Below are 115,343 nucleotides of genomic sequence, written 5' to 3'. Positions count from 1 at the left end.
CTATCACTTTAATCGTGCAAAAAAAAATGAGGAAGATTTATTTGGTGTGTCGATAGGGATCGTGTCAAAAATATAAACAATCAAAACAGATCGATTAAAAGGTAAGGTATGTTAACGACATTTATGAAAGCAAATCATGCCCTAGACAGCAAGATGAATACTTTTGTTGCGGGTAATTGTTTGAAGTTCCGGAGCTCTTTATTTATTGCACCTATGTTGGTACTAGCCGGTATCATCTTGTTTCTTGATCTACATGATGCTTTAAATACAGTTGGGTATATCAACATTCAAAAACATTGTTTCTACTTTTTGAATGCTAGATTGTCCCAATTTCCTATCCTTATGTTTAATCTGACACAATTGGGAGATGAAATCATCATACTATCCCTGCTCAGTATATTTGTTCTGCTGGCACCAAAGCTCTGGGAGGCATTACTCACCGCTTCCTTGGTCTCCTGTATATTGTCCAGTATGTTAAAAAAAATATTTTCCATACCACGCCCTGCCGCAGTCTTTGACCACGATAGTTTTGTTATTATAGGCAAGACCCTCCATGGACATAATAGTTTGCCTTCAGGACATTCCATTACGGTTTTTACAGTACTTACCATTCTCCTTTTTGCCTTTATGCCGCAAAAGTTGATATACATGATCTTATGGTCTTTATTGATTATGGGGATAGGGCTGATTTTGGTCTTGACCCGGGTAGGCGTAGGGGCACATTATCCACTGGATACCATTATTGGTGCTGTGATCGGTTATCTGGCCGCACTTTCGGGTATTTTGATCAATAAACATTATAAAATCTGGAGCTGGATCAATAATAAATTCTATTATCCTATTTTTATCCTGTTTTTTGTGATCTGTGGCATTTGTATCATCAATAAGGCTGTGGATCATCATCTGTTTATATTTTATATGGCTTTGGCGAGTTTAATCATTTCTTTATACAAAATTATCCATGTTTACGTTAAAAAATAAGTTGAAGATCGCTCATTTTGCTTTATTGATGAGTGTTCTGAATTTTTTATTCTTTCATTATGCATTTTTCACCTTTGTTTTTGCGTATGTAGATTACCATAGTTTCAGCGGAATGGTACTCATCATCAGCCTGGTCGTTCTCATGCTTGTCCTCAATGCCTTAGTTTTTTATATCATTTGTTATCTTTCCCATTATGTTGGCAAGTTTTTATTGATCCTATTTTTCAATATCAATGCAGTAGCGGTTTATTTTATCAATACCTATGGGGTCATGATCGATAAAACAATGGTCGGCAATATTCTCAATACCAATTATGCCGAATCCAGTAGCTTCTTTTCAATAAAGCTGCTGTTATATCTACTTATCCTCGGGATCCTTCCGAGTATTTACATCATTCAAGTCAACATCGTCAAAGTCACGTGGAAGAAATTTACCATAACAGCTTCCCTAAGTTTATTATTTGTTCTTGCATTGATCTTGGCCAATGCAAGCAACTGGCTATGGATTGACAAAAATTCCAAAACCTTAGGTGCGCTGGCCATGCCATGGTCTTATTCTGTCAATACCATCCTTTTTTACAGCGATCGATATAAGAGTCATGAAAAGGAAATTTTGCTGCCAGATGCAGTCGTTGGAGATCGGCAGAAATCGGTGGTGGTTTTGGTCATTGGCGAATCGGCAAGACGGGCTAATTTTTCGTTATATGGTTACAGTAAAAATACCAATCCCTTGCTTTCCAAAGTACCCAATTTATATCATTTTGATGCAAATTCCTCTGCCACTTACACCACAGCAGGTGTAAAATCGATTTTGGAACATACCGATACGGATAAGTTGTATGAGATCTTGCCCAATTATTTATATCGAAACGATGTGGATGTCGTGTGGAGAACTTCCAATTGGGGCGAACCCCCTGTCCATATCAAAACCTATCAAAAGACCGAAGCTTTAATGCCACATTGTAAGGGCGAAGGATGTAACTATGACGAGGTATTGCTGTCGGGTCTGAAGGAACAGATTTTGGCAAGCAAAAAGAACAAGGTATTGGTTATATTGCATACCAGTACCAGTCATGGTCCAACTTACAATACCAAATATCCAGCTCGTTTTGAAGTTTTTAAGCCCGTATGTAAAAGTGTTGATTTAGGTAAATGTTCGCAAGCAGAGCTGATCAATGCTTATGACAATACCATTGTCTATACCGATTATATGCTTGCAAAAATCATTGACGATCTAAAGCAGTTGAAAGACTATCAGAGCGCAATGATGTTTGTGTCGGATCATGGTGAGTCTTTAGGAGAAAAAAACTTATACATGCACGGGGTGCCGATGAGCATCGCTCCGAAAGAACAGTATGAGATCCCATTTATCGTATGGGTATCCGATGGTTCAAAAATGGTGAAGCCCAATAAAATATTATCTCAAAACCACGTGTTTCACAGTGTGTTAAAATTCTTAAATGTACATAGTCCAGTTTACGATGAAGGGATGAGTATTTTTAAATAGTTTTTTTTTATAAATGGATAATATCTTAGTAGAATATTGCTATAAATTATTATTTAAAATTAACGCTATTTTTCCTATCTTGTCTGTATAAAAGGTTAAATGTTTTTATTATTTTCACCAATTAAAACTAAAACATCTATTTATTTTATAAGGTATGGAAAACTACCCGGTTCCGGCAAACGAAATGGAACGTATTCGTCAGCTAAGATCACATGAACTTTTGGGATTGGGGAAGGATCCCGATCTTGACGTTTTTGCTCAGGCGGCTTGTCTTATTGCAGACTGTCCTGCTTCGCTGATCGCGATGATGGAGGAGGATACGCAGCGGATACAGAGTTGTGTCGGGATGGAATTGGATACCGTTGAGCGACGTCATACGGTGTGCCAGTACACCATTATGAGTAAAGAACTTCTGGTCATAACAGACACGCTCGATGATCCGCGATCATCAGCCAATCCGCTGATCCGTGAAGGAAATATTCGTTTTTATGCTGGTGTTCCTTTATTGGATGATGAAGGATATGCTTTAGGAACGATCTGCGTCATTGATTTTGAGCCCAAATCACTGAGCGAGAAACAGGTGGATTCTTTGGAGCAGTTAGGAAAAGCGGTTACAAAAATTTTATTGAGCAAAAGACGAAAGATACAAGCGGGCTATTTTGAAGAGATTTTTCATCTGACCAACAATCTGATCTGTGTTTTAGATAGCCAGTACCTGATCAAGGAGGTCAATCCTGCTTTTGCAGAACTCGTAGAAGTGGAGAAATCGCAAATCTTGGGCACTTCTTTTCTCACCTTGCTGCAACATAACGCCAAAGATTTTCAAGAATGCTTGTATGAAATCGCCGAATCGCACCAGGGTGTGCCCTGCACAACTGTACTACCACAGGCGGATGGTAACGATATCATTATTGAATGGTTCTTTAAGTATGATGCCAATACGGGTGAAATATTTGCTTTTGGTCGCAATGTGACCCAGGAGCGCGAAGAGCAACAGAAGCTGGAGAATTCGGAACGCCGTTTTCGGAATTTCTTTGAAAATGGCATCGGTCTGATGAGTATGCATGACCTGGAAGGAAATATACTGGAGGTCAATGAAAAAGGTCGTACTCTGCTCAGATACTCCAAGGAGGAGGTCAATAGTCTCAATCTCAGACAGCTCGTCCCGCAGCACCATCTGTCAGGTCTGCAGGGTTACCTAGAACGGATCAAATCTAATGGTGAGGATTCGGGCATGATGATTCTAAAATCAAAAACGGGTGAAAAAATCTACTGGCTTTACCATAATATGCTGGAAAAAGATGTGGACGGCAAGACGTATGTGGTGAGCACTGCGCTCAATATGACGGAGCGTATACAGCTGGAGAATGATCTGATCCATACCAAGCAAATCCTGGAGCAGACCAATGCCGTGGCACAGGTCGGTGGATGGGAAATGAATCTGGAAGAAAATAAAGTGTTTTGGTCAAATTCTACGAAATTGATCCATGGTGTGGGGCATGATTTTATGCCTGATTTTGAACATGCTATCGGTTTTTATGAAGAAGAAAGCCAAGCAAAAATCACCGAGATATTTAATAAATCGATCATTGATGGCTCTACCTATGATGTCGAATTGCGACTCAAAAAAGCAAGTGGTGAAGTCATATGGGTTCGTGTAAAGGGTATTCCCGAATTTGAAAAGGGAATCTGTAAGCGTGTGTTTGGTATCATCCAAGATATAGACCAGAGCAAAAATGTATATCTCCAGTTGGCACGCAAGGAAGCGATGCTACAGGCATTTGTCGATTATGTTCCTGCCTGTGTAGCGATGTTTGACCGCGACCTGCGCTATGTTTCAGTCAGTCACCAATGGGTAGACGATTTTCATAAAGATGAAGAAAGGATTTTAGATCAGCATCTTTTTGAACTCTTTCCCAATATCCCAGAAAGTAGAAAGAAAATTTATTATGATGCGCTAAATGGGGACCCGTATAAGAATGTGGATGAATTGATCGATGTAGAAGGACAATCGGGACCGCAGCACTTCAATTGGGAGGTCAGACCATGGCACCTTGCTGATGGCAGTATCGGAGGAATCATCATTTTTACGCAAAATATTACTGAATCCGTTCAGGTCAATCTGGAGCTCAAGCAGGCGAAAAAATTAGCCGATCTGGCTAGTCAAGCAAAATCAGAATTTTTGGCCAACATGAGCCATGAAATCAGAACCCCTCTGAATGGGGTCATTGGATTTTCGGATCTGCTGCTCAAGACTCCGCTCAACGATGTCCAAAAACAATACCTCAACTACATCAATGAATCGGGTAGCAGTCTATTGAATATCATCAATGATATCCTTGATTTTTCAAAAATTGAATCGGGTAAACTGGAACTGTACATTGACAAATCCAATGTGTATGATCTGGCACATCAGGTGATCAATGTGGTTCTATATCAGGCACAACGAAAGGATATCGAGCTCTTATTGAATATTGAACAAGGTCTGCCGCAATCGATCTGGATCGATGAAGCCCGATTAAAGCAGGTACTGATCAACTTGCTGGGCAATGCCGTTAAATTTACCGAAAAAGGAGAAATTGAACTGAAGGTCGAAAAATTGGACAGTGGCAATGACAAACTCAAGTTGCGTTTTTCTGTTCGCGATACAGGTATCGGCATCCCCATCGAAAAACAGCAACGTATTTTTGATGCTTTTACACAAGAAGACAGTTCGGTAAGCAAGCGTTATGGGGGTACTGGATTGGGACTTACGATTTCCAATAATTTATTGAAATATATGGGCAGCAAATTGTGCTTGGAGAGCGAGTATAATAAAGGATCTGATTTTTATTTTGAAGTGGATATGCCCTATGAAGAAGGAGACTTAGAAGAGGAGGATGACCTTGCGCTGAGCCGGATCTTGGTGGTGGACGACAATGCCAACAACCGCACCATCATACAACATATGTTGACCTACAAAAAGATTGAATCTGTACTCGCTGAGAATGGTTTAGCTGCTTTACAGCTCTTGATGAGTGGCGAACGATTTGATGTTATTTTGATGGACTACCATATGCCGATTTTGTCAGGCTTGGAGACGATTGAAAAGATCAAAGAGCTCTTTTACAAACAAGGAGAAAGTATCCCATTGATTGTGTTGCACACGTCTTCAGAAGAACATGAGGTGATTTCAGCATTTCGTCAGGAAGAACGTTCATTTTGTCTCTTAAAACCCATTCGATCGGAAGAACTGTATGTTACCCTGCGAAGAGCGATCAAACAAAGTAAAATTGATCCTAAATTGGATAAATTAACCGAATCGTTGCCTAATTCAACGATTTATGAGCAACGTGCAAGGGTGCTTTTAGCAGATGACAATTCCGTCAATATGGCGCTCAACAAAAGGATCATGAACCTAATTATGCCCAATGCTGAGCTTATCGAAGTGTCGAATGGTAAGGACGCAGTTTATCAATGTATGGAATATCATTTTGACCTGATTTTGATGGATGTACAAATGCCTGAGATGGATGGTGTAGAAGCAACTCAAGAAATTCGTCTGCTTGAAGGTTACCAAGATATTCCTATTATCGGGATTACAGCGGGTAACATTCGTGGTGAAAGAGAAAGATGCCTAGAAGCGGGAATGTCAGATTTTCTTCCGAAACCTTTACGACAACAAGAGCTGTATGCTGTGCTGCAGAATTTTATTGAAACTACGCCCATTGAGGATCAAAGCGATATGGGAATGGATGGACGAGTAGATATCCAGGCACTGGCTGAGCGGATCGATGACGATCCTAGCTTTAAATCTTTCTTTCTTAATCTGGTGATCAAAGAGCTGCAGCAGGCAACGACGCAACTCAAAAGCGCCAGAGCAGCTGATGACAGTCAACATATGCGTATTGTGCTGCATAAATTGAGGGGCACAACTTCTACCGCGGGTTTAATCAAACTGGCGAAGCTAACGACCGATATGGAAAAAGAATTGACATCGATCGCACTATCTCTGCCTTTGTTGGATCAGATCGAGCGAGAAATTGAAATTGGAATATATTTAATAACTAAACTTTTAAACGAGCAATAGTATGTTGATTTTAATTGCTGAAGATGACGAATTGATCTTGCGCACGATCGAACATAAACTGGTAAAAGAGGGCCATACTGTTATTTTGACACGAAATGGCAAGGAGGCAATCGAAAAAATACAAGAGCTGGATATTGATCTTGTGGTGACCGATATCATGATGCCTTTTGCCTCTGGAATAGAAATTCTTTCGGCGATCCGATCATTTGGCAAAAAAACTCCTGTCATCGTGCTTTCGAGCATGGGGCAGGAAGAAGTCGTGATCGATGCGTTTGATCTGGGAGCTGCGGATTTTATGGTCAAGCCTTTCAGTCCAAACGAGCTGCTTTTGCGTATCAAACGTTTAAAAAGTTAATCTATACAGATAGGCCATGGTACACCAAATCACCTTAAATGAACTTGTTATCGCGATTATAGTCGTCTTTATGATGGTTATGGTCATGATCATCGCGGTACTTTTATATAGTTTATATCAGTATCGGATATTGCACAATAGGCAGATTTGGACCCGTATCATTGAAAATAAGATTATCGAGTCGATTGTTGGCGGTCATCAAGCGATAGCAGATGATCAATCTTTCAATAGCAATCTCCGAAAATATGCTTTTCGTGACCTTTTCTTAGGCTTATTGGTCACTTCTGAACGAAAATTTTCTGGTGCTGCCCGCCAGGAGATCAGCTTTCTCTTTCACCAGTATCACTTAGAAAAGGAGGCCTGGAAAAATCTTAAAAAGAAAAAAAACTACCTTGTGGTAGCGGGTATTCAAGAGCTTTCGGCGATGGGTGTAACACGTGCGCTCTCTGTATTTACATCATTGCTCAAACATTCGGATCGGCTTATCTATCAAGAAGCACAATATGCAGTCCTCACGTTCAAGGGATTTGAGGGCTTATCTTTTTTAAATACGCTGCATTCACCACTTTCTGACTGGCAGCAACTGCGTTTGCTACATTCGATAACGGAAATACCGGATTCACATGACCTGAGTCCCGCCTTATGGTTGGAGAGTAGCAATATCACGGTGATTGTTTTCACCTTTCGCTTGATACGAAAATTTCAGCTGCTCACTTTTTACAATGCAGTTTTGAAACTGTTAGATCATGATCATGTGCATGTTAGGAGGGAAGCCGTTAGAACGCTGGAGTCATTGGAAAATGATGATACCGTCCATCAGTTGACAACATCATTCCCGCAGCAGCCGCTACCGGTACAGCTGGAGATACTAAAGGCATTGAAAAGATCTAAAAGTATGGAGTGTCTGGCATTTCTGAAGCAGCAGTTTTTGGAACATCCGGATAATGCCATCAAAATCGCTGCTGCTGAAGTGATGGTCTGCCTGGGTCAAGAGCAGTACCTCACGGATATGGCTCTGGACAGTAACACGGGCTTGCATTTTAAACAGATTGTCAACCATGCTTTGCAGAAAAAGATATGTTAGAATTTGCTCATATTGTCTATGAAGTCGTCATCTGGATATTTTTGGTGTATTCAGCGGCTATATTTTTGATTTATAGCTGGATAGGATTGTATGCTTACGGAGCAGTATCCCGATATAAAAACGATAATACGTTTACCGACTATAATTTGATTGCCACCAATGCCAATGCGCCTAATTTTAGCGTGATCGCACCCGCCTACAATGAAGGCATGACCGTGGTTGAAAATGTACGTTCGCTTCTGTCTTTATATTACCACAATCTGGAAATTATCATCGTCAATGATGGGAGCCGGGACGACTCCATGGACAAGCTCATCGCGGCATATGAGCTTGAATCGGTTCCTTTTTTTATACAGGGAAATATCGAAACCAAGGCCATAAAAGGCATCTACAAAAGTAAAAATTCGGCTTTTAAAAAGCTGATCGTGGTAGATAAGGAAAATGGCGGTAAGGCCGATGCGCTCAATGTTGGGGTCAATATATCATCTGGGGATTATATCGTCTGTATCGATGTCGATTGTATCTTAGAGCAAGATGCACTATTGAAGCTGGCAAAGCCATTTTTGGAACAAACCGATAAACGTGTCATCGCTTGTGGAGGTGTGATTCGTCTGGCCAATAATTGTAAGATCGAAAATGGCAAAGTCGTCGATATCAATTTACCGCAGTCATGGCTTGGACGTACCCAAGCGCTGGAATATATCAGAGCCTTTGTTTTGGGCAGAATGGCCTGGTCCAGGGCGTCAGGTCTTATCTTGATCTCAGGCGCATTTGGAGCCTTTGATAAACAGATCGTGCTTGCTTGCGGTGGATATGATAGCCAGACCGTTGGTGAAGATATCGAGCTCGTCGTGCGCATGCGCCGATATATGGAAGAAGAAAAACTTCCTTATGAAGTTGTCAATATTCCCGATCCGCTCTGCTGGACAGAGGTGCCGGAGTCCAAAGAGGTCTTGAAAAAACAGCGCAATCGCTGGATGCGAGGTACGATGGAGACCTTATGGAAGCACCGCAAACTCATGTTTAATCCCAAATATGGAAAACTCGGGATGCTCAGTATTCCCTATTGGTTTTTCTTTGAGTTTCTAGGGCCTCTGATCGAATTTTTTGGCTATATCGTCTTTATTGTTTTCTTTTTTTTGGGCATCATTAATTGGACTTTTTTCTTTGCCCTATTTGCCCTGGTTATTTCCTCTGGTATTTTGTACTCGATATATGCGATATTAGTTGACTTGGTCAGTCACCAAGTTTACAGCAAGAAACAGGATCTTTCGAAATTAATTACAACGGCTATTTTAGAGCCATTTTACTTTCATCCCTTCATTGTCTGTGCCGCTGTGCGCGGTTCATTGGATTATTTTCGAAAGCAGCATAGTTGGGGAGATATGAAGCGCCAGGGTTTTCAACAGGCAGCACCTGATGCATCTTTTCTAAAGCGCGTAGGTATGCAGCTCGTCATAGGATTGAAAAATTATGGAATCATTGCACTTGTATTTTTAGGGCTGTTCCTGTTTTCGGTCGGTGTCGAATGGTGGTGGTATGGTAGACAGTTTGCACAATTAAATCATCATCCAGATATCGTCCAACTTGTATTGGACAACCTGGCTTTGGCTTTTGAGGTATTGGCTGTGGGTGGTCTGATCTATCTGATCCTGCAGTTTGTCAGTATCCCCTTGGCTAGGTTGCAAGCGCATCTACTCCTGACATTGGTCGTCGTGATGCAATATGTCTTGTTTCTTTACTTTGCAGAATCTCGCAATTTGCTTGGAGCTGATCTATTTTATTATAATACCGCCGATCTGATGCAGATCTTACAAGCGAGCGGTATGTTGAGCATCACCAATGTCGCCTTACTGATTTTATTGGTAGTAGGCACTTATATTCCTTTTTGGCTAGCGTCAAGAAAACCGCTGAAGACGATTTATGTCAGCATCACTGTATTTATACTGGGGCTGGCGGCAAGTGGCTTACCGCTCGATTATTTTAAGCGTTTTTCAGCAGGTGGAGATGAGTTTGTCCAAAATTCGGTGCGAAGTAAATGGCGCTATTTTTTAAAGTCAAATGTGACCAACTATCTCGATAAGCATCCGGGCATGCTGGCTTTTGGTGCCCAAGATGATGCTGTAGGAAGCAATGAAAGTTTTCCTTTTCTCCATGATGAGGATACCAAAGATATGTTGGGTCCTTATTTTGAAAAAGCAGCAGCAGCGCCCAATCTCGTCATCATCATCGTCGAGGGGTTGGGGCATTCTTACAGTTCTCCGGCTGGATATATTGGAAATTTTACGCCTTTTATTGATGATCTGAAAAAGAGTTCGTTGTATTGGGATAATAATCTAAGCTCTTCAGGACGGACTTTTTCGGTCCTTTCGACCTTAACGGGCTCATTGCCCTTTGCTTCTCATGGCTTCTTAGAACAAGATACCTTGCCCAAGCATTTCAGTCTATTTAATATCTTACAGGCCAATGATTTTAACACCGGTTTTTTCTATGGTGGCGATGCTCATTTTGATTTCATGCAAAAATACATGGACAGTAATCAGATCGATACCTTAATTGATCAAAAAGCATTTCTTGCCCCTTACAAAAAACTTCCGGAGAAAGGGGGTGAAAGCTGGGGATATGAAGATCAGGCCGTCTTTAATAAATTGTTGGAAGTACAGCAAGTGCAGTCAAAACCCTATTTTCATGTCCTGTTGACCTTATCGACGCACAATCCATTTTTGATCAATAATGCTGCTTACTATGAACAGCTTTTTGATCAGCGAATGGCGACACAAACACTCACGGCAGATCAACGAAAGTGGGCATTGGAAAATCGAACCCAATTGGTTTCTGTTTTAAATCTGGATGATGCCATGAGTCAATTTTTTAAAGCTTATCAGCGAAGAGCTGATTACGGCAATACCATCTTTGTGATTACGGGTGACCATGCCATGCCCGAGATTCCATTGGAGAGCAAGATCGATCGTTATCATGTTCCCCTGATCATTTATTCACCTTTGCTAAAAGCGGGCCATACCTTTCATAATAAGGTGAGTCACTTTGATGTCACACCATCACTGCTAGCCTACTACAGAGAAAACTATGGAGTTCATACCCCTAAGCAGGTCACGTGGATAGGAAAGGGGTTAGAGATCGGCACCTCTGCTAAAAGTAACGGTGCTGCGATGATGCAGAGCAAAAATCAATTGATAGACTTTGTCTATGGTGACTACCATCTGTCAGATGGACAGTTGTATCAATTGGATGCGCATATGAATGAGGAACCTATTGTGGATGAGTCTTCAAGAGAACTGCTTTCTAAGCGCTTTAATACTTTTAAAAATAAGAATAAAAGATTTTATACCAGCAAACAATTGTTTCCCGATAGTATATATACGAATTATTTCAAACAAGCGATATCAAAACCTTAAAAGGTTTTGATATAGCCCAATGTGACGTCGATTTGATTGCCTTTCTCACCTAATCTAAATTCTTGATTGTAGTAGGTTGAGGAAATGGAAAAGAGATTGGTCCGATTGATGGAGAAGTTATACTCGGCACCGACTTTAAACGTTTTCAATTTGTAATTAGAAATTTCCAAAAGATTATTTCTGTTTTCTTCAGGGCTTAGACCCGTGCCGATAATAAATCCCAAATAGTCATTTGCCCCTTTGGTATAGTAACGTACTGTACCTGCATAGGATTGCGAGATATTCTGGTGACTAGGAGTCAAATAGGTCTTTAAATTGAACCAAAAGTTTTGATAGTATTTGCCTATAGATGCTGTATACATCCAGATATTGTCTGTAAAGTAAAGCTGTCTGTACCCAATCTCGCCTTCAAAACTATGGGGTAGGTTGGCGTATAAAGATACGCCAGTTCTATATTTTGGAAATATGCCTACGTTATTTGAATATCCACCTGCCACATAGAGGTAAAACATCTTGGACAATCTGGGATATGCTTCTACTTCAAACTGAACCCCATTTTCAGCAAATTTATTGGCATAGTTGGTTCTGAAAATAACAGAACCCAACGGCGTTGCTCTTTTATAACTCAGCGCTACGATGTGCCAGTCATGATCAAACTGTTTGTCAAAGTGGACAAAATTATAATTGAGGCCTATGGCATTCTTAGCGGTATACTCTTGTATATTTTTGGCCAGTGCTCTTGCCTCAGCATGCTTAGGATTTAATTGTAACAACTGGTTTACTGATTGTTCGGCGCTTGCATAGGCATTGTTGCTGTAGGCTACTTTTGCCTTTAATAGCAGCAGGTCCTGTGAAGTCGGATGAAAGGAAAGACCTTGGTCGATCAGTTCAATAGCTTGTGCAGGTTGATCATTCCAATAGACAAACGATGCATACGCCAAGTAGAAATCTTCATCTTGAACATGGGATCTATGGAGCTGTTCAAATACAGACCGGGCTGAATCGGTTTGATCAGACCAGGTGTAAAGCCGTCCTAAAAAAATCCGTATATCGGTATAATCTGGAGCCTGCTGTAATGCCTGCTTACTGATTTTTATGGCCTCGGCATAATTTTTTTGATCAAAGGCAACGGTACGAGCTTTTACAAAAAGTTCATCTGCGGTTAGTGTTTTTTCCTGACAAAAGCTTGATAATGGTCCCATCAGTAAGCCAAATAACATGTAAACAAGTTTATTCATCTTAAATCAAATTTTTTAGATATTAGGATAGATATATTTAATAACTAAAGTTAGTAAAATTTGTTTATCAATTTATCAATACTTGCTCCTTATGCACGAGGATTCTGTTATTTTAATACGGTTAGGTTAAGGCCTGCTCACTAATCTGATTTCGAGTATTTTATGGCTCTTAGCTGAGCCTGACCCAGCCACCTTAATCTTTAATTCGTTGGCTGTTAATAGCTTCTGTGCCAGTGTAAATCGCACCGTCTTAATACCTGGTGTGCCAGCTTCTGTTGACAATGTGCCTGTTTGCGTATCGTTGACCCATATCTCCGTTGCTCGTGCTGCTTGTTCATCCACATATTTGATATAGATATCAGCTGTCTGGTTACGCTCTTTTTTCATCATGTAACTAAACCAGCCCTCCGCTTCACGCCAGCGGGTATCGTCAAATACGCCCGCAACACTGTTTTGCTGTTGAATAAAATGATCGGACTCAGGTTGTTGCTCTCCACAGACGACCTTATCTAGGGTCAAAGCATCTAATTTTAAACTTTCCAGCTCGTCACGTTCCATTTTTTTCTGTAATTCGGCCAGTTCTTTTTCGGTTGCCTGTGGCCAATAAATGATATAGCGGCTATCGTGTATTTTGTAAAAGGGTTCAAGTTCCATGCTGATGTGCTCTTTTCCTAATCGCAGTCCTGCTAATGAAAAGTGCAGAGGCTTTGCAGCAATAGGCTTAACCAGATTCGGGATCTCGGATGGATCAGTTGTTAAGATCGGTAAATCGGAAGACGGTATCTGCCTGCCTTTGGCGACATGGCCCATTCGGCTGTCGTCAGCACGTAAATCGGGTAATGTTTCCGTAGCTACACGTGCGCCCAATACAATAGGACCATAGAGCAGGCTATAATAATTGCTCCGATCCGGCAGCTGTTCGGTACGGATAGCCATAGGAAGCTCAATATCTACGCGATCACCTTTTTTCCATTTGCGTTTGATCGATAGCATATCTTGATCCTGTTCTGTGATCTGATACACCTGACCATTGATCCGTACTGTTGGAGCCTCCTTTAACCAGATCGGTTTCCGTATGTGCAATGTAAAAGTCGATGTTTTTTGTTTAGGATGGATAATAAGGCGTGTACTGGCTTGTTCTGGATAATTATTTTCCTGTACCACTTCGACTCCTTGCTCACGCCAGTTTAAGCGGGAGGGGATAAAGAGATTGACATAGAGCTGATCATCTTGGTGTGCATAGATCATTTCACCATATTTAGCATGGTTTTCTATGCCCGATCCCACACAGCACCACATGCTGGTATGCGGCTGCGAATATACCCTGTAATGTCCTGGACGAATTTGTGTAAAGTAAACAAAACCTCCATGTTCTGGATGTTGGCTGGATAAGATATGATTATATAAGCTTCGCTCGTAATAATCGAGGTATTTGCCTTGTGGATCTGTTTGGTGAAGCATTTTTGTCAACCGGAGCATATTGTAGGTATTGCAGGTTTCGGGTCCTTCAATGCTGTGGACCATTTTGGAAAAATCATCCGTCGGGTTAAAATGTTCACTGACACTGTTACCACCGATGGAGATCGAACGTTTCGATACAACAAGTTCCCAAAAGTAGCGCGCAGCATCTTCCCAAGTTTCATCCTGTGCTATATCTGCGATCCTTTTAAACCCCAGTACTTTTGGAATTTGGGTGTTGGCATGCTTGCCGGTCAATTGATCTTGATGTTGGATCAACGGGGTCAAGATCTCCTGATGGCTGAACTTGCGGGCTAGTGTCAGATAAGCTGGATTTTGCGTGATGGCAGCCACATCGGCAAATGTTTCGTTCAGTCCGCCATGTTCACTCCGCAACATATCCTGAATCTGCTTATCTGACAACTGCTGGACAAGCCTAATCGCCCAGTCTGTCATTTTGATCAGCATATCTTTAGCCTCTTCATTGCCGGTTAACAAGTAAGCATCACGTAAACCTGCATAAGTCTTATGAATATTGTATAAGGGCACCCATTTGCTGTTTAAGTTGAAACCGCCGGCTTGAATATTTCCCTGCCTAATTTCTTCCCAGATCACCTGACCTCCAGGTACTCCACCAATGTATCCGTTTCCATTTGCTTCTTGACATTGTTTGAGGGTAGACAACATGTAATCCAATCTTCTTTTGATCTGTAAATCACCTGTAGACGCATACATATGAGCCAAGGCAGAAATATAGTGTCCACCGATATGACCGTCCAGTCCTGTATTTTCCCAATTGGTATAGGATTCTTTCTTTTGTGGTAGACCAGCTTCTCTAAGGAAAGGAGCCAGTAGACGATCTGCATCAAGTGTCAATAGATAAGTTAAATCCAGATCTTCAGCATGCTTGAAAGGTCCAGGGAGCAAACGTACATCTTTGAGATCAAAATAGGACAACGCCGGTTTTGTCTGTGCTGATAATTCAGCAGTACAGATGACCATACAGGTGACATAGGAAAGGATGCTCTTCAGCTTCATAACAGTTCGGGTTTAGGTGATACCATTGGAGACAACGGTTTACAGTAAATTAAATGTTATTTATACATTTATTTGATTAGAAAAAATAATTGGCTATGCTAACTTAGGTGTTACCATTAATCGTTAATAGACCAACTCGGCAAATAGCTTAAAAAAGACATGATTTTTTCTTTATAGATATCTTTGTTCAAGCGGAAGTAGAAAGCTCCTTTTTTAGAGTTTTCTTTATCTTTTTCCTTGAGCTTAATGATCAGTTCTGAGGAAAGCAATTTACGGCTAAAATTTCGGGTATCGAGCTCGGTATCATATACGCCTTCGTAAAGGGATACAATCTGCGGAATCGTAAATTTCTCGGGCAAGAGTTCAAATAGAATAGGGTAAAGAGCTGCCTTGGCACGAAGTTCCCGTTTAGCTTTTTCAATCATCTGCTCGTGGTCAAAAATCAGTTGCGGCAGTTCTTTGAGCGGAAACCAACGTGCTTCAAATTCCTCACTGATGATATGTTTATATTGGTGGGTATCGATCAGCGCAAAATGTGCGATACTCACTACGCGTCCATATTTTTCACGGTTAGGATCTCCAAAGATACCACAGTCTTCCATATAGACATCTTCTAACCCTGTGAGCTTTTTTAATATGCGTGAAGCAGCCTGCTGGGGATTTTCATCGGGTTGCACAAATCCGCCCATTAAGCTCCATTTATTTCGTTCGGGCTCAAATCCTCGTTTTATCAGCAGAATTTCTAAAGATTCTCCATTAAATCCAAAAATAATACAGTCCACAGCTAATAATAAGCTTGGTTCGTTTTTGTAAAAATCCATCATTGATTACTCTCGTTTTATAATTAATTAGTGATACAAAATGTCTCGTATCTGTTACAATATCTAAAATGTTTCGTAAAAAAACACATTTTTCTACCTATTTAATTGATTAGCTTATCAAAGCAGGTAACTATTTATTCCTATTGCAATACAAATCAACGAAAAAAAAAATTAAAATTTCATTTTTTAAAAAAATAAATGTTAATTTGACATTAATTACTTTAAATACCGGATCGTATGATGGATTCAGAAAGGGGATTAAAGTATAACAGATTATAAATCAATATTATAAACCAAAACTACAAATAATGAGCAAAGCATATGTGATCGGCTTAGATTATGGAAGTGATTCCGTTCGATCGGTTTTAGTAGATGCAGCGAATGGCGAGGAGCTATCTAGTGCAGTGTTCTACTATCCGCGATGGAACAGTGGCAAATTTTGTGATCCGATGACTAACCAATTTAGACAGCACCCCTTAGACTATATCGAGGGTCTGGAATCTACCATTAAATCCTGCCTTGAAAAAGTGGGTAATCCTGATATTGCCAAAGCTGTGAAAGCGATTTCTGTTGATTCAACAGGATCTACACCAGTAGCTGTGGATGAACGCGGGGTACCGCTTGCTTTATCCGAACGCTTTGCTGACAATCCAAACGCGATGTTTGTACTTTGGAAAGACCATACGGCAGTGAAGGAAGCTCAGGAAATCAATGATCATGCAAAAAAATACGATCCCGATTATTTAAAATATGTGGGCGGAATCTATTCTTCAGAATGGTTTTGGGCAAAATTGCTTCATGTACTGCGTAAAGATCAGGAGGTGCGCGATGGCCTCTATACTTGGGTCGAGCACTGTGATTATATCCCATTTTTACTAACGGGCGGTACTCATGCGCAAGATATTAAGCGTAGTGTCTGTGCTGCAGGACATAAGTCTTTGTGGGCAGCTGATTTTGGAGGTCTTCCGCCGAATCAATTTTTTGCTGAATTGGATCCGGTATTAGACGGCCTTGTGGATCGTTTATTTACCCATACTTATACTTCTGCACAATCTGCTGGCACGCTCTCTGAAGAATGGGCAAACCGATTGGGACTGTCTACTGATGTCGTGGTGGGTGTAGGTGCTTTCGACTGCCATATGGGAGCCGTAGGTGGACAGATCGAACCTTATTACTTAAGTAAAGTGATGGGAACTTCGACTTGTGATATGCTGGTGGCACCTCCTGATGAAGTGGGCGATACCTTGGTAAGAGGAATCTGTGGTCAGGTCGATGGGTCGATTATACCAGGTATGATCGGTATGGAAGCGGGTCAATCTGCTTTTGGAGATGCTTATGCTTGGTTCAAGCAGGTGTTATCATGGCCTGTCACGAATCTGATCGGACAGTGTGATGATATTTCTGCCGAAGATAAAGCGAAGATTGCAAACCTGATCGACACACAGTTGATCCCAGAATTAAGTAAGAAAGCTGCAGAACTGCCTGTCACCGAGTCTTCGGAATTGGCGATTGACTGGTTCAATGGACGTCGTACGCCTGATGCCGATCAAACATTAAAGGGTGCTTTGTCTGGTCTTCATCTCGGAACTGATGCTGTGCGAATCTTTCGTTCTATTGTCGAAGCAACTTGCTTTGGAGCCAAAAGTATAGCCGATCGGTTTGTCGAGCAGGGTATTCCGGTAAAAGGATTGATCGGTCTTGGTGGCGTCGCTAAAAAATCTGCTTACATCATGCAGACAATGGCCGATGTGATGAATATGCCGATCCGCATCCATAAATCCGAACAGACATGTGCTCTTGGAGCTGCCATGTTTGCGGCTACGGCGGCGGGTCTATATCCTAAGGTGGAAGATGCGATGGAAGCGATGGGACAGGGCTTCGAGGGAACGTACGAACCTCGTGCCGAAATGGTTGCCATCTATGCCAAACGATACGAACAGTATAAGCAATTGGGTGCATTTATCGAGCAAAACTAAGTGAGCGCCTGTCTGAGGCATCGTCTCAGCGGTATTTGCTGTCATTATAATTTTTAATTTTTTTTGAAACTTTAGCATCATGAGTTATACATCCATAAAAGAAGAAGCCTATCAGTGCAACATGCAATTGCCGAAATTGGGATTGGTCCTTTTTACCTTTGGTAATGTAAGTGTCGCGGATCGTGATCAGGCTGTATTTGCCATTAAACCCAGCGGGGTTCCGTATGAGGAATTGACGCCGGATCATATGGTGATCGTTGATTTTGATGGTCAGGTCGTCGAAGGTAAACTGAGACCTTCGTCGGATACTAAGACCCACGCAGTGCTCTATAAACACTGGGAAGGGATCGGCGGTATCACACATACCCATTCGACATATGCCACCGCTTGGGCACAGAGCCAACGCGATATTCCTATTTTTGGAACGACGCATGCGGATCACCTGACCTCCGACATCCCTTGTGCCGCTCCGATGGATGATCATATGATCGCGGGCAACTATGAGTATGAAACCGGATTTCAAATTATGAATCATTTTAATAAACTTCAACTGGACTACAAGGAAGTCGAAATGATTCTAGTTGGTAACCATGCCCCATTTACCTGGGGAAAAACGGGAGCCAAATCGGTCTATAACAGTGCGGTATTGGAAACTGTCGCACAGATGGCACTCCTGACCGAGCAGATCAATCCCAAGGCGCCACGTCTAAAAGATGCTTTGATTAAAAAACATTACGAACGTAAGCACGGTGGTGCAGCGTACTATGGTCAAGAATAAATCATATCAATAATCAACTATAAACTAAATAAAATTGAAAGGAGATTGGATCTACAGCCAATCTTATAAACGCTAAAATATGAATATCGATTTAAATAAATTGGAAGTTTGGTTCGTCACAGGGAGCCAGGATTTATATGGTGAAGAAACCTTAAAACAGGTTGCGCTACATGCTGAAGAAGTGGCACAGTATTTTTCTGCGCACAGCCAAATTCCTGTGCAGGTTGTCTACAAGCCTATCGTTAAAAATAGTGAAGAAATCTACCATACGTTGACCGCAGCAAATGCTGCTGTGAATTGTATCGGGGTGGTCACTTGGATGCATACTTTTTCACCTGCTAAAATGTGGATCAGAGGATTGCAGGCTTTGCAGAAACCATTATTGCATCTGCATACGCAATACAATCGGGATATTCCATGGAGTACCATGGATATGGATTTTATGAACCTAAACCAAAGTGCGCACGGTGATCGTGAATTTGGTCATATTGTCACCCGTTTAAATATCGGCAGAAAAGTAGTGACTGGACATTGGCAGGATGAAGAAGTGATCGCACGTATCCAAGTATGGGTACGCGCAGCAGCAGCTTGGCACGACTGGCAAGGCGCTAAATTTGTTCGTTTTGGCGATAATATGCGTTACGTCGCAGTTACCGATGGGGATAAAGTATCTGCAGAGACACAATTTGGTTTCTCTGTCAATACTTATGCTGTTGGTGATCTTGTTGCGATCATCAATGCGGTCTCAGCATCACAAATCAATACTTTACTCGAGGAGTATGAGGCGACCTATGATCTGGCGCCCAATGTCATGGAGGGCGGAGAGCAACGTCAAAGTTTGGTGGACGCAGCCCGTATCGAAATTGGATTAAGAACGTTTTTAGAAGCGGGGAACTATAAAGGTTTTACCGATACATTTGAAGATCTGCATGGTCTGGTGCAACTACCAGGTTTGGCCGTACAGCGATTGATGGCTGAAGGCTATGGATTTGCCGGTGAGGGCGACTGGAAAACTCCGGCTTTGGTGAGAGCATGTAAAGTGATGGGTGCTGGTTTGCCGGGAACTACAGCTTTTATGGAAGATTATACGTATCATTTTGATCCGCAGAATGAGATGGTCTTGGGTTCGCACATGCTGGAAGTAGATCCGGCTTTAGCGGCTGATAAACCTAGAATTGAAGTACATCCGCTGGGGATTGGTGGTAAAGCCGATCCGGCACGTCTGGTATTTGATGGCTTGAGCGGTCCTGCTCTCAATGCTTCATTGATTGATTTGGGAACACGCTTTCGCTTGATCGTCAATAAAGTAGTCGGTGTAGATGTCAAAGAGGAACTGCCGAAATTGCCTGTTGCACGTGTGCTGTGGAAACCGCTTCCGGATATGAAAACCGCTTGTAGTGCGTGGATATACGCTGGTGGTGCTCACCATACTGCTTACAGTTTGAGTTTGACACCAGAATACTTGGAAGATTTTGCGCGAATTGCTGGGTTGGAGTATGTAGCGATTGATGAAAATACGACGCTAACACATCTGGAAAACCAGTTGAAGTGGAATGAACTCTATTTTTTAATGAAAAAATAACCTGAATATTCCTGCTCTTTTCTAAAAAGAGCGGGACTTCATCATAAGCAACTCGCAAGACTATGGAAAAATTTGCAACAGTAGATTACGTCATCTTTGTCGTCTACTTCATAATTGTAGCTGGATATGGCTACTGGATCTACAGCAGAAAAACAGCTGCCAACAATAGTAGTAAGGACTATTTCTTGGCAGAAGGTTCTTTGACATGGTGGGCTATCGGAGCATCGTTGATTGCATCCAATATCTCTGCCGAACAATTTATTGGAATGAGCGGTAATGGTTTTGAGGTCGGTATTGCCGTAGCGGCCTACGAGCTGATTGCTGCTGTGGCTTTAATCATTGTGGCCGTGTGGTTTATACCGGTCTACCTGAAGAACAAGATCTTCACGATGCCCCAGTTTTTAAACAATCGATACAATGAAACGACCAGTCTGATTATGGCTGTTTTCTGGCTTTTCTTATATGTGTTTGTCAACTTAACGTCGATCTTATACCTCGGAGCAATCGCCATATCGAGTATGGCTGGTGGCGGAGATAGCTTTCACCTAATCATGGTCGCATTGGCTGTATTTGCTGTCATTATCACACTGGGTGGTATGCGCGTGATCGGTTTTACCGATGTGATTCAAGTGGTGGTTTTGATCATCGGCGGTATTGCTACGACTTATGTGGCTTTAACTTTGGTGAGTGAGCACTTTGGTCTTGGAAAAGATGTTTTGGCCGGTTTCAATAAACTCATGGAAGATTCACCTAAGCATTTTGAAATGATCGTGGATAAACCAGGTGTTGGGGCGACACAAGAGGAGATAAACAAATACCTCATGTTGCCTGGTATCGGGATGTATCTGGCCGGTATCTGGATTGTAAATCTGAATTATTGGGGATGTAACCAATACATCACACAACGTGCTTTGGGAGCAGATCTAAAAACTGCCCGTATGGGTATTTTATTTGCAGGTCTTTTGAAACTGTTGATGCCGCTTATCGTCATGTTGCCCGGAATCGCGGCTTATGTGCTCTATAAAAATGGTGCATTGCAAGAGGAAATGGCACCAGGAGGGGTTTTCCATGCCGATAATGCATACTCCGCTATTCTTGGACATTTGCCAAATGGAATGAAAGGCTTGGCTCTGGCAGCGTTGACTGCGGCTATCGTGGCTGGTCTTGCAGGTAAAGCCAATAGTATTGCGACCATCTATACCTTGGATATCTATAAAAAGTATATCAACACGGCAGCATCTGAAGCGAAAATGGTGTGGATCGGAAAAATTACGATCGTGGTATCGATCGTGGTCGCGGTATTATTTACGTGGAACGATACGTTGGGTATCGGTGGAGCTGGTGGATTTACCTTTATTCAAAAATATACAGGTTTTATCAGTCCAGGGGTATTTGCGATGTTTTTACTGGGGATGTTTTGGAAACGCACGACTGGACCTGCTGCCATTACAGGTTTGATTTCAGGTTTCGGTCTGTCCATCTTCTTCAACGAATTTGCGACAAAAGTATTTGGCCCTGAAACTTGGTTGTATACAGCATATATCAATAAAAGTGGCCACTATGAAATTCCATTCCAGATCTGTATGGGATTGGCTTTCGCGTTTACGTTAGCTTTGATGATCGGGGTGAGTTTGTTTGGTCCAAAAGAGAATCCAAAAGCATTTGCACTTGATAAAAAGATGTTCAAAGTAGAACCATCTATCTTAGTCCTAATCGTGGTCACACTACTATTAGTAACGGCTATATATGTGCGTTTTTGGTAGAGATATAATCTATTAACCCATTTTAAATCATAACGATATGAATAATAAAATATTAAGTGGTTTATTGTTGACATCCGCATTTGCTTGCGGCTGTCAGCAAAATTCCAATAAACAACATACGGCTACAAGTCAAGATAGTACAGTCCACTCGTTTGAGACGACGATCGACAATAAGGAGGTTAAACGCTATACCTTAACCAATGGGAAGCTCAAAGCTGCACTGACCAATTATGGTGCAAGATTGGTTAGTTTAGAAGTGCCAGATCAGGCAGGTCATCTGACGGATGTGATCCTAGGTTATGACCGTGCTGATGAGTACAAAGCGAATGCTGATAATTTTTACGGAGCTATTGTAGGGCGTTATGGAAATCGGATCGGTGATGCGACTTTCACTTTACAAGGAGTCAAATATGAACTGGAAAAGAATGATGGGAAAAACTCCCTGCATGGCGGTACACATGGCGTATACAATCAAGTGTGGGATGTCGCTAATCGTTCGGATTCCTCCATCACCTTCACTTATCTTTCGCCTGATGGCGAAGCCGGATATCCCGGAAATGTGAAAATGCAAGTGACCTATACATTAAATCATACCGGCGGACTGGTCATGGATTATCAAGCCAATACGGATAAAGAAACGGTGTTGAACCTCACTAATCATGCTTATTTTAATCTCAGTGGTGCTGGATCTGAAACGATACTGGACCACGAACTGCAAATTGATGCGGAAGCCATTACAGAAGTGGATGACACCTTAATTCCGACAGGAAAAAGTATTCCTGTAGCTGGAACACCATTTGATTTCCGCAAAGCATTTGTAATCGGCGATCGTATCGATGTAGACCATGCGCAACTGAAAATCGGAAAAGGGTACGATCATAACTTTGAATTGTCAAAATCTACCGGTTTTAGAAAAGTTGCTGCTGTCTATGCCGCAAAAACAGGGATAGAAATGCAGATATGGACGACAGAACCGGGATTGCAGTTCTATAGTGGCAATTTCATGTCAGACACTGATCCGAAGGGGAAAAATGGTTTGGTTTATCCTTTCCGTTCAGCCTTTTGCTTAGAAACACAGCACTATCCAGATGCACCTAATCATCCGACATTTGCTTCGACAGTAGTGAAACCTGGCCAGACGTACACCTCAAAATCAGAATATAGATTTACGATAAGATAATATAGCATGAAAAAAATTGAGCTACTACTAACAGTTTTAATGGTTGGTTCTACACCTGTATTTGCACAAAGCCCTGTAAATTTTAAAGTAGATCTTGATCGACCAACGGGCAAGATATCGCCAGATATGTGGGGCGTATTTTTTGAGGATATTAACATGGGTGCCGACGGGGGAATATATGCCGAATTGGTTAAAAATCGATCATTCGAATTTAATGAGCCTTGGATGGGCTGGAAAAAATTGACCAAAGAACCTGAAGGTACTTTTTTGATTGTTAACAATAGCACACGAAAGGGTAATCCTCGTTCCTTGAAAATCCATAATCCTAAAGGGATACAATTGGGTCTTCAAAATGAAGGATTCCGGGGTATGGGAATCAAAAAAGGGGAGCAATATGAATTTTCATTGCTTTTTAAACAAGCTTCTGCGGGCATGCGCATCCGTGTTGAAGTGTTAAATGAGCAAGATAAAGTAATCGGAACAAGTACTTTAGCCTTATCTAGTGGAAGTAATTGGCAAAGTGGAAGCAGTAAATTTACCGTTTCTGAAACTACAGCAAAAGGAAAGCTGAATGTTTGGATCGAAGGTTCTGGTGATGCAGAGCTTGATATGATCTCCCTTTTTCCAACAGATACTTGGAAAAATAGACCAAAAGGGCTGCGTAAAGATATGGTCCAGATGCTGGCCGATATGAAACCCGGATTTATTCGTTTCCCTGGAGGCTGTATCGTAGAAGGTAGGGACTTAGCAAGTCGTTTTCAATGGAAAAAGACCGTTGGTCCTATTGAAGAGCGTGAGTTGATCATTAACCGCTGGAATACGGAATTTAAGCATAGGCCAGCGCCAGATTACTTTCAAACCTTTGGATTGGGATTTTATGAATACTTCTTGATGGCCGAAGATATTGGCGCTAAAGCTGTCCCGATCTTAAACTGTGGGATGGCCTGCCAGTTTAATACCGGAGAACTTGTGCCAATGGAGGAACTGGACACGTATATACAAGATGCTTTGGATCTGATTGAATTTGCTAATGGATCGGTTAGCACAACTTGGGGTAAGCTCCGATCGGATATGGGACACCCAGCACCCTTTAATCTGGAAATGTTGGGCGTGGGCAATGAAAACTGGGGTCCTCAGTATGTGGAGCGTCTAGCTGCATTTAAAAAAGTATTAAAGGAGAAACATCCCGAAATAGCGATTATCGCCAGTTCAGGTACGGATCCCGACGGAGAGCGTTTTGCCTATCTGGACGAGCAGCTCCGTGAGATGAAAATCGATATCATCGATGAGCATTACTACCGACCACCATCGTGGTTTTTGTCCAGCGTCTCTCGTTATGATGATTATGATCGAAATGGCCCGAAAGTGTTTGCTGGCGAATATGCTTCACATACCACAAGACCAAATGGTCCTGGTCGTAGTACTTGGGAGGCCGCACTTTCAGAAGCAGCTTTCTTGACCGGTTTGGAACGTAATGCCGATGTTGTCCAAATGGCTTCATATGCACCGCTGTTTGGCCATGTCGATGGTTGGCAGTGGAGTCCAGATTTGATCTGGGTCGATAATCTACAGGTATACGGTACACCAAGTTATCAGGTTCAAAAATTGTATTCGACGCATACGGGTACCGACATTATACCGATTAAATGGAATGGAGAGACAATTGCGGGTAAAGACAGTTTATTTGCTTCAGCGGTCTATGACAGTAAAGCGAAAGAACTGATTATCAAATTTGTCAATTACAACAGCAAACCTATTCAGGCTAACTTTGACATCAATTCGCAGAAGAAACTGAAGCAGGTCGCTGTGAAAACTACATTGGCCAATGCGGACTTGAATGTTTCCACTAGTTTTGAGGAACCATTGAAAATACAGCCTAAAGTGGAAGAGGTCAAGTATAAAGGGAAAAAAATATCGGATACTTTTGCTCCGTATTCATTGACAGTCATTAAACTGCCTGTACAATAAAAAATAATAACTCTTGCAATGATCTGATCATGAGGGGCACATTCGTGTGCCAATCACCATAAACTAAACAAAGCTTGTCTTGGACAGCTGAGCACTATATTTTTATGCTGATACCTCCACCTAGGTGTCAGCACCAAAATAGGCTCATGATCGGATCATTGTCTTTACCCTGTTGTGTTCGTTATGCTGCCATAAGCAGCGATCGTATAGCTCAATGTGGGTTTGGATAAGGTTGTGAGTTCTATTTGGTGCCATTTAGAAGAACAAGTGTATGAAAACAGCCTCTTAAACGGAGCTGTGATAGACATCGATGTTGTGTAGATGTTTATGTGGTAGCTGGGGTTGAATATGATTTATAGATGATGTAGGATCGCCGGTACGTCAGCACAGGATTTGAAACCTGACTAAAAGCAAGCATATGGTTGTGTTGGTGCTTTTAGGCTAATGTATGTGTTGTTTTACGTTTTAAACAAATTTGATCATCATAGACCAGTACAGCTCATGTGAAACAGTTTTTCGTGATAGGGTTTGAACTGTGAGGCTACATATGCTTATATTTTAATGGTGCCATCTAGGACTTTTTATAAACCGTCATAAAAATGGCGCATGATACGCTCAATGACCATGCTTTCCTTTTCAAGATCCCGTGCAAGATCGTGATCGTTAACGTGAAATCGTTGAACATAATAACCAATACTAATTTTATTCTGATGAAAAAACAGCTTGTTTATATATGCTTATTAGTTTTCATTACCGTAACGCAGAATAAGCTATACGCTAATGAACCCGATTCGGCTTATCTTTTTGCGTATAGCTCTGGAAAGAACAACCATCACAATGGTTTGCATTTTGCGTGGAGTATGGACAAAAAGAAATGGCATAGTATCGGTCCTGAGTCCAGTTTTCTGCGTTCTGATTATGGACAGTGGGGCACACAGAAGAAAATGATTGATCCCTTTCTATTCTTGTCACCCACAGGTACCTGGCATTGTGTCTGGAGTTTGAATCAAGAAGATGGTGCATTTGCACATAGTGAGTCAAGAGATCTCATTCATTGGGAAAGCCAGTCTTATCCTTTGGTCTTTCCTTCCGGTAACTGCCTCAGTCCAATCATCAATTACCAGAAAAATACCGGTGTTTACCAAGTAATCTGGAAAACAGATCGCCCTTCTATCGGAAATTATGCTGTAGAAACGAAAGATTTTAAACTATTTTCTGCGACAACAAAAGTTATGCAGGAGCAGCATGCCAAGGAGCAGTTACGCCTGGCAGACGGAACCTATCCGGGCACGGTCCATAAAGTCGCTTGGGAGACCATTGAAAAATTACTGAAAAAGCAGCAGTTAGATGCATACAAGGGAAAGTTGAACCAGGAACGGATGGCAGATGATGGTACTCGTTTTGCTTCACTAACCGCTATTAAAGGCAAATTGAAGCTGGATGAACATATGCCCGACCGAGCGATCAGTGATCTGCTAATAGGTGCATTTTTTGAAGATATTAATTATGCGGCCGACGGGGGCTTATATGCCGAGCTGATTCAGAACAGGGGATTTGAATATACGTCAAAGGACCGGAAAGAATGGAATAGTCTGACGGCTTGGAGTGCGACAGACGATGGAGCAGTTCTGGTTATCGATACGATCTTGCCGATCCATCAGCATAATCAGCACTATGTGACCATGAAGGTTAAAGATGGTGCAGGAATCGTGAATGAAGGTTTTGGTGGGATTGCGATCAAAAAAGGGGAGCAGTATAACTTTTCCGTTTATTCGCGTGCAAAATCAGCACAGTTAGGCCAATTATTGATCCGATTAATAGATCGAGACGGAAATACCATTGCAGAGACGCGAACCAAGAAGTTATCAAAAAAATGGCAGCAATATACCTTACCTATGTTGGCAAATGCAAGCGTTTCAGATGCCCGATTGGTCATAACCTATTCTCAGGATGGAACAGTTGATCTGGATATGGTCTCTTTATTTCCTAAAAATACATTTCATCATAGAGAAAATGGCCTGAGAGCAGATCTTGCTACTACTATTGCCGATATGAAACCACGTTTTGTCCGTTTTCCAGGAGGATGTGTGGCGCATGGAGATGGTCTTGAAAATATCTATCATTGGAAAAATACCATTGGTCCGGTGGAACAGCGAAAACCACAGCGCAATCTGTGGGGATACCATCAATCCTTTGGTTTGGGGTATTTTGAATATTTTCAATTTTGTGAAGATCTGGGTGCAGAACCTGTACCGGTCGTAGCAGCCGGAGTTCCTTGTCAAAATTCGGCACATCATGGCCATAAGCTTGGTGGTCAGCAGTGCGGCATACCGATGGAGGAGATGGGGCATTATGTGCAAGATATCCTTGATCTGATTGAGTATGCCAATGGAGATGTCCATACGGTCTGGGGCAAAAAACGCGCTGAAGCAGGACATCCAGCTCCCTTTAACTTGAAATATATCGGTATCGGTAATGAAGATTTAATTACCGATATATTCAAAGAACGCTTTACGATGATCTATGAAGCGATAAAGAAAAAATATCCGCATATCGAAGTGATTGGTACTGCAGGCCCATTTTATGAAGGATCTGATTATGTAGCAGGGTGGGATTTGGCAACAAAATTAGAAGTTCCGTTGATCGACGAGCATTATTACAATCCGCCGGGCTGGTTTATCCACAATCAGGATTTCTACGACCGTTATGACCGCAGTAAGTCTAAAGTATATCTTGGAGAGTACGCGGCACACCTCCCTGATCGTGCCAGTACTATTGAAACCGCGCTGGCGGAAGCTTTACATCTGTGCAATGTCGAACGGAATGCTGATATCGTGACGATGACTTCTTATGCTCCTTTGCTAGCAAAAGAAGGGAATACGCAATGGTCTCCCGATTTGATCTACTTTAATAATACAACCGTAAAACCCACAGTAGGTTATTACATCCAGCAGGCATTTGGACAACATGCTGGCCAAACGTATCTATTTAGTGATCTGCAGCTATCTAATCAAGATGAAGCGGTCAACAAACGTATTGGTAAATCAATTGTACGCGACGCAAAAACTGGAGATATTATCGTAAAATTGGTGAATCTATTGCCTGTTGAGGTGGATCTTGAACTCGATCTTTCGGCGATCGGAATTCGCAAGCAAGAGGTAAAGGCAACTGTTATCGCAGGAAAACCAACAGATCGTACCGCGCAGCCTGTCGCAGCAACATTAGAGCTAGATCGTTGCAGATTGTCTCCTTATTCCTTTACCGTTTTCCGTATACCTGCACAAAAGTAGTTGATCAGATGAGAAAGATACCATTTACCATCCAGTTACAGCTGGTCATGTGCTTCATCATACAGGGCGTATCTGTCTATGGACAACATAAAAAAGATACCGCAAGTCAACCTGTCGGTTATTTATTCGCTTACTTTTCGGATAATAGCCCGGAAGGTGAGCAGCTTCGATATGCTTTTAGCCGTGATGGTCTAAATTTTAAGCCTCTAAATGCTGGAAAACCAGTACTTGCATCCGACAGTATTGCTTTAAAAAAAGGAATCCGAGATCCACATATCATGCGTTCTCCCGATGGAAAATACTTTTATATGGTGATGACCGATATGCGCTCTAGCGAGGGCTGGCAGAGCAATGATGGTATCATCATGCTCAAAAGTACGGACCTGATCCATTGGAAACATCAGGCAATTGACTTTCCTACGCGTTTTCCTAATTTAAAAGGATTTGATCGGGACAATTTGCATGCAGTATGGGCTCCACAGATCATCTGGGATCATGATAAACAACAGTATATGATCTATTATTCAATAGGTCGGCATGATTGGGAGTATGCCGTTGGTGATAAAAAACAACCCTATTTTAAGATTTACTACTCTTATGCCAATGCTGATTTTACCGATATCAGTACACCTGAACTGTTGTTTGATTTTGGAACTGCCGCTATTGATGCTGATATCGTGTACGATGAAAAGAATAAGAATTATGTCTTATTTTTTAAGGATGAGGGTTTATCGACTATGAATCAGGGTTTTCGTACTAAAAGTGGCGTCATGCGAGCAACAAGTAAAAGCTTAACAGGACCTTATCAAACAGAATATCGGCATCTCCATGTAGATCAGAAGAAGCCTGTTGAAGGTTCTAGCGTGTTTAAGTTGATTGATTCCGATGAATACATCCTGATGTATGACTGTTATACGGAAGGTTACTACCAATTTTGCAAAAGTGCTGATTTGGCAGAGTTCACATTTATACAGAATACACCGGTAGGGGGTGAATTTACACCCAGACATGGATCGGTCATGCCCATAACTGCCGAAGAGCTAGTAACGCTGACCCATAAATTTGGTATTGCTGCTGGACTTTAAGCGTAAAAGCGGTCTTATTTATTTGTCGTGCAGGTTTGATTAAATAGTGATCGGTCCTGTACGACTATCACATTTTTGCCTATACATATCGATCTGCTTTTGTTTGTCAAGTGAAGCATTATTGATGTGTGAAAAATAAATGTTTGTTTTACATTTATTTTTTTATATTTGTTTAACTGTTATAACCAATAGATTTTTTAAACCTTCAATCAACGCGTATGAATGCATAGTGGAATGCTTGAGCTTTGATCAGCAAAAAAAATTTTGTCACTTTTTTTAAGTGTACTCTTAACATTTAATAATAGCTTTTTATATATTCTAAACTGCATATTTACTTCATAACTTATATCTGACATGAACAAAAGAAAAGGGCAACTCGCCCATATTTTGATCACATTTATTGCCTTTAGCATCATAGCTCCAGTTATTGGACAGGAGTATAGATCTGGTCCAGCGGAAAAAGACTTTGTCGGTTATTTATTTGCTTATTTTAAAGGCAATGCCGTAGCGGATGAATCGGTGTGCTTTGCAGTCAGTACCGATGGTTATACTTATCGTGCGCTGCATAACAATCAACCGGTACTGGACTCTAAGGTCATCAGCACAACAGGTGGTGTGCGGGATCCGCATATACTCCGAGGGGAGGATGGCAAGTCTTTTTATATGGTATTGACCGATATGACCTCCTCTAAGGGGTGGGACTCCAATCGTGCGATGATCTTATTGAAGTCGGAAGATCTGATTCACTGGAAGCATCACGTGATCAATATCCAAGAACGATTTAAAGGTCATGAAAACCTTAAACGGGTATGGGCTCCACAAACGATCTATGATCCAGCTGCTGGTAAATATATGGTTTATTGGTCGATGAAACATGGTGATGGTGCTGATATCATATATTATGCATATGCGAATGCTGAGTTCTCCGATTTGGAATCTGAGCCTCGGGTATTATTTCTTCCTAAAAATGGCAAATCGTGCATCGATGGGGATATCATCAATAAAAATGGTCTCTTCTATCTATTTTATAAAACTGAAGGACATGGCAATGGAATAAAATTGGCATTGACAGATTCGTTGACATCAGGCAAATGGATTGAACAACCGGGCTATAAGCAGCAGACTAATGATGCCGTAGAGGGATCTAGTGTCTTTAAACTCAATCAGTCGGATCGCTATATTTTGATGTATGATGTATATGGAAAAGGGAAATATCAATTTTGTGAATCTGTTGATCTCGATCGGTTTAAAGTCATCGACCATGAAGTCAATATGGACTTTCACCCGCGGCATGGTTCTATTATTCCTTTGTCCAGAAGTGAATTTAAAAAGCTGACAGATCGTTGGGGGACACCTTCGGACATCAAGTTGTCGACAAAGAAAAATCCCATATTGGATGGTTTCTATGCCGATCCAGATGTGCTTTATTCCAATAAAACCAAAAAGTATTATATCTATCCAACGAGTGACGGATTCAATGGTTGGGGCGGGTATTACTTTAAGACCTTTTCTTCCACTGATCTCCAAGACTGGAAAGATGAAGGGGTTATTTTGGATTTGAAGAAAGATGTACCCTGGGGACCGAGGAATGCCTGGGCACCTACGATAGCAGAGAAAAAAGTGAAAGGTGATTATAAATATTACTACTATTTTACTGCTGCTCAAAAGATAGGTGTTGCGGTTGCTGATCTGCCTACAGGTCCATTTAAGGATTCGGGAAAACCATTGATAGATTTTAAACCGAATGGTATTAAGGGCGGGCAGGAAATCGACCCTGCAGTTTTTAATGACCCTAAATCTGGTAAAAGCTATCTGTATTGGGGCAATGGATACCTCGCTGTTGCAGAACTGAATAAAGATATGATCTCGATCAAACAAAATACGATCCAGGTACTGAATGTTGACCGAACGTTTCGCGAGGGCGTGTATGTGATCTTCCGAAATGGTACCTATTATTTTTTATGGTCCGAGGATGATACGCGCAGTGAGAATTATCGGGTACGATATGGCACGTCTTCATCACCGACAGGGCCGATCCATATTCCTGAAAATAATATTGTAATTGAAAAGGATCCATCAAAGGGAATTTACGGTACTGGGCACAATTCCGTATTGCAAGTGCCTGGTACTGATGAATGGTATATCGTGTATCACCGATTTAGTTACCCCGACGGTATCCATATGGGTGACGCAGCAGGTTTTAACCGCGAAGTATGTATGGATAAAATGGAATTTGGTACGGATGGAAGTATTAAAAAAGTAATTCCGACTCATTAGAAAGTTTTACTTTCCTAATCATTTTTTAAACAAAAACTTACACAAAATGAAACGTTTTCTTATCGTCATTTTTCTAGGCTTTACATCGGTACTGGGGTTTGCACAAAAACTGACTGTCGCCGGACCTGATAAACGACTTGTCGTAAATCTGTCTCTAGAAAATGGCCAACTTTATTATGATGTCCAACTGGATGGAAAAGTCATGCTCGAAAGGTCGGCACTTGGCTTAAAAGGACGAGAGGTCGATCTATCTACTCATTTAAGATTAATTGATCAGGTATATAACCAAATTGATGAACAATATGAGGAACAGAAGATCAAGCGCAAACAGGTCCATTACCAAGCAAATGAATTGATTTGTAAATTAGAAAATGCGGATAAACAAGCCTTGCATGTTATATTTCGAGTCAGCAATCATGATATTGCTTTTCGCTACCATGTACCTCAATCGGGTGAAGCTGCTAATTTTTATATTGAAGAAGAACGGAGTGCCTTTAAATTTCCGAATTTGACGACAACTTTCCTAACTCCTCAAGCACCGGCGATGTCTGGCTGGATGAAATCAAAGCCAAGTTATGAAGAAGGATATACTGCCGATGAGCAATTGGGCGTGCGTTCTAAGTATGGGCTAGGTTATACCTTTCCTGGGTTATTTCACGTGGGGGACCGCGGTTGGGTACTGGTATCCGAAACAGGTGTTGGTGCACTGTACTGTGGATCGAAACTGAGTGAAGGGACCAAAGATGGTCTCTATCAGATTGCTTTCCCTGAGGTGGATGAAAATAATGGTATAGGTAGCGCTCAACCCGTTATTGCACTACCAGGAAATACACCATGGCGTACGTTGACTGTCGGAAGCACGCTAAAACCTATTGTTGAAACGACCGTTGCATTTGATGTGGTCGAACCGCTGTATAAAGCTTCTAAACCGTATACGTTTGGACGTTCAACATGGAGCTGGTTAGAATGGCAAGATGGGAGTATCAATATGGAAGATCAGAAAAAATTTGTAGATCTTTCTGCGGCTATGGGCTATGAGTTTGTTTTGGTAGACAACTGGTGGGATAGCAAAATCGGTCGGGATAAAATCGAAACCTTGATCGCCTATGGTCAAGATAAAGGTGTAGGGATCTGTTTGTGGTACAATTCCAATGGTTTTTGGAATGACGCTCCACAGACTCCTAAAAACATGATGAATACTGCTGCTGCCAGAAAAAAAAGAGATGGCTTGGATGCAAAAGGTCGGCATAAAAGGTATAAAAGTGGATTTTTTTGGAGGGGATAAACAGGAGACGATGAAGCTTTATGAGGATATTCTATCGGATGCTAATGATCATGGTCTAACTGTTATTTTTCATGGATGCACCTTGCCTCGCGGCTGGGAGCGTATGTATCCAAATTTTGTTGGTAGTGAGGCGGTACTGGCATCGGAGAATCTGATCTTTAGTCAACATGCCAATGATACAGAGGCCTTTCATGCGAGCTTGCATCCCTTTATTCGGAATGCTGTAGGTTCGATGGATTTTGGCCCAGTTTTACTGAATAAAAGACATAACCGGGAGAACAATGGTGGGATGAGCAGAAAAACAACCGAAACTTTTCAATTGGCGACTGCTGTTTTATTTCAGACCCCAGTACAAAATTTTGGAATTACACCCAACAATCTAACGGAAATGCCCGCATATGTGATTGACTTTATGAAAGAGGTACCTACGGTCTGGGATGAGACTGTTTTTATCGATGGTTATCCGGGGCAATATGTGGTATTGGCTCGAAGACATGGCGATCGATGGTATATAGCTGGCATCAATGCGGAGAAAAAAGCAAAAGAACTAACGCTAAACCTCCCCATGCTTTCGGGGAATAAATGGGAGCTTTATCAGGACAATAGGGATCGATCACCACAGTATCAGGTATTGCCTGCACAAAAAGGAAAACAGTTGAAAGTAACGCTTCAAGCGGATGGCGGATTTATAATTGTTGGACAGTAATCTCTTTTTTATACTTTAAAACATTGTTTTGATGGGTGAAACTTCAAACAATTTGTGTGGCAAGCATCTTTGGATGCTTGCTTTTTTTTATGGTCAGTATGCTTACATATGGTAAACGAAAGCTCCAGGGCTTGCAAAATGGATATAGGTATAAATACTTACAATGGTAATAAACTCCTTTTTTTAGTTGTAAATACTTGTTTTATAAGTGCAAACAGAAAAATAGAACATTTATTGCTTGATGTATAGTAATATCATGAAACCGTAGTATTAATATAATTCAAGCAAATATGAGAGTCTATTCTTTTATCATCACCATTTTCCTGTTATTACAAAGCTCGGCACTAATTTCTCAAGATTTAAAAGATGAAAATACGTTGAGGGACATTGTTTTCATGCGTACAGAAGGGCTGGTCATGACGCAGCTCATGGAAAAACATACCACGGATAAACAGATGCTATTACTCTGTAAGCGGATAAAAGACTACTATAAAACGACTCAACCTATTTTACTTGAAATCGTAAAGGGAAAGACACTTCAATTGGATCAGCGTCAATTTGATCAGATATGGAAAGCGGGAGAAAAATCATTTGAAAATTATAATGAAAAAAATAAAAAACAGTGGAAATTATTATTTGAACAACATATCCATGCTTGTGTGCAAGCTTATACCAAACTATTACAGGAGCGGCAAGATGATGATATATCCTATTTTTCGTTTCAGGCGTTACCTGAATTGGTGAACTTAGCCGACGCATGTAAACAGATGCAGGGAGAATAATTAATTTGATGTGGATCAACCTGATGTTATATTATTTTTTATATTTTTTTTACTAATTCAAAATAAATCCTATATTTGTCCCGATAAATAATAAAAAACCCCTTTAACGGAGAAAACAAAAATGAATATATCTGATATCATAGCGTTTAACATTACTGCAATAGATGCGGTAGTGATTCTTCGTGCCCAGATATAAGAGATTCATCCAATCATTATATGAAAAGCCCGAAGATGATTCGGGCTTTTTTGTTTATTCCATTTTTTGCACTCAAAATTTCCCGAATTGAAATCTGTTGGATACCATATCCAACGCAATCATGGTGTTTTCTAAACACATTTTTCAATTTAATAATACAATAATGGGAAGTAAAATCTCAGGGAAAGACCTTATAAAACTAGGTTTTCCACAAAATAACAGCATTAATATCGGTTTATCTCAGATACAACGCTATAGAAAGCGGGAGAAAAAAGAAACGGTTTTACAAGAAGTAAACGAAGTTTTATTAGCTCCTGCAAGATTTAGTGGTCATGGAGTTTGGGGCAAATTGGCAGAAAGTTTAATCAAACCAGTTGACGTTCGTCTGCACGAACTGTTGACCCATCGTGTTCCATTTTCAATCTTTGGAGAAGATCTCATTGATGAGCGGGCAAAATTTCAATTGTATGATGCCCTAAAATTGCCAATAGCTGTGGCTGGAGCCTTGATGCCCGATGCACATTCTGGCTATGGCTTACCTATAGGTGGCGTATTGGCCACTCATCAATCCGTTATACCTTATGGGGTGGGTGTTGATATTGGATGTCGTATGAGCCTGTCCATATTTGATCTACCCGCATCTTTTATAAAAGGTAAAGATGCTATGTTGTTGAATATGTTGTCAGCGCATACCAAATTTGGCATGTATGAAACACATAAAAACAAAATTGACCATGAGGTCTTATACCGATCGGAATTTCAGGATATTCCGCTGCTAAAGGGATTGCAAGATAAAGCTTACAAACAATTGGGAACATCTGGTGGTGGAAATCATTTTGTGGAATTTGGTATCATCGAACTAGCTGCACCGCGGCCCGAGTGGAAACTTGGTCCGGGCTGTTATTTGGCCGTACTATCGCATAGTGGTTCGCGTGGCCTTGGAGCAGCTATTGCAAAGCACTATACCTATTTGGCTAAAAAACAATGCCCGCTGCCACAACATGTTCAGCATCTGGCTTGGCTTGATCTCGATACACATGATGGACAGGAATATTGGCTGGCTATGAATCTGGCAGGAGATTATGCAAAAGCTTGTCACGAAAATATCCATCAGCGCATTGCGAAAGCTTTGGGTAAGCGTATCGCATTGACCATCGAAAATCATCACAATTTTGCTTGGAAGGAGACTGTGAATGGTCAGGAATGTGTCGTGCATCGTAAGGGGGCAACACCAGCTGCTCAAGGTACATTGGGTATTATTCCGGGCTCTATGACTGCTCCGGGTTACCTTGTTGAAGGTTTAGGAAATCCAAATAGCCTCAACTCGGCTTCACATGGCGCCGGACGTCTATATTCAAGAGCTGATGCAAAATCAAGTTTTACAAAAGCAGAAATGAACAAGAATCTGGCAAAGGCTGGAGTTCAACTGCTGGGGGGAAGTATGGATGAATCACCGATGGCTTACAAGGACATCGATCAGGTGATGCATCTTCAAAAAGAATTAATACAGGTATTGGGTATTTTCAAACCCAAATTTGTTCGTATGGAAAGTTAACATATATGGAGGTATATATACAATTAAGTTCGGGAAAAGGTCCCAAGGAATGTGACTTTTTCCTAACGCATGTGCTGGGCATCTTTCAAAGGGAGGCTTTAGCAAAGCAGATACACGTGATGGTGATCAATGAAGATAAAAGTGGAAGCGGTTTAATCCAGTCTGTCGTATGTAAATTGACGGGAGCAGAGATCGATATCTTTCTGCAAGCATGGAAAGGTTCGCTACTATGGATTTGTGAAAGTCCGTTTCGCCGTTTTCATAAAAGGAAAAATTGGTTTATCGCACTTTTTGTCATTACAAAAGAAAAAGAGATCATCCTGTTGGAAAAAGATATTCTGTATCAGGTCATGCGAAGCTCGGGAGCAGGAGGACAACATGTAAACAAAGTTAGCTCTGCTGTTAGAGCGCTTCACATGCCTACAGGAATTACTGCGGTTGCCATGGATACAAGATCGCAATTGCAAAATAAAAAATTAGCGAAGGAACGGTTGGCACATAAGTTAATGCAATTGCAAAATGAATCTGCGCAACAGGATGTCGATAAGCAGTGGCAAAATCATGCTGAAATTGAGCGGGGTAATCCGACTCGTGTTTTTAAGGGTATCGATTTTAAATCTTAATTTAGAAAATCCTGCTTATGATCGTGCTCAGAAGATTCAACAGGCATTGTGCTAAACCCCTTGTATCGTCACATACAGGGGGTTTTATTTTAATAAGCTCAAGCTGAAAAATCTGGTCACTCAATGACCTTTTACTGACTTTACAGTTTGATTAATGTATAAAGTTTTACTATCTTGTTTAGGTATCAAAGCAGTGGAGTAATGGCTATTGCTTTATTTTTTTTAACTTAATGATAGGGTATTGGATACAAGTAAATTAGATAATCCTGTATGGTATTCACTTTCAGAAACTCATCGCGATAGCGCACTTGAATTTGATGGAGTAAAATTCTACAAGCCTCAGTATTGTCCTTTTGGTGGTTTTATAAAAATGGATCAGACTGCAAAGTCTATAGCTGAATATGCTCGAGATACGTCCAATTTCTATGTTGTGGGTGATCAACCCAAATTCAATAGTCCGATCATACTGCATCAAGAATTAGTTTGTCATCAAATGGTGCTTGATAAGGAGATATCGATAGCAATGGATGAACATATAGTCGATCTTCGTGTCGATCACCATGATGATCTCCTCAACTTAGTCAATTTAGTTCAACCTGGATATTTCAAAAATAAGACTTCTGAATTGGGGAATTATTATGGTATATATAAAGACAGTCAACTTGTTGCTGTCACAGGTGAACGGATGAAGATGAACGCTTATACAGAAGTAAGTGCTGTGGTCACACATCCTCGTTATACGGGTCTTGGATTTGCTAAAAAATTAGTTGCACATACTTGCCACCAGATATTTTTACAAAATAAAGTACCTTATCTACATGTGGCAGAAAATAATAGCGGTGCTATCAATCTCTACGAAAAGCTGGGGTTTAAGACGAGAAGAAAAATAAGTTTTTGGAACTTAATTAAACCAGCGTAAGGGAAGGGATTTTGCTCATTAGTTAATGAAGCAACTATTTTAGAATCTTGACCAGAACACAGTGTGCTGAGGCTCCTTATTGATTCAAAAGCCTTATTTGAGCCTTTGATGCGTATTTCTGTATAGTTCGACGTCTTTCTTGGACTGCTTCTTAGCTTTTTGTGACTACTTATTGACGACCTTTAATCCCTATTTAGGAACAAAGAATCGAAAGTTAGAAAGTAGGGGCAACAGCTCAATAACTTGCAGTCCCTTATTTGAAAATGGCTATCCAAGTTTCTCAACAAGTGATACTTGTTTTGGAAATGACTGTCCAAGTTTCTTAACAAGCGATACTTATTTTAGAAATTGCTGTCGAAGTTTCTCAACAAGTGACATCTATTTTGGAAATTGCTGTCGAAGTTTCTCAACAAGTGACACCTATTTTATAAATTGCTGTCGAAGTTTCTCAACAAGTGACACCTATTTTATAAATTGCTGTCGAAGTTTCTCAACAAGTGACACCTATTTTGGAATTAGGGACCGCAATTTCTCAACTATGAACCGGAGAAAGCTAAAAAGTAGTCAAACTTTTGCTGTACATTGAGCTAACACAGCTATCAACTGGTATAATAAATTAGCATGCTAACTATTGTAGTTAGTGGTATATTTCATTTATTCTCATCTAAACCCAATCATGGTATCAGCTATCAAATCAGCTGATGCGCTCGATCTTTTTAGATGAATGATGAAAAGATTAACATCGGATTCCAGATGGATTTATGGAGGTTATTTTTTCATTTCTACAATTGGGTGGTGTATTACTGGAAAATTACAAGAATTGGCTATAAAGCACAGTTGATTGGCTTTCTGATGTAAATCCATTGCTAATGCTATTTGCTGAGGATCTGTAATGGTAATACATGGATTTAGTCGAACTTCAACAAAACGTCCACTTCCATCTGGATTGACCTCCAAGACTGCTTCAGCATGATCCGAGTAGGTGAGGATTTCTATTTTGTTCTGGGCACAAACATATAGATAAGACATCATATGACATGAAACTAAACTGCTCAACAAGAGATCCTCAGGATTATGCAATTCAGGATCACCTTTGAAAGCTTTAGCTGCCGAAATCTCCATATCTTTTTTACCTTCGATCGAAATGCGGTGACTTTTACTATAAAATCCAGCTGTGGTTGGTTGTTTTTTCAAAACCCAATTTAATGTTGCCTTAAATAAATGTTTAAATGTTATTTTTCTTGTCATTTCGCTACTGCTTCTATTAAATAGTACTGCATTATTTTGTCGACTTGATTGTGTCCATATGGTATATTATATGCTGTCGATGTTATTACCACTACAATTGGTACATCCTTAAAAATAAAAATTCTATTTCCATTTGAATAATATACTACCTAATCTACTCCACTCACGTTGTAAGTTTTATAGGATCTATGCTACATTGATCCTACTAGCATCAATATCTAGTTCTTTTGCTGCTGCGGATACTGATACTTTTGTATATCATAGATCTAGCTCCATCTTCTTAAAAGAATCATCCAATACTCTTTTCATAATTAAACAAATTTAAATCTATTTTTTCAAATCTGTCTCCACTTTTAATATTGGAGGTCTAATTAAGAAATAGTATGTTTGGATAATCGAAATCTGAAAACAAGTTAATCTCACTGCATAAATGAAAATGAACCGAAGAAAATTTTTGGAATCTGCCGGAATGCTAGGAACTATAGCTGCATTACCCCTTTCTGGTTTTTCAATGTTTGATCAACCTAAGTATAAAATGGGATTACAGCTCTTTACCATTCATAAGGATATGACCCAAGCACCTCTTCTCACTTTGAAAGCTGTAAAGGAGATGGGGTATGCGGATTGTGAGACGTTTGGATTTGACAGTGAGAAATGCAGCTTTTATGGACTTAAGTCTTCAGAGTTCAAGAAGATATTAGAAGACCTTGATATTACAGCTTCTAGTGGACATTACGGTTTTTCTTCATATCTAACAAAGCCACAAGATGAATTGATGCGATTTGTGGATCGGTGTATAAAGGGAGCCCTTGACTTGGATATGAAATATATCACTTGGCCATGGATCGCACCAGAACAAAGGACGATTGATAATTTTAAGTTGATGGCACACGAACTCAATGTAATAGGAGAGCAGGTAAAACATGCAGGCCTTGGATTTGCTTATCACCATCATGACTTCGAATTTATTGACCATGATGGTGAAAATGGTTTTGATATCATTTTAAATGAAACAGACAGCTCTTTGGTCAAGCTGCAAATGGATATGTATTGGGTGATGCATTCTTCTACACTTACGCACAAAGAATTGGTCGACAATCAGCCAGGGAGATATGTGATGTGGCACATCAAGGACATGGATAAAGTGACCAGAGATTATACCGAGTTGGGCAATGGTTCGATTGACTATGTAGAAATACTTCCAGATCCGATCAAGTCAGGACTGGAATTCTACTATTTGGAGCAGGGAGGTAATTTTGCACACAGCCCCATGAAAAGTGCAGCTGATGATGCTGCCTACTTCAAAAAACACTTACAACGATATCTGTAATATTGAGATAAAAAATCTTAAAAGAAGCCTATGGGTATGATTTTACAAGTTCACTTGTCCTATAATTTAATCTTCTAGATTAGTACGAGGTTTAGGGCCGCGCTTGTAGATAATCAATCCATTCAGGAAATTTCTTAACAACTGGTCACCACAAGGTTTAAAATTTGCGTGGTCTTCCTTACGGAATATTGCACCCAATTCTGTCTTTGTAATTCTGAAGTCCACCAGGGCCAATACTCCAACAATATCGTCGTCAGTAAATTTTAAAGCTACGCGTAGCTTTTTCATAATATCATTGTTGCTCATGGCGTAAATTTATGAAAACTATGCTAGAAAACCATAGCAAGTCGGTTGATATGAGTGAATTTGGTGGAATTTCTGAGAAACTGTTCTGTTAATACTGGATCTGGCACATTCCACCGGCCTATTTATTCGTCGTAAAAACGGGTACTATAATCTTACTGTCGTCGAACAAGTAAACAATCCGGAAATCTATACCCTAATCCATCGGTGTATTAATTTAAATAAGTTATGAAGTGATTTTTTGGGTAGAGTTGCTGAAAGAACACTAATTTAAATAAGGAATACGAGTATTTTCTACTCTTGCAATAACTGTTATAAGCATAAAAAAGAAGCAAAATCCTAGTTTTTTCTGCTCCTTTTTTAATTATAATGGTGCTCTGCATTCAACCTACAGTGCTTACTTACTCAGCAGATTGCTTCCAATACGATAAAAATAGATCCAGTAATTCGTCGATGTTCATATCAATTTCGGAAGCGGAATACATAATTTGCAATTCCTGAGATTGCTCTTCAAATGCCATATTCCAATACATTTTGGAGAGCCTCGTCTTATAGGATTCGGCATTTTTTAAATACACGACGACTAGCGTATCGCCGCCGACCTTATGTTTCTCTATTGCTGTAACATCTTTCCAGGCAATTGGCCCGATAGCTTTGGATAAAGGAGCTGATTTTCCACTTATCGTGTTTTCGTTGAATTCAAACATGGCAGATTTATCGTTCATGTTGATTAGGCTTTTAATGACTAGAATCAACATAATCAATAAAACTGTGCCACTACCAACTGCCACTTTTGCCTTAAAAATATGATCAAAAAGACCTAGTCCATAGATGAATACAGCGGCTAGCAGAATACAGATGGCAGCTGAACTTATTAGTAAATTTCTAGTTTTAATGGTATTTCTGTAGATTTTTATTTCTTTACTCATATATCAAATTGGAATTAATGAATAGCGAAAGTAATCAAATTTAAGGGGGGCAATGCTGATTAACTTATATTATTTCATTTTACCTTTATTTTTCCGCGTCTTACCGAGTTTAATATAATGTTAATCTAAATGTAATAATTAGATTAGGTTGTTTGTCTTAATTTTGAATCATCAAGTTAAAGGAAATAACAACAACATCTATTTTTGATGGACTTATTGATAAAAGACTCATAACTAAAACAATAAAATAAAGACATTATGAAAACTTTAGTAAAAACATTTGCAGCAGCGGCATTGATCGCTATCAGTACTTTCGCTATGGCAGCTGGCAAACCCGACAAAAAAACAATCAATCTTTCTAGCGCGACTGATGCACTAGATCATTATGTTGATATCCTTACCGAAGGACAGTCTATCGGTTTAGAACAATTACTTGCGTCGGATTTCACTCAAAAGTCACAAGGTGCGAGCATAAAAACGAATAATCGCTCGGAAGTAATTGATTTTTTGAAAAAGCAAAAAGGGGAGAAATTAAACTGTAAAACGAGTACCGAGATTATTGAAGCATCTACAAATTATGCAATTGCTAAAGTTACGATGCAATTTGAAGGCTTTACTAAAAGTGATTTAGTAACCTTAATAAACGAATCTGGCGTTTGGAAAGTAACAGCATCAGTGACTTCTTATCAATAGAGAATTTCGTAAAAATCAAATCTTTAATATTAGGCTACATGATGGGATGTGGCCTTTTTGGGTTAATAAAACTTCGAGCACAGCTAATTTTATATCGAAAGCGAGCTTCCATTTTTATGATTGGAAGCTCGCTGTGGGCTTATAACTTCGTAGCTGTCATCTCGCCATTCTGGATCTTGGTCAAACCTATAACACTGCCCTTTGAATTGACCTGAAAAATAAGTGAAGCATCTAAATCTCGAGCGAAAAATTTGTGCTCTGCATATGGAACCAATTCTTTTTTATCATGTCCAACTTGTCCATACAGTTTATTGTTCTCTAGTATGACTTCAAATACCGGTCCTGGTTGAAATTGATAACCACCTACATATCGCTGCAACATCTGTAGGGACATCTCCATTTTTGACTGTAAACTGATCTTGACGTTTTTTCGATAACCATTGGATGCTATTCCTGTACCCTTTATTATAAAATCTGCGACCTTACCCTGTTTAGTTCTTTTAAAACTTAAGGTATTCAAACTATTTCCTAGTATAAATTGATCTTTTGCCGTTGGAACTAATCGCGTTTTTGTTCCTCCAGCGTTGAAATATACAAGATATCCGTCCTCTAATCGAATACGGTATTCCTCACCATTGTCTAATGTGTACACACCTTGATAAATTGTCAATTGAGCAGCTGTCATCATGAGCTCTTTTGTCATATAGGGTTTTTCTAATACGACAGCGAGCATTTTGGATGCGAGTATGTCAAGATCAGTAGGACTATCACTATTTCTAAAAATGGATAGAGTGATCTGCTCGTCTGGTAAATAAGCTACATAGGTATAAAAACCGTTGATGACACCAACATGTTTGACACTCGGGGTTCCCTTTATATTACCGATTTCCCAACCATACCCGTACCCTGTTGATCTTCCATTGATGAGTGTATGGGAGGTAAAGGCATGTTTTAATGTTTCAGGTTTTAGAACCTGTCCATGATACAGGGCATGATACCAGATTTGGATATCTCCTGGAGTAGAGGCCAGTGATCCTGCTGCATACGGCAATGTCATACTCAAGTAATGGGCATTTTGATACCTACCATTTCTTTGAGAATATCCTGATACTCTTCCTTTAATAAGGTTAACGGGATGATCAAAATAGGAGTGTTTCATTCCCAGTGGCTTAAAGAAAGTTTCTTCGATATATGTGGCATAAGTCTGACCTGTAATTTTTTCAATGATGTAGCCTAAAAGGATATAACCTGAGTTGGAATATTTATAATTCGTCCCTGGTTCATATTCAAGCGGTTCATTTTTAAAAAGATTGATCAATGCTGCGGGGCTGAGGTCTTTTCTCTTTAATTCTTCTGTGAAGCTGGCCAGGCCAGTATAATTTTTCACTCCAGCAGTATGCGTGAGTAAGGCCTCAATAGCGATCATTTGATCTTTTATTGGAAAATCGGGAATGTATTGACGAATATCATCTTGAAGAGACAGTTTACCTTCTTCTGCTAGTTTTAAAATAGCACATGCTGTAAATTGTTTGCTGACGGATCCCAATCGAAATACATGATCGACCTGTAGATCAACATCGAGCTCCAAATTGGCCTTGCCTAATGCTTTTTGATAAAGAACCTGATCTCCTTTTGTGAGATACAGGACAGTGCCAGGAGCATTGTTGGGAAGTTCATCGTTGACTAAGGAGTCCAATTGGTTGGTATGATCCTGCGCCGGACTTAATTGTGGAAAAAGAACTGAAAATCCAAGGCATAGCAATGCCATAAATGATGTTTTCATTTTATAAAATTTAGGTAAGTATGAAATTAAAATTGATTTTAGTGGTTATCCTAATCCTTTTTTTGCTTTTTTCGGATTATAAAGTATGATATGATCAGTGCTATCCCCAAACCAAGAAAAATACTGATGATCATGAGATGGACCTGATGTGTAGGGAATAGATCACTGAATAGCGTACCGCAAACAATACCCAGAGATATTCCAATACTGATGATGCCGAGCACTAATAAGAGCGGTGAAAAATCAGATTGACCGTTGAAGTAATCTGGTGGTAATGCTCTTTCGAGAATTTCCATCCGCTCCTTGTGCCTAGTGGTGAAATAATAATAACTGATTCCAAATATAACGAGTGATATGGATATAAATAGTGCTGCTGATGTAGTTTCCATTTTAAATTATTTAATGTTAATTTCTTAATAAGACTGAAAATCTTTATCATTGGTCACCAATGTGACCAATTTATTTTAAACGGAGTCTAAGCATGAGTATAAGGAAATTAATCTATTGACAAGTATGCTATTTGGAAAGCCCCGTAAGAAAGAAGATTATTATTTGCAGCAGGCAATTCTGGGCGAACGCGAAGGGTTTGAATATCTGGTGGCTACTTATAGAAACTTGGCCTATACACTCGCGCTTAAAATTTGTGGTAATAGTGAAAATGCAGAAGAGGTGGTACAGGATGCATTTATGAAAGCCTTTAGCGCGCTATCTCATTTTCGTCATGCTTCAAAATTTTCAACATGGCTTTATAAAATTGTGTACTATACAGCACTAACAAAAAAGAACAATGAACGTCATGATACCACAGAACTTTATGAGGAATCTGGGGCATCTGCATATATATTAGACGAAAAAAATGAATTTAATAACCTAGTTGTAGCTGATCGCAAGAAATACCTCACTTTAGCGCTCGAGAAGCTAGCAGAAGAAGAGAGAATGGTAATTACGCTGCATTATCTGGGCGAAAAAAGTATTTCGGAGATAGCGGAAATACTTGATATTGGGAAATCTGCCATTAAAATGAAATTGATGCGGGGAAGGAAAAAACTAGAGAAAACTTTAAAAGATTTATTGAATGATGAACTGAGGGATTTATTATGAAAAATAGAATATCAAGAGAAAATGATCCATTAGCAAGTATACTAAACAAGGAACTAATGGATGTGCCTTCGAAAGAATTTTCGGATAAACTGCTCCATGCTTCCATGACGAGTTATAAGGTTAGTTACGCTATAAAATATCGTAAACAAGAACGTCTGGGAAAGGGTATTATGCTCATACTTGTTTTTTTTAATTTAATGATGTTATATCTGTTGAACCCGCTTGATCTGTCTCCTGTTGCTTCATTCAGTTTTCTGGCTACTGGTGTTGCCATTGGATCTCTATTTTTATGGATGCATATGAAATCAAACCGAAAGTCCTTACAGCCATTCCACGGACTTTTAGGAGGTAAATAATCCTTTATTGTACAAGTATGAGCACATGTAACGCTGAATCAATAGGAATGGATAAGTCCATCGAGCTGATCTAATCTGCATGGTCTTTGTCTGGACTTTTTATGGATCCCATTGGTTTCATATATGGGTGCATATTAAACTTGTATAAGTCAGAGATTTATTCTTTAACTTTACCAAACAAGTATTTTGATAGCAATATATGATGGGTACAGTATGGTAGATCATGTACATATTTTTGATCAGTGGGTCGAAGAGTACAGCGGGGCACTCTTGAAACGTGCGCTATATTTGCTGTCGGATAGACAGGATGCTGAAGATTTGGTGCAGGATGTTTTTATTGCTGCTTTTGATTCTTATCCTAACTTTAAAGGAAATAGCGCTCCATTAACGTGGTTGATGCATATATTGAAAAACAAAGCTGCTGATTTTTATAGAAAGAAATATCGAAATAGTAACCCGATTAGTTTGGATTATTTTTTTGATGAGACCGGTTCATGGAGAGATACGGCTATGATCCGAGATTGGTCTTCTGAAGATCTCAACTTGATGGATGATGCAGAATTTATGGCAATAATGGAACATTGTCTCGAAGATCTACCACCTAAATGGAAGATTCCTGTGAAGCTGTACTATTTGGAAGAAAAAAAAGCAACTGTGGTTTGTCAGGAAATGGGAATTTCTTCGACTAACCTTTGGAAAATTCTTCAGAGAAGCCGTTTGCAACTGCGTGTTTGTTTGGATAATAATTGGTTTAATACCCAAAATTGATCGATTGCTATGTTAAAAAGAATGATACATTTTTTACTACTTCCTTGTAGTCAGACTACATTGTTAATCGAAATGCAACAAAGTGGACAGCTTTCTTCTATTCAAAAATTAAGACTCAAATTACATCTTGCTATTTGCAAGTTGTGCAAAGCTTATCAAAAAAAATCTATCCGAATGGATAAAGTATTACGGCACCATGTACCTCAGGAGCATGCGATAGTATTTAATCCAATTGATCTTGAGCGACTTAAAAATAAAATTAGAGAAAAGATAAAAAATAACTAATGCTGCTGTCAGGATTTTGAAGTTAGTGCGACTATGGATATATCATATAATCAATACGTAGTACTTCAAAATCAATTCATATGTATGTAGCAAACAAAAATAGTAATTCGTATGTAGTGTCTTCAGTGGGATATTACATTTCTCTTTTTGGTTCGGTTCTTATACTCCTGTGGGTCGGAATTTTTAAATTTACCCCAACGGAAGCGCAGGCGATTAAAGATATCTCGTAAACTTTAAAATAATAATACAATGAAAAATAGCTTAATCATCGTGGCATGTTGTATTTTGGTCGTTGCATTGACTGCAATGGGCTTTTCTATAAACAAAAAGGCAACAGCGCCTACAGGACAAACAAGTATGGAAATGAAGACAGATAACAAAACAAAAGAAATTTATTTTGCAGGAGGCTGCTTTTGGGGAACGGAACATTTTTTCAAACAAGTGAGGGGAGTGACGGGGACAGAAGTGGGTTATGCTAATGGCACGATTAAAAAACCTACTTATCAGGAAGTTTCCAAAGGAGTGACCGGTGCTGCTGAGACCGTAAAAGTTATTTATGATCCAGAAGTCATAGATCTCAACTTATTGATCGATCTTTATTTTAAAACAATTGACCCTACTTTATTGAATCAACAGGGAAATGATGTTGGTACGCAATATCGGACGGGTATTTTCTTCTCGGATAAAACGGATGAGGCTTTGGTCAAACAAAAGATTCAAGAATTGGGAACATTGTATCCGAAGAAGATTGTGGTAGAGTTTGGACCGATCAAAAGTTTCTATGATGCTGAAACCTATCATCAGGACTACTTGGACAAAAATCCAGGGGGGTATTGTCACATTGGACCCGATCTATTTGATCTAGCAAAAAAGGCAAACCCTCCTAAAGACGCTGATTATAAGAAAAAAGATCAAAAGACGCTTAAAAAAGAGCTTTCGGATCTGCAATATGAGGTAACACAAAATAATGCGACAGAAAGAGCATTTGAAAATGAATATTGGGATGAATTTAGAGAAGGAATTTATGTGGATGTTACGACAGGGGAACCGCTATTCGTTTCAACAGATAAGTTTGAATCGGGATGTGGATGGCCGAGTTTCTCAAAACCAATCAATGAAAAAATGGTTAAAGAACTTGCTGATAATTCCTATGGTATGAAACGTACAGAGGTACGTAGTAAAACTGGAGATGCACATCTTGGGCATATTTTTAACGATGGCCCTGCTGATAAAGGTGGTTTGAGATACTGTATAAATAGTGCCTCACTAAAATTTATTCCTAGAGAAGAAATGAAAGCAAAAGGATATGGAAAGTATATCGCGCTGTTGGATAAAAAGAATGAAAAAGCTGCGAAATAATTGATTTCATTATTTTTTTGAATAAGAATCTGAGCTAATTATCGGTTTAACAGTAAGCCATATCGTAAGATATGGCTTTTTTTTGCGCTATATCGTTCAACGATGATTACCATGTTTGCCTATTAAAATAAATAATATGCCTCAAAAATGAAGCATACTGGCATACAGTCAACATCTTTACAAAAATATGAATCAATTGCATGGTCAATGAAGTACTTTTACTTAAATATTTATTCGACAAAACATGAAAAAAATAACAATTAAAAATACAGATCTGGACATTGCACCGATCAATTTTGGAGGTAATGTTTTTGGATGGACTTTGGATGAAAAGGAATCGTTTGACATTTTAGATGCTTTTGTTGCGGAAGGTTTCAATTTTGTAGATACCGCAGATACGTATTCTTGGTGGGTAAATGGAGTAGGAGGCCAATCTGAAACGATCATCGGGAAATGGATGAAAAACCGGAATAACAGGGAGAAAATGGTCATTGCGACAAAAGTTGGGTCGGAGACGAAAGAGCATGGTTTTGACATCAGCAAAAGACATATTCTGAAATCTGTCGATGAGTCTTTACAGCGTTTAGGTACTGATTATATCGATTTATATTATACACATTTTGACGATAAAATAACCCCTATCGAGGAGACATTATCAGCTTACGATGAAATTATAAAAGCGGGTAAGGTACGTTATATCGCTGCCTCAAACCTTTCACCAGAACGATTAAGAGCATCCTTTGAAGTTGCTGAGAAAAACAATCTTCCGAAATACGTTGCGCTACAGCCGCACTATAATTTGATGGAACGGAGCTCCTTTGAAAATGATTATGCGCCATTAGTCGAGCAATATCAGTTGAGTACTTTTCCTTATTGGTCTTTGGCAGCTGGTTTTTTAACTGGAAAATATAGAACTGAATCCGACCTGAGCAAGAGTGCTCGTGGGGAAGGTGTGCGTAAATATTTAAATGCAACTGGTCTGAATGTGCTAACGGCTCTTGATACAATAGCATTGAAATATGATACCCAACCCGCTACAGTAGCCTTAGCATGGTTGCTAGCCAATCCATTAATTACAGCTCCTATTGTTAGTGCAACGAGTAAAAATCAATTAAAAACACTGTTTGATGCACCTAAGATTTGTTTAGACCATGAAGATCTCAATCTATTGAATGAAGTTGGCCAATAAGGCATGTTTTGATCGAAATGGTAGTAATCACCGGTAAATAGGGGCAAATCATGGTTATGAACAGGGGATCACATTTCGTTTGTTTATTTTTAATTAAATTGGAGCAAATGTGATTGATAATACCTGGAATAATATGAAAATAATATTAATCGTGCTGCTTGGTCTAATTGCTTTAATAATGATTTATCTAGGATTTAGATCAGATTTATTGCCGCCTATATTAACAGGAGTAGGCTTTTTCATCATAGCAACCTTATTTATCATTGGCGTGAAGAAATAGCTTCACGCCAATTTTGTCATGTATCCCACACAAATATATGGCTCAGTAGTAGGTATCTGTACGATCATCACTCCTGATTTTGCTAGATTTTTTTACTCAGCCTAAAACTCATTATATTGATGATGAATTATAGCAGATTTAAAGAGGATGCGATACGGCATGCTGCTATAGAGTTTGTGACACGGAGTTTTTCAAGTATATTTTGACGGTGTCGATTGACTGTATTAATACTGATGGAGAGAACATGGGCTATTTCCTTACTTCTTTTACCAAGTTTGATCAAGCGAAGAATTTCGATTTCGCGCTTAGATAGCAAATTATTACTTTCCTGATTTTCAGATTGAATGATCTGTCCAGTGACACTATTCACAATACAACCCTCGTAGGCTTCTGTATTTTCAGAGAAATGAGCAAAATTGTATAAACAGAGTGCTAACCAAATACTGCCATTGGGTGAATTACGTACATAATACATACGATGGGATATCCAGCTATATTGATTTTCATGATTGTACATTCTGATTTTACTGATCACATGATAATTATGCCGCTCCGTTAGTGGGACATGTTTTAGAAAATGAAAATATTGCAATTCCAGCATATGCTTTTTGATTAGATCGTCCGGATGAATAAGATTAAAAATAGCATCTTCCCAGATGGAATCAATCTCTACATTATGATCAGATATTCCCAATGTTTTGGCAAGACCACCTGCATAGATATAGCTTTTATTATTCTTAAGATCGCTTAAAACTGCTATAGCATTTTCGATGTGGGCATAAAATTGTGCGATATATCGGTATTGCTCCAGCTGTTTGGAGGGATCCACTTCTTGATCAAATACCTGCTTTAAAAGCTTTTCATTAAGAATTCCAGCAATATTATTCATTTCGTAAAAATGGTTATTTATCAGTATTGACAATCTTTATGTGCACGTATACCTTTGCTAAAGTAAAAAATTATAAGATTATTTGGATAAACTGATGAAGAAATTAATATTGGTCATCGTGACTATACTTTGGCAACAGTGGACAGTGGCACAAAATCTAACTAAAATGCAATGGTTTAATGAGCCAGCAAAGTGGGAAATAAAAGATCAGGCGCTCCATATGTTTGTCACACCACAGAGTGATTATTGGAGGATTTCACATTATGGTTTTACCGTTGATGATGCGCCATTTTATTATGGTACCTATGGTGGAGAATTTGAAACTAAAGTCAAAATTTCTGCTGACTACAAAGCTAGATTTGATCAGATGGGACTGATGCTGCGCATCGATAAAGAGAATTATATTAAAGCTGGAATCGAATTTGTCGACGGAAAATATAATTTAAGTACAGTAGTAACGCATCGTACGAGCGATTGGAGTATCATTAGTCTTGAAAATGCGGTACCGTATGTTTGGATAAAAGCTGTAAGACGCTTAGATGCTGTAGAGATCTTTTATTCATTTGATGACAAAAAATATACCTTAATGCGTAATGCTTATCTGCAAGATAATACACCGGTAATGGTTGGTTTGATGGCTGCATGTCCAGATGGTAATGGGTTTGATGCAACATTTGAAAACTTTTCTGTAAAACACCTAGCCGATCAAAGACGTCTTGAATGGTTAAAAAATCATGCCGACTAATAATCAATGCAACCGGCCAAAATAATGGTGTAAGGACGTGGTAAAAGAATAGAAACTATACCTAACACGCATTAAATATTAAATCCTAATGCCTAAATCGGATCATAGCCTTTATGGAAGCTATATCCGATTTTTTTATTTTCAGGATTAGTTTTTGGTGAGCTCATCGAACAATAGATCGTGTTTGTGGAGCAACTTTGCTCTTGATAAACAGGAATACAGGATGTTATCAGTAGGTTTATAAAATATTTCTATAAAATCTACTTAGTTAGTAGACTTTGTAAAATTTATTTTTATATTTGCCTTATCGTTACTCAATTGGCGTTGGCAAACGAATCCTAAATCAATATTTACTATTTAACAAAGTTTATGAAAAACTACCTCACTAACCTAACGAAACAAGCTGTATTCTTGACGGATTACGTTTCTCTTTATTGTCTTTCCTTTCGGATGCGAATGTGTATCTAATTTCTCAAAATCTTATTAAAAAAATAGGGGAAGTTTTGACACTTCCCCACGTTTGCATATCATGAACAACAAGTCTTCAATTGGCGTTGGCACTTGTTAGTATTCACTACAAAACACTGTAAAACTATGAAAAAATTAGGAGTACTTCGGTATTCTATCTATATTTTCTTCTTTTTATATAGCATAAATAAGCTTTATGCTCAAGAAGATCCCAAACCGATCATCAATGCCTCCTTAATAGGAACAGTTATAGATGCTTCCAATAAACAACCTATAGCGGGAGTGACCGTACAACTGGAAGCTGTGACACACAGTGTCAAAACGGATGGGCATGGTCGATTTCAATTTGTGACTGGTCAAAAGCTTCCTTTCACGCTGATTATATCTTTTGTTGGCTACGAAAAGAAAAGAATTGTTGTCAATACTTCACCTGTAGTAATCGAACTAAGCCCTACTACGGAAAATATAGATGAGGTCGTTGTCGTCGGTTATGGTACACAGAGACGTCGAGATCTCACGGGCGCTGTTGCATCCTTAAATGAATCCTTACTGAAACAAAATGTATCCTCTTTAGATCAAACTTTGAAAGGAGGAATATCTGGTGTGCAGGTGACACAGACCTCAGGACAGCCGGGTGGTGGTGTCAGTATTCGTATTCGTGGGGGAGCATCTATTCAAGGTGGAAATGAACCTTTGTATGTTATTGACGGATTTCCGATATATAATCAAACTGAAAGTACGGGAGTAGGGAGTGGTACACCCGTCAATCCCTTGGCGAGTATCAATCCGAGTGATGTTGAAAGCATTGAAGTATTAAAAGATGCCGCTGCAACTGCGATCTATGGCTCACGCGGTGCGAACGGTGTTATATTAGTCACCACCAAAAAGGGTAAAGCGGGCCGTGTACAATTAAATTATGATGGTAGCATTGGTAAGCAGCAAGTATTAAAAAAAATCGAGGTGCTGAATGCTCCAGATTTTGCGATCCTGCGCAATGAGGTCTTATATGACGCTTATCCTAATCTGGGAAAATTTCAATATCTAAGCCAAGATAAAATCGACCAATTGGGAGCTGGAACAAACTGGCAAGAAGAAGCTTTTCAAACTGGAAAAATAAACAATCATCAACTATCCCTATCTGGTGGAGCTGAACAAATACAGTACTTTATCGGCGCCAATTATTTTGATCAGGAAGGCATCATTAAAAATACTGATTTTAAACGTATAGGGTTCCGTTCTAATATCAATGCGAACCCCTTTAAACGCTTAAACGTTGGAGCCAATTTCTCTATAAATAGGACGACATCGCAAATCGCACCATCTGGAATAGTCAATGCATTATTGATCATGCCCCCTACAGCAACGGTATACGATGCCGATGGATCGTACACGCTAAGAAATCCATTTGAAAATATTTTTGCAAATCCAATTGCCACACTAAAGGAAACCACTAATACTTCAAATGCATTACGCATTTTAGGAACTTCCTTTGCCCAATATGATATTATAAAAGGGCTGCAGGCTAAAGTACTGCTTGGAGTGGATCTAAATAATAGAAAAGATAAGTTTTACCTGCCTTCTTATATTTATGAAGGATCTGGCAATAATGGAAAAGCAAATTTAGGATACCTGGAAAACTATTCTTGGTTGAATGAAAATACGCTAAATTATACCGCTACAATTCAAAAGCATCATGTAAATGCTATAGTTGGATTTACACAGCAAGAAGCAAAAAATGAGATTTTCAATGGAGGTGCTGAGAACTTCGTGACGGACGATCTTTTGTACAATAGCTTACAAAGTGGAGCAACCCTTGTGCGTCCTAACTCAGATGCTTATTCCTGGGTGCTGCATTCTTATTTGGCGCGTGCCAATTATAACTATGCAAATAAATACTACCTATCGGCTAGTATCCGTCGTGATGGTAGTTCTAGATTTGGATCGGATAACAAGTGGGGTGATTTCCCTTCTCTAGCTTTGTCTTGGAGAGTAAGTAATGAAAGATTCTTTAAAGAAGCGTTACCTGCAGTCAATGATTTAAAGATCAGAACTAGTTTTGGAACAACAGGTAATCAGGAGATCGGTCAGTACCAATCTCTGTCAACCTTATATAACCTGAACTATCTATTGGGCAATAAAATAGTTACGGGTTTTGCTTCACAGCGTATCCCAAATAAAAATCTAGGTTGGGAAACTACTTACCAATATGATGGTGGTTTTGACATAGCCTTTCTTAACAATAGGTTACAATTTACATTAGATTACTACTATAAAAAGACAACTGATTTATTGCTCAATGTGGAAATTCCCTGGACCTCAGGTTATGCTTCTTCTTTACAGAATTTTGGTTCAGTTTCGAATAAAGGATTTGAATTGGGCCTGAAAACCAAAAATTTAAATGGAAATTTTGTCTGGAATACTGATTTAAACTTCTCATTTAATCGGAATAAGGTATTGACTATCGGTACTGGCGCACAGTCTTATATTTCCGGAAATTACATCATTAAAGTGGGCGAACCTCTCGGTACTTTTTACGGTACGCAGACCAGTGGAATTTTGCAAAAGGGAGAGGAATCAACTCAAGGTCTATTTACAGGCAATGCTGTACCTAAAGCCGGAGATCGTCTTTATAAAGATATTGACGGTGATGGTAAATTTACGACGGCCAATGATCGTACTATCATTGGCAATGCACAGCCAGATTTTATTTTTGGACTTACCAATACGTTGTCTTATCGTGGATTTGATCTTACTTTTTTGCTCCAAGGAACAGTTGGAAATGACCTGCTCAACATCAACCGTCAAAACTTAGAAATGTTTACGGGTCAACAAAATGCGTCAATAGATGCGATGGAGAGATGGACAGAAACAAACCCAAGTCAAAGTTATCCTAGAGCGAAGTTGGACCCTGCTCCAATTTTTTCCGATCAATTTGTTGAGAATGGCTCCTTTGTGAGATTAAAGTCCCTTCAATTGGGCTACACCGTTCCTAAACAACTATTGACTGCTGCTGGCATTTCTAATTTGAATGTCTACCTATCAGGACAAAATTTGTTGACTTGGAGTAAGTATAAAGGGTTTGATCCAGAAGTAACGTCTGGCAGCAATGTACAAATTGGAACGGATTCGGGTATTTATCCCGCTTCACGCTCACTAACTGTAGGTCTTTCTTTAACATTTTAAACAGGAGATACTCATGAAAATTACATATTTATTATTTGCGGGTACGTTATTATTCGGGTTCGTGTCTTGCTCAAAATTAGATGAAAAACCGGAAAGCCTATTGGTTTCAGAACAATTTTACCTCAATGAAAATCAAGCGATTTCTGCTGTAAACGGAACTTATCGAAAATTATATGAAAGTGGACAGTCCATTTATAACAGTCTTTTTCAGATCGGGGTGGAGATGGCGACAGATGATTACGAGGCTGGACCAAGAGCTCGTAATGCGCATGTAAGGGCTATCAGCAACTTGACACATGATGCTTCCAATGACCGTATGGAACAATTGTGGAAGCAGAGTTATGATGCAATAAATGCTTCAAATCAAAATATTGAATACATCGGCTTGATTGCACCTGCAAAGATCAATGAAACGATCCGCCAACGTCTAATCAATGAAGCTAAATTTTTAAGGGCATTACACTATTTTAATTTAGTTCGTTGGTTTGGACCAGTTCCTTTGGTTCTCAAACCAGTAACATCACTTAGCTCAGAAGATCTCTACGTAGCTAAGGCATCTGAAAACGAGGTCTATAGTCAAATTATTGCTGATCTTAAAGATGCAGAAAATCTACCAAATTATAAATCATACGGCGACAACGACAAAGGAAGAGCCTCATCGGGCGCTGCGAAAAGTATATTGGCAAAAGTATATTTGACGCAACAAGACTGGTCCAACGCGAAGTTAACAGCACAGGTTGTGATTGATAAAGAGGGATATGATCTGTTTTCTGAATTTACTGATGTATTCGATATAGACAAGAAAAATGGTATTGAACATATATTTTCTGCACAGTTTAAAGGGAATAGCGGTTATCAGGGCAATTCACTTGCCAGCAGATCAGCACCTGCGGATATCCCGGGTATCAACGGCGATTACGCGGATGCTTGGCATGCAGAAGGGGGCTTATATAGTGCTTTTTCCGCACAGGATAAGCGTTTAAAAACCACCTTTACAAATGGAATGGTTTCTCCGGTGGATGGTAAATACTATGCACTGGCAAAACCACAATTCAATAAATATTATGACGAGAGCGTCGTGGGCAATCAAAGTCAGTCCTCAAAGAACTTACCCATTATCCGGTATGCTGAAGTGTTGCTGATATTGGCAGAAGCTGAAAATGAGCTTAATGGCCCCACTTCATTAGCTCAGACTGCTATCAACAAAGTAAGAGTACGAGCTGCAATCGGTGATATTGATAAAAATTTAAACAAAGATAATTTCAGAGAAGCCGTATTTGAAGAGAGAAGGAAGGAGTTAACATTTGAGTATCAAAGATGGTTTGATCTCGTTCGCCGAGGAGCGACCTATTATGTTGCAAAACTAAAAGCGGCAGGTAAAGTCAATGCGGCTCCAAGACATATTCATTTTCCCACGCCACAACGGGAACTGAATTTAAATCCAAATCTTAAACAGCATCCAGATTGGGTTAATAATTAAAACCATTCACTGTCATTAAAAATCTTATATAATGAAAAGAAACTATAATTTTTTGACGCTCATATTCATTTTTTGCAGCATAGTAGGCTGGGCGCAGGATAAGCGTCCAAATGTGATCTTGATCTTGGTCGATGATCTTGGTTTTTCAGATATTGAACCCTATGGCGCTTCTGATATTCATACTCCGAATCTAAAAGAATTGGCGTCCCAAGGAACTCGTTTTCAGGAGTTCTACAATAACTCGATATGCGCTCCTACAAGAGCATCTTTATTGACAGGGCAATACGCCCACAAGGCAGGACTAGGTTACTTCAATGTAAACCTAGGACTTCCTGCCTATCAAGGATTTTTGAATAAAGAATCGCCGACTTTAGCAGAAGTCTTGAAAAAGGCCGGCTATTCCACTATGATATCCGGCAAATGGCATGTTGGTGACGATTATGACCAGTGGCCAGCACAACGTGGATTTGAACGGTCGTTCAATTTTGTAGGAGGAGCGTCTAATTTTTATGAAATCAACGATTCTACTCAAGCGACAGTTCCTTTGTACAAGAATAATAAACCCTTCTATTTACCTAAGGATCGGTATCTGACCGATGAAATTACCGATCAGGCTATTGGTTTTTTGAAAGAGCAGCATCAAGATAAAAAGCCATTCTTTCTGTACTTAGCATTTAATGCACCTCACTGGCCTCTACAGGCACCAGAGGAAGAAACACAAAAATATCAAGGAACTTATAACTTGGGCTGGGACAGTTTACGTATAAAACGTTATGAAAATGCTGTTGAACAAGGAGTATTCCCTGCAGGCCAAGCAATAACTGCTCCAGACACGTTGATTCAAGAATGGAAAAAGTTAACCTATGATGAGCAACAGTATTGGCAAACGAGGCAACAGGTATTTGCCGGGATGATTGATCGGGTGGACCAAAGTATTGGTAAGATCCGCCAAACACTCAAGGAGCTGAAGGTCGACGATAATACCCTTATTATATTTATGTCTGACAACGGTGCACAAGGGGGTGATCGTGCCCGAATTTATACCGCTAGAAATTCGGGACCGGTAGGCTCTGCAGGTTCCTATGATGTGCAAAACAGCAATTGGTCCCAAACGGGTAATGCACCATTAAGAAGTTATAAGGACAATCCTTATGAAGGAGGCATCGGTGCTCCTTTTATCGTCTGGTATCCCAAGGAAGTAAAGGCCAACACGATTAAAAAAGGAACTGGACATCTCATTGATATTGCTCCAACGCTATATGATTATGCGCAGGCTAAATATCCAAACAGTAATTATGGTGTCGCAACTCATACACTTCCGGGTGTCAGTCTTAGAAAACTGTTAAATACTGATCTGGTACAGGTAGAGCGTAATCAAGCCTTATTTTGGGAACGTGCCGGTAACCGAGCTGTTCGCTACGGAAAGTGGAAATTGGTTTCAATCTATCGAAATGGTAATAAAGCTGAGTTATATGACATCGACACGGATCGAGCAGAGAATCATAATCTCGCAGCACAATATCCTCAAGTGGTAGCACAGCTAGAAGAATTGTACAAGGAATGGGCAAAGGACAATGACGTTGTAAACTATGATCGCATCAAAATACAATCCTCATTTCGTTAACATTTAAAATTTACATCAACATGAAAAGAATATTTTCCATATTATATTTATCGATGGGTCTAACGGCTCTAGGTATGGCGCAACAGAGCAAACCTAATATTGTCTTGATTTTAGCCGATGACCTCGGTTATTCGGATCTCGGTGCTTATGGAGGTGAGATTGAAACCCCAAACTTAGATCGGCTTGCTTCTGAAGGCGTGCGGTTGCGCCAGTTTTATAATAATTCCATTTGCGCTCCAACACGTGCGTCTTTATTGACAGGGCAGTATCAACATCGAGCAGGTGTGGGCTATTTTTCTAATGATCTTGGACTACCGGCATATCAGGGCTACATCAATCAAGAATCTTTAACCCTTGCCGAAGTACTAAAAGAGAACGGTTATCATACCATGACTTCGGGCAAATGGCATGTATCTGGAAAAGGAAAAAGTCTTCCTTGGCAACGCGGTTTTGATCTTGTATTTCCAAAGGAAGAAAAGAGTTCAGATTCAGGTGCACCGGGTTTTAAAGGAGAAACAGATGCACAAGGATATCCACTTCCTGAAAACTATGCGACTAATGTAATCAATCAACATGCTTTATCTTTTTTGGATCAAGTAAAAGATGATAAGAAACCCTTTTTTCTCTACTTAGCTCATACAGCTCCACACTGGCCACTTGTAGCGCTACCTCAGGATATTGCAAAATATAAGGGAAAATACGATAAAGGCTGGGAAGCAATTCGCCAAGAGAGATTTAAACGTCAGAAGGAGTTGGGATTAATAAGCCCGAATATTAAGTTATCAGTACGTGACGAAGATATTTATGATTGGGACCGACTAGCCTTTGATCAACGTCAATTGTGGGCAAGGAAAATGGAAATATATGCTGCAATGGTAGACCGCTTAGATCAGAGTATTGGTCAGCTCATACAAAAATTGAAAGACAATGGACAATTGGATAATACCTTAATTGTATTTTTATCTGATAATGGCGCACCAGCTGAAGATTTGGTGAAATGGCATCATGGCGCAAGAGTAAACTCAGGCCCTGTTGGTACGACTGGGTCATATGAGTCTCAAAGTAAAAACTGGTCATATGCTTCTAATACACCTTATAGAGCCTTTAAAGACTACACCTATGAAGGTGGTATCAATACGCCGTTTATTGCTTGGTTTCCAAATCGTATTCGAGCCAATACCATTAAAGATGGGGAAGGACATATTATTGATTTAGCGCCGACACTCTACGCTCTAGCAGGAGCAAAATACCCCCAGACGTATAAAGGGATCAAACCGAATGACTTGAAAGGAAAAAATCTGTTACCGGTTATTTTTGGAGATGAAAATCAAATTGACAGACCTGAAGGACTTTTCTGGGAGCGTGCAGGAAATCGTGCTGCTCGTATCGGTAAATGGAAATTGGTCTCGACTTGGCCTTCCTATAAATGGGAACTGTATAATTTAGAAAACGACCCTACTGAAATAAAAGATGTTGCTAGCCAAAATCATGATGTGGTATCCCAATTATCTCAAGCTTATTTCAACTGGGCTAAAATTAACGGTGTCGTTGATTTCGCCCAACTTGAAGATCGAGAACCTGTATCAATGAAAGAGTTTCGAAAAAGTAAAACACAAGAAATAGCAGCACCTGCGTTCCGTTTCTAATGAAGTATATATGGGCTAGCGTTTAGAAGAAATAGGGATTGCATATTGAGATATAATTGGACATTAAAAGGGATCAAACAAATGAAAAAACAAATCATATTCATCTTAGTTTTATTGCTCACTACAACGGTTGACAGCATAGGACAAAATCAATCATCTGTAGTAGAAAAGGAGAGGGTTGAACAAAAAGACTTTCGAACACAAGCCGCATTGTTTCATAAAAAATTAATCGAGCAGCGTCATTCACAGATTTTAGACGCAAGATCTCAAGAAGAATTTAATCAAGCACATTTACCACAAGCTATCCAGATTGATCCTGCTGTCGAAGGTTATGAACAGCAATTGGATAAATTAATCAAAAGTCAACCCGTCTTTATCTATTCTATACAAACGGGGCGTTCTACAAAAATCGCCAATTTACTCGCAGAACGTGGATTTACAAAGATCTATGTTTTGTCACCAGGTATTTCAGCTTGGATTGGAGCAGGATATCCAGTAGAGGTATCTGCTCAAAATAAAAATAGGATCCTACTGGATGATTTTAAAACAGCATTGAAATCTCAGGAATATGTTTTGGTTGACTTTGGATCAAACTATTGCCCGCCTTGTAAAAAAGTACTGCCGGTATTGGATTCGCTCAACAGCAGATCAAATCACAATATCAAGACAATTTTAATAGAAATAGATGCAAATCCTGACATCATAAAAGATTTTAAGATCACTTCTATCCCTACCTTAATCCTTTACAAGAATGGAGAGCCTATCTGGAAAAAAGTCGGTGTACCAACTGTAACAGAGATCTTGTCGGAGATTGGCATCTAAGAGTAATGAATTACTGTAGGTAATCTACACATTTAAATGTTAACCTATCCCATATAATTGATGGGTTAGCATTTAATCTTCACATCTCACTTTTTGTCCTGATCTAGTTTGATATAAAATAGATTATTAGGTTATTAAACTTTTGCTCATTAATCTAGTCAAAGATGTTACTTCAATAAATGCAATTGGAGATCTATTTAATAAATGCAGTGTCCGATTATACGATTGAGGTTTAGTATGATATGAAGTGAAAATAGTGATATTTAAATAGGGAGTATGCTTGTTAATGGTAATTTGGCTCGATATTTGAAGAATAATAAACAATCAAAACAATATATATATGATAAAAAGAGAAAGAACAAGAAAATCAAAAATTGAACAAAACCCATACATGTACTACATGACGAACTGGGGATTTATGGAAACGGAGATTAAAGAAGATCGTCCCGTAGCATTGAAGAAAGAAAACGACAAGCTTGAGAAATAATTCTCAACGCTTTTAAAACCACAAATTAGACACTTGCTTTTCCTAAACAGAAAGCATTTTGTGTTTATAGACCTTTCCCACTTTTATTTAATTATTTCAAGTATGTCAATGTCTAGTCAGAGTTGTTCATGTGTCTACATGTAAAAGCCGCTATAAAGATCAATTTATAGCGGCTTTTTATTTTTAGAACAATTTTGACTATTTCTTTGGTTCTAATCCTTTGGTCAGATCTTTTGCATGTTTTACTTTTTTATCTAATAATCCGAGCGCAATGACATCAGCCATTTCTGTTACATAGTGAAACTTCATGTCTTTGATGTAACTTTCTTTGATCTCTTCAATATCCTTTTGATTGGATTTACATAAAATAATCTCCTTAATATTTGCACGCTTAGCTGCCAATATTTTTTCTTTGATACCACCTACAGGAAGTACTTTTCCACGTAAGGTAATCTCACCTGTCATGGCTAAGTTTTCTTTCACTTTGCGCTGTGTGAATAGAGATGTCAATGCAGTCAACATCGTAACACCTGCCGAAGGTCCATCTTTTGGAGTAGCTCCTGCCGGTACATGAATATGTACATCCCAGTGATCAAATACCCGATAATCAATATTGAATTCTTCAGCATGTGAACGTAAATATGCCATAGCAATGGAAGCTGATTCTTTCATGACATCACCTAAGTTACCAGTTAAACTCATTTTTCCTTTTCCTGGGCTCAAACTTGATTCAATAAATAAAATATCGCCACCAACCGAGGTCCAAGCTAATCCGGTCACCACACCTGCCACTTCATTGTTTTCATAGCTATCTTTATCGAAAATAGGAGCCCCTAAAATTTCGACAAGATCCTTCTCATTGATATTGACATTATATTCTTTCTCCATTACAATACGAGTTGCAATACCACGTACGGTCGAACCTATTTTTTTCTCTAATCCACGGACACCAGACTCACGAGTATATTCTTCAATTATTCTTTCGATAATTTTAGGTTTCAGCGTTATATCTTTGGCTGTTAGACCGTGCGCTTCACGTTGTTTCGGAATGAGATGTTTTTTAGCAATCTCAATTTTTTCTTCGATTGTATAGCCATTGACTTCAATAATCTCCATACGATCCAGTAGCGCTGGTTGTATATTATTTAAGGAGTTTGCAGTAGCAATAAACATCACTTTAGACAAATCATACTCCATCTCTACGTAATGATCATAGAAGCTTGTGTTTTGTTCTGGATCTAATACTTCTAGAAGAGCTGAAGATGGATCGCCCTTAAAGTCTGCACTCATCTTGTCGATTTCGTCGAGGACAAAAACAGGGTTAGCAGCTCCGGCTTTTTTCAAAGACTGGATAATACGGCCTGGCATGGCACCAATATAGGTCTTGCGATGACCTCTTATTTCTGCCTCATCACGTACGCCTCCAAGTGCCATTCTTGTATATTTACGTCCCAAGGCCTTTGCAATCGACTTACCTAAAGATGTTTTACCGACTCCGGGAGGGCCTACCAAACATAAAATTGGGGCTTTCATATTGTTCTTTAATTTCAATACTGCCAAATACTCAATAATACGTTGTTTAACTTTATCCAATCCGTAATGGTCTTTGTCCAACACTTTTTGTGCTCTAGTTAGATCAAAATTATCTTTTGTAAACTCATTCCAAGGTAGGTCGAGCAATAATTCCAAATAATTGATCTGAACAGAATAGTCTGCTGCTGCAGGATTGATACGCGCTAATTTTTCGATTTCTTTTTCAAAATGTTTCGCTACAACATCATTCCATTTTTTCTTTGATGCTCTTTTTTTCAATTCAATAATTTCCAGATCAGGAGTATTACCACCCAATTCTTCTTGAATTGTTTTTAATTGTTGATTTAAGAAATAATCCCGTTGTTGTTTGTCCAGATCAATTCTTACTTTATTTTGGATTTGATTTTTCAATTCTAAAATCTGAATCTCAGAAGTCAACAATTCTAATAAAAGACGTGCTTTCTCATCTGCATTTAACAACTCTAACAATTGTTGCTTTTGAATCAAGTCAACATTGATATTCGAAGAGATAAAATTAATTAAGAAAGTAGGGCTTTCAATGTTTTTTATAGCAATACCAGCTTCACTTGGCAAGTTGGGCGATAATTGAATAATTTGAAGCGCCATTTCCTTTAAAGTCGCAATCAGAGCTTTGAACTCTTTAGTTGCTTTAGGTTTTTCTTCCTTATATTTCTCGACGTTTGCTTTAAGATATGGTTCTGTTTGAACGGCTTCAATTAATTTGAACCGTTGTTTACCCTGCAAGATAACCGTTGTGTTTCCATCAGGCATTTGCAGCACCTTAATGATATGTGCTACGGTACCTACTTGATAGAGTTCATCAATAGTTGGGTCTTCCATAGACATATCTTTTTGGGCAACAACTCCTATTGTTTTATCTCCTTGATAAGCATCTTTAACTAATTTGATGGATTTGTCACGTCCCACAGTTATCGGAATAACAACACCAGGAAATAAAACGGTATTGCGAAGAGATAAAATGGATAACGACTCAGGAATTTCGGCATTGCGCATGTCATCTTCGTCTTGTTGACTTAATAATGGAAAGAATTCGGTATCTTCAGATATAATGGGAATCGCCTGATTGAAATCAAATGTTTCGAATTTGCTCATATTATGTTAAGGTATATTTTTATTTTATGTCAGTTTATGACAACATGTCGTAAAACTGATAAAAAGTTATTTTAAAATTGTTATTGTAGGGTATTGCAAGTAAGATGCCAACCTATTATTTGAAAACTAATGATTCAATATTGCAGTGCATTAAGCAAAAAAGGCAGTCTATGGACTCCATAATGTCAGATTATTTAATTTAAATATTGTGTAAATAGGCATAATAATTGTAATATTGATGCAGGAATAGCGTTGTAAGTGGGAGCGTAATGGAAAAGGTTTTCAAAAATTACAGTAAACGCTTGAATATGAATTAAATACTTTAAAATGAAACGTAATTATTTAAATATGAATCTTAAATCAGTTAAATTAGGCTTATTTACTGGTGCATTTGCTTTGATGTCTCTTTCATCATATGCACAGACAGCAAAACAAGAGGAACACTCCAATCCAAATGTTCGTTTAGGGCAAAAAGCACTATTAGACGGTGATTTTAAAAATGCTGCTGTCTACTTAGAAAAGTCATTACCTGCAGAGAGTAAAGATCCAGATGTATTATATATGTTGGGTTACTCTCAATTTCAAAATGGCGACTTCAAAAAAGCAGCAGAATCTTTTGGAAAAGTTGTTACGTTGGACAGTAAAAATGCAAATGGTTACTACTTTAAAGGAAAAGCTAATAATAATTTAGCAACTCAAACGTCAACAAAATTGAACAGTTCAGCACGTGAGTCGCTATTGAAGATTGCTATCGAAGATTATTCTAAAGCAATCGCTTTGAATGCAAATGATGTTAAATTATACCAAAACAGAGCATTAGCATACCGTGACTATGGAATTTTGGTAGGTACAGCGGGAGTGGCTAGTTACAATAAAGCTGTAGCGACTGACGCTTACAATAATGCAGTAAAAGATTACGAAAAAGTATTGACTTTCGATGCTTCTCGTAAAGATATTCAAACGGAGATTAAAAAAGCTAAAATCTACCGTGATAACTTGAAATAGTATTTTCAAAACAGTAAAAAGCACTTTATGACTAAAAAACATAAAGTGCTTTTTTATTTTACATTCCTGCCATTAGGAGAGGTGATCGTTCATTAATGTGCTTTTAACTGACCAGTAATCTTATATTGACTTCTACCCAAGATGAGTATATCTTGATCTTTTTCAATCTGATATAAGGAATCTACGTCGTAAATAAGTTTTTCATTACTCGAATATAAACTATTATCAACTTTTCGTTTGATAACAACTTGTTGAATCTTTCCTTTTAAATCATGCTCTACAGCTAAGTACTGAATTGCTAAACGATGATCCTTAGCTTGATAGATCGTTTTGCAATCTACTTCTTTAAAATCGTAGAGGTTTGGATCTGCATCTTTGGTAATATCAGCGGCAATAAATCCACTTAATTCGGTGTGCCAGTTTGGAATCTTTACAGATTTAGTTTCACTGTCCTCATCTTTAGCTACTGTCTTGACGACAGTGGGATCTAATTTTGTTAACTTTTCAATTTCAGCATTAAAAAATGAGTCCAAAGAAAGTGTGGATCCTTTGGCATGTTGGACCGATTTTTCGTTGCTACAGGACCAAAATAACAACACACTCCCTATAAATAGCAAGAGTGTGTTGTTGATATGTTTATTTTTCATATTAGTCTTCTACCAATACTTGACCATCCATTTGTAAAGGGATCTCAACTTTCAATAATTTCAATATAGTAGGTGCTATATCACCTAATTTTCCATCTTTTACTTTTTTATAATCTTTATCAATCAAGATGCATGGAACCAAATTCGTTGTATGTGCAGTATTGACGGAGCCATCTGCATTGAGCATAAACTCAGAGTTACCGTGATCGGCAATAATGATAAAAGAATAACCGTATTGTAATCCCTTTTCTACGACTTGTTTAGTACAATTGTCAACGGTCTCTACGGCTTTGACAACGGCATCGAACACACCTGTATGCCCAACCATATCTGGATTAGCAAAATTTAAACAAATAAAGTCCGGTTGTGCTTCTTCCATATCTTTTACGATAGCATCGGTAATGCCTTGGGCAGACATCTCAGGTTGCAAGTCATAGGTCGCTACCTTTGGTGAAGGGATTAATAAACGACGTTCACCATCAAATTCTTGTTCACGTCCTCCTGAAAAGAAGAAAGTAACGTGCGGATATTTTTCTGTCTCGGCAATACGTACCTGTGTTTTATGATTTGCAGCCAATACTTCACCAAGTGTATTGGTTAAATTGTCTTTGTTAAAAATAACCTTTACATTTTTAAACGACTCGTCATATGCGGTCATCGTGACATAGTACAGGTCAAGTGGCTTTAAATCATACTCTGGAAATGCTTTCTGTGTTAAAGCTACTGTAATCTCACGTCCACGATCAGTTCTAAAGTTGTAACAGATCACAACATCACCATCCTGAATGGTTGCCATAGGTTGACCTGCAGCATTGGTTAATACAAGAGGTTGAACAAATTCATCTGTCACTTCTTGATCATATGAATGTTGTATAGACTCCAAGATGTCTTTGGTTGCCGTACCCGTACCATGTACCATTAGATCGTAAGCCAACTTCACACGTTCCCAACGATTGTCACGATCCATGGCATAATAACGTCCAATAGCGGATGCTAGCGTACCTACAGATTGTGGTAAGAAATCTTGCAATGCTTTAACATAAGTAATTCCAGAGTTTGGATCAGTGTCACGACCATCTAGAAATGCATGAATAAAGACTTGGTCTGAATGTAACCCAGCATATTTAGCGGCGTCACATAGACCTCGCAGATGGCTCGTGTGTGCATGAACGCCACCGTCTGAAAGCAATCCTATTAAATGTACTTTTTTATTATTGTTCAAGGCATATTTAAAAGCATCTTGAATGGTTGTATCGGTATTGAATACACCATCTCGAACTGCTTTGTGAATGCGACCTAGTTCTTGATAGACAACACGGCCAGCGCCTAAATTCATATGTCCTACTTCAGAGTTACCCATCTGACCTTCAGGCAAACCAACAGCTTCACCTGAAGCTTCAAGTTTTGAGTTTGGATAGTTTGCTTTTAAATAATCGAGATAGGGCGTATGAGCTGCAAATGCAGCATCAGATTGATCTTCTTTTCCGTATCCTAATCCGTCTAGGATTAATAGTGCTACTTTTTTTTCCATAATGATATAAGCAAATATAATTTAAAACAAGTGATATTTCAAGGCTATACGTGCGGTATTAGAAAATTAATGTTTTTTCAATGTAAATTTCCGTAGATTTGGCATTGTTTATGTAACTCATCTACTAAAATCACAACAGTTTAGTCTACCAGCAATAACTATTTAAGTAAGTTCCTGGACTACATCAGGTTTAATTATCTACATTAATGAAAAGAATTATATTTTTTATTAGTATTTTCATGTGCATGGGCTTGTGCGTATTTGCTAATCATATGAGAGGAAATAATACTATTTTATGTCATCAGTCATTTATGATGACACCTAACATGGCGGACATGAATGATACCCTTCTGATCGAACTTAAAACTGGAAATGCGAAGAATATAGCACGATTTTTCGCGTCAAATATAACATTGTCAATTTTGAATGAAGATGGTCTTTATTCAAAATTTCAAGCCGAAATGCTGTTACAAGGTTTTTTCTCTAAAAATAAACCTAGTGCAGTAAAATTACTACAGAAAATTACAAATAAAACCAATTATAGTTACTACGTCTACCAGCTTTCAAGTAACAAAAATTTATTTCGAGTTTTTATTAAAATCAATTTATCAAAAAGTGGGCAGACAATCGAAGAATTTAGAGTTGAAAAACAGGCCTCTAAATAATATTTCGAAATTATTTTCTTGAATAAAATTTAAATTTTCATCTTCGCTACATTATTAGTGACAACTCAAGATGGAAAAAAGAGAATATATTAAAAAATTTGTTCACGATGCAATACTAGAAGATGTTGGCGATGGCGATCATACAACACTTTCAACTATTCCTAAGGATAAAATTGGTGAAGCCAAATTAATTGTCAAGGAAGATGGTATTTTAGCAGGTGTAGAGGTTGCTTTAGAAATTATCGAGCAAATTGACCCGACGCTTACTTGTGAAGTCCTTATCCAAGATGGAAGTGCTGTACAGGTAGGTGATATCGCCTTATTCTTAAAAGGAAAGATCCATAGTATTTTAATTGCAGAACGTTTGATCTTAAATGTGATGCAGCGTATGAGCGGAATAGCTACGACTACTCACCGTTATGCCAAGTTGTTGGCAGGCACAAAAACGAAAATATTAGATACTCGTAAAACAACTCCCTTACTTCGTTTGTTAGAAAAAGAAGCAGTCAAAATTGGAGGGGGCACCAATCACCGTTTTGGTCTGTACGATATGATTTTGATTAAAGACAATCATGTGGATTACAGCGGAAGTGTAACACAGGCTTTAGCTAGCGCTAATGCTTACAGAGCGACCTTGAATAAGCCTATTGAAATCGAAATTGAAGTTAGAAATTTTGATGAACTAGCTGAAGTTATTACCTTTGGGCATGTTGATCGCATCATGCTGGATAATTTCAGCCCTGCGGATGTAAAGAAAGCAGTCGATATCATTGCCGAAAGATTTGTTACTGAGGCTTCTGGTGGAATTACAGAAGAAACGCTTCAAGCATATGCAGCAGCAGGGGTAGATTACATTTCAGCAGGAGCTTTGACACATTCTGTCAAAAGTTTGGATTTAAGTTTAAAAGCCAAATTAATTTAGGATTTAACAATAATTAATGATTTCTATTTATTTAGTAAGTGCAGTATTACTAGCTTATTTATTTGGATCAATCCCTACTGCGGTATGGTTTGGACAAGCATTTTATGGTGTTGACGTAAGAGAATACGGTAGTGGAAATGCTGGAGCAACTAATACTTTTCGTGTTTTAGGGCCCAAAGCAGGTGCTGTAGTGATGTTTGTTGATATTTTTAAAGGGTTTACATCTACGAATTTAGCTTATCTAATAGAAGCTGGTCAGAGCACCAGTAATGTACAATTTGTCAACTATCAGTTGGCGTTAGGGGTAATCGCTGTCTTGGGTCATTTATTTCCAGTATTTGCTGGATTTAGGGGAGGGAAAGGAGTTGCCACTTTATTTGGTATGATACTCGCTATTCATGCGCCAGCCGCATTACTTTGTGTGAGCATATTTATTATTATTTTATTGACCACACATTATGTCTCGTTAAGTTCGATTATGGCTGGTTTCACTTTTCCATTCAGTATCGCATTCTTATTTAAAACATCTATTCCATCAGTTTTACTCTATGGTATCGCGATCTGTGCGCTGATTTTAATCACCCATCAAAAGAACATCGAGCGTTTGCTGAAAGGACACGAATCTAAAGTTTACCTTTTTAAAAGGAAAAAGAATATTTAGGCATAGGAATTGCATTAGTTACTTTATAATGCAATGTCTAACAATTAACATATGAAAAAGGTTTTTAAATATACTAGTATGCTCTTAATAGGAGCTACTTTAGCTTCATGCTCTACTGTTCCGATCACAGGGCGTAAACAATTAAGTTTAGTCAGTGATAGTCAGATTCAAGAGCAAGCGGCATCTTCTTATAAGCAATTTTTAAATTCCTCAAAAACAAAAGTAATTACAGGTACTAGTCAAGCCACATTAGTTAAAAAAGTTGGCAACAAGTTGGCTATAGCAGTCAATCAGTACCTGACCCAACAGGGGATAGCAGATCAGTTTAATTTCAATTGGGAGTTTAACTTGGTACAGAGTGATGAGATCAATGCTTGGTGTATGCCTGGCGGAAAAGTAGCTATTTATACCGGTATTCTTCCAGTTACACAAAATGAAACAGGTCTTGCGACTGTGATGGGACACGAAATCGCGCATGCGATCGCTCGTCACTCCATGGAGCAAATGTCCAGACAATATGCAACACAGGCATTAGGAAATGTCATTGGAGTCGCAACATCAGGAACAAGTTATGCTGGTGTTATTAATAGTGCATATGGCATCGGTGGCCAGCTGACTTCTCTGAAGTATTCTCGCGGAAATGAATCGGAAGCTGATCATATGGGGCTTGTCATCATGGCCATGGCGGGTTATAATCCAAGTGAAGCTGTCAAATTTTGGGAACGTATGGCAACCGGTGGATCAAAAGGAACACCAGAGTTTTCTAAGTACACACCCAAGTGATGCTAGACGTATCAGTGACATTCAAAAGATGCTACCAGAGGCATTAAAATATTACAAAAAATAACACTTTAAAAGTACTAATATAAAAAAGAGGTTTACGAACCTCTTTTTTTGTGGCGTTCGAGCTGCTTATACCTTGATGCTTGGCTTAATTATTGTCAACTTTCATTGATTCATATTAAAATATAAAATTATGGGAATGACTGATTTAATAACAGGTGGCCTTGGAAATAAAATGGCCGCAGGATTGTCTAAAAAGTTGGGGATTGACTCCACTAAAGCAACTTGGATCTTAGCAATAGCAGTTCCTCTAATTGCGGGGGCAATTAAATATAACCAAAGTAAAGGAGATGCCAATCATGTAAATGGTTTTGCCGAAGCGTTGGACACCAAACATGATGGAGCAATCTTAGATCATGTCGATGAAGTCATCGAACAGGGACCTACAGAAGATGGCAATAAGATCGTACAGCACATCTTTGGCAGTAATGCTGAATATGTAAGCTCAAATCTGGCTACGAAAAGTGGATTTAGCTCTGCGCAGATCACAGGAGTATTGGCTACTTTGGCACCGATCGTGATGGGGTACTTAGGTAAAGAAAAGGCAAATCATGCACAAAGTGGTACCAGCAATCCGTTAGGAGATCTATTAGGTGGGTTTTTAGGTGGAAATTCTAACGCTGGAGGTGGAATAGGGAGTATAATAGGAAATATATTTGGAGGGGATGAAAAAGCAGAAGGAGCAACAGTTTCATCCGGTGGAGGATTGACCGATAAGATCACTGATTTTTTTGACAAAAATAAAGATGGTAGTGCCATTGATGATATCGTTGGTATGTTCACCAAAAAATAAGCGAACGATAAAAAACGTTTTGCTGTTCCAATTGTTATTTTAGTAAAGATCAAAATATACGATTATGGATAATAGGAATAAATATGATTCTGCTACTGTTGCTTTAGAAAAATTGAAAGAGGCTGGTTATGTGATTGATTATAATATAGAGTTAGAACCTTTAATTGCTAATCCATCCAATTATAAGATTGACTATGTATACCGTTATGAAGGAGATTCAAATCCTGATGATGAAAATACGGTCTATGGTATTGCAGAAAAGAATAGTTTAAATAAAGGTGTCTTTGTGATCGGCAATCTATCCTTTGTAGAAGGCAAAATTCGAGATGTTATTATTAATCTAGAAATTGCCCATAAGCAAGAAATATAAAAATAGGGGCCTAGGCCTCTATTTTTATATTCATACAAGTCACCAATCCGTATATAAATTAAGATGACCTAGTTTTTAAAAATTATGGATCACTAAACTTCCTCTTTCTTCATCTTTGACAATTTTTATTGACGCTGGAATACGCTCTTGTAGTTCATCCACATGGGAAATGATGCCTACAATTCTATTTTCTTTATGAAGGGCATTTAGCGTTTCAAAAATGAGGTTAACAGAATCAGTATCTTGCGTACCAAATCCCTCATCAATAAAAAAGAAATTCTTTTCATTTCGATTTAGACTACGTGTACTTTCTGCTAATGCGAGTGCCAAACACAAGGATGCCTGAAAAAACTGACCTCCTGATAATGTTCTGACTGACCGGGTTTTACCTCCATTAAGATGATCTATCACTTCAAAATCATTATCTGCATTGATCATTAATTTGAGATGACCTCTTGTCAAACGTTCGAATCGTTGATTGGCAATCTGACATAAATCTTCTAAATATTGCGTCGAGATATAATCTACAAATCCATTTCCTTTAAATAGATTAGATAGTATATTTAGATTCTTACTTCGCAGTATGTGCTTATCCAGTTCACTTTGTAACTGTATTTTTTCTGCATATTTCTTTTTCGAGATGATAAGTTGATCCTTTAATGATTGTAACTGACCGATCAATTTGTCCTTGACATCTTTGGTAAGCTGTAGTTCTTGACTTACGGTATCTAGTTGCGATATATCAACTGCTTCTTGCTTTATTCTGTCCTCTAGTTGTCGTATTGCTGTTTTTACAATAGCAAATTGTTCTTCAAACTGTTTAATTCGGGATTCTTCATTTTCCAGATCATACTGCTGTTGCAGTATTTGCTGTATCGCCTCCGTAGATTCAAAACCATGTATCTGTAATAATTCAGCTATCGATTTCTGATAAGATTCAATTTTTAAACGTGTCGTGTCTAATTGTAGCTGCAGACTCGTAGTATGCGTAGATTGCGTTGCTATCGCAACATTTAATCGATTAATTTCATCAGATAAGTTCTTGAATTCTTGCTCTGTAACGATGATAGACTGAACTGATTGTGCAATTGTATTTTCAATATCGGAAATGGGCATGAGCTGAAAATCGGGTAGGTTCAGCCGTTTGATCAATTGCTGATGACTCGAAGCGCGGCCCTCAATTGCCGATTTAGATACCGCAATATTAGTCAGCACCTGATTATACTTTTCCTTTTTAGCCTTTAATTCATTCAATTCATCTTGTAACAAGCTTAAGTTGCTTTCTGCTACTGTACAATTCTGCTCTATCGTGACCGCTTCCAACTGCCATTGGTCAAATGCCTGACGGTCATTTGGCTGAAATGTGGTCCACGTAAATTGTTTAAGGTGGTCACTCAAATCGATAGCTATAGTTTCCAACTTGGCGGTATTTAAATCCACATCTTTCTGCAGATTTGACAACTGCGCAGCGAGTTGAATAAACCGCTGTTTTTGTTTTTGAATCTGAACTAATTCAGCAATCACATTTGATTTTTCAGACTGTAATGAATTCAATAATGAAGACAGGTCTTCAGTTTGCATGATATGAGGGTGGTGTTCAGATCCGCATAGTGGACAGGCTTCACCTGCTGTTAATGCATGAGAATAACTCGCTAATTGTTGTTGGACCTGAGCCTTATTTTCATCGGACTGTATCATCTCCAACCGTTGGTTTGCCGTTATTTCTTGATCATTCAATTTTTCATTCCAATTGGATGGATCTAGATCTTCCTGTTCAAATTGCAATAGAATAGCTTGCAGTTCTTTTTTCCTAGTCAGCAACTCTACCTGAAGCTCACTTTGGCTTTTAATGAACAATTCATGCTTGGTATACCAAGCATGAATTGCTACGAGTAGGCTACCTGAAATACGTTTTTCCTTTAATTTTATTATATCCTGCTGTTTTTCCTGAATGAAAACTTGTTTTTTCTGGATTTCTTGTTCCACATCATGAAGAACAAGCTTGCCCTTAGCTAATCGATCATTATCTTTGCTAATATCACCCTGCAATTGTAGAACTTGAACAATATTTTTAAGATCCTCGACTTCTAATTTTTTATGATCAAGCAGATTGAAGTCACTTTCCACCAGTTTGTATCGATTATTTGCATGGATCAATGCGCCCTGCACAGTATTTAATTGTAACTGTGCACTGTTTACATCTTCTTGCAATTTTGATTCTTCGCTAAGTTCCCTAGCAACGCTATCCAATATATTTTTGAAAATTCGCTCTACTTTCTGAAAAAGCTGAATCTGAGTTTTAAGCGTTTCAATTTGAACCTGCTCTATACTTAGTTGCGCAAAAACCGCTTTCTTTTTTGCAATTTCAAGATGAAGCTGTTGAACCTCTAATAACTTTTGATGATGTTGCTCCAACAGTTGGTGTTTTTTGGTCACATCAAGGAGATCCAATTCTTCTTTTTCCAACTGTGTAAGTAAGTCCGCAATGCTTTCTTCGGTATAGTCTTCCAATGTCTGAACCGCCCCTGAAAGATGTTGGAGTTTCAAGTCTGTTTCTTTATTGAGAGCAGCAACTTTATAAAAAAGGTCATAGTGATCCAAGTTGAAAAGTTCTTTCATCATACTGGATCGTTCGGCACCCTTAAGCTCAAGAAATTCCTTGAATTGTCCCTGTGGAACAATAACAGTACGATTAAAGTTTTTGTAAGAGATGCCCAGTATTGTTTCAGCATCCGTACTCTCTAGTGGTATCTTTTCTTCACCATCAAATACATAAGCTTTTCGTATAGGAGTGGTGACTTTATCAAACTGTTTACCATTTCTTCTCCAAGATGCTTCAAATGCATATTTTTTATTTTCCTTGCCGATAAAGTGAAATTCGATTCTAAGCAGGTTAGCATTCAAATTCATCATATTATAGGCTCTATTATTACTGTTTAGCCGATTTGTATTAGCAAATAGCGCGAAAGTAATGGCTTCTAGGATCGATGATTTTCCTGATCCGACTTTTCCAAAAATACCGAAGAGACCGGCGGAAGTCAAGGATGTAAAATCTATTTCCTGTTTCGTCTGATAGGAGTAGAGTCCTTCTATCGATAGATATAGTGGCAACATATGACTAATTCTCCTTTTCGTTTTGAGTTCCTAATACTTCATTAAATAGTGCTAACAATTCTTCCGATGGTGACTGATCATTATTTTTGTGACGGTAATAATCGACGAAATTTTCGTTAATGCTCTTACTTCTTCTGGATACGAGGACTTCTTGTTGTCCATCACGGCGACTATGTACTTCGGGAATGAGGTAGATTATACCGGGATGACTGTCTTCAATACGTTTTCTTTCGGCCTGTGTCAACGATGTTTCGGAGACAAGTGTTAGTTCAACTAAACTATCTTGATGATCTTGTAACCAGTCGATAGCATCCGATACCGCATTAAATTTTTTACGAATTAATTGCTTACCAGATCGTAAGGCAATGGTTTTATAAGTAGCTTCTTTTTGAGGTTGAACAGTCACGATAACAACATGTTTATCTTGTCCAGCTTCTGAAAAGGAATAACATAGGGGGCTACTTGAATACACAACAGGTGCTTGATGTCCACCGATTTCCTGATAGCGATGAAGATGACCAAGTGCCGTATATTGTATTTGTGAAGGAATACAGTCTGTGAAAACTGTATCAGCAAAACCAATACGTAAAGGTTTCTCTCCCTCGGGTTCTTCCAAGACAGGACCACCTTTTTTGTTCATATATAAATGTGATACTAAGATATTGGCACCGTTGGAATCGCAGTATTGGTCGGCCAAAGATTGCCATTTTTGAGTGAGTACTTCATTAAGTCCCAACTGTTCATCTTCTCCTAAATATTCTTTTAACCGATGTTCATTGGCAAAAGGCGTTACGATAAGCCGAAGAGGAAAATCTAAATGGGACAATTTAATTTCAAGAAAACCGACATCACCTTTACTAATCTCAAAACCATTTTCAATCTGATAAGGGGCAAATCGCATATTGGGCTTACCGGCAAATAGAATACCGCAATCCCTTGCCAAACTATCTGGTGCATCTATACGATCAGGAGAGTCATGGTTGCCTGCAATAGCAATAACTGGCCTAGTGCCATTATTGGTCAGGCGTTTAAGTGTTTTATAAAGCAGTTCTATAGCTTCTACAGGAGGGTTAAAGGCATCAAATAGATCTCCGGCAACAAGAATAACGTCTACTTGCTCCTGATCTGCGATTGCAATAATTTCTTCCAATACTGCTTTTTGTTCATCAAATCTGGAGAAATAATCCAATCGTTTACCTAAATGCCAATCGGCTGTATGTAAAATTTTTAGCGACATGTTTTATGCGTGAAAACTTAAAATTACCTCGAATTTTCTATAAAAAAGAAGTTAATTAATATTAATATCTATTTTGCTGATTCAGAATAAAATGTATTTTTGTTTCTTATGCATATAACGAAAGATCGCAATCCATATCCTTTTTTGGTTTTTAACCTTGTTTTAACCTTATTTTTTAGCATCCTGCACCAGGATTGTCAAGCTCAATTGAAAGCTATAAAAGGACAGACCGCTTATCCATTTTTACTCAATCTGCCAGAAGGAGAGGCTACTACAAAACAGCCTATTCTTATATTTTTACACGGAAGAAGCCTTTCAGGAACCAACTTGGACCGTGTCAAAAGGTATGGCGTATTGTATGCAATGGATAAAGGGCAAGAAGTCCCGGGGATAATTATAGCACCCCAATCTAGAGGTGGCTGGGATCCTGACAAAGTCATGGAGATCGTGGATTATGTGATCGAGCATTATAATGCAGATGCAGATCGCGTTTATGTTTGTGGCATGAGTATGGGAGGTTATGGAACCATGGATGTAGCAGGAAAGTATCCTGATCGTATCGCAGCAGCTGTAGCCATATGTGGTGGGGGAAGTGTTAAATATGCCGACAACCTAAGTCAGGTACCCCTATGGGTGCAACATGGTAATCGTGATCGAGCCGTACCGATGTCCGAGTCAAAAAAAATCGTCAATGCCATAAAGAAAGCAGATCCTGATGCTGATGTTACCTTAACGATTATACCGGGAGGTACACATGGAAGTGTAGAAAATTTGTTCCATAAAGACGAAATCTACAACTGGCTTTTTAAACATAATCGCAAAGGCACCTAAACAATAACTCCTATTTTTTGTTTTGAGCTATGTCAAATATTACACAAGAGGGTAATATTCAAATTTATTTTCAATCTAAATTACAAGATATCACAATCGATTGATTTGTAATTTTAATAATACTTATTGACGTTCAATAGAATTATTGTAAAACCATATGTTAAATTTTGTTAAATTTTCGGATTTCGTAATTATTTATGATTTTAACAAAGAGCTCAACAAGCAAACACTCTTGTTAAGAGTATATTAAGTTTTTGTTAAGTGCTTCCAATGTTAAATTCTCTTTTTACTTTTGCGGCATAACTATTAACAAAAATTTTCTTTATGAAAAGACCCTTACTCTTTTTTGCGCTTGTATTAGCAAGTTATGGTACCATTCATGCTCAAGTAACCACGAGTAGTGTGACTGGGATTGTAAAAGAATCCTCAGGTCAAGTGACATCTGGAGCAACGATTAAAGCCACTCACGTTCCTTCAGGTACGGTTTATTCGAGTGCAGCAAATGCAGCAGGACGCTTTAATTTAGCCAATATGCGTGTTGGAGGCCCATACAAGATTGTTGTTACTTTTATTGGGCAACAGCCAGTTACGTATGAAAACATTTACTTACAATTAGGTGAGGCTTTCGTTCTTAACCCAATATTTGGCACATCTTCAACGAACCTAGATGAAGTTGTCATCACAGGAAGAAAAACAAGTTCAGATAAAACTGGTACTTCGACAAGCATTAGTCAAAAGCAAATTCTTGAATTGCCTCAAATCAATAGAAGTATAACAGATTTTACAAAATTAACGCCTCAAGCAAATGGAAATTCATTTGCAGGTCGTGATGCTCGATATAATAATCTTCAAATCGATGGTGCTAATTTTAATAATGGATTTGGAATAAGTGGAAGTCCGTTACCTGGTGGTAATTCTCAACCGATCTCATTAGACGCGATTGAACAAATTTCAGTTAATATAGCTCCATTTGATATTACGCAGTCAGGCTTTACTGGAGCTGGAATCAATGCTGTAACAAAATCTGGTACTAATAAAATTGAAGGATCTGCTTATTATTTTCTTCAGAATCAAAATCTTCAAGGACGAAAAATCAAAGATGTCACTTTAGAGAAGATAGATGCTGCTAAAAAGAATTTTGGATTTCGCTTAGGGGGGCCAATTGTAAAAGATAAATTATATTTATTTGTTAATGCAGAACGAGAAGAGGCAACAGGAGCAAATGCTTCAGGCGCAAACCTTTGGAAAGCATCAGAAAATGGTGTTTCGGATCCAGATAATAATATCGCAAGAACAAAAAGATCTGATTTAGAAAATGTACGTAACCACTTGATCAATCAATGGGGGTATGATCCTGGTCGCTATGAAGGATACGCTGATGAAGCCAAAGAAGGAAGTACTAAGTTTTTAGTACGATTGGATTGGAATATCAATGATAAGCATAAATTAGCGGTTCGCTATAATCAAGTGGTTGGTAATTCGATGCAAGTGGCTAATGCAAGTTCTGGACCTCAACCAAGAAGTCAAACTGCTCGCGTTAGTGAAAATTCGATCACATTTGAAAACGGAAATTACGCCTTTAAAAATGTAGTTCGTTCGATTACAGCAGAATTAAACAGTAATTTTAGTTCTCGACTATCCAATCAATTTTTAGCTACTTATACCCGTATTCAAGATACCAGAAGTACTCCAAGCAAACAACTTTTTCCATTTGTAGACATTTTTGATGGTTCTGCAACTGGTAATAATTATATGAGTTTTGGTACAGAATTATTTTCATACAATAATGATGTCATAAACAATAACTACTCCATTACAAATAATTTAACGCTTCAAGCAGATAAGCATACATTTACCTTTGGTGGAGCTTTTGAAATTCAAAATTTTGGAAATAGCTACACACGTATGGGGACTTCATATTATCGATACGCCTCAGTTGATGATTTCTTAAAAACAGGAACTCCTAATGAGGTTGCACCGATAATGTTTGGCTTAACCTATCCATACGAAGGACAGGATACTTACTCGAGAATTAATTTTGGTTTAGCATCACTGTATGCGCAAGATAAATGGGCTGTAGCGAATAATTTCACTTTAACATACGGTGTTAGAGCTGAATTGCCCATCTATATGAATAAGCTGACAGCAAATCCGTCAATTGATGCATTAAGATTGCTAGATATTAATGGTAATCCTAAAAATTATGATTCGGGACTTTGGCCGAAATCAAATCTTTTAATTTCTCCAAGAATTGGATTCAATTATGATGTATTCCATGATCGTTCTTTAGTATTACGTGGAGGAACAGGTTTCTTCTCTGGACGTGTTCCTTTTGTTTGGTTGACCAATATGCCAACGAATGCTGGAGTGCTCCAAAATACAATTGAACCAGGAGGATATAATGCAGTAGCTGGTTGGATCAATAATGTAAACTTCAACACTGATCCATATTACCACTTAAATAATGTACCAAAAGGTGCTGAAAATGTATTTATTAAAACACCAAATGATGGCGCACCTTCTTCGTTTGCTCTTGTAGATAGAGACTTCAAGATGCCAATGGTATGGCGTACTAGTATTGGTGCTGATTATAAAATCCCGAACACACCATTAGTGTTAACAGGAGATTTTATGTATACGAAAGATGTTAACGCAATTTTTCAATTAGGAGCTAACAGAAGAACCCCAAATACATTCTTGAATTATGGTTCTTCAACAGAAACTGGTGATTACGGAGATAACAGAGCATTTTATCCAACTGGCGTAAATGCTAGTGCATATAATAGTAAGGTTGGAGCGAATAGTGCAACAGTTTTGACAAACACAAATGTAAAAGGCTTTGCAACAAGCGCTACACTTGGAGTAACTGTTCCTAATTATAAAGGTTTTAATGGAAGCGTTTTCTACACGTACTCAAATGCAAAAGAAGTTTCTGCAAATGCTGGATCTAGCGCAAGTTCAGCTTGGGGAGGCTCGGCAACAGTGAATGGTCCCAACGATCAAATCTTGCATCCTTCCGCATTCGCAATTCCTCACCGTTTGATGGCAAATGTGAGTTACCGAATTGAATATGCAAATACGTTAGCAACAACTATTGGTGTTTATTATAATGGAGCGTCGCAAGGCCGTTTCTCTTACACTTATAATACAGATATCAATAGAGATGGTATAAATAATGATTTAATCTATCTACCAAAAGATTTGAATACGTTAACTTTTGTCGATCGTGTAGACGCAAATGGGAAAGTAGTATTTACTGAAAAACAACAAAGAGATGCTTTGGCTTCATTTGTGAAAGAAAATGGATTAGATAAATATAGTGGCAAATATTTACCGAGAAATGGTTTTTTAATGCCATGGTTAAACCGCTTCGATGTAAAAGTCTTGCAGGATGTCTTCACAAATATTGGTGGTCGTAGAAATACTTTGCAGCTAAGTTTAGATGTGATCAATTTTGGAAACCTATTAAGTAAAAATGCTGGCGTTCAAAGTCGTCTAAACAATTCGCAATTATTGTATGGAAACAAAATGATTCCAGGAGTAAGTAGCGGAAAACCAGTATTAAATGCTGCTTCAACTCCAGCAAATGGAATTCCTGAATTCAATATGAATGTTATCAATGGGGAATTACCAACTAATCCTTTCCAAAATGTTAGTACATTAAGTACAACTTGGCAAATGCAGTTAGGAGTTAGATATATATTTTAATTGGTTTTAGATATATAGTAATAAATAACTTAAAATAGAAGGGTGTTGTTAGCTTACTAACAGCACCCTGTTTTTTTTACATCTTAGGATCCGCTTTGTATCCTTTCTAAAAATATACAAAGATTATAGTCTTAAACCAATAAACAGGTTATTGTCTATGATTCTCTCTTTGTTGAGATAGCTTTTAATTACAGAAATCATAAAAAAAAGGATCAAATCTCTGATGAGTTTTGGTCCTTTTTCGCTTAATCTAACAAAGCGTCGAAATTTTATTTGTTGTCAATCTAGTAAAATTGACTTTGGATACAGCCTCCTTTATGTTATTAAATTTTAGAAATTTCCTGCTTAGCGTTTCACTTCTTTTGGCTTTCTAAACATAAAATAGAGTCCTCCTAGTATAAAAGGAATACTTAAAAGCTGTCCCATATTTAGTGCCATACCTTGTTCAAATTCCTCTTGATCTATTTTAAAAGTTTCGAGATAAAGGCGGGCGGAGAAAAGTAATACAAAGAAGAGTCCCATTAGAGCACCTGGCTTCTGCATTTTTTTGCTCTTAAATAGGTAAACAATAATAAAAAAGATGATGATGTAAGCAATAGCTTCATAAAGTTGTCCTGGGTGACGGGGCACTTGATCTACATGATCAAAAACAACCGCCCATGGTTTATCCGTTGGTGTACCAATAATCTCCGAATTGAAAAAGTTACCCAAACGAATAAATGCTCCTGCAATAGGTACGACAACCACTAGACGATCTGCTAACCACAGAAAATTTGTTTTCGTTTTTCTACAGAATAAATATAATGCGGTCAATATACCAATAGCACCACCATGGCTAGCCAATCCTGCAAATCCAGTCATCTGAAATTGACCGTTTACAAATTTAAAGGGCAATACCATCTCCCACAAATGGTCTTTATAATAATCGAATTCATAAAATAGACAATGACCTAATCTTGCGCCAATTAAAGTGCCTAGAAAGATATAAATACTCAATTGATCCAATAATTCTTGACTCTTATTTTCATTTCTGAATATTTTAAGCATGATCATATACGATACTGCAAAAGCCGCTAGCCAACATAATGCATAGTAACGAAGACCAAAAGTGCCGATTTTAAATATTTCAGGATCTAAATTCCAATGTATGACGCTGAATAAATTCTCCATATTGTCTGTTAATTTTTTATAAGCGTAAATATAATGTTTAAAATCATTTTCATAACATCATTTAATAGGAATAAAGCTAAAAAACGGAGAAAAGTGCGTGATATCGTCCCAGATTAAATAAATTCAATTTTTACTTTTGTGGTTACTATAATTTTTCATAATTTGACGTCGGAAATAAAATTTGGAGCATGGCAGACAAGAAGAAGAAAGAAAATAAACATATTTCAATAGTAACAAAGGACTCGATTTCTTTTTTTGAAAAATACATTAATAATCCATCACCAACTGGATTTGAATGGGAGGGACAGCGCCTGTGGTTAGATTATTTGAAGCCATATGTTGACGAAACATTTACGGACAACTATGGTACTGCTGTAGGAGTGATCAATCCTCAGGCTGAATATAAAGTAGTTATAGAAGCTCATGCTGATGAGATTTCTTGGTTTGTTAACTACATCACAAAAGATGGATTAATTTATGTCATCCGCAATGGTGGTTCGGATCATCAGATCGCGCCATCCAAGAAAGTAAATATTCATACCGATAAAGGGATTGTAAAAGCAGTGTTCGGCTGGCCCGCAATCCATACACGTTCTGGCGAGAAAGAAGAAGCACCTACTTTAAAAAATATCTTCCTCGATTGTGGCTGTATTTCCAAGGAAGAAGTTGAAGCATTAGGTATTCATGTCGGTTGCGTGGTTACTTATGAAGATGAATTCAGTATCCTGAATAACCGTTACTACGTAGGTCGGGCAATGGACAACCGTGCTGGTGGCTTTATGATTGCAGAGGTAGCGCGTTTACTCAAAGAAAATAAGAAAAAATTGTCATTTGGCTTGTATATAGTGAACTCTGTGCAAGAAGAAATCGGTCTACGTGGCGCTGAAATGATCGCGCAACGTATCAAACCTAATGTTGCAATCGTCACCGATGTAACACACGATACGCAAACACCGATGATCAACAAGATCACGCAAGGGGATCTGTCATCTGGAGGTGGACCTGTATTATCGTATGCACCAGCTGTACAGATTAATTTAAACAAATTGTTGGTTCAGGTTGCGGAAAAAAATGCAATTCCTTTTCAACGTCAAGCTTCGTCACGATCTACGGGTACAGACACCGACGCATTTGCATACAGTAACGGAGGTGTGCCATCTGCTTTGATTTCCTTACCTTTACGCTACATGCATACTACGGTAGAAATGGTGCATAAAGAAGATGTGGACAATGTGATCCGATTGATTTATGAGACATTATTGAATATTGAAGCAGGACAGGACTTTAGAACTTTTAGTAATTAATAGAAAAACATATATTTCAAATACTTATAATAAATTTTATGGAAAATAATCAAAATCAAAACGAATTGAGTATCGAGTTGACAGAAGAAGTAGCAGAAGGGATCTACTCAAATCTAGCGATCATTACACATTCAAACACAGAGTTTGTGATTGACTTCGTACGTGTAATGCCAGGTGTGCCGAAAGCTAAAGTGAAATCTAGAATCGTTTTGACACCTGAACATGCTAAGCGTTTGTTAGGTGCATTACAAGATAACGTTATCCGCTTTGACGCTATTGCTGCTGCTGGAAACCAAACTACTGATGCAGAAGTAATCGGTGGTGATCCAACTGTTGCGTTCCCTTTTGGTGGAACAACAGGTCAAGCGTAATTTTTCGCATTACAAAATGCAATAAATCAGCTTTTTAGAAGAGCTATAGCCGCTGGCTATAGCTCTTTTTCTTTTAAAACCAAATAACCGTGCTTTTAGGCTTGAATTTTGTTTAAATTTAGGTCACTAAAATTATATTGTATGGATATTCAAGTCAGGAACTTGACGAAGAAAGATTATGTTGATTTGAGAAGGTCAATGACCGAAGCTTACCAAGGAGTGGGAGATGTCTGGACAAGAGAAAATATTGTCGATCTCATCGATTTATTTCCAGAGGGGCAGTTATGTGTAGAAATTGATGGCCATGTGGTCGCTTGTGCACTTTCTATTATTTTAAACTCGAAGAAAAGTAATATATACGACAGCTATTACGAAATTATTGACGACGGAAAATTTTCCAAACATACCAGCGATGGAGATACCCTCTACGGGATAGAAGTGTTCGTACATCCAGATCATAGGGCTTTAAGGTTAGGAAGACGTCTATATGATGCACGAAAAGAACTCTGTGAGCAGATGAACTTGAAATCTATTATAGCTGGAGGTAGGATTCCCAATTATCACAACTATTCGGATAAAATGAGTCCAAGGACATACATTGAAAAAGTAAAGAGAAAAGAGATTTTTGATCCGACCTTAACTTTTCAATTGTCCAACGACTTTCATGTTAAAAAAATATTGAAGCATTATCTTCCAGAAGATTCCGAATCCATGGAGTTTGCCACCTTATTAGAATGGAATAATATTTATTATGAGTCGGAATCACGCTCTATATCAACAACCAAACAAACAATCCGTTTAGGTTTGGTACAATGGCAAATGCGTTTATTTGACAATATTGATGCGTTTTATGATCAGATTGAGTTCTTTGTCGATACGGTAAGTGATTATGGAACAGATTTTATTATGTTTCCCGAATTTTTCAATTCGCCATTAATGAGTCCTTATAATGAATTACCAGAACGGTTGGCGATGGAAAAATTAGCGGAGAAGACTTCTGAGATTATTGATAAAATCCAACAATTTGCAGTTTCCTATAATGTCAATATAATCGCTGGATCGATGCCTATTATGGAAAATAAAAAGTTGTATAACATCTCTTATCTCTGTCACCGGAACGGTAAACTGGATTCTTTTAAAAAGATACACATAACTCCAAATGAAAGTAAATACTATGGAATGACAGGAGGTAATGAAGTAAAAGTATTTGATACCGATTGTGGAAAAGTAGGTTTATTGATTTGTTATGATGTCGAATTTCCTGAACTCAGCCGCATCCTCGCAGATCAAGGCATGCAGATCTTATTTGTCCCATTTATGACCGACACACAAAATGGTTATATTCGTGTCAGGTCTTGCGCTCAGGCTCGTGCTATTGAAAATGAATGTTATGTTGCGATAGCGGGATCTGTGGGCAATCTACCCCGTGTTAATAATATGGATATTCAATATTCACAATCAGCTGTATTTACTCCATCAGATTTTGCATTTCCAAATAATGCGATTAAGGCAGAAGCAACTCCAAATACCGAAATGGTATTGATTGCTGATGTGGATCTATATGCACTTCGCGACCTTCACGAATATGGTACAGTCAAAATTATGAAAGATCGTCGAAAAGACCTATATGAAGTCAAGCTGTTGAAATAATAAAACACAAAAAAGGGATTTAATTACTTAAATCCCTTTTTTTGATATACAACGGTCAATGTTATTTTTGCAATTTAACATTAACGGCATTCATACCTTTTAATCCTTTTTCTGTTTCAAAAGTAACTTTATCATTCTCCTTAACAGCGTCAATTAGACCATTAACGTGGAAAAATATTTTATCCTGAGTTTTGAGATCACGGATGAAACCAAAACCTTTATCAGTATTGTAAAAATTCACAATACCTGATTTTATTAAATCTTCTGGATTTGCTTCATATTTAGCAGTTGATATCGCGATATCTTCTACATTAATTTTTGTTTTTTTCGTTGGATCAGGAGGTGTTGAAGTTATATTTCCATATTCATCGACATAAACAAACATTTCTTCTAGACTTTTACCTTTATCGGTATTGTTCTTTCTTTCTTCTTTCTTTTGTTCCTTATCTTGTTTCTTTTTTAACTTCTTTTTCTCTTTTTCTTTTTTGCTAAAACTTTCTGAACTACTCATTTATTTATTTAAAATTAATATTAAACCATATTAAACTACTCAATTTTTAGCAGTTTAATTAAACAAAAATCATCGCATTAAATAAATTCAAAGGTGAAAGCCATATCTCGAATTAAGAAAAATTGATATGTTTTAAAACGTAAGGACTCTGCTTAATGACACAAATATACTAAAAATTAGTGAATATTATATTTTATTCATAAAAAATCCGACAAAATAACAATTTAATTTAAGCTTGGTGATTGTGGAAAATTTGCTACATGAGCATACTTAGCTCCCAGACTGATAACAGCCTCTTTCCAAAGTAGTTCCGTGTCCTTTTCAAACACTAAAGCTGTTGGAAATTTATTTTGAACAGCCCAACTGTTTACGTTAATTTCTGCGTCTAATTGTGCTGGCTGCCAGCCAGAATAGCCTAAGAAAAATTTCACTTCATCCTCTTTGATTTTTCCTTCATTGATCAATGAAAATAGTAATTCTGGGTCTCCTCCAAAATAGATATTTTCACGGATTTCATCACCACTTAGTAGAAGATCAAACCGCGAGTGGATGAAAAATAATTCATTTTGTGCCACAGGTCCACCGATATGAAGCGGAAATGTGCATGTTGCCATTTCTTTAACAAGGTCTCCAACACAGCCTACCACTTTTTTATTGAGAATAAACCCTAGGGTTCCTTCATGATCATGATTGCACAACAAAATGACCGATCGCTCGAAGTCGGTGTCGAGCATAAAGGGTTCAGATATTAGTAAACAGCCTGTTTGTGGATCAAGTTCGTTAAACATTTTCGTTATAAATTAGACTTATAGTACAATAAAATTAATGCCAAAGTCATTTTGCTGATTAATTTATACTAGATTAGTCGATAAAAATAAGTGAATTTAGTATGTTTGTGACATACATAAATTTAAAGTCATGGCAATCGAACACAAAGATATTGCCGCTATCCGACAAGATTATGCATTGGGTAATCTAAGTGAAAGCGACGTTAGCAACGATCCTTTAGTGCAATTTGAAAAATGGTTTAACGAAGCTATTCATAGTGAGGTGCTTGAAGCCAACGCAATGGTTTTATCCACAGTGGGAGAGTTTGCTTTACCTTCATCACGGATTGTATTATTAAAAGATCTGAAAAATAATGGATTTAGTTTTTTTACAAACTTCAATAGTCGCAAAGGTATAGAAATGTTTGGCAACCCACATGTGGCAGCATTATTTTTCTGGCCAGAACTGCAGCGTCAGGTGCGTATTGAAGGATTAATAGAAAAGCTTCCAGCAGAAGATTCGGACGAATATTTTCAATCTAGACCCAAAGGAAGTCGCATTGGTGCTTTAGCATCACCACAGAGTGAAACCATTCCCAATCGTTCTTTTTTAGAGGGAAGAGTAGCAGATCTTGAAAAGCAATTTGAAAATCAAGAATTGGTACCTCGACCAGAGTTTTGGGGCGGTTACTTAATTAAGCCACTATATATCGAATTTTGGCAAGGTCGCTCTAGTCGTCTACACGATAGAATTGCTTTCCAAAAAGTTTCTGATTCTTGGAAAATAATACGCTTAGCACCTTAGTATCATGAATACGCAAGAAATTTCAACTCTAATCGTTTCCAGATTCGGACAACATGCTATTGAAAAGATTGAGGAGACGGGGCTTCAGCCAGCACTGTTTGTTCAAGTCGATCTTTTAGAAGATATCTGCTTTTATTTACGGGACGAAGAAGGATTATATTTTGATTTTTTAAACAATATCTCGGCAGTTGACCTCCATGAAAATGGATTTTTAATCACCTATCACCTAACATCTATTCCTTATTTACATACCTTGGTGTTGAAGGTGTTAATCGAGAATGATCGAGATGAAGCACATCTGCCAGAGGTTCCATCCGTGTCGGCCGTATGGAAAACAGCAGATTGGCATGAACGCGAAGCATTTGATCTGATGGGCATATTTTTTACCAATCATCCTGATCTCCGGCGTATCTTACTTCCTGACGATTGGGAAGGCTACCCCTTAAGAAAAGATTATCAAGATCCTGAAAGTTATCATGGAATCAAAATTAAATAAATAAGAACTCGATAACAACAAATATGTCGAATACGAAATATACTGCTGCTTTAGAAAAATATGAACAACATCTAGCAAGTATTGGCTCTCAGGAAATGATTATAAATATGGGGCCTCAACATCCTTCCACGCACGGTGTGCTTCGATTGCAGTTGATAACTGATGGTGAAATCGTAAAAGAGGTTATTCCGCATTTGGGTTATTTGCATCGGTGTTTTGATAAACATGCCGAATCCATGAACTATGGAAAGAGTATTCCGTTTACAGATCGGTTAGACTATTTATCGTCGATGAATAATAGCCATGCATTTGTAATGGGAGTAGAAAGAATGTTGGGTATCGCCGATAAAATTCCAAAAAGAGTAGAATATATACGTGTATTGGTCTGCGAACTTAACCGCATCGCCTCACATTTGATCGGAATAGGGACATACGGTATCGATATTGGTGCATTTACACCATTTATGTGGTGTTTTAGAGATCGGGAACATATCATGAATATGCTGGAATGGGTATCCGGTTCACGTATGTTGTACAATTATATTTGGGTGGGAGGTTTATTTTACGATCTACCTGTAGGTTTCGAACAGCGATGTGCCGAATTTATCACCTATTTTAAACCAAAATTGGTAGAACTTGATCAATTATTGACCGAAAATCAAATCTTTATATCCAGAACAGCTAACATTGGTATATTGCCAGCCGATGTTGCCATTAATTATGGTGTATCGGGGCCCATGTTAAGAGCGTCAGGAATAAAATGGGATCTCAGGAGAATCGATGCCTATTCTGCCTATCCAGAGATTGATTTTGAAATCCCAATCGGAAAAGGAGAGATGGGATCAGTGGGCGATTGTTGGGACCGTTATAAAATACGTGTTGATGAAGTAAAAGAATCAGTAAAGATCATTGAACAATGTTTGGAAAGACTAGTAAAAGATTTTCCACGCACCAATACGTTTGACCCTAGGACTTTAGTGCCTAAAAAAGTAAATTTAAAAGCACAAGATTATTATGTACGAGCAGAAAATCCGAAAGGTGAATTAGGGTTTTACTTCGTCACTCAAGAGAAGTCTGATATCCCCAAAAGAGTGAAAGCACGTGGCCCCAGTTTTAATAATCTTTCTGTATTACCTGAATTGGGCAAAGGAACACTGATAGCAGACCTCATCGCCATATTGGGTTCTATGGATATCGTACTGGGCGAGGTGGATCGTTAATTCGGGACTTTGTAATTTTTATGTTATGAACAGGCAGAAAAACGCAAATTCTTTGCTTGGTAAAACCTTTTATCATATATTTGTAGTCTCATAATTTAAGTTTATAATTGGTTAATAAAAGTCCGCTATTGCAAAATAGTGGACTTTTTTATTTTTGATATACACCTATTATTGACATCAAAGTCCAATCAAAATCCCAATATAATTAGTAACTTTACCCCATACAAAATGTTTTTAAAGTGTCCGATAGTTTAGTTATCATACCTACATACAACGAGAAAGAAAATATCGAAAAGATAATTCGTAAAGTATTTTCGCTCGCTGTACCATTTCATATTTTAATCGTTGATGACGGTTCGCCAGATGGAACTGCACAGATCGTGCGATCTTTGCAGGCAGAGTTTGTAGGACGATTATTTATCGAAGAACGCATTGGGAAATTAGGATTGGGTACAGCCTATATCCACGGGTTTAGATGGGCTCTGGAACGCCATTATGAATTTATATTTGAAATGGACGCAGACTTTAGTCATAATCCCGATGATCTGATACGTTTAAGACAAAGCTGCATAGATGGATCAGATATGAGTATTGGATCGCGTTATATTAAAGGAGTAAATGTTGTCAATTGGCCGATGAATAGGGTGTTGATGTCTTACTTTGCTTCCGTATATGTGCGATTTATTACAGGGATCAATATTCAAGATGCAACAGCTGGTTTTGTCTGTTTTAGGAGGAGAGTTTTGGAGCGGATACCTCTGGATAAAATTAAATTTGTAGGTTATGCGTTTCAAATTGAAATGAAATTTACAGCAATCCAATATGGCTTCAAGGTTGTAGAAGTTCCTATAATCTTTACAGATCGTACCGAAGGAACATCAAAAATGAGTACAAGTATTTTTAAAGAAGCTTTTTTTGGCGTTATCCAACTGAAAATTTCAAGTTGGACGCGAAAATATAATTAAATCTAAGAAAGGGAAGCGTAAATGAATGAGCACTTAGATCCGAATGCGGAGAATTTAAATCATACGGATCGGGATATCGAACGTGTATTGCGTCCGCAAGTATTTGAAGATTTCACTGGGCAGGAGAAAATTTTAGAGAATCTTAATATTTTCGTTAAGGCTGCTAAATTAAGAGGCGAGTCCTTGGACCACGTTTTACTTCATGGCCCTCCAGGTCTAGGTAAAACAACACTCTCCAATATCATAGCCAATGAGATGGGAGTAGGCATCAAGATCACGTCAGGGCCTGTGCTGGACAAACCAGGAGATTTGGCCGGTCTATTGACCAATCTTGAAGAAGGTGACGTGCTATTTATTGATGAGATCCATCGTTTAAGTCCAATTGTGGAAGAATACCTGTATTCGGCTATGGAAGACTTTAAGATCGATATCATGCTAGAAACTGGACCTAATGCGCGTTCAGTACAAATATCACTAAATCCATTCACATTAATTGGAGCAACGACACGGTCAGGACTATTAACATCTCCTTTACGAGCGCGTTTTGGGATCAATGCACGCCTACAATATTATGACGTCAAACTATTGACCACTATTGTATTGAGGTCTGCAGATATACTTAAAACACCAATCAGCGATGAGGGTGCTTATGAAATAGCACGTAGAAGTAGGGGAACACCACGTATCGCCAATGCCCTTTTAAGAAGAACACGAGATTTTGCCCAGATCAAAGGGACAGGCTCTATTGAACGGGAAATTGCCAAATATGCGTTGAATGCATTAAATGTGGATGAAAATGGCTTAGATGAAATGGATAATCGCATTTTAAGTACCATTATCGACAAATTTAAAGGTGGACCTGTCGGTTTAAAAACAATTGCCACCGCAGTCGGTGAAGACGAGGGAACTATTGAAGAGGTGTATGAACCTTTCTTGATTCAAGAGGGTTATCTTATGCGTACATCAAGAGGGCGTGAATGTACAGAAGCCGCTTTTAGACATCTCGGTAGAGCATATGCCCATAAGGGAAATACGCTTTTTTAAAATCTCTCTTTTGTCATGATATAGGTTGGATATGATCAAGCAATATCGTGATCGAAATGTGCATATCAGCACTATTTTTTATGCTTTTTTAAAATCTTTAAACTCCGGCTTTTAATAGCTGGAGTAGGATTTATGCGAAGTAAGTATTCGACTTGTGTGTACAGCTCCTCTTTTATCCAAGGATATCTGACGCGCAGTTGATCTAAAATATCCATGCAATTTGTAAGTACAGCAATAGGGCAGGAAGGGTCAATTAACCAACTGAAAGACACATGGATTATAATGTCATATTCCACATCATCCAATTGGATAGCTGTCGCTTTAGGGGAAGTGAGGTGCATGAGAACTTTAGTATAGCTTCTAGCACAACTCCAGTTATTCAGGGTACTTAAGTTTTGGATAAGCAGGGTAGAGATGTTTTTGTCTAACAGCTTTTTGTCTTTCAGTACAATCGTTTCAAATATCCAAGCACTCCGAAAAGCAAGTTGCTTATCTTCCTGATACATCGATAGCTCCAATAAGTCGATCAAAGAAAGTCCTTGTAATATATTCAAAGAAAAATCCGCTACCTGATACTGGGTATAGATAGCGGAAAAAATTTCTAATTTTTGTTTTGTTATCATTGATTATCTACTCAATGGTATTTCTCTATTTATTTCCATCATATTGACCTCTTTGATTTTTGAATCACCGATCAGGTACTCGGAAAAGTAATCGCCCATTTTCCAGAAGAAATATTCCGTCATATCACCAAATCCGTGACGTTGACCTGGCAATAATAAGAAGTCGAATCGCTTATTGGCTTTGATCAATGCGTTGACCATTCGGATTGAATTGGCTGGGTGAACGTTATTGTCAATATCGCCAGTTGCGATTAATAACTTACCTTTCAAATTTTTTGCTAAATCAGTATTTTTATCGATCTGATAAGTAAAAGTCGTATCCCCTTTGGCACTAACTTTTTCTGTAACCCCATGATGTCTTTCGCTCCACCATCTGTTATAAATGTTATTTTCATGGTTTCCAGCACCAGAAACGGCTACTTTAAAAAAGTCAGGATATACCAGCATGGCTGCTGTGGACATAAAACCTCCACCAGAGTGTCCCGTGATACCGACACGGTTGATGTCGATAAATTTGTAACGATCGGCCAATTGTTCGGCTGCAGCCTTTTTATCCTCCAGTCCATAATCTCTTAAGTTTCCATAACCAAACGTATGGTACCATTTTGATCTTGCTGGATGTCCACCACGGTTACCCACAGTGATGACAATCATACCAAATTGAGCTAATCGGTCGATCCTGTCCATACTTCTGCCAAATGATTGATTGACAGCCTCCGTTTGTGGCCCTGGATAGATGTATTCTACGATTGGATACGTTTTTGTGCTATCAAAATCAAATGGTTTATACATCACGCCATATAGGTCTGTGATACCATCGCCAGCTTTAACTTTAAAAGGTTGTGGAAATTTATATCCAGCAGCAAATAGTAAGGAGAGGTCGGCCTTCTCTAAGGTCATTATTTTTTTTCCATTGGTTTGATACAATGCGATTTCAGGAATGCTATTTACCCTAGAAAAATTATTCACAAAATAACGAGAACTTTCACTGACATCAACTTGGTGATCAAAGTTACCTGGATTTAATAATTTCAGATTTGCTCCATTAAACCCTACACTATAATGATGCAAATAATAGGGGTCTTCATTTTGCTCTTTACCATTTGCCGTAAAGTACAAGGTCCTTGCCGCCATATCAGATCCCGTAATCTCTTCACAATTGAAAGAACCACTGGTCACTTGTTGTTTCAGGTTGCCTTGGCTATCGTATAGATAAAAATGACCCCATCCATCGCGTTGTGACCAGTGGATAAACTCTGTACCATTATTGATCAATAATGGTTTTTTGATATCTTGATAAACGTTGGATCTTTCCTCTACCAATACTTGAGTTGAACCATCTATATTTACTTTAACCAAGTCGATACGTTTTAAGTCGCGACTAGATCGAGCAAGATAAAAAGCATCATTTGTTCCTAACCAGTAGTTGATAAAGTAATCACCTTTATAGCTATTTTTGTCAACATTTTTTGACCAGTTACTTAAAGTCTGATTTTTAAAAGCTCCAATTTTTATTTGTTTATACGATTTATCAGAAGCGTTAAAAACAAATAACTGCGTCTCCGTAGAATCCGTCTCACCAGGCATCTGATATTTATAAGTCTCCAAAGTCGGACGTTTACTGCCTACATTATTGATAACCCATAGGGGATTTAGGCTTCTATTGTCTTTACGCGTAATCACGAAGTGTTTTCCATCAGGAGACCAGTTCATCCATACACGTTTACGTTTAACAATATCGTCGTCCTTTTTATCATCACCTGTTGTGGTGCTGTATTCATCACCAGCCCAGGCATAATATTGAACCCCATCCTTCGTGATTTGATGTTCTATGATCGTACTGTCTTTTTCATTTTTAACAGCTTTTTCATAATTGGCGCGATCCATCCAGAATAGATTGAAATCCTTTGCAAAATAAATCGTATTGGTGTCAGGAGAGAAGGTAGCCCAAGATAATGCTTGTTTCTCTTTTGTTTTATCACTTAGCTCCCTAACTTTTTGTGTAGCCAGATCGTATTCCAAGAAGAAGATTTTCTTTTTTAACGTATCCGTCTTTACTTTCAACTTTTCAATCTCTTCTTTAGATTTCACGGTATCTTTGGTACTTGCAACTTCAAATCTAATTTTCTTTTCATCTTTTGTAAACTTTAGATTTTGAAGTGTAAGATGCTGTGCGTCAAATGGGTTTTTTACGATTTTGGTAATTTGGGCAGCTAGCTTTTCATTATCAAAAAGGACTTCCTTTTTATTGGTAGCAGGATCTACTAAATACCAGTTTTTACCCTGAGGAGTAGTAAAATCATACCAAAATCGATCGGTAAAATTAATCCAATTGGGTTTAATTGTTGTCGAGAAGATCATTTTCTTAAGCTTCTCAGGCGAAAATTTAGCCGCCAATTGATAATTTGCTTTAGGAGGAGGGGTTGATTCTTGTGCTGTTGCATAAAAAGATAGCAGCAACAGGCTTAAGAATAAGTAAATTTTATTCATTCTTTAGTTTTATATGTATAATAAACTCAAAAGTATTAAGTAATCGCATAAGAAAGAAGTAAGTCTTGTAAAATTTTAGTTAATGACCCTTAAGAAAAGAATTTTTCATTAAAATTTACTAAAAATAGCTCTTCTGTGGCCCGTGTTATACCCGTATAAAGCCATCTTAAAAATTCTGTTGTCAACATTTCATCCGTCAAATAGCCTTGATCCACAAAAACAGCAGGCCATTGGCCACCTTGTGCTTTGTGACAGGTAATAGCAAAGGCAAATTTAATTTGCAACGCATTATAGTATGGATCCTTCTTGATGGCTTCTAGGCGATCTTGCTTCAGAAATATATCTTCATAATCGAGAGCTACCGCCTCATACAGCTTTTTTTGATCTTCATATGGAAGATTAGGACTATCGGTATATAAACTATCCAAGATAACACGACAAGTGATAGGCTCTTGATGTTGGGTATCCATAAATTCAATGGTGATATCCGCAAACCGAAAACCATGCTGTTCGTGGACATTGCTCACCTTTCTTATTTTAGCCATATCACCATTTGCAATAAAACCATTCTCGACACCATTATCTTGTAGCCAGAAATAATTGTTGCGGACCACCATAATATGATCACCTCCCGTGATCTCTTCATCGCGAAATAAAATTTGATTGCGGATATGTTGATTATACAAATTGGCTGACTTATTGGAACGGCAGATTATCATCGTATTTTCAATCCCAAACTTATCATAAGCGTAATTAATACCTTCAATTAAACGTTCGCCTGTCATGCGATAAATATCTTTAAATCCATTTGTTATAAACTTTGGAAAAGGGTAGGTACCCTCCAGTTCTTCCAAGTTTATTTCTTGCCTGATCTTTGTCGCATTGAATAAAATACCCGAATCCTTTTGTTGTCGGACGACGTCGGTCAACTCGAACGTGTAAGGATGAAAATAGAATTCATTTTCGAGGTAAGCTGGATTGAGAGCGGGACTTTCCCATAGTCCTACTGGTGGTAGCTGAGCCGTATCGCCCACAAACATAATTGAACAATGCTTACCGCTACGTACGTATCTAACCAGGTCGTCGAGTAAACTTTTTGAAAACATATTAACGCTTTCATTTGAGATCATTGACGATTCATCAATAATAAACAACGTGTCTTCGTGCAAGTTTTCAGCTAATGTAAAATCAAGTTGAAAAGAAATCGCATTTTTCTTACGGTATATTTTTTTATGGATAGTAAGGGCAGGTCTACCGGAATAGAAACTCATTACTTTGGCGGCACGTCCTGTAGGAGCTAGTAAAACTGCCTTTTTCTTAATGTAAGGCAATGTTTTGACCAAAGAGGAGATGATGGTGGTCTTACCTGTACCCGCATAGCCTTTTAAGACAAAACAATCTTGCGTGTGAAAGGAACTCAAAAATTGAGCTAACAATTCAAACACAGAATTTTGCTGTGGAGTTGCTGTCCAAGGAAAGCGTTGGATTAATAAATCTTTAATAAGCACCATCAAAGTTATCTAAAAGGTTTGTCTTATCGTTTAGAAAAGTTAATTTTGTTAGGTTGTACAATTTAAAAATTGAATTTGGAAAGCATACATATGAATTATATCTCTGAGGACTTCAATATCCATTTTTTGCCAGAATATACCTTATCGGCAAAAGCAGGTTTTAGCAAAGACGTTATTACAGTAACCGATAAGGAGTTAAACCTGAATCTCTTACTGGAATATGATGCTGAAAATCCAAAATTGGAAGCCACTCAAATTTTGAGCTTACCCTTTCGATTTGTCAAAGTGGTAATACCGCACCAAAGTTTAACCTTTATTCCAAAAGAAGTTTTTCAAGAGGATCGCTTAAGTGACTATGCACCCTATCTCGTAGAGCATGTACCCAACCATATACACACCTATGAGATGAAAAATCTAGGTATTGTAGCAGTATTTGAATACGACTTGATTTTATACAACAGATGGAAAGCTTTATTTCCAGATGCTCAAATCTTTCCTGAATTTTGTATTATACTTGATCAGGCCCAAGATCTGGTACCCATTAGAGGATCGGTCCTTGGTGTGCATTTTGTATCTGACCATTTGGTAGACCTGTATGTATTTCAAAACGGACAATTCATCTTATACAATTCTTTTGACGTTTATTTTGCTGAAGACCTAAATTACTATATTCTAAATATTTTACAACAGTTTTCTTTGTCTGAAAAAGTATCTAAAGTATTGATATCTGGAGATATACCAAACGACAGTTATATGAAATGTTTAGAAAGATATTCTTATAATGTAGCCTACTTATCATCAAAAAGTAAGGTTCATATTAATCATGAGAGCGACGACATTAATTTAAAAAATTATAACACATTATTTGACGCGATACTATGCGAATAATAGGAGGACAATATGGTGGTATACGTCTTAATCCACCCACAAACTTACCCGTAAGACCAACGACGGATATCGCAAAGGAAGCACTGTTTAATATCTTACAAAACCGTCTAGATTTTGACGAGTTAACTTGTCTTGATTTATTTGCTGGTACCGGTAATATTAGTTTTGAACTCGCGTCTCGGTATGCACATGCTGTAGAATCAATCGATTTACACTTCAAATGTGTACAATACATTGCCGAAACGGCAAAAAAGATGAATATTTCAAGTATAAAAGCTAAAAAAGCTGATGTCTTTAAGTATATCCAAACCGCAAAGCACAAGTTTGACTTTATTTTTGCAGATCCTCCATACGATATTCCAAAATTACCTCAGCTAGCACATCTGATATTGGAAAATGAGCTTCTCAATAAGGGTGGTTTATTAATTATTGAACATCCATCAACTAGAGAAATGGATCCACATCCAAATTTTGTCGAAAAAAGAAAGTATGGATATTCATCATTCTCATTTTATACGTGTTAAGTTATGAAAATTGCTGTTTTTCCGGGATCATTTGATCCATTTACATTAGCACATCAAGACCTTGTGGAACGCGCTGTACCTCTCTTCGATAAAATTTATATTGCAATTGGTGTCAATAGTGCTAAACAGGGATTGTTGACTGCAGCAGATAAGCTGGCAACCATACAAGCAGTTTTTAAAGATAGGTCAACCATTGAAGTTGTTTCTTTTGAAGGGTTGACCATCAATTTCTGCCATAGAGTTGGAGCCAACTTTTTACTGAGAGGACTGCGAAATACTGCAGATTTTGAATTTGAAAACAGTATCGCACAAAACAACTTAATATTAGCTCCACACATCGAAACATACTTTTTAATGAGCAGGAGTGGACTCGCTCATATCTCTTCCACGATCGTTCGAGATGTCTGGAAAAATAAGGGTTCAATTGTCAATATGGTGCCTGCCATCATCAATGATTTTTTAAGAAATAAAGATTCACTGTAATCAATCTTATATCAAAATACTGAAAAAGGGTATCCAAATTTTGGATACCCTTTTTTATCTTAAAACAAAAATAATCATACACCAAATTATATTTTGTCATTGTATATAGTTTTTTGTTTTACAGCACTTTACGAGCTTTACCTATGGTTTAAATGTAGGCTTGGTCTCTAGATGGTCTACAAGCGCCCCAAAAGTGCCAAATAATATTTTGTTTCAAGCTTTATTGAATTCTAATCAATTGACAATAAGATAAATGTCGTGTTATCATTAAGTTAAGAATCATATCTCTCAAAGGCATTCAGGAAAGAGCTGCGCATGCCATTGAAGTGTTGAAGTACTTCTGTAATGAAGGCATCGTCAAGCAATTCGAAGACACCATTAACTCCCCCTACAATATCTGTTTCTGCAATCTTATAAGATTGTTCTAAGGTTCCCTGCTCAAATTTGATGATGAACTTTTGGTTCATACCAAATATAGATATCTTACAATCTGGATGTGGTAATTCTGCTAATATTCTCATGTTACTAATTTTTACAAAGTAAATAAAAAAACGGCTAATCCTATTGAAGGATTAACCGTTATATGGAAAAATAAAACGTAAAATTAGACAATCCCTTGTTCAGTCATTGCTCTAGCTACTTTCAAAAAGCCACCAATATTGGCTCCTTTTAGGTAGTTGATATAATCTTTATCATGTCCATATTTGACGCAAGTCTTATGAATATTGACCATAATATCTTTTAATTTGCAATCAACTTCTTCTTTCGTCCATTGTTGACGAATTGAGTTTTGCGACATCTCTAAACCAGAAACAGCTACACCACCTGCATTTGCAGCCTTTCCTGGTGCAAAACTAATTTTGGAGTCATGGAAAATTTTAATGGCCTCAGCTGTAGAAGGCATATTTGCACCTTCAGCAATACATTGACAGCCATTGGCAACTAAGGTAAGTGCATCTTCTTTTGTCAATTCATTTTGAGTAGCACATGGGAGCGCGATATCGCATTTAAATTCCCATGGTTTTTTATCCGTAAAATATTTTGCGTTCGGATATTTGATGATGTATTGATCCAAATCACGTCCGATAGTTCCGATATAAGCCAATTTTTCAGAAGTTATTCCATCTTCATCATAAAGCGTACCCTGACTATTGGATAAGGTAATTACTTTTGCACCTAGGTGTATCGATTTTTCAGCAGCATAATACGCTACATTACCCGCTCCAGATATTGCCACTACTTTATCTTTTAAATCTTGATTGTTGAAGTCATAGATACATTCAACAAAGTAAAGCAAGCCGTAACCCGTGGCCTCCGGTCTCGTATAGGAGCCACCCCACGCACTGCCTTTACCGGTTAACACACCCGTAAATGCATTTTGCAATCTTTTGTACTGTCCAAATAAATAACCAATTTCACGTGTACCAACACCGATATCACCAGCAGGCACATCTGTATCTGGACCAATATGTCTGAACAGCTCAGTCATAAAGCTCTGGCAGAAACGCATAATTTCAGCATCCGATTTTCCTTTAGGATTAAAATCAGCGCCACCTTTACCGCCACCTATAGGTAAGCCCGTCAAGCTATTTTTAAACACTTGTTCGAAAGCCAAAAATTTCAAGATACTCAGGTTTACCGATGGCGCAAATCGTAATCCACCTTTATATGGACCGATAGCACTGCTCATCTGAACACGGTAACCTCTATTGATCTCAACTTCGTTTTTATCGTTTAACCAAGCCACACGAAATGATATAACACGCTCTGGCTCAACTAATCTTTCTAAAATCTTCAGTTTAAGTAATTCTGGATGACTTTCAGAAATAAATGGAATTAAATCCTCTGTAACTTCTTGTACAGCTTGTAGAAATTCTGGTTCATTTGGATTGCGTTTCTCAACGTAATTGATGAATTCGTTAAAAGTATTTGACATGTATTATAGTAAATTTTTCCCTTTTGAATTGCTAATATATAAAAATTAAACATATTTCATTACATTTTTTTTATAAAACATAACCGTTACATGTGAAAATTAAAAAGGAGCCATTAATTTTGCGTTCTTAATTAATTTATTATTTTTGTACTATATTTAAATCCAGTACTTGAAGATATTTGTCTATATATTAAGCTTATATTTCATCGCATTGACGATGGTACCTTGTGCAGATCATGTACAAGAATCTTCTTTCGTACACACGACACAGTCCAAAGATATCCATCATAGTGAAGAAGAACATGTGGATTATTGTTCCCCATTCTGCATATGCGCATGCTGCTCTACAGTTTTAAACATAGCAGACAATACTATCTTTTCCTTTGTCACCGTATTATTGCAGTCAAAAGATGAAATTGCGTACGAAAGCATTTTTTATTCTTTTGATTACTCCAGCATCTGGCATCCGCCTCAACTCGGTTAACACTAGTTTTCTTAAAGTCTTAACAGACTAAATTTCATTCACTCATATTTTCAATGAGTATTTTTGTATCGCTATTTTTAAGTAGAATATTATGTTGAACGCAATCATCAAGTTCAGTATCCGTAATAAAATTATTATCGGACTCTTTACTTTGATATGGATCATCTGGGGGATATGGAGTGCCTTTCATATTCCTATAGATGCCAATCCAGATATAACGAATAATCAAGTACAGATCATAACCAGCTCACCTGCCTTAGCCACCCAAGAGGTGGAGCAGTTTGTCACTTATCCGATCGAACAAAAACTAACAAACTTGCCTGATCTCGTGGAACTACGTTCCATATCACGATTTGGGTTATCTGTCGTCACCGCAGTTTTTGACGACAATGTCAATATTTATTTCGCTCGCCAATTGATCAGTGAAAAACTGCAAGAAGCAAAGGAAAATATTCCAGAAGGTCTCGGAAGTCCAGAGTTAGCACCTATTAGTACCGGATTAGGCGAAATCTATCAATACGTCATCCATCCGGCAAAAGGAGCAGAGTCCAAATACTCCGCAGCAGATTTACGGACGATACAAGACTGGATCATCGCCAGGCAGCTCTATGGAACCCCTGGGGTAGCCGAAGTAAATAGTTTCGGAGGAAAGCTCAAACAATACGAAGTCGCTGTCAATCCATACAAACTAAAAGCAACAGGAGTCGGGATCAATGAGATCTTTTCCGCATTAGAACAGAATAATCAAAATACCGGAGGAGCCTATATTGACAATAAGCCAAGCGCATACTTTATCCGCGGCATCGGACTTTTGACATCCATGGAAGATATTGGCAATGTTGCTATAAAAAATAAAAATGGTTTCCCCATCTATATTAGAGATGTAGCAGAAGTACGTGAGGGCTCGGCCGTGCGCTACGGTGCACTTACTTACAATGGTGAAAAAGAAGCTGTAGGCGGTATCGTTATGATGCTCAAAGGCGAGAATTCAGCCGAAGTGGTAGCTGCTGTCAAGGAAAAGCTAGAGCGAATCAAGCAATCACTACCAAAAGATATCGTAGTAGAAGCTTTTTCTGACCGTACAGATTTAGTCAATCGTGCCATCGGTACAGTCGAGAAAAATTTGATTGAAGGTGCACTGATTGTTATTTTTGTTTTAGTCATCTTTTTAGGTAATCTACGAGCAGGACTGATTGTTGCCTCTGCTATACCATTGTCCATGCTCTTCGCACTAGGTATGATGCGTTTATTTGGAGTAAGCGCCAATTTAATGAGTCTAGGAGCCATAGATTTTGGACTTATCGTCGATGGAGCATTGATTGTTGTGGAAGCCACTATGCATCATTTAGGATTGAGAAAGACAAAACATGTACTGAGCCAAGTGGAGATGGATGAAGAAGTATATCAGTCATCTTCAAAAATTAGAAATAGTGCGGCTTTTGGTGAAATCATTATCCTGATTGTTTACATTCCCATATTAACACTTGTAGGTGTAGAGGGTAAAATGTTTGGACCGATGGCACAGACAGTGAGTTTTGCCATTATAGGAGCCTTAGTCTTGTCATTGACCTATATCCCAATGATGAGTGCATTATTTTTATCTAAAAAACCTCAGCACCAGATTACGTTCGCCGACAAAATGATGGCTAAACTGCAATTATGGTATACACCACTGGTGCAAAAAGCCGTCAGTATTAGAAAAACATTATTAATATTGACCTTGGCAATACTGGCTTTCTCAGGATTTCTATTCAGCAAGATGGGCAGTGAATTTATCCCTCAACTTCAGGAAGGAGATTACGCATTTCACTGTATCTTACCACAGGGATCCTCGCTTTCTCAAAGCATAGAAACTTCCATGCAGGCCGCTAAGATCATTAAAAAATTTCCAGAAGTCAAAATTGTGGTCGGTAAGACCGGTAGTGCCGAGATCCCGACAGATCCAATGCCTCCAGAGGCGACCGACATGATCATTACATTAAAACCCATGTCCGAGTGGAAATCAGGAGATACTTATACCGGGTTAGCAGACCGGATGTTGGATTCACTTTCAGTGATTCCAGGTGTATTCTTTGAAGCTTCTCAACCCATTCAAATGCGTTTTAATGAATTGATGACTGGAGTCCGACAAGATGTGGCGATTAAAATATTCGGAGAAAATATTGATAGTTTAGCAACTATCGCAAGTCGCGTAGGACAAGTAGTGCAAAGTGTCAATGGCGCTTCGGCTCCGCAGATCGAACGCACGACAGGGCTCCCGCAGATATCCATCATCTACAATCGGACACAGCTTGCCTTACATCATGTCACGGTCAATGAATTAAACAAAGTGATCGCCATGTCTTTTGCAGGGACAAGTACAGGATCAATATATGAAAACGAGCGCAAGTTTGATCTAGTTGTTCGCTTAGATAGCTCCTTTAAGACATCTATGGCAGATGTAGAAAATTTACCAATTTTGACAGGAGACGGTGATCAGGTTCCATTAAGTCAGCTTGCAACCATTACCATGAAGGATGGCCCTGCGCAGATCAGTAGGGAATCTGGAAAAAGACTAGTTGTCATCGGGTTTAATATAAAAGATCGTGATGTAACCTCCGTGGTCAATGAGATCCAAGAAAAGCTAACCAGCATGGATGTCATGCCCGCAGGGTATTATTATACCTTCGGAGGAACGTTTGAAAACCTCAATGCCGCCACAAAAAGATTGGCACTAGCCGTTCCAGGAGCTTTGTTACTTATTTTCATATTGCTTTATCTTACATTTCGGTCGCTCAAAGAGTCTTTATTAATTTTTACAGCAATACCAATGAGTGCCATTGGTGGCATCTTTGCACTTCTGATTCGAGATATGCCCTTTAGTATTTCTGCAGGTGTTGGGTTTATTGCCCTATTTGGAGTAGCAGTATTAAATGGCATTGTATTGATTTCTACATTCAATCAATTGGAAAAAGAAGGAATGACCGATGTATTTCAACGCGTGTGGGAAGGAACCAAAATTCGACTAAGACCTGTATTGATGACAGCTACGGTTGCATCTTTAGGTTTTTTGCCAATGGCTTTAAGTACTGGAGCCGGTGCCGAAGTACAGAAGCCACTTGCAACAGTCGTGATAGGCGGATTACTATCTGCAACATTTTTAACATTATTTATATTACCATGTCTATATGTGTTATTTTTTAATAGTAAAAAAATGAAAATCGGAAAATCAACCATCATCACGTCATTGGTCATACTATTCCTATCGTTTCCAAACATAATCCTTGCACAGAGCAATATAAAGCGCATACAAGGAAAATCAACCATCATCACGTCATGGGTCATACTATTCCTATCGTTTCCAAACATAATCCTTGCACAGAGCAATATAAAGCGGATACAATTAGAGGAAGCAATCACACAAGCCCTAAATGCCAACCTCAATTTTAAAAATACAGCACTGGAGCTTGAAAAATCACAGCTTGATCAACAAAGATCTTTTGATGGGAAAACAGGCGTATTTATTGAAAATGAAGATTTTTCACCATTAGAGCCAAATGGACTATGGAAAATTGGACTTAGTCAGGATTTTGCTTGGCCAGGTTTCTACAAGGCAAGAAAAGAGCTTCTAAGGAAAACCAGTCAAATGGTATCAGAACAGCGTGAAGATGCTCGAAAGCAATTGATCCGTGATGTATCTCTAAATTACTATCAGTTGGTCTATCTAGAAGCGCGGCAATTATTCTTTTCGCAACTCGATAGCACCCATCAAAAATTATATGAATCAGCAAAGCTACGTGTAAAAACAGGGGAGGCGGCAGGATTGGAGCAAATGGCAGCCGAAACGAAATGGCAGGAAAATAAAACCACTATGTTGCAAAATGAGCAAGATTTAGCTATTGCAGCGCAAAATTTTAGCGTTTTATTAAATGACAATTCCGTTATTCTACCTGTAAAAGAGTCTTTGCAAAAAATTAAAACTTCTCAACATCCGGATTCAATAGGAGAGCATCCCTTAATTAAAATACAGCAAAAATCAATAGAAATAGCTGAAGCCAACACAAAAATGGAAGCGCAGTCAAAATTGCCGGATTTTTCTGGAAGAGCATTCTCCCAAAGACTCTGGGGGCAGCGTAATCCTGTGACGGGAATTTCACTAACGATGAATGTACCTATGTTTTCAAATCAATATTATCAAAACAAAATCAAAGTAGCCGAACTGGAAACGGCAATAGAGAAACAAGAGCTGGAACAGTTAAAGATGAATCTTACAGCGCAAAAAAGCAATGCAAAAAAAGAAATCACCAAAAATGAAAAACAACTGCAGTTTTATGAACAATCCGGATTGAAACAATCCGAAGCCATCATGAAAGCCGCCAATTTAGCCTACCAGAGCGGCGAAATCAGTTATGCAGATCTTATTCAATTCTTTTCACAGTCCATTGATATCAAGATAAATTACCTAACAGCTTTGAATGCGTATAATCAAAGTGTGATTCAGTATCAATATTACCATTCAAATTAATAATTATGAAACTACATTTTTTAATTCGATATAGTTTATTTTTTGCGGGAAGCATTCTTGTAGCTTCTTGTCAAACAAATTCTTCAGAACACAAAGAAGTAATAGAAGAACATCAAGGGCATGATCACGAAGAAGAAGAGGCGCTAATGCTGACAGCAGCGCAGGAAAAGCAGATCGGAATCAGCTACACCACCTTATCCTACCAAATATTAAGCAATGGTCTTGTATTAAACGGCGTACTTGATGTCCCTAACGATAAAAAAGCATATGTGACATCCGTGTACGGTGGAGTGTTGGAAGAACTTTACGCGCGACCAGGAGATTTTGTTAAAAAAGGACAGGTACTAGGTAAGGTACTCAATCCCGATTTGATTAAAATGCAAGAACAGCTGCAATTGATTAACAATCAGATCTCGTTGACACAACTAGAACTCATTCGTCAACAGGAATTGGTAGAAGGTAATGCTGCACCTCTAAAAAAACTCCAACAAGTCGAGGTGGAGCTTGCCAATTTAAAAGCGCAGAAAAACAGCTTATCCAGACAATTGTCAGCCGGAGGAGGTTCTTTACAAATTTCATCCCAGATTACCATCAAAGCACCAATTTCAGGAGTGGTTGCGTCCATACAAGGATTGATCGGAACCCGCATAGAAGCTTCATCGCCAATTCTAGAAATTGTCAACAATGAAGCTTTGCATGTCGACATGTACGTCTATGAAAAGGATTTTTCAAAAGTCAAAAAGGGACAAAAAATTCTATTTTCACCTGTTAATAATGCCCATGTTTCTTATGAAGCACAGATCGATCAATTGGGACAGGCATTTGAAAAAGAAACAAATGCGATCGCCGTTCACGCGCAGGTCTTGGGTAACAAAGAAGGCCTTATCAATGGTATGCAAGTACAGGGAACAGTAGTCATCGGCGACGACAAGTCTCTAGCCGTACCCACAGATTGCATCGTTAGCACAGAAGGCAAAGACTACATATTCATCTTAAAAGAGGAGCATGCTGAACAGGAAAAAAATGCGACTACCACTACTAAAGAGGAGAGTCATGAAGGACATGATCACGGTAAGGACGGACATGAATATGAAAGAGTAGCTATAGTTAAAGGCGTGTCATCACGTGGTTTCACAGCTATAACGCCAATAAAAGAGCTAGATGAGCAGACCAAGATTGTTCAAAAAGGAGCATTTTTCTTATTGGCCAAAATGACAAATTCAGGAGAACATTCTCATTAATGCACGGTATCCAGATATCATTTCCGAGGAAAGCATTATGAAATAAATAGAGAAGCCATTAAGATAATTAATGGCTTCTCTATTATTATACTATTTTAGCGTCAAGGCAACGCCGCTGAACGATACACCATCCCAGCCATTCAACATAAACTGGCGTATATTTTGATGATCATCACCTTCAGGATCGTTTAAAACAGCTTCATAATGCTCAGCAAATAGAGCGAGTGTCTGCTCTTTATCCAAATTATTCAAGCTGGCAAAAGCCAAGATCTTTGCACTACCTTGATTTTCGGTCTCCTCGTTAACTTGATCTCCATTAGTAAATGCAGTAGGAGAGTGCTCATAACGAGCTGCTATATAAGCTAAAACATCAGAAAATACAATTTCTTTGTTCGCAAGACTTGCCAAAAGTTCGTGTGCCATTTTTATAAAATATTTAATTTACTGACGCAAAATAATAAATTTATTGTTCTTTATGCAGTAACAAATGAATTGATATATCAATGTCTTCATCAATCAATAGACTATTAGCCTCTAAAACAGAATTATACTTCATATCAAATTCCCAACGACTCACTTTACCAGTTACATCAAAAGAAATTCTTTCCATGCCATATTGATCCACGATCTGACCATTATAATCCACCTTCAATTCTACCAACTTGGTATGACCATGCATAGTCAAAAGACCCTCAAGCCTAAAAATTTCATCATTAATTTTTTTAAAAGTAGTTGATCTAAACGATATCGTAGGATACAATTCTGTGTCAAAAAAATCGGCACTTTTCAGATGTTTATCTCTTTCTTCGACATTTGTATTAATACTATTAGCATCAATAGTAAATTCTATAGCAGCATTTTCAAAATTATCATTCCATTCAGCAAAACCATGAAAAGTATTAAAACTACCTCTAATAGAAGCAATTACCAGATAAGTGATGCGAAACTGTACCGAGGAATGGGCTGAGTCTATAAGCCATTTTGTTTTTTTCATATGATTTACACTTTTATAAGATACATTGTTAGGTAAATTTAAGAAATAATATCATGATAGTCAACAGTATACAGTTTCATTCTTGAGTAAAAAAAATTGTAATAGAGTCATCTAAACAGAATAAAATGATGATTTATCCACATTTATTTTCAGATTTAAGAAGATTGGTTAAAGCAGGATTAAGGATTAAAATAAACACAATTACAAGCGTCCCAATCCACTAGATTATGTAAGAATAGTGCATGCGTTGCCAGTAAAAAATAATCGGATATAAGAGCTAAAATGGGTGTTAGTGAAAATGTATTTCATTAAATAAATAATCCCAGTTGAATAATGGAAGGTGATGGTATTTATTTTCTATTTAACATAATATAAATTATACGACTTGTTAAAATCCTCATTTACAGTGATGCTTACAATGACTATTTTATATGTACAACCTGATTCTATAATTCGCTACCAGCGAGCTGTAGTCTAATACCGTGCAATCTTATGATTACAAAAGTTTACTTGGCAAGCTTTATTACCTGTATGGACTTACACCAAACATCTAACTGCGACAATGCATCATTATCATTTTTTCCAAAGGTTATATATCCTTATGTCAATTAACATGGACTCAAATTATACAGTCCTTCTACAAGAATCTCTAAATCGATGATCAATTTTAAATGAACACATATTTCATCAGCTTTTTTCAGTTATTTATTTTCTAGTGAAATTCATTGATTTTTCATTTAAAACCCTAAGCTGAGATTTTGATTATTCGGAGTAAGACTCACGCGATTTTTTTTATTGAAATCTCAGCGATTAGGAATTTTACCAAAACACATCTATTTTTAAATGTCAATCGTATGTTTTTCTTTTGTAATATTTATGTAGATGTTCCACCTTAGTTATTTGATTTTCTATATTTGTTTTTTATGTGGACTAGAATATTTTATTTCTTGGCGTTATTCAGTTACTTGAACTTGCTTTTTTATCAAGCTGGGGTCAATCCTAATGCGCATGCGACAAATATTCCCACACAATATTTTATGGGCGATTCATTACTAGAATTTGTGCTAGACGATGTGCTCGATATTCCAATTGAAATTCCCGAAAAAGATGCTGAGGTTCAATTTGACGATTACCGGATTTTTAATTTCAACCCCCAGATTTTATCCATTTTTATTTTTGTTCTCGGTATCGTTTATTCTGCTTTATCCATTTTAAAACAGAAAAAGCATCCCCTTTATAGTAAAAAAAATGCCTGCTTATCAGGTTATTATCAGTATTTATACCGATACAGTTTATTCTAATCCACTCCTGCCCTATTTTTTAATTTTAAGTTAGATTTTTAAAGTCTAACATTCTAAAAATCAATACTTTGTATTGGTTACTTCTATTTGTCAACATTTTATTTTTTATATGAAAACACGTTCCATGTCTTGGTATGCACTGTCATGCCTTGCGATTTTATCTGCTTGTACAGCCAAAAGCAACGATAAGCAAGTTAGTACAGCTCCAAAAAAAGTGCCCGTTTCCAATCTAGTCGTGATGGATACAACAATTTACAAAGATTATATCGCTGATATACAATCGGTAAAAAATATTGAACTTCGATCTCGATTGAGTGGTTTTTTAGAACATATATATGTTGATGAAGGTGCATCTGTCAAAAAAGGACAAGTGCTGTTCAGATTGAGCGATGACATGTACAAAGCAGATTATGCGCGCGCGAAGGCTAATTTTAATACTGCTTTGACTGATGTTAAAAAAGTGATGCTAGAATTAGAACGTACCAAAGACCTTGCTGCTAAAAATATAGTCAGCAAAACAGAAGTTGAATTGCTCAAATTGCAATATACAGCTGCTGAGTCAAAGGTTGAAGAAGCGAGATCAATGATGCAGCAAGCGAAGACACAGCTCGATTATACATTAGTACGTGCTCCTTTTGACGGTAAGATCGATCGTATACCACTAAAAGAAGGATCACTCTTAGAACAAGGCTCCTTATTGACTACCGTGTCTTCGATGAACGAAGTGAATGTCTATTTTGATATCTCTGAAAATGAATACCTCCGTATCGTTTCAGATTCCTCATTTAACCACAATTCTTTCAATAAGGATGTAAAATTGATCCTTGCCGATGGCAATACCTATCCTTATTCTGGAAAAGCGACAATTGTAGAAAGTGAATTCGAAAAAAATACGGGATCCATTTCATTACGTGCAAAATTTGTCAATCCACAAGGAATGCTTAAGCATGGAGCATCTGGAAAAATATCTGTGCCGATTCAAACTGGAGACACAAAATTTGTTCACCAAAAGTCTGTCTTTGAAATTCAAGATAAAACTTACGTCTACATCTTGAATAAAGATAAAACCGTTTCAATGAAATCATTTGAAGCAGGTCAGCGCGTAGGCCATTACTACATCGTCAATGCAGGTTTATCAGATCAAGATCAGATTGTATACGAAGGGGTCCAATCATTAAAGGACGGTATGAAGGTAGAAGTTGTCCCAGTTAAATTGTAACACGTTCTTGAATAAAAATTATGTTTGATGTTTATATAAAAAGACCTATCCTATCGTTGGTTATATCATTATTTATAACCTTATTGGGATTATTGGCCTTATTTACATTACCTGTTACCCAGTTTCCAGATATTGTTCCTCCTTCTGTGGTTGTCACAGCAAACTATACAGGTGCCAATGCTGAAGTCAGTACCAATGCTGTTGCGATTCCATTGGAGCGTGCTATAAACGGTGTTGCAGGTATGACCTCTATGAATACAGTATCGACCAATAATGGTACGACGCTGATTCAGGTGGTATTTAAAGTGGGTATCGATCCCGATATTGCGGCAGTGAATGTGCAAAATCGCGTCACTACTGTACTTGATGAACTTCCAGAAGAAGTAACCCGCGCCGGAGTAACAACAGAGAAGGAAGTAAATAGTATGTTGATGTATTTAAATCTTTATACCGAAGATGAAACTGCAGATGAGCGTTTTATTTACAACTTCACCGATATCAATGTGCTCAAAGAGCTAAAGCGCATTGAAGGTGTCGGTTTTGCTCAAATCATGGGCATGCGCGATTACGCGATGCGTGTTTGGGTCAAGCCAGATCGATTGGCCGCTTACAATATATCAACCGATGAGTTGATTGCCTCCTTGCGAAAACAAAATATTGAAGCAGCTCCAGGGCAGACCGGTATCAGCTCCGATAAAATGGTCAATATGCAGCAATATGTGCTCCGTTATCCTGGCAAATTTTCAGAACCTGAAGAATATGCCAATGTACCCATTCGTGCCAATTCAGATGGAACCATTATCCGCATAAAAGATGTTGCCGAAATTGAATTTGGCTCTTTAGATTACGAAATGGTTTCAAAAACCGACGGTAGACCATCAGCGTCCATCATGCTGAAACAATTACCAGGTTCCAATGCTCAAGATGTAATTAAACGTGTCAAAGATCGCATGGCCGAACTGCAAAAAGCGACTTTTCCTGCTGGGATGAAGTATACCATGGGCTATGACGTCTCCCGATTTTTAGATGCATCGATTTCCAGTGTGATCAAAACATTGTTGGAGGCATTTTTATTGGTATTTATTGTTGTATTTATTTTCCTACAGAATTTTAGAGCGACATTAATTCCGATATTAGCTGTTCCAGTCAGTTTGATCGGATCCCTATTTTGCATGCAGATGCTCGGATTCTCGATCAATCTATTGACCTTATTTGCACTCGTACTCGCTATTGGTATTGTGATCGACAATGGTATTGTAGTTGTCGAGGCCGTATTTGCAAAGATGGAGGAAGAAAATCTGCCACCGATGGAAGCTACCCTTGCTGCAATGAAAGAAGTCGGTACAGCCGTGATAGCGATTACGCTGGTTATGTCAGCTGTATTTATACCCGTAGCCTTCCTAGATGGACCGGTCGGTATTTTTTATAGACAATTCTCTCTCACATTAGCCTCCGCCATTATCATTTCTGGTATCAATGCATTGACATTGACACCTGCATTATGTGCGCTGATGTTAAAGAATCCACACGATCAGAAAGAGAAAAATAACTGGATGACGCGATTCTTTAAAAAATTCAATAGTGCATACGATAAATTAGCAGGCAAATACCGTGGGTTTCTATCCAAAACCGTTAGCCGTAGAGGACTTACAGTCCTGGTATTGGTCCTATCTTTTATAGCGACTTGGGGAACCAGTGCGATCTTACCATCCGGGTTTATCCCAACAGAAGATCAGGGAATGGTCTATGTCAGTGTAACCACTCCTCCTGGGGCTACTGTAGACCGTACTGAAAAAGCATTGGATGAAGTCGACCGGATCTCCAGAAGTTTAGAATCTGTTGAAACCGTTTCCACACTAGCAGGCTATAGCATCTTAACCGAGGTGTCCGGATCATCATACGGCATGGGGATGATCAACTTAAAATCGTGGGAAGACCGCTCACAGACGGTCGATGATGTGATGAATGAGCTCAAAGAAAAAACAGCACATATCGCCGATGCCCAAATTGAGTTCTTCCCTCCGCCTACCGTTCCCGGATTTGGTAATGCTGCAGGTTTTGAAGTTCGCTTACTGGACAAAACAGGAACCGAGGATTTAAATAAAACTGCTGTCGTACTTGAAGATTTTATGAATAAGCTCAATGCCAGCGAATCTATTGAGAGCGTTTCTTCGGGATTTGACGTTAATTTCCCCCAATACATGCTGGAAATAGACTATGATTTGGCAGCCAAGAAGGGCATATCAGTCGATAATGCAATGAATACATTACAAACCTTAATGGGTAGTTTCTACGCCACCAATTTCATTCGCTATGGCCAGATGTATAAAGTAATGGTTCAAGCAGATGCACATTATCGAAAACAACCTGAAGATGTACTGAATCTTTTTGTCAAAACCGACAATGGCGAAATGGTGCCATATTCAGCATTTATGACGATGAAACGTGTATTTGGTCCAGAGCAGATCACACGTTATAATATGTTTACAAGTGCTATGATCAATGGTCAGCCAGCGGCAGGGTTCAGTACAGGACAAGCAATAGAAACAATACAAGAAATAGCGAAAACACTACCACAGGGGTATAGTATCGAATGGTCGGGTATGACCAAAGAGCAAATCGCTTCCGGCGACCAGACGATTTATATCTTTGCCTTAGTGTTATTGTTTGTTTATCTATTATTAGCCGCTCAGTACGAGAGCTTCTTTCTGCCCCTGCCCGTTATATTATGTATTCCAGCAGGAATGTTTGGAGCCTTCCTATTCTTAAAATTATTAGGTCTAGAAAACAACATCTATGCGCAGGTCGCACTCGTCATGTTAATCGGTCTTTTAGGGAAAAATGCTATTTTGATTGTCGAATACGCAGTACTTAAAAACAAGCAAGGCATGTCTATTGTACAGGCTGCTATCGATGGAGCCATCGCCCGTTTAAGACCGATTTTAATGACCTCGTTTGCTTTCGTCGCTGGTTTAATTCCCTTAATGTTCTCATCTGGTGCAAGTGCAATCGGAAATCGAACAATAGGTACAGCCTCTGTCGGTGGTATGTTGATTGGTACCATTATCGGGGTATTGATTATTCCAGCTTTATATGTCCTTTGTTCCAAAAAACCTAAAAAGGTGAATCAGAAAAAAGCAGGTACCATCGCTTCTATCGTTCTAGTTTTACTATTGGTATCCAGCTGCTCCGTTCCAAAAAATCTGACAGCCCTGCAATCTACGGTACTGCCAGAAAAATTTTCGCCCACAACAAGTAAAACAGACACCTCTATTGGTCAGATTCCTTGGAGAAAAGTATTTGAAGACAAAAAGCTGATCGCACTGATCGATTCAGCATTAGTGTACAATTACGATTTACAGATGGCAATCAAGCGTATTGAAATCGCTCAAGCAAGTTTTAGACAGAAAAAAGCAGCCTTATTTCCCAAAGTAAATGCAGAGGTAGGCGCTGGATTGACAAAATATGGTTTCTACACCGAGGAAGGAATAGGTAATTACGATAGTAATTTTTCCGAAAACCTCAAATCAGACGAAAAGATACCATCGCCTGCTATTCCAGACTATTTTGTTGGACTGCGCAGTTCATGGGAAATCGATGTTTGGGGAAAATTAAAAAACCTGAGACAATCTTCTTATGAAAATTACCTAGCACAGCTCGAAGCTAAACAATTAATTGCCACAGAGCTGGTATCCAATATTGGTTCCGCTTATTATCAGCTGATCAGTTTGGATAATCAATTGGCTGTTTTTGAAAAGAATCTCAAGTTACAGGAAAAAGCTTTAGCCATCATTGAAGTTCAGAAAGAAGCAGGACGTGCCACAGCGTTAGCCGTTCAGCAGTTTAAAGCCATTCTTGCCAATTCAAAATCCGATCGTGCCAAGACAAAACAAGAAATCAGCATACTCGAAAATCATATCAATTTTCTAATTGGCAGAGTCAATAAACCAATTGAACGTACCGCTATCAAACTGGAGGAAGTGCATTTATTTGATAAGTTAGCTTCGGGAGATCCCGCATTGATGCTTGCTCTAAGGCCCGACATCCGTGAAGCATCGCATCAGATGCTATCTGCGATGCACGAAGTGCATGCGGCAAAAGCGGCATTTCTCCCCGCAGTAGTATTGTCTCCATTTATCGGACTCAATTCCTTTAGTTTTGACAAATTGATCGATATCAATAAATCTGCCACTTATGGATTATTTGGAGGTATTACAGCACCCATTTTCAATCAAAGAGAATTGAAAACACAGTACGAGCAATATAAGGGAAACTACGGAATTGCTTTCCTCAACTATGAAAAGATCGTGCTGCAAGCTTACAATGAAGTTTCCAATGCGCTATTGACCGAAGACCATATTATTGATCGTTTTCAACATAAAAATGAACAAGTGGTCGCACTAGAATCTTCTGTAGATTCTGCACATGATCTATTTTTGGCAGGACGTATCAATTATTTAGAGATTATTACCAGTCAGAGAGAATCCCTAGCTGCTCAGATAGAACAGGTCAATATTCTCGAAGAAAAAATCTTAAATCAATTGGTTCTTTACAAAGCCTTAGGTGGAGGTTGGCAATAAAAAGTAAAATGTATAAAAAGAGGGTTGGCTTAAACAAAAGCCAACCCTCCTTTTATAAACTAATAACTAAGCAACACTTTCGATCATAACAGCCGCAACCGTTAGATTGGTACGCGGATCAATGATGATTCCCCGTCCCGTGGCCTGATGATCTTGATAAAGATCAAATGAAAGATCTTCAGCAGCCTTGATCTGAACACGACCGATATCATTGAGCGCGATCTGTTCACCATACTTATACTCCTGATTGTTGATGTCGACCTTATGAATGATTTCGTTAATTTTAACTTTCGTTGTTCGACCAAAATTTTGAAAAAGATAGATCTGATTGGTATCCAGAGCCTTATTATCAAACCAACAGATATTCGCCTCGATATTTCGTTCCACTAGACCTGCATCACGGGCTGTTACGATGGTATCACCTCGGCTGATATCAACATGATCGGTCAGATGAACGATCACAGATTGTCCATCTTCCGCCTGATCCAAATCCAGTCCTGCTAGTTCAATTCTTTTAATTTTACTTTTGACCGAAGAAGGTAAAATAACGACATCATCACCAACTTTCAAGCCATTTCCCACCACACGTCCAGCATATCCACGATAGTCATGTAGTTCATCCGTCTGCGGCCTTACAACCCATTGTACAGGCAAACGCCATGCTTGGTTGTCCACCTCATCATATTCAACAGTTTCCAAATAAGAAAGCAACGAAGGTCCCTTAAACCAATCAAAATGAAGTGAAGAATTCACGATATTATCACCTTTCAATGCCGAAACAGGCATAAAATCAACGTCCTTCAATTCTAATCGTTCTGCCAGCACTTTGTAATCCGCCTTGATGGTTTCAAATACCTCCTCACTGTAGTCCACCATATCCATTTTATTGATACAAACCAGTACTTTCTTCAAAGCCAATAATTTAGCTAAGAAAGAATGACGCTTTGTTTGTTCGATCACACCTTTGCGTGCATCCACTAATATAATGATGAGATCGGAGTTGGAAGCCCCAGTGATCATATTGCGTGTGTACTGTATGTGTCCTGGCGCATCAGCGATGATAAACTTACGATTTTCCGTTTGAAAATATTTATAAGCAACATCAATTGTAATCCCTTGCTCCCGTTCCGCTTTTAGTCCATCCGTTAAAATTGCCAAATCAACTGTACCATCGTTATTTTTACGGTTAGCCTTTTTGATCGCTTCCAGTTGATCGTCTAATATCGAATCCGTATCATATAGTAAACGGCCGATCAATGTACTTTTGCCATCATCAACAGAACCAGCCGTTATAAATTTTAAAATTTTCATGTTTTAGATTATAATTTTTAATCTTCAAATCTGGTGAATTTCCCTTTAGAAGTACCCTTGTTTTTTACGATCTTCCATTGCCGCTTCCGACACCTTATCATCCATCCTTGCTCCGCGTTCACTAACCGTGGAAGCTTTGATTTCGGCAATGATATCGTCTAGTGCAGTCGCTACAGAATCCACAGCTGCTGTACAAGTCATGTCACCTACAGTTCTAAATCGTACCGATTTCGTTTCGATCACGTCCTCCTCATCAATATTTAAGAAAGGAGCAGCAGCCATCAACTGACCATTACGCGTGATCACTTCACGCTCATGGCTAAAGTATATACTCGGTAGTTGAATATTTTCCCGTTTGATATAATTCCAAACATCCAGTTCTGTCCAGTTTGATATGGGAAATACACGGACATTCTCTCCTTTATTGATTTTTCCGTTAAATATATTCCACAGTTCAGGACGTTGGCGCTTCGGATCCCATTGTCCAAATTCATCACGCACAGAAAACATTCGTTCTTTTGCCCTCGCTTTTTCCTCATCACGACGAGCACCACCGATACAAGCATCAAAACCATTTTCCGCTATGGTATCCAACAGCGTCACCGTTTGCAATGCATTTCTACTTGCATTTTTACCCTTTTGTTCTATCACTTTACCGGCATCGATACTATCCTGTACATGACCTACAATCAGTTTTTCACCGATCTGCTCGATCAACCAATCGCGGTAAGCGATTGTTTCAGGGAAATTATGCCCAGTATCTATATGTACCAAAGGAAAAGGAAATTTACCTGGTCTAAATGCCTTTAATGCCAAATGAACCAACGTAATCGAATCTTTTCCCCCTGAAAATAAGAGGGCAGGATTTTCAAACTGTCCAGCCACTTCACGTAATATATAGATTGATTCTGCTTCTAGTTGATCTAAATAATCCATTTAATATTTTTTATTTTGTTGTCACATGTAATCCACACTCCTTTTTACTCTGATCTTCCCACCACCAGCGGCCGGCACGAAAATCTTCACCTTCTTGTACCGCACGGGTGCAGGGTGCGCA

The 115,343-nt window shown here is 38.4% G+C and carries 89 protein-coding genes (1 of these 89 only partly in view); 62 read left to right on the top strand and 27 right to left on the bottom strand.

Annotated elements, in window-relative coordinates:
- Positions 1-108: 108 nt before the first annotated feature.
- From AC06G9_RS11430 to AC06G9_RS11405, 6 genes are all read left to right on the top strand, one after another.
- Positions 109-981 carry a phosphatase PAP2 family protein gene (locus tag AC06G9_RS11430; protein WP_480956198.1) on the top strand — a complete coding sequence of 291 codons (873 nt, stop codon included), beginning with the start codon at positions 109-111 and terminating at the stop codon, positions 979-981.
- Positions 962-2,488: a phosphoethanolamine--lipid A transferase EptA gene (gene eptA / locus AC06G9_RS11425; RefSeq protein ID WP_480956197.1), complete on the top strand. Its 1,527-nt coding sequence runs from the start codon at positions 962-964 to the stop codon at positions 2,486-2,488. The genes AC06G9_RS11430 and eptA overlap by 20 nt, the downstream gene beginning before the upstream one ends.
- A 154-nt stretch (positions 2,489-2,642) precedes the next feature.
- Complete coding sequence (locus AC06G9_RS11420) at positions 2,643-6,557, top strand: response regulator (RefSeq protein ID WP_480956196.1); 3,915 nt, start codon at positions 2,643-2,645, stop codon at positions 6,555-6,557.
- A 1-nt stretch (position 6,558) separates the two neighbouring features.
- Entirely contained in the window at positions 6,559-6,912 is a 354-nt protein-coding gene (locus AC06G9_RS11415) for a response regulator transcription factor (protein WP_346569606.1), read from the top strand.
- A gap of 16 nt (positions 6,913-6,928) precedes the next feature.
- Positions 6,929-7,996 (top strand): HEAT repeat domain-containing protein, encoded by a 1,068-nt coding sequence (locus tag AC06G9_RS11410; RefSeq protein WP_480956195.1) that lies wholly within the window; start codon positions 6,929-6,931, stop codon positions 7,994-7,996.
- Complete coding sequence (locus tag AC06G9_RS11405; RefSeq protein WP_480956194.1) at positions 7,990-11,412, top strand: sulfatase-like hydrolase/transferase; 3,423 nt, start codon at positions 7,990-7,992, stop codon at positions 11,410-11,412. Before AC06G9_RS11410 ends, AC06G9_RS11405 begins: the two co-directional genes overlap by 7 nt.
- Here the strand turns inward: AC06G9_RS11405 and AC06G9_RS11400 are convergent.
- The 3 genes from AC06G9_RS11400 to AC06G9_RS11390 form a co-directional block, all read right to left on the bottom strand.
- Entirely contained in the window at positions 11,409-12,650 is a 1,242-nt protein-coding gene (locus AC06G9_RS11400; protein ID WP_248753634.1) for a YaiO family outer membrane beta-barrel protein, read from the bottom strand. The two genes, AC06G9_RS11405 and AC06G9_RS11400, sit on opposite strands and share 4 nt — an antisense overlap.
- 126 nt (positions 12,651-12,776) lie before the next feature.
- On the bottom strand, positions 12,777-15,146 hold the full coding sequence (locus AC06G9_RS11395; protein ID WP_480956193.1) for a beta-L-arabinofuranosidase domain-containing protein: 2,370 nt from the start codon (positions 15,144-15,146) through the stop codon (positions 12,777-12,779).
- A gap of 116 nt (positions 15,147-15,262) precedes the next feature.
- On the bottom strand, positions 15,263-15,970 hold the full coding sequence (locus AC06G9_RS11390; RefSeq protein WP_317233164.1) for an NUDIX hydrolase: 708 nt from the start codon (positions 15,968-15,970) through the stop codon (positions 15,263-15,265).
- Positions 15,971-16,275: 305 nt separating this feature from the next.
- Here AC06G9_RS11390 and AC06G9_RS11385 point away from each other — a divergent pair, with 305 nt between their 5' ends.
- From AC06G9_RS11385 to AC06G9_RS11315, 15 genes are all read left to right on the top strand, one after another.
- Positions 16,276-17,943, top strand: a complete 1,668-nt coding sequence (locus AC06G9_RS11385) for a ribulokinase (RefSeq protein WP_480956192.1) — start codon at positions 16,276-16,278, stop codon at positions 17,941-17,943.
- Between the two features lie 79 nt (positions 17,944-18,022).
- Positions 18,023-18,721, top strand: coding sequence for an L-ribulose-5-phosphate 4-epimerase (locus AC06G9_RS11380; RefSeq protein ID WP_045756403.1), 699 nt, complete (start codon positions 18,023-18,025; stop codon positions 18,719-18,721).
- 79 nt (positions 18,722-18,800) lie between these two features.
- A complete protein-coding gene (gene araA, locus AC06G9_RS11375; RefSeq protein WP_480956191.1) occupies positions 18,801-20,303 on the top strand; it encodes an L-arabinose isomerase in 1,503 nt (500 codons plus the stop codon).
- A 62-nt stretch (positions 20,304-20,365) separates the two neighbouring features.
- Positions 20,366-22,066: a sodium:solute symporter family transporter gene (locus tag AC06G9_RS11370; RefSeq protein ID WP_045756401.1), complete on the top strand. Its 1,701-nt coding sequence runs from the start codon at positions 20,366-20,368 to the stop codon at positions 22,064-22,066.
- A 37-nt stretch (positions 22,067-22,103) separates the two neighbouring features.
- Complete coding sequence (locus AC06G9_RS11365; protein WP_480956190.1) at positions 22,104-23,246, top strand: aldose epimerase family protein; 1,143 nt, start codon at positions 22,104-22,106, stop codon at positions 23,244-23,246.
- A gap of 6 nt (positions 23,247-23,252) precedes the next feature.
- Positions 23,253-25,214, top strand: a complete 1,962-nt coding sequence (locus tag AC06G9_RS11360) for an alpha-L-arabinofuranosidase C-terminal domain-containing protein (RefSeq protein ID WP_346569600.1) — start codon at positions 23,253-23,255, stop codon at positions 25,212-25,214.
- 710 nt (positions 25,215-25,924) lie between these two features.
- Positions 25,925-28,504 (top strand): alpha-L-arabinofuranosidase C-terminal domain-containing protein, encoded by a 2,580-nt coding sequence (locus AC06G9_RS11355; RefSeq protein WP_480956189.1) that lies wholly within the window; start codon positions 25,925-25,927, stop codon positions 28,502-28,504.
- A gap of 8 nt (positions 28,505-28,512) precedes the next feature.
- The gene (locus AC06G9_RS11350; RefSeq protein ID WP_480956188.1) at positions 28,513-29,589 is read left to right on the top strand and encodes a glycoside hydrolase family 43 protein; all 1,077 of its coding nucleotides are present in this window, start codon (positions 28,513-28,515) and stop codon (positions 29,587-29,589) included.
- Between the two features lie 354 nt (positions 29,590-29,943).
- The gene (locus AC06G9_RS11345; RefSeq protein ID WP_346572740.1) at positions 29,944-31,866 is read left to right on the top strand and encodes a glycoside hydrolase family 43 protein; all 1,923 of its coding nucleotides are present in this window, start codon (positions 29,944-29,946) and stop codon (positions 31,864-31,866) included.
- A gap of 46 nt (positions 31,867-31,912) precedes the next feature.
- Complete coding sequence (locus AC06G9_RS11340) at positions 31,913-33,151, top strand: glycoside hydrolase family 97 N-terminal domain-containing protein (RefSeq protein ID WP_480956187.1); 1,239 nt, start codon at positions 31,913-31,915, stop codon at positions 33,149-33,151.
- A complete protein-coding gene (locus AC06G9_RS11335) occupies positions 33,090-33,857 on the top strand; it encodes a glycoside hydrolase family 97 C-terminal domain-containing protein (protein WP_480956186.1) in 768 nt (255 codons plus the stop codon). The genes AC06G9_RS11340 and AC06G9_RS11335 overlap by 62 nt, the downstream gene beginning before the upstream one ends.
- 290 nt (positions 33,858-34,147) lie before the next feature.
- On the top strand, positions 34,148-34,639 hold the full coding sequence (locus AC06G9_RS11330; RefSeq protein WP_045756523.1) for a hypothetical protein: 492 nt from the start codon (positions 34,148-34,150) through the stop codon (positions 34,637-34,639).
- Between the two features lie 359 nt (positions 34,640-34,998).
- Positions 34,999-36,390 (top strand): RtcB family protein, encoded by a 1,392-nt coding sequence (locus AC06G9_RS11325; RefSeq protein WP_293925811.1) that lies wholly within the window; start codon positions 34,999-35,001, stop codon positions 36,388-36,390.
- Positions 36,391-36,395: 5 nt separating this feature from the next.
- The gene (gene prfH / locus AC06G9_RS11320) at positions 36,396-37,013 is read left to right on the top strand and encodes a peptide chain release factor H (protein ID WP_346569595.1); all 618 of its coding nucleotides are present in this window, start codon (positions 36,396-36,398) and stop codon (positions 37,011-37,013) included.
- 241 nt (positions 37,014-37,254) lie between these two features.
- Positions 37,255-37,932 carry a GNAT family N-acetyltransferase gene (locus AC06G9_RS11315; RefSeq protein WP_293925815.1) on the top strand — a complete coding sequence of 226 codons (678 nt, stop codon included), beginning with the start codon at positions 37,255-37,257 and terminating at the stop codon, positions 37,930-37,932.
- 768 nt (positions 37,933-38,700) lie between these two features.
- Here the strand turns inward: AC06G9_RS11315 and AC06G9_RS11310 are convergent.
- Positions 38,701-39,180 carry an OsmC family protein gene (locus AC06G9_RS11310; RefSeq protein ID WP_045753872.1) on the bottom strand — a complete coding sequence of 160 codons (480 nt, stop codon included), beginning with the start codon at positions 39,178-39,180 and terminating at the stop codon, positions 38,701-38,703.
- Positions 39,181-39,616: 436 nt separating this feature from the next.
- On the opposite strand from AC06G9_RS11310, the gene AC06G9_RS11305 reads away from it, so the two are divergent.
- Positions 39,617-40,510 carry a sugar phosphate isomerase/epimerase family protein gene (locus AC06G9_RS11305; RefSeq protein WP_480956185.1) on the top strand — a complete coding sequence of 298 codons (894 nt, stop codon included), beginning with the start codon at positions 39,617-39,619 and terminating at the stop codon, positions 40,508-40,510.
- Between the two features lie 66 nt (positions 40,511-40,576).
- On the opposite strand, the gene AC06G9_RS11300 is transcribed toward AC06G9_RS11305, so the two are convergent.
- Together AC06G9_RS11300 and AC06G9_RS11295 are read right to left on the bottom strand one after the other, a co-directional pair.
- Positions 40,577-40,798 carry a DUF1456 family protein gene (locus tag AC06G9_RS11300; protein ID WP_281047124.1) on the bottom strand — a complete coding sequence of 74 codons (222 nt, stop codon included), beginning with the start codon at positions 40,796-40,798 and terminating at the stop codon, positions 40,577-40,579.
- Between the two features lie 416 nt (positions 40,799-41,214).
- Positions 41,215-41,742: an STM3941 family protein gene (locus AC06G9_RS11295; RefSeq protein ID WP_480956184.1), complete on the bottom strand. Its 528-nt coding sequence runs from the start codon at positions 41,740-41,742 to the stop codon at positions 41,215-41,217.
- 258 nt (positions 41,743-42,000) lie between these two features.
- On the opposite strand from AC06G9_RS11295, the gene AC06G9_RS11290 reads away from it, so the two are divergent.
- Positions 42,001-42,435: a nuclear transport factor 2 family protein gene (locus AC06G9_RS11290; RefSeq protein WP_045753869.1), complete on the top strand. Its 435-nt coding sequence runs from the start codon at positions 42,001-42,003 to the stop codon at positions 42,433-42,435.
- 139 nt (positions 42,436-42,574) lie between these two features.
- Here the strand turns inward: AC06G9_RS11290 and AC06G9_RS11285 are convergent, their stop codons facing one another.
- Together AC06G9_RS11285 and AC06G9_RS11280 are read right to left on the bottom strand one after the other, a co-directional pair.
- Positions 42,575-44,218, bottom strand: a complete 1,644-nt coding sequence (locus tag AC06G9_RS11285) for a serine hydrolase (RefSeq protein WP_480956183.1) — start codon at positions 44,216-44,218, stop codon at positions 42,575-42,577.
- A gap of 50 nt (positions 44,219-44,268) precedes the next feature.
- Positions 44,269-44,607: a DUF6249 domain-containing protein gene (locus AC06G9_RS11280; RefSeq protein ID WP_248753657.1), complete on the bottom strand. Its 339-nt coding sequence runs from the start codon at positions 44,605-44,607 to the stop codon at positions 44,269-44,271.
- Positions 44,608-44,731: 124 nt separating this feature from the next.
- Here AC06G9_RS11280 and AC06G9_RS11275 point away from each other — a divergent pair, with 124 nt between their 5' ends.
- The 6 genes from AC06G9_RS11275 to AC06G9_RS11250 all read left to right on the top strand — a co-directional run bounded on the left by AC06G9_RS11275 (position 44,732) and on the right by AC06G9_RS11250 (position 49,276).
- Positions 44,732-45,319, top strand: a complete 588-nt coding sequence (locus AC06G9_RS11275; RefSeq protein WP_248753658.1) for an RNA polymerase sigma factor — start codon at positions 44,732-44,734, stop codon at positions 45,317-45,319.
- Positions 45,316-45,675: a hypothetical protein gene (locus AC06G9_RS11270; protein ID WP_480956182.1), complete on the top strand. Its 360-nt coding sequence runs from the start codon at positions 45,316-45,318 to the stop codon at positions 45,673-45,675. The genes AC06G9_RS11275 and AC06G9_RS11270 overlap by 4 nt, the downstream gene beginning before the upstream one ends.
- Positions 45,676-45,861: 186 nt before the next feature.
- A complete protein-coding gene (locus tag AC06G9_RS11265) occupies positions 45,862-46,443 on the top strand; it encodes a sigma-70 family RNA polymerase sigma factor (protein WP_480956181.1) in 582 nt (193 codons plus the stop codon).
- Positions 46,444-46,452: 9 nt separating this feature from the next.
- Positions 46,453-46,728 carry a hypothetical protein gene (locus AC06G9_RS11260; protein ID WP_480956180.1) on the top strand — a complete coding sequence of 92 codons (276 nt, stop codon included), beginning with the start codon at positions 46,453-46,455 and terminating at the stop codon, positions 46,726-46,728.
- A gap of 249 nt (positions 46,729-46,977) precedes the next feature.
- Positions 46,978-48,087: a peptide-methionine (R)-S-oxide reductase MsrB gene (gene msrB, locus AC06G9_RS11255; RefSeq protein ID WP_480956179.1), complete on the top strand. Its 1,110-nt coding sequence runs from the start codon at positions 46,978-46,980 to the stop codon at positions 48,085-48,087.
- 244 nt (positions 48,088-48,331) lie between these two features.
- Complete coding sequence (locus AC06G9_RS11250; protein ID WP_480956178.1) at positions 48,332-49,276, top strand: aldo/keto reductase; 945 nt, start codon at positions 48,332-48,334, stop codon at positions 49,274-49,276.
- Positions 49,277-49,683: 407 nt separating this feature from the next.
- On the opposite strand, the gene AC06G9_RS11245 is transcribed toward AC06G9_RS11250, so the two are convergent.
- Entirely contained in the window at positions 49,684-50,445 is a 762-nt protein-coding gene (locus AC06G9_RS11245; RefSeq protein ID WP_293925829.1) for a response regulator transcription factor, read from the bottom strand.
- A 94-nt stretch (positions 50,446-50,539) separates the two neighbouring features.
- Between AC06G9_RS11245 and AC06G9_RS11240 the strand changes: the two genes are divergently transcribed.
- The 7 genes from AC06G9_RS11240 to AC06G9_RS11210 all read left to right on the top strand — a co-directional run bounded on the left by AC06G9_RS11240 (position 50,540) and on the right by AC06G9_RS11210 (position 60,900).
- The gene (locus AC06G9_RS11240) at positions 50,540-51,190 is read left to right on the top strand and encodes a DUF1349 domain-containing protein (RefSeq protein ID WP_094772156.1); all 651 of its coding nucleotides are present in this window, start codon (positions 50,540-50,542) and stop codon (positions 51,188-51,190) included.
- A gap of 594 nt (positions 51,191-51,784) precedes the next feature.
- Positions 51,785-54,841 carry a SusC/RagA family TonB-linked outer membrane protein gene (locus tag AC06G9_RS11235; protein ID WP_480958168.1) on the top strand — a complete coding sequence of 1,019 codons (3,057 nt, stop codon included), beginning with the start codon at positions 51,785-51,787 and terminating at the stop codon, positions 54,839-54,841.
- Between the two features lie 13 nt (positions 54,842-54,854).
- The gene (locus AC06G9_RS11230; RefSeq protein ID WP_293925831.1) at positions 54,855-56,321 is read left to right on the top strand and encodes a RagB/SusD family nutrient uptake outer membrane protein; all 1,467 of its coding nucleotides are present in this window, start codon (positions 54,855-54,857) and stop codon (positions 56,319-56,321) included.
- Positions 56,322-56,352: 31 nt separating this feature from the next.
- A complete protein-coding gene (locus AC06G9_RS11225; protein WP_480958167.1) occupies positions 56,353-57,945 on the top strand; it encodes an arylsulfatase in 1,593 nt (530 codons plus the stop codon).
- Positions 57,946-57,965: 20 nt separating this feature from the next.
- On the top strand, positions 57,966-59,591 hold the full coding sequence (locus AC06G9_RS11220; protein ID WP_346569576.1) for an arylsulfatase: 1,626 nt from the start codon (positions 57,966-57,968) through the stop codon (positions 59,589-59,591).
- 81 nt (positions 59,592-59,672) lie between these two features.
- Positions 59,673-60,413 (top strand): thioredoxin domain-containing protein, encoded by a 741-nt coding sequence (locus tag AC06G9_RS11215; RefSeq protein ID WP_480958166.1) that lies wholly within the window; start codon positions 59,673-59,675, stop codon positions 60,411-60,413.
- Positions 60,414-60,753: 340 nt separating this feature from the next.
- Positions 60,754-60,900, top strand: coding sequence for a hypothetical protein (locus tag AC06G9_RS11210; protein ID WP_021190220.1), 147 nt, complete (start codon positions 60,754-60,756; stop codon positions 60,898-60,900).
- Positions 60,901-61,098: 198 nt separating this feature from the next.
- Here AC06G9_RS11210 and lon read toward each other — a convergent pair whose 3' ends face one another.
- On the bottom strand, positions 61,099-63,567 hold the full coding sequence (gene lon / locus AC06G9_RS11205; RefSeq protein ID WP_094772152.1) for an endopeptidase La: 2,469 nt from the start codon (positions 63,565-63,567) through the stop codon (positions 61,099-61,101).
- A gap of 327 nt (positions 63,568-63,894) precedes the next feature.
- Here lon and AC06G9_RS11200 point away from each other — a divergent pair, with 327 nt between their 5' ends.
- Positions 63,895-64,572, top strand: a complete 678-nt coding sequence (locus AC06G9_RS11200; RefSeq protein WP_480958165.1) for a tetratricopeptide repeat protein — start codon at positions 63,895-63,897, stop codon at positions 64,570-64,572.
- A gap of 92 nt (positions 64,573-64,664) precedes the next feature.
- Here AC06G9_RS11200 and AC06G9_RS11195 read toward each other — a convergent pair whose 3' ends face one another.
- Together AC06G9_RS11195 and gpmI are read right to left on the bottom strand one after the other, a co-directional pair.
- Entirely contained in the window at positions 64,665-65,219 is a 555-nt protein-coding gene (locus AC06G9_RS11195) for a hypothetical protein (protein WP_346569573.1), read from the bottom strand.
- A 1-nt stretch (position 65,220) separates the two neighbouring features.
- A complete protein-coding gene (gene gpmI, locus AC06G9_RS11190) occupies positions 65,221-66,753 on the bottom strand; it encodes a 2,3-bisphosphoglycerate-independent phosphoglycerate mutase (protein ID WP_248755933.1) in 1,533 nt (510 codons plus the stop codon).
- 308 nt (positions 66,754-67,061) lie between these two features.
- Here gpmI and AC06G9_RS11185 point away from each other — a divergent pair, with 308 nt between their 5' ends.
- From AC06G9_RS11185 to AC06G9_RS11160, 6 genes are all read left to right on the top strand, one after another.
- Entirely contained in the window at positions 67,062-67,415 is a 354-nt protein-coding gene (locus AC06G9_RS11185; protein ID WP_346569571.1) for a DUF4783 domain-containing protein, read from the top strand.
- A 70-nt stretch (positions 67,416-67,485) separates the two neighbouring features.
- On the top strand, positions 67,486-68,337 hold the full coding sequence (nadC, locus tag AC06G9_RS11180) for a carboxylating nicotinate-nucleotide diphosphorylase (RefSeq protein WP_045753073.1): 852 nt from the start codon (positions 67,486-67,488) through the stop codon (positions 68,335-68,337).
- A gap of 16 nt (positions 68,338-68,353) precedes the next feature.
- Positions 68,354-68,998, top strand: coding sequence for a glycerol-3-phosphate 1-O-acyltransferase PlsY (plsY, locus tag AC06G9_RS11175; protein ID WP_045753072.1), 645 nt, complete (start codon positions 68,354-68,356; stop codon positions 68,996-68,998).
- Between the two features lie 78 nt (positions 68,999-69,076).
- Complete coding sequence (locus tag AC06G9_RS11170) at positions 69,077-69,781, top strand: M48 family metallopeptidase (RefSeq protein ID WP_480958164.1); 705 nt, start codon at positions 69,077-69,079, stop codon at positions 69,779-69,781.
- A gap of 199 nt (positions 69,782-69,980) precedes the next feature.
- Entirely contained in the window at positions 69,981-70,634 is a 654-nt protein-coding gene (locus tag AC06G9_RS11165; RefSeq protein WP_260949493.1) for a DUF937 domain-containing protein, read from the top strand.
- A 64-nt stretch (positions 70,635-70,698) separates the two neighbouring features.
- Complete coding sequence (locus AC06G9_RS11160) at positions 70,699-71,004, top strand: hypothetical protein (protein WP_045753069.1); 306 nt, start codon at positions 70,699-70,701, stop codon at positions 71,002-71,004.
- A gap of 75 nt (positions 71,005-71,079) precedes the next feature.
- On the opposite strand, the gene AC06G9_RS11155 is transcribed toward AC06G9_RS11160, so the two are convergent.
- Both AC06G9_RS11155 and AC06G9_RS11150 read right to left on the bottom strand, forming a co-directional pair.
- Positions 71,080-74,118, bottom strand: a complete 3,039-nt coding sequence (locus tag AC06G9_RS11155; protein WP_480958163.1) for an AAA family ATPase — start codon at positions 74,116-74,118, stop codon at positions 71,080-71,082.
- 4 nt (positions 74,119-74,122) lie between these two features.
- Complete coding sequence (locus AC06G9_RS11150; RefSeq protein ID WP_480958162.1) at positions 74,123-75,355, bottom strand: metallophosphoesterase family protein; 1,233 nt, start codon at positions 75,353-75,355, stop codon at positions 74,123-74,125.
- 108 nt (positions 75,356-75,463) lie between these two features.
- Between AC06G9_RS11150 and AC06G9_RS11145 the strand changes: the two genes are divergently transcribed.
- Together AC06G9_RS11145 and AC06G9_RS11140 are read left to right on the top strand one after the other, a co-directional pair.
- Entirely contained in the window at positions 75,464-76,186 is a 723-nt protein-coding gene (locus AC06G9_RS11145; RefSeq protein ID WP_480958161.1) for a carboxylesterase family protein, read from the top strand.
- A gap of 324 nt (positions 76,187-76,510) precedes the next feature.
- Complete coding sequence (locus AC06G9_RS11140; protein ID WP_480958160.1) at positions 76,511-79,894, top strand: TonB-dependent receptor; 3,384 nt, start codon at positions 76,511-76,513, stop codon at positions 79,892-79,894.
- A 345-nt stretch (positions 79,895-80,239) separates the two neighbouring features.
- Here AC06G9_RS11140 and lgt read toward each other — a convergent pair whose 3' ends face one another.
- Complete coding sequence (lgt, locus tag AC06G9_RS11135; protein ID WP_480958159.1) at positions 80,240-81,064, bottom strand: prolipoprotein diacylglyceryl transferase; 825 nt, start codon at positions 81,062-81,064, stop codon at positions 80,240-80,242.
- 188 nt (positions 81,065-81,252) lie between these two features.
- Between lgt and AC06G9_RS11130 the strand changes: the two genes are divergently transcribed.
- From AC06G9_RS11130 to AC06G9_RS11120, 3 genes are all read left to right on the top strand, one after another.
- Positions 81,253-82,368 (top strand): M42 family metallopeptidase, encoded by a 1,116-nt coding sequence (locus AC06G9_RS11130; protein ID WP_480958158.1) that lies wholly within the window; start codon positions 81,253-81,255, stop codon positions 82,366-82,368.
- A gap of 38 nt (positions 82,369-82,406) precedes the next feature.
- Positions 82,407-82,739 (top strand): DUF3467 domain-containing protein, encoded by a 333-nt coding sequence (locus tag AC06G9_RS11125; protein ID WP_045752573.1) that lies wholly within the window; start codon positions 82,407-82,409, stop codon positions 82,737-82,739.
- Positions 82,740-82,880: 141 nt separating this feature from the next.
- The gene (locus tag AC06G9_RS11120; protein ID WP_045752572.1) at positions 82,881-84,389 is read left to right on the top strand and encodes a carbon-nitrogen hydrolase family protein; all 1,509 of its coding nucleotides are present in this window, start codon (positions 82,881-82,883) and stop codon (positions 84,387-84,389) included.
- 61 nt (positions 84,390-84,450) lie between these two features.
- Here AC06G9_RS11120 and AC06G9_RS11115 read toward each other — a convergent pair whose 3' ends face one another.
- Together AC06G9_RS11115 and AC06G9_RS11110 are read right to left on the bottom strand one after the other, a co-directional pair.
- The gene (locus AC06G9_RS11115) at positions 84,451-84,900 is read right to left on the bottom strand and encodes a cold-shock protein (protein WP_021188224.1); all 450 of its coding nucleotides are present in this window, start codon (positions 84,898-84,900) and stop codon (positions 84,451-84,453) included.
- 224 nt (positions 84,901-85,124) lie between these two features.
- The gene (locus tag AC06G9_RS11110; RefSeq protein ID WP_045752571.1) at positions 85,125-85,688 is read right to left on the bottom strand and encodes a YqgE/AlgH family protein; all 564 of its coding nucleotides are present in this window, start codon (positions 85,686-85,688) and stop codon (positions 85,125-85,127) included.
- Between the two features lie 130 nt (positions 85,689-85,818).
- On the opposite strand from AC06G9_RS11110, the gene pdxH reads away from it, so the two are divergent.
- The 5 genes from pdxH to ruvB all read left to right on the top strand — a co-directional run bounded on the left by pdxH (position 85,819) and on the right by ruvB (position 90,197).
- Positions 85,819-86,472, top strand: a complete 654-nt coding sequence (gene pdxH, locus AC06G9_RS11105; protein ID WP_045752570.1) for a pyridoxamine 5'-phosphate oxidase — start codon at positions 85,819-85,821, stop codon at positions 86,470-86,472.
- A gap of 4 nt (positions 86,473-86,476) precedes the next feature.
- A complete protein-coding gene (locus AC06G9_RS11100) occupies positions 86,477-86,968 on the top strand; it encodes an NADH-quinone oxidoreductase subunit C (RefSeq protein ID WP_045752569.1) in 492 nt (163 codons plus the stop codon).
- Between the two features lie 23 nt (positions 86,969-86,991).
- Positions 86,992-88,188 (top strand): NADH-quinone oxidoreductase subunit D, encoded by a 1,197-nt coding sequence (locus tag AC06G9_RS11095; RefSeq protein WP_480958157.1) that lies wholly within the window; start codon positions 86,992-86,994, stop codon positions 88,186-88,188.
- A 239-nt stretch (positions 88,189-88,427) separates the two neighbouring features.
- On the top strand, positions 88,428-89,153 hold the full coding sequence (locus AC06G9_RS11090) for a polyprenol monophosphomannose synthase (protein ID WP_480958156.1): 726 nt from the start codon (positions 88,428-88,430) through the stop codon (positions 89,151-89,153).
- A 21-nt stretch (positions 89,154-89,174) separates the two neighbouring features.
- The gene (ruvB, locus tag AC06G9_RS11085; RefSeq protein WP_045752566.1) at positions 89,175-90,197 is read left to right on the top strand and encodes a Holliday junction branch migration DNA helicase RuvB; all 1,023 of its coding nucleotides are present in this window, start codon (positions 89,175-89,177) and stop codon (positions 90,195-90,197) included.
- A gap of 71 nt (positions 90,198-90,268) precedes the next feature.
- On the opposite strand, the gene AC06G9_RS11080 is transcribed toward ruvB, so the two are convergent.
- From AC06G9_RS11080 to AC06G9_RS11070, 3 genes are all read right to left on the bottom strand, one after another.
- Complete coding sequence (locus tag AC06G9_RS11080; protein ID WP_248753678.1) at positions 90,269-90,820, bottom strand: hypothetical protein; 552 nt, start codon at positions 90,818-90,820, stop codon at positions 90,269-90,271.
- 3 nt (positions 90,821-90,823) lie between these two features.
- The gene (locus AC06G9_RS11075) at positions 90,824-93,310 is read right to left on the bottom strand and encodes a S9 family peptidase (RefSeq protein ID WP_480958155.1); all 2,487 of its coding nucleotides are present in this window, start codon (positions 93,308-93,310) and stop codon (positions 90,824-90,826) included.
- 89 nt (positions 93,311-93,399) lie between these two features.
- On the bottom strand, positions 93,400-94,818 hold the full coding sequence (locus AC06G9_RS11070) for an ATP-dependent DNA helicase (RefSeq protein WP_045755241.1): 1,419 nt from the start codon (positions 94,816-94,818) through the stop codon (positions 93,400-93,402).
- 93 nt (positions 94,819-94,911) lie between these two features.
- Here AC06G9_RS11070 and AC06G9_RS11065 point away from each other — a divergent pair, with 93 nt between their 5' ends.
- Genes AC06G9_RS11065 through coaD form a run of 3 tightly spaced genes read left to right on the top strand, consistent with a single transcriptional unit; the run spans position 94,912 to position 96,716 of the window.
- Positions 94,912-95,709 carry a DUF3822 family protein gene (locus AC06G9_RS11065; RefSeq protein WP_293925862.1) on the top strand — a complete coding sequence of 266 codons (798 nt, stop codon included), beginning with the start codon at positions 94,912-94,914 and terminating at the stop codon, positions 95,707-95,709.
- The gene (rsmD, locus tag AC06G9_RS11060) at positions 95,700-96,233 is read left to right on the top strand and encodes a 16S rRNA (guanine(966)-N(2))-methyltransferase RsmD (protein ID WP_094772141.1); all 534 of its coding nucleotides are present in this window, start codon (positions 95,700-95,702) and stop codon (positions 96,231-96,233) included. The genes AC06G9_RS11065 and rsmD overlap by 10 nt, the downstream gene beginning before the upstream one ends.
- 3 nt (positions 96,234-96,236) lie before the next feature.
- Positions 96,237-96,716, top strand: a complete 480-nt coding sequence (coaD, locus tag AC06G9_RS11055) for a pantetheine-phosphate adenylyltransferase (RefSeq protein WP_480958154.1) — start codon at positions 96,237-96,239, stop codon at positions 96,714-96,716.
- Between the two features lie 272 nt (positions 96,717-96,988).
- Here coaD and AC06G9_RS11050 read toward each other — a convergent pair whose 3' ends face one another.
- Positions 96,989-97,237, bottom strand: coding sequence for a hypothetical protein (locus AC06G9_RS11050; protein WP_248753681.1), 249 nt, complete (start codon positions 97,235-97,237; stop codon positions 96,989-96,991).
- A gap of 83 nt (positions 97,238-97,320) precedes the next feature.
- Positions 97,321-98,652, bottom strand: a complete 1,332-nt coding sequence (gdhA, locus tag AC06G9_RS11045; protein WP_045752559.1) for an NADP-specific glutamate dehydrogenase — start codon at positions 98,650-98,652, stop codon at positions 97,321-97,323.
- Positions 98,653-98,821: 169 nt separating this feature from the next.
- On the opposite strand from gdhA, the gene AC06G9_RS11040 reads away from it, so the two are divergent.
- The 3 genes from AC06G9_RS11040 (at position 98,822) to AC06G9_RS11030 (ending at position 104,881) form a co-directional block, all read left to right on the top strand.
- The gene (locus AC06G9_RS11040) at positions 98,822-99,136 is read left to right on the top strand and encodes a DUF6660 family protein (protein ID WP_248753682.1); all 315 of its coding nucleotides are present in this window, start codon (positions 98,822-98,824) and stop codon (positions 99,134-99,136) included.
- A gap of 91 nt (positions 99,137-99,227) precedes the next feature.
- A complete protein-coding gene (locus AC06G9_RS11035; RefSeq protein WP_480958153.1) occupies positions 99,228-103,640 on the top strand; it encodes a CusA/CzcA family heavy metal efflux RND transporter in 4,413 nt (1,470 codons plus the stop codon).
- A 5-nt stretch (positions 103,641-103,645) separates the two neighbouring features.
- Positions 103,646-104,881 carry an efflux RND transporter periplasmic adaptor subunit gene (locus AC06G9_RS11030; protein WP_480958152.1) on the top strand — a complete coding sequence of 412 codons (1,236 nt, stop codon included), beginning with the start codon at positions 103,646-103,648 and terminating at the stop codon, positions 104,879-104,881.
- A 90-nt stretch (positions 104,882-104,971) separates the two neighbouring features.
- Here AC06G9_RS11030 and AC06G9_RS11025 read toward each other — a convergent pair whose 3' ends face one another.
- Positions 104,972-105,304 carry a HopJ type III effector protein gene (locus AC06G9_RS11025; protein ID WP_045752556.1) on the bottom strand — a complete coding sequence of 111 codons (333 nt, stop codon included), beginning with the start codon at positions 105,302-105,304 and terminating at the stop codon, positions 104,972-104,974.
- Positions 105,305-105,344: 40 nt separating this feature from the next.
- Entirely contained in the window at positions 105,345-105,875 is a 531-nt protein-coding gene (locus AC06G9_RS11020; RefSeq protein ID WP_094772136.1) for a YceI family protein, read from the bottom strand.
- 923 nt (positions 105,876-106,798) lie between these two features.
- Between AC06G9_RS11020 and AC06G9_RS11015 the strand changes: the two genes are divergently transcribed.
- The 3 genes from AC06G9_RS11015 (at position 106,799) to AC06G9_RS11005 (ending at position 112,975) form a co-directional block, all read left to right on the top strand.
- Positions 106,799-107,176: a hypothetical protein gene (locus AC06G9_RS11015; protein WP_045752554.1), complete on the top strand. Its 378-nt coding sequence runs from the start codon at positions 106,799-106,801 to the stop codon at positions 107,174-107,176.
- Positions 107,177-107,285: 109 nt separating this feature from the next.
- Entirely contained in the window at positions 107,286-108,395 is a 1,110-nt protein-coding gene (locus AC06G9_RS11010; protein WP_045752553.1) for an efflux RND transporter periplasmic adaptor subunit, read from the top strand.
- Positions 108,396-108,415: 20 nt separating this feature from the next.
- Positions 108,416-112,975 carry an efflux RND transporter permease subunit gene (locus AC06G9_RS11005; RefSeq protein WP_480958151.1) on the top strand — a complete coding sequence of 1,520 codons (4,560 nt, stop codon included), beginning with the start codon at positions 108,416-108,418 and terminating at the stop codon, positions 112,973-112,975.
- A gap of 66 nt (positions 112,976-113,041) precedes the next feature.
- On the opposite strand, the gene AC06G9_RS11000 is transcribed toward AC06G9_RS11005, so the two are convergent.
- The 3 genes in view from AC06G9_RS11000 to AC06G9_RS10990 are tightly spaced (at most 45 nt apart) and all read right to left on the bottom strand, a layout consistent with a single transcriptional unit that may run on beyond the window.
- A complete protein-coding gene (locus AC06G9_RS11000) occupies positions 113,042-114,286 on the bottom strand; it encodes a sulfate adenylyltransferase subunit 1 (protein WP_480958150.1) in 1,245 nt (414 codons plus the stop codon).
- A 45-nt stretch (positions 114,287-114,331) separates the two neighbouring features.
- Positions 114,332-115,222 carry a sulfate adenylyltransferase subunit CysD gene (gene cysD / locus AC06G9_RS10995; RefSeq protein ID WP_480958149.1) on the bottom strand — a complete coding sequence of 297 codons (891 nt, stop codon included), beginning with the start codon at positions 115,220-115,222 and terminating at the stop codon, positions 114,332-114,334.
- Between the two features lie 10 nt (positions 115,223-115,232).
- A protein-coding gene (locus AC06G9_RS10990) for a phosphoadenylyl-sulfate reductase (RefSeq protein ID WP_248753687.1) crosses the window boundary here: on the bottom strand, positions 115,233-115,343 show its 3' end. Its footprint extends 591 nt past the window's final position; 111 of the gene's 702 nt are visible here — the last part of the coding sequence; its start codon lies beyond the right edge, outside the window; the stop codon is at positions 115,233-115,235.

Source organism: Sphingobacterium sp. MAE (assembly GCF_056711605.1).
This window is presented reverse-complemented; position numbering and strand designations above follow the sequence as displayed.

Coding starts and splice junctions, on each gene's coding strand:
- prfH (WP_346569595.1), top strand. CDS start 36,396: ATGGAGGTATATATACAATTAAGTTCGGGAAAAGGTCCCAAGGAATGT.
- AC06G9_RS11000 (WP_480958150.1), bottom strand. CDS start 114,286: ATGAAAATTTTAAAATTTATAACGGCTGGTTCTGTTGATGATGGCAAA.
- AC06G9_RS11230 (WP_293925831.1), top strand. CDS start 54,855: ATGAAAATTACATATTTATTATTTGCGGGTACGTTATTATTCGGGTTC.
- eptA (WP_480956197.1), top strand. CDS start 962: ATGTTTACGTTAAAAAATAAGTTGAAGATCGCTCATTTTGCTTTATTG.
- AC06G9_RS11350 (WP_480956188.1), top strand. CDS start 28,513: ATGAGAAAGATACCATTTACCATCCAGTTACAGCTGGTCATGTGCTTC.
- AC06G9_RS11210 (WP_021190220.1), top strand. CDS start 60,754: ATGATAAAAAGAGAAAGAACAAGAAAATCAAAAATTGAACAAAACCCA.
- AC06G9_RS11275 (WP_248753658.1), top strand. CDS start 44,732: ATGCTATTTGGAAAGCCCCGTAAGAAAGAAGATTATTATTTGCAGCAG.
- ruvB (WP_045752566.1), top strand. CDS start 89,175: ATGAATGAGCACTTAGATCCGAATGCGGAGAATTTAAATCATACGGAT.
- AC06G9_RS11165 (WP_260949493.1), top strand. CDS start 69,981: ATGACTGATTTAATAACAGGTGGCCTTGGAAATAAAATGGCCGCAGGA.
- AC06G9_RS11330 (WP_045756523.1), top strand. CDS start 34,148: ATGAGAGTCTATTCTTTTATCATCACCATTTTCCTGTTATTACAAAGC.
- AC06G9_RS11005 (WP_480958151.1), top strand. CDS start 108,416: ATGTTTGATGTTTATATAAAAAGACCTATCCTATCGTTGGTTATATCA.
- msrB (WP_480956179.1), top strand. CDS start 46,978: ATGAAAAATAGCTTAATCATCGTGGCATGTTGTATTTTGGTCGTTGCA.
- AC06G9_RS11100 (WP_045752569.1), top strand. CDS start 86,477: ATGAATACGCAAGAAATTTCAACTCTAATCGTTTCCAGATTCGGACAA.
- AC06G9_RS11295 (WP_480956184.1), bottom strand. CDS start 41,742: ATGAGTAAAGAAATAAAAATCTACAGAAATACCATTAAAACTAGAAAT.
- AC06G9_RS11250 (WP_480956178.1), top strand. CDS start 48,332: ATGAAAAAAATAACAATTAAAAATACAGATCTGGACATTGCACCGATC.
- AC06G9_RS11270 (WP_480956182.1), top strand. CDS start 45,316: ATGAAAAATAGAATATCAAGAGAAAATGATCCATTAGCAAGTATACTA.
- AC06G9_RS11115 (WP_021188224.1), bottom strand. CDS start 84,900: ATGAGTAGTTCAGAAAGTTTTAGCAAAAAAGAAAAAGAGAAAAAGAAG.
- AC06G9_RS11065 (WP_293925862.1), top strand. CDS start 94,912: ATGAATTATATCTCTGAGGACTTCAATATCCATTTTTTGCCAGAATAT.
- AC06G9_RS11220 (WP_346569576.1), top strand. CDS start 57,966: ATGAAAAGAATATTTTCCATATTATATTTATCGATGGGTCTAACGGCT.
- AC06G9_RS11200 (WP_480958165.1), top strand. CDS start 63,895: ATGAAACGTAATTATTTAAATATGAATCTTAAATCAGTTAAATTAGGC.
- AC06G9_RS11010 (WP_045752553.1), top strand. CDS start 107,286: ATGAAAACACGTTCCATGTCTTGGTATGCACTGTCATGCCTTGCGATT.
- AC06G9_RS11325 (WP_293925811.1), top strand. CDS start 34,999: ATGGGAAGTAAAATCTCAGGGAAAGACCTTATAAAACTAGGTTTTCCA.
- AC06G9_RS11290 (WP_045753869.1), top strand. CDS start 42,001: ATGAAAACTTTAGTAAAAACATTTGCAGCAGCGGCATTGATCGCTATC.
- AC06G9_RS11095 (WP_480958157.1), top strand. CDS start 86,992: ATGTCGAATACGAAATATACTGCTGCTTTAGAAAAATATGAACAACAT.
- AC06G9_RS11340 (WP_480956187.1), top strand. CDS start 31,913: ATGAAACGTTTTCTTATCGTCATTTTTCTAGGCTTTACATCGGTACTG.
- AC06G9_RS11185 (WP_346569571.1), top strand. CDS start 67,062: ATGATGACACCTAACATGGCGGACATGAATGATACCCTTCTGATCGAA.
- AC06G9_RS11300 (WP_281047124.1), bottom strand. CDS start 40,798: ATGAAAAAGCTACGCGTAGCTTTAAAATTTACTGACGACGATATTGTT.
- lon (WP_094772152.1), bottom strand. CDS start 63,567: ATGAGCAAATTCGAAACATTTGATTTCAATCAGGCGATTCCCATTATA.
- AC06G9_RS11245 (WP_293925829.1), bottom strand. CDS start 50,445: ATGAATAATATTGCTGGAATTCTTAATGAAAAGCTTTTAAAGCAGGTA.
- pdxH (WP_045752570.1), top strand. CDS start 85,819: ATGGCAATCGAACACAAAGATATTGCCGCTATCCGACAAGATTATGCA.
- cysD (WP_480958149.1), bottom strand. CDS start 115,222: ATGGATTATTTAGATCAACTAGAAGCAGAATCAATCTATATATTACGT.
- AC06G9_RS11235 (WP_480958168.1), top strand. CDS start 51,785: ATGAAAAAATTAGGAGTACTTCGGTATTCTATCTATATTTTCTTCTTT.
- AC06G9_RS11025 (WP_045752556.1), bottom strand. CDS start 105,304: ATGGCACACGAACTTTTGGCAAGTCTTGCGAACAAAGAAATTGTATTT.
- nadC (WP_045753073.1), top strand. CDS start 67,486: ATGGAAAAAAGAGAATATATTAAAAAATTTGTTCACGATGCAATACTA.
- lgt (WP_480958159.1), bottom strand. CDS start 81,064: ATGGAGAATTTATTCAGCGTCATACATTGGAATTTAGATCCTGAAATA.
- AC06G9_RS11400 (WP_248753634.1), bottom strand. CDS start 12,650: ATGAATAAACTTGTTTACATGTTATTTGGCTTACTGATGGGACCATTA.
- AC06G9_RS11125 (WP_045752573.1), top strand. CDS start 82,407: ATGGAAAATAATCAAAATCAAAACGAATTGAGTATCGAGTTGACAGAA.
- AC06G9_RS11260 (WP_480956180.1), top strand. CDS start 46,453: ATGTTAAAAAGAATGATACATTTTTTACTACTTCCTTGTAGTCAGACT.
- AC06G9_RS11195 (WP_346569573.1), bottom strand. CDS start 65,219: ATGAAAAATAAACATATCAACAACACACTCTTGCTATTTATAGGGAGT.
- AC06G9_RS11410 (WP_480956195.1), top strand. CDS start 6,929: ATGGTACACCAAATCACCTTAAATGAACTTGTTATCGCGATTATAGTC.
- AC06G9_RS11285 (WP_480956183.1), bottom strand. CDS start 44,218: ATGAAAACATCATTTATGGCATTGCTATGCCTTGGATTTTCAGTTCTT.
- AC06G9_RS11080 (WP_248753678.1), bottom strand. CDS start 90,820: ATGATAACAAAACAAAAATTAGAAATTTTTTCCGCTATCTATACCCAG.
- AC06G9_RS11380 (WP_045756403.1), top strand. CDS start 18,023: ATGAGTTATACATCCATAAAAGAAGAAGCCTATCAGTGCAACATGCAA.
- AC06G9_RS11420 (WP_480956196.1), top strand. CDS start 2,643: ATGGAAAACTACCCGGTTCCGGCAAACGAAATGGAACGTATTCGTCAG.
- AC06G9_RS11370 (WP_045756401.1), top strand. CDS start 20,366: ATGGAAAAATTTGCAACAGTAGATTACGTCATCTTTGTCGTCTACTTC.
- araA (WP_480956191.1), top strand. CDS start 18,801: ATGAATATCGATTTAAATAAATTGGAAGTTTGGTTCGTCACAGGGAGC.
- AC06G9_RS11170 (WP_480958164.1), top strand. CDS start 69,077: ATGCTCTTAATAGGAGCTACTTTAGCTTCATGCTCTACTGTTCCGATC.
- AC06G9_RS11310 (WP_045753872.1), bottom strand. CDS start 39,180: ATGACAAGAAAAATAACATTTAAACATTTATTTAAGGCAACATTAAAT.
- AC06G9_RS11130 (WP_480958158.1), top strand. CDS start 81,253: ATGGCAGACAAGAAGAAGAAAGAAAATAAACATATTTCAATAGTAACA.
- AC06G9_RS11280 (WP_248753657.1), bottom strand. CDS start 44,607: ATGGAAACTACATCAGCAGCACTATTTATATCCATATCACTCGTTATA.
- AC06G9_RS11120 (WP_045752572.1), top strand. CDS start 82,881: ATGGATATTCAAGTCAGGAACTTGACGAAGAAAGATTATGTTGATTTG.
- AC06G9_RS11225 (WP_480958167.1), top strand. CDS start 56,353: ATGAAAAGAAACTATAATTTTTTGACGCTCATATTCATTTTTTGCAGC.
- AC06G9_RS11030 (WP_480958152.1), top strand. CDS start 103,646: ATGAAACTACATTTTTTAATTCGATATAGTTTATTTTTTGCGGGAAGC.
- AC06G9_RS11020 (WP_094772136.1), bottom strand. CDS start 105,875: ATGAAAAAAACAAAATGGCTTATAGACTCAGCCCATTCCTCGGTACAG.
- AC06G9_RS11050 (WP_248753681.1), bottom strand. CDS start 97,237: ATGAGAATATTAGCAGAATTACCACATCCAGATTGTAAGATATCTATA.
- AC06G9_RS11035 (WP_480958153.1), top strand. CDS start 99,228: ATGTTGAACGCAATCATCAAGTTCAGTATCCGTAATAAAATTATTATC.
- AC06G9_RS11345 (WP_346572740.1), top strand. CDS start 29,944: ATGAACAAAAGAAAAGGGCAACTCGCCCATATTTTGATCACATTTATT.
- AC06G9_RS11110 (WP_045752571.1), bottom strand. CDS start 85,688: ATGTTTAACGAACTTGATCCACAAACAGGCTGTTTACTAATATCTGAA.
- AC06G9_RS11160 (WP_045753069.1), top strand. CDS start 70,699: ATGGATAATAGGAATAAATATGATTCTGCTACTGTTGCTTTAGAAAAA.
- AC06G9_RS11215 (WP_480958166.1), top strand. CDS start 59,673: ATGAAAAAACAAATCATATTCATCTTAGTTTTATTGCTCACTACAACG.
- AC06G9_RS11075 (WP_480958155.1), bottom strand. CDS start 93,310: ATGAATAAAATTTACTTATTCTTAAGCCTGTTGCTGCTATCTTTTTAT.
- AC06G9_RS11415 (WP_346569606.1), top strand. CDS start 6,559: ATGTTGATTTTAATTGCTGAAGATGACGAATTGATCTTGCGCACGATC.
- AC06G9_RS11335 (WP_480956186.1), top strand. CDS start 33,090: ATGGCTTGGATGCAAAAGGTCGGCATAAAAGGTATAAAAGTGGATTTT.
- AC06G9_RS11365 (WP_480956190.1), top strand. CDS start 22,104: ATGAATAATAAAATATTAAGTGGTTTATTGTTGACATCCGCATTTGCT.
- AC06G9_RS11305 (WP_480956185.1), top strand. CDS start 39,617: ATGAACCGAAGAAAATTTTTGGAATCTGCCGGAATGCTAGGAACTATA.
- AC06G9_RS11140 (WP_480958160.1), top strand. CDS start 76,511: ATGAAAAGACCCTTACTCTTTTTTGCGCTTGTATTAGCAAGTTATGGT.
- AC06G9_RS11430 (WP_480956198.1), top strand. CDS start 109: ATGTTAACGACATTTATGAAAGCAAATCATGCCCTAGACAGCAAGATG.
- gdhA (WP_045752559.1), bottom strand. CDS start 98,652: ATGTCAAATACTTTTAACGAATTCATCAATTACGTTGAGAAACGCAAT.
- AC06G9_RS11155 (WP_480958163.1), bottom strand. CDS start 74,118: ATGTTGCCACTATATCTATCGATAGAAGGACTCTACTCCTATCAGACG.
- AC06G9_RS11390 (WP_317233164.1), bottom strand. CDS start 15,970: ATGATGGATTTTTACAAAAACGAACCAAGCTTATTATTAGCTGTGGAC.
- AC06G9_RS11145 (WP_480958161.1), top strand. CDS start 75,464: ATGCATATAACGAAAGATCGCAATCCATATCCTTTTTTGGTTTTTAAC.
- AC06G9_RS11405 (WP_480956194.1), top strand. CDS start 7,990: ATGTTAGAATTTGCTCATATTGTCTATGAAGTCGTCATCTGGATATTT.
- AC06G9_RS11395 (WP_480956193.1), bottom strand. CDS start 15,146: ATGAAGCTGAAGAGCATCCTTTCCTATGTCACCTGTATGGTCATCTGT.
- coaD (WP_480958154.1), top strand. CDS start 96,237: ATGAAAATTGCTGTTTTTCCGGGATCATTTGATCCATTTACATTAGCA.
- rsmD (WP_094772141.1), top strand. CDS start 95,700: ATGCGAATAATAGGAGGACAATATGGTGGTATACGTCTTAATCCACCC.
- AC06G9_RS11360 (WP_346569600.1), top strand. CDS start 23,253: ATGAAAAAAATTGAGCTACTACTAACAGTTTTAATGGTTGGTTCTACA.
- AC06G9_RS11240 (WP_094772156.1), top strand. CDS start 50,540: ATGAAGAAATTAATATTGGTCATCGTGACTATACTTTGGCAACAGTGG.
- AC06G9_RS11150 (WP_480958162.1), bottom strand. CDS start 75,355: ATGTCGCTAAAAATTTTACATACAGCCGATTGGCATTTAGGTAAACGA.
- AC06G9_RS11385 (WP_480956192.1), top strand. CDS start 16,276: ATGAGCAAAGCATATGTGATCGGCTTAGATTATGGAAGTGATTCCGTT.
- AC06G9_RS11015 (WP_045752554.1), top strand. CDS start 106,799: ATGTGGACTAGAATATTTTATTTCTTGGCGTTATTCAGTTACTTGAAC.
- plsY (WP_045753072.1), top strand. CDS start 68,354: ATGATTTCTATTTATTTAGTAAGTGCAGTATTACTAGCTTATTTATTT.
- AC06G9_RS11355 (WP_480956189.1), top strand. CDS start 25,925: ATGAAAAAACAGCTTGTTTATATATGCTTATTAGTTTTCATTACCGTA.